Source organism: Bradyrhizobium sp. WYCCWR 13022, from assembly GCF_030435535.1.
Lineage (GTDB): Bacteria > Pseudomonadota > Alphaproteobacteria > Rhizobiales > Xanthobacteraceae > Bradyrhizobium.
The window spans coordinates 1-115343 of record NZ_JAUIZJ010000009.1 but is presented as its reverse complement, the minus strand read 5'-3'; the positions used below and the strand labels follow the sequence as shown (position 1 = coordinate 115343).

The 115343-nt window shown below is 58.3% G+C and carries 104 protein-coding genes and 9 pseudogenes (1 of these 113 running past the window's edge); 37 read left to right on the top strand and 76 right to left on the bottom strand.

What is annotated here, in order from left to right:
- Positions 1-86 carry the 5' end (the start) of an ABC transporter substrate-binding protein gene (locus tag QY049_RS14945; RefSeq protein ID WP_128929650.1) on the bottom strand. It extends 1015 nt beyond the left edge of the window, so only the first 86 of its 1101 coding nucleotides appear in the window; its start codon is at positions 84-86; the stop codon falls past the left edge of the window.
- A 477-nt stretch (positions 87-563) separates the two neighbouring features.
- Between QY049_RS14945 and QY049_RS14940 the strand changes: the two genes are divergently transcribed.
- On the top strand, positions 564-1544 hold the full coding sequence (locus QY049_RS14940) for an ABC transporter substrate-binding protein (RefSeq protein ID WP_128929651.1): 981 nt from the start codon (positions 564-566) through the stop codon (positions 1542-1544).
- 213 nt (positions 1545-1757) lie between these two features.
- On the opposite strand, the gene QY049_RS14935 is transcribed toward QY049_RS14940, so the two are convergent.
- From QY049_RS14935 to QY049_RS14870, 14 genes are all read right to left on the bottom strand, one after another.
- A complete protein-coding gene (locus tag QY049_RS14935) occupies positions 1758-2048 on the bottom strand; it encodes a WGR domain-containing protein (protein ID WP_232995584.1) in 291 nt (96 codons plus the stop codon).
- Between the two features lie 332 nt (positions 2049-2380).
- Positions 2381-2698, bottom strand: coding sequence for a hypothetical protein (locus QY049_RS14930; RefSeq protein WP_128929652.1), 318 nt, complete (start codon positions 2696-2698; stop codon positions 2381-2383).
- 1306 nt (positions 2699-4004) lie between these two features.
- On the bottom strand, positions 4005-5237 hold the full coding sequence (locus QY049_RS14925) for a type II toxin-antitoxin system HipA family toxin (protein ID WP_128929653.1): 1233 nt from the start codon (positions 5235-5237) through the stop codon (positions 4005-4007).
- Positions 5237-5617 carry a helix-turn-helix domain-containing protein gene (locus tag QY049_RS14920; protein WP_128929654.1) on the bottom strand — a complete coding sequence of 127 codons (381 nt, stop codon included), beginning with the start codon at positions 5615-5617 and terminating at the stop codon, positions 5237-5239. Before QY049_RS14920 ends, QY049_RS14925 begins: the two co-directional genes overlap by 1 nt.
- 202 nt (positions 5618-5819) lie before the next feature.
- Complete coding sequence (locus QY049_RS14915; protein WP_232995585.1) at positions 5820-5996, bottom strand: hypothetical protein; 177 nt, start codon at positions 5994-5996, stop codon at positions 5820-5822.
- 310 nt (positions 5997-6306) lie between these two features.
- A complete protein-coding gene (locus QY049_RS14910) occupies positions 6307-7083 on the bottom strand; it encodes an enoyl-CoA hydratase/isomerase family protein (protein WP_128929655.1) in 777 nt (258 codons plus the stop codon).
- The gene (locus QY049_RS14905) at positions 7080-7655 is read right to left on the bottom strand and encodes a cysteine dioxygenase (RefSeq protein ID WP_164933837.1); all 576 of its coding nucleotides are present in this window, start codon (positions 7653-7655) and stop codon (positions 7080-7082) included. The genes QY049_RS14910 and QY049_RS14905 overlap by 4 nt, the downstream gene beginning before the upstream one ends.
- 1 nt (position 7656) lies before the next feature.
- The gene (locus tag QY049_RS14900; RefSeq protein WP_128929657.1) at positions 7657-8847 is read right to left on the bottom strand and encodes a CaiB/BaiF CoA-transferase family protein; all 1191 of its coding nucleotides are present in this window, start codon (positions 8845-8847) and stop codon (positions 7657-7659) included.
- A 73-nt stretch (positions 8848-8920) separates the two neighbouring features.
- Positions 8921-10327 carry an MmgE/PrpD family protein gene (locus tag QY049_RS14895; RefSeq protein ID WP_128929658.1) on the bottom strand — a complete coding sequence of 469 codons (1407 nt, stop codon included), beginning with the start codon at positions 10325-10327 and terminating at the stop codon, positions 8921-8923.
- Between the two features lie 40 nt (positions 10328-10367).
- The gene (locus tag QY049_RS14890) at positions 10368-11474 is read right to left on the bottom strand and encodes an ABC transporter substrate-binding protein (protein ID WP_128929659.1); all 1107 of its coding nucleotides are present in this window, start codon (positions 11472-11474) and stop codon (positions 10368-10370) included.
- 19 nt (positions 11475-11493) lie between these two features.
- Complete coding sequence (locus QY049_RS14885) at positions 11494-12312, bottom strand: ABC transporter permease (RefSeq protein ID WP_164933836.1); 819 nt, start codon at positions 12310-12312, stop codon at positions 11494-11496.
- Positions 12313-12352: 40 nt separating this feature from the next.
- Complete coding sequence (locus QY049_RS14880) at positions 12353-13159, bottom strand: ABC transporter ATP-binding protein (protein WP_164933835.1); 807 nt, start codon at positions 13157-13159, stop codon at positions 12353-12355.
- Between the two features lie 16 nt (positions 13160-13175).
- Positions 13176-13808 carry a thiamine pyrophosphate-dependent enzyme gene (locus QY049_RS14875; RefSeq protein WP_206733166.1) on the bottom strand — a complete coding sequence of 211 codons (633 nt, stop codon included), beginning with the start codon at positions 13806-13808 and terminating at the stop codon, positions 13176-13178.
- Positions 13809-13813: 5 nt separating this feature from the next.
- The gene (locus QY049_RS14870; RefSeq protein WP_232995587.1) at positions 13814-14371 is read right to left on the bottom strand and encodes a phosphonopyruvate decarboxylase; all 558 of its coding nucleotides are present in this window, start codon (positions 14369-14371) and stop codon (positions 13814-13816) included.
- Between the two features lie 292 nt (positions 14372-14663).
- On the opposite strand from QY049_RS14870, the gene QY049_RS14865 reads away from it, so the two are divergent.
- A complete protein-coding gene (locus QY049_RS14865; protein ID WP_128929662.1) occupies positions 14664-16112 on the top strand; it encodes an aldehyde dehydrogenase in 1449 nt (482 codons plus the stop codon).
- Positions 16113-16265: 153 nt separating this feature from the next.
- Complete coding sequence (locus QY049_RS14860; RefSeq protein WP_128929663.1) at positions 16266-17525, top strand: Glu/Leu/Phe/Val dehydrogenase; 1260 nt, start codon at positions 16266-16268, stop codon at positions 17523-17525.
- Between the two features lie 198 nt (positions 17526-17723).
- Here QY049_RS14860 and QY049_RS14855 read toward each other — a convergent pair whose 3' ends face one another.
- A complete protein-coding gene (locus tag QY049_RS14855; protein ID WP_128929664.1) occupies positions 17724-18659 on the bottom strand; it encodes a LysR substrate-binding domain-containing protein in 936 nt (311 codons plus the stop codon).
- 92 nt (positions 18660-18751) lie between these two features.
- On the opposite strand from QY049_RS14855, the gene QY049_RS14850 reads away from it, so the two are divergent.
- Together QY049_RS14850 and QY049_RS14845 are read left to right on the top strand one after the other, a co-directional pair.
- Positions 18752-19600, top strand: a complete 849-nt coding sequence (locus QY049_RS14850; protein ID WP_128929665.1) for a MaoC family dehydratase N-terminal domain-containing protein — start codon at positions 18752-18754, stop codon at positions 19598-19600.
- A gap of 13 nt (positions 19601-19613) precedes the next feature.
- Positions 19614-20765 carry a CaiB/BaiF CoA-transferase family protein gene (locus tag QY049_RS14845; RefSeq protein ID WP_128929666.1) on the top strand — a complete coding sequence of 384 codons (1152 nt, stop codon included), beginning with the start codon at positions 19614-19616 and terminating at the stop codon, positions 20763-20765.
- 137 nt (positions 20766-20902) lie between these two features.
- Here the strand turns inward: QY049_RS14845 and QY049_RS14840 are convergent, their stop codons facing one another.
- The 21 genes from QY049_RS14840 to QY049_RS14740 form a co-directional block, all read right to left on the bottom strand.
- Positions 20903-22267: an acetyl/propionyl/methylcrotonyl-CoA carboxylase subunit alpha gene (locus QY049_RS14840; protein WP_128929667.1), complete on the bottom strand. Its 1365-nt coding sequence runs from the start codon at positions 22265-22267 to the stop codon at positions 20903-20905.
- On the bottom strand, positions 22267-23034 hold the full coding sequence (locus tag QY049_RS14835; RefSeq protein ID WP_128929668.1) for a LamB/YcsF family protein: 768 nt from the start codon (positions 23032-23034) through the stop codon (positions 22267-22269). The genes QY049_RS14840 and QY049_RS14835 overlap by 1 nt, the downstream gene beginning before the upstream one ends.
- A gap of 28 nt (positions 23035-23062) precedes the next feature.
- Entirely contained in the window at positions 23063-23476 is a 414-nt protein-coding gene (locus QY049_RS14830; RefSeq protein WP_128929669.1) for a biotin/lipoyl-containing protein, read from the bottom strand.
- Complete coding sequence (locus tag QY049_RS14825; RefSeq protein ID WP_128929670.1) at positions 23473-24477, bottom strand: biotin-dependent carboxyltransferase family protein; 1005 nt, start codon at positions 24475-24477, stop codon at positions 23473-23475. The genes QY049_RS14830 and QY049_RS14825 overlap by 4 nt, the downstream gene beginning before the upstream one ends.
- Complete coding sequence (locus QY049_RS14820; RefSeq protein WP_128929671.1) at positions 24474-25178, bottom strand: allophanate hydrolase subunit 1; 705 nt, start codon at positions 25176-25178, stop codon at positions 24474-24476. The genes QY049_RS14825 and QY049_RS14820 overlap by 4 nt, the downstream gene beginning before the upstream one ends.
- Positions 25175-25651, bottom strand: a complete 477-nt coding sequence (locus QY049_RS14815; RefSeq protein WP_164933834.1) for a biotin/lipoyl-containing protein — start codon at positions 25649-25651, stop codon at positions 25175-25177. Before QY049_RS14815 ends, QY049_RS14820 begins: the two co-directional genes overlap by 4 nt.
- A gap of 257 nt (positions 25652-25908) precedes the next feature.
- The gene (locus tag QY049_RS14810; protein ID WP_128929673.1) at positions 25909-26709 is read right to left on the bottom strand and encodes an ABC transporter permease; all 801 of its coding nucleotides are present in this window, start codon (positions 26707-26709) and stop codon (positions 25909-25911) included.
- A 9-nt stretch (positions 26710-26718) separates the two neighbouring features.
- Entirely contained in the window at positions 26719-27615 is an 897-nt protein-coding gene (locus QY049_RS14805; RefSeq protein ID WP_206733165.1) for an ABC transporter permease, read from the bottom strand.
- 26 nt (positions 27616-27641) lie between these two features.
- Entirely contained in the window at positions 27642-28688 is a 1047-nt protein-coding gene (locus tag QY049_RS14800) for an extracellular solute-binding protein (RefSeq protein WP_164933833.1), read from the bottom strand.
- Positions 28685-29842, bottom strand: a complete 1158-nt coding sequence (locus QY049_RS14795; protein ID WP_128929675.1) for an ABC transporter ATP-binding protein — start codon at positions 29840-29842, stop codon at positions 28685-28687. The genes QY049_RS14800 and QY049_RS14795 overlap by 4 nt, the downstream gene beginning before the upstream one ends.
- A complete protein-coding gene (locus QY049_RS14790; RefSeq protein ID WP_128929676.1) occupies positions 29835-30596 on the bottom strand; it encodes an aspartate/glutamate racemase family protein in 762 nt (253 codons plus the stop codon). The genes QY049_RS14795 and QY049_RS14790 overlap by 8 nt, the downstream gene beginning before the upstream one ends.
- A gap of 317 nt (positions 30597-30913) precedes the next feature.
- The gene (locus QY049_RS14785; protein WP_128929677.1) at positions 30914-32149 is read right to left on the bottom strand and encodes a pyridoxal phosphate-dependent aminotransferase; all 1236 of its coding nucleotides are present in this window, start codon (positions 32147-32149) and stop codon (positions 30914-30916) included.
- Positions 32150-32423: 274 nt separating this feature from the next.
- Positions 32424-32765 carry a carbonic anhydrase gene (locus QY049_RS14780; protein WP_283810013.1) on the bottom strand — a complete coding sequence of 114 codons (342 nt, stop codon included), beginning with the start codon at positions 32763-32765 and terminating at the stop codon, positions 32424-32426.
- 425 nt (positions 32766-33190) lie between these two features.
- On the bottom strand, positions 33191-34057 hold the full coding sequence (locus tag QY049_RS14775) for a DUF1989 domain-containing protein (RefSeq protein ID WP_128929678.1): 867 nt from the start codon (positions 34055-34057) through the stop codon (positions 33191-33193).
- A 44-nt stretch (positions 34058-34101) separates the two neighbouring features.
- Positions 34102-34881, bottom strand: coding sequence for an ectoine/hydroxyectoine ABC transporter ATP-binding protein EhuA (ehuA, locus tag QY049_RS14770; RefSeq protein WP_188637407.1), 780 nt, complete (start codon positions 34879-34881; stop codon positions 34102-34104).
- A complete protein-coding gene (ehuD, locus tag QY049_RS14765) occupies positions 34881-35540 on the bottom strand; it encodes an ectoine/hydroxyectoine ABC transporter permease subunit EhuD (RefSeq protein WP_128955088.1) in 660 nt (219 codons plus the stop codon). The genes ehuA and ehuD overlap by 1 nt, the downstream gene beginning before the upstream one ends.
- A complete protein-coding gene (locus QY049_RS14760; protein WP_128929681.1) occupies positions 35537-36220 on the bottom strand; it encodes an amino acid ABC transporter permease in 684 nt (227 codons plus the stop codon). The genes ehuD and QY049_RS14760 overlap by 4 nt, the downstream gene beginning before the upstream one ends.
- A gap of 28 nt (positions 36221-36248) precedes the next feature.
- Positions 36249-37094, bottom strand: a complete 846-nt coding sequence (ehuB, locus tag QY049_RS14755) for an ectoine/hydroxyectoine ABC transporter substrate-binding protein EhuB (RefSeq protein WP_164933832.1) — start codon at positions 37092-37094, stop codon at positions 36249-36251.
- 277 nt (positions 37095-37371) lie between these two features.
- Positions 37372-38295 carry a LysR family transcriptional regulator gene (locus QY049_RS14750; protein WP_128929683.1) on the bottom strand — a complete coding sequence of 308 codons (924 nt, stop codon included), beginning with the start codon at positions 38293-38295 and terminating at the stop codon, positions 37372-37374.
- An 83-nt stretch (positions 38296-38378) separates the two neighbouring features.
- On the bottom strand, positions 38379-39284 hold the full coding sequence (locus QY049_RS14745) for a TrmB family transcriptional regulator (protein ID WP_206733164.1): 906 nt from the start codon (positions 39282-39284) through the stop codon (positions 38379-38381).
- A 782-nt stretch (positions 39285-40066) separates the two neighbouring features.
- On the bottom strand, positions 40067-40951 hold the full coding sequence (locus QY049_RS14740; RefSeq protein WP_232995588.1) for a LysR family transcriptional regulator: 885 nt from the start codon (positions 40949-40951) through the stop codon (positions 40067-40069).
- Between the two features lie 92 nt (positions 40952-41043).
- Here QY049_RS14740 and QY049_RS14735 point away from each other — a divergent pair, with 92 nt between their 5' ends.
- The 3 genes from QY049_RS14735 (at position 41044) to QY049_RS14725 (ending at position 44423) form a co-directional block, all read left to right on the top strand.
- Positions 41044-42102 (top strand): YeiH family protein, encoded by a 1059-nt coding sequence (locus QY049_RS14735; RefSeq protein WP_128929685.1) that lies wholly within the window; start codon positions 41044-41046, stop codon positions 42100-42102.
- A 185-nt stretch (positions 42103-42287) separates the two neighbouring features.
- Positions 42288-43529 carry a CaiB/BaiF CoA-transferase family protein gene (locus QY049_RS14730; protein WP_128929686.1) on the top strand — a complete coding sequence of 414 codons (1242 nt, stop codon included), beginning with the start codon at positions 42288-42290 and terminating at the stop codon, positions 43527-43529.
- Between the two features lie 24 nt (positions 43530-43553).
- A complete protein-coding gene (locus QY049_RS14725) occupies positions 43554-44423 on the top strand; it encodes a CoA ester lyase (RefSeq protein ID WP_237866327.1) in 870 nt (289 codons plus the stop codon).
- Positions 44424-44477: 54 nt separating this feature from the next.
- Here the strand turns inward: QY049_RS14725 and QY049_RS14720 are convergent, their stop codons facing one another.
- From QY049_RS14720 to tcuA, 5 genes are all read right to left on the bottom strand, one after another.
- On the bottom strand, positions 44478-45311 hold the full coding sequence (locus QY049_RS14720; protein WP_128929688.1) for an ABC transporter ATP-binding protein: 834 nt from the start codon (positions 45309-45311) through the stop codon (positions 44478-44480).
- A complete protein-coding gene (locus tag QY049_RS14715) occupies positions 45301-46068 on the bottom strand; it encodes an ABC transporter permease (protein ID WP_128929689.1) in 768 nt (255 codons plus the stop codon). The genes QY049_RS14720 and QY049_RS14715 overlap by 11 nt, the downstream gene beginning before the upstream one ends.
- Before the next feature lie 71 nt (positions 46069-46139).
- The gene (locus QY049_RS14710; RefSeq protein ID WP_128955089.1) at positions 46140-47009 is read right to left on the bottom strand and encodes an ABC transporter permease; all 870 of its coding nucleotides are present in this window, start codon (positions 47007-47009) and stop codon (positions 46140-46142) included.
- A gap of 10 nt (positions 47010-47019) precedes the next feature.
- Positions 47020-48015, bottom strand: coding sequence for an ABC transporter substrate-binding protein (locus tag QY049_RS14705; RefSeq protein WP_206733163.1), 996 nt, complete (start codon positions 48013-48015; stop codon positions 47020-47022).
- A 54-nt stretch (positions 48016-48069) separates the two neighbouring features.
- Positions 48070-49578, bottom strand: coding sequence for an FAD-dependent tricarballylate dehydrogenase TcuA (gene tcuA, locus QY049_RS14700; protein WP_128929691.1), 1509 nt, complete (start codon positions 49576-49578; stop codon positions 48070-48072).
- 130 nt (positions 49579-49708) lie between these two features.
- On the opposite strand from tcuA, the gene QY049_RS14695 reads away from it, so the two are divergent.
- The 5 genes and pseudogenes from QY049_RS14695 to QY049_RS14675 all read left to right on the top strand — a co-directional run.
- Positions 49709-50458 carry an electron transfer flavoprotein subunit beta/FixA family protein gene (locus tag QY049_RS14695; RefSeq protein WP_128929692.1) on the top strand — a complete coding sequence of 250 codons (750 nt, stop codon included), beginning with the start codon at positions 49709-49711 and terminating at the stop codon, positions 50456-50458.
- Positions 50458-51396 carry an electron transfer flavoprotein subunit alpha/FixB family protein gene (locus tag QY049_RS14690; RefSeq protein WP_128955090.1) on the top strand — a complete coding sequence of 313 codons (939 nt, stop codon included), beginning with the start codon at positions 50458-50460 and terminating at the stop codon, positions 51394-51396. The genes QY049_RS14695 and QY049_RS14690 overlap by 1 nt, the downstream gene beginning before the upstream one ends.
- Before the next feature lie 296 nt (positions 51397-51692).
- Positions 51693-52553, top strand: a complete 861-nt coding sequence (locus QY049_RS14685; RefSeq protein ID WP_128929693.1) for a site-specific integrase — start codon at positions 51693-51695, stop codon at positions 52551-52553.
- Positions 52554-52562: 9 nt separating this feature from the next.
- Positions 52563-53741: an IS91 family transposase gene (locus tag QY049_RS14680; protein ID WP_128955091.1), complete on the top strand. Its 1179-nt coding sequence runs from the start codon at positions 52563-52565 to the stop codon at positions 53739-53741.
- Between the two features lie 374 nt (positions 53742-54115).
- Positions 54116-55116 (top strand): annotated as a pseudogene (locus QY049_RS14675) (IS701 family transposase); the annotation flags it as partial.
- A 62-nt stretch (positions 55117-55178) separates the two neighbouring features.
- Here QY049_RS14675 and QY049_RS14670 read toward each other — a convergent pair.
- Entirely contained in the window at positions 55179-55415 is a 237-nt protein-coding gene (locus QY049_RS14670) for a response regulator transcription factor (RefSeq protein WP_128929695.1), read from the bottom strand.
- 2008 nt (positions 55416-57423) lie between these two features.
- Here QY049_RS14670 and QY049_RS14660 point away from each other — a divergent pair.
- Positions 57424-58538, top strand: a pseudogene (locus tag QY049_RS14660) (IS630 family transposase).
- 411 nt (positions 58539-58949) lie between these two features.
- On the opposite strand, the gene QY049_RS14655 reads toward QY049_RS14660, so the two are convergent.
- The 4 genes from QY049_RS14655 to QY049_RS14640 form a co-directional block, all read right to left on the bottom strand.
- Positions 58950-59744, bottom strand: a complete 795-nt coding sequence (locus QY049_RS14655) for a phosphosulfolactate synthase (protein WP_206733162.1) — start codon at positions 59742-59744, stop codon at positions 58950-58952.
- A complete protein-coding gene (locus QY049_RS14650; protein ID WP_206733161.1) occupies positions 59744-61021 on the bottom strand; it encodes a 2-methylaconitate cis-trans isomerase PrpF family protein in 1278 nt (425 codons plus the stop codon). Before QY049_RS14650 ends, QY049_RS14655 begins: the two co-directional genes overlap by 1 nt.
- Complete coding sequence (locus QY049_RS14645) at positions 60966-62378, bottom strand: MmgE/PrpD family protein (protein WP_128929697.1); 1413 nt, start codon at positions 62376-62378, stop codon at positions 60966-60968. Before QY049_RS14645 ends, QY049_RS14650 begins: the two co-directional genes overlap by 56 nt.
- 574 nt (positions 62379-62952) lie before the next feature.
- Complete coding sequence (locus QY049_RS14640) at positions 62953-63129, bottom strand: hypothetical protein (RefSeq protein ID WP_164933831.1); 177 nt, start codon at positions 63127-63129, stop codon at positions 62953-62955.
- 355 nt (positions 63130-63484) lie between these two features.
- On the opposite strand from QY049_RS14640, the gene QY049_RS14635 reads away from it, so the two are divergent.
- The 6 genes and pseudogenes from QY049_RS14635 (at position 63485) to QY049_RS14610 (ending at position 72731) form a co-directional block, all read left to right on the top strand.
- Entirely contained in the window at positions 63485-64411 is a 927-nt protein-coding gene (locus QY049_RS14635; protein WP_164933830.1) for a tripartite tricarboxylate transporter substrate binding protein, read from the top strand.
- Positions 64412-64600: 189 nt separating this feature from the next.
- Positions 64601-65401 (top strand): IclR family transcriptional regulator C-terminal domain-containing protein, encoded by an 801-nt coding sequence (locus QY049_RS14630; protein ID WP_164933829.1) that lies wholly within the window; start codon positions 64601-64603, stop codon positions 65399-65401.
- A gap of 25 nt (positions 65402-65426) precedes the next feature.
- Positions 65427-69182, top strand: a complete 3756-nt coding sequence (locus tag QY049_RS14625) for a hydantoinase B/oxoprolinase family protein (protein ID WP_128958244.1) — start codon at positions 65427-65429, stop codon at positions 69180-69182.
- Positions 69183-69198: 16 nt separating this feature from the next.
- Entirely contained in the window at positions 69199-69900 is a 702-nt protein-coding gene (locus QY049_RS14620) for a ribonuclease activity regulator RraA (RefSeq protein ID WP_128929700.1), read from the top strand.
- Positions 69901-69946: 46 nt separating this feature from the next.
- Positions 69947-71148 (top strand): annotated as a pseudogene (locus QY049_RS14615) (pyridoxal phosphate-dependent aminotransferase).
- Between the two features lie 236 nt (positions 71149-71384).
- The gene (locus QY049_RS14610) at positions 71385-72731 is read left to right on the top strand and encodes an IS5 family transposase (RefSeq protein ID WP_128929701.1); all 1347 of its coding nucleotides are present in this window, start codon (positions 71385-71387) and stop codon (positions 72729-72731) included.
- A gap of 174 nt (positions 72732-72905) precedes the next feature.
- Here the strand turns inward: QY049_RS14610 and QY049_RS14605 are convergent, their stop codons facing one another.
- The 11 genes and pseudogenes from QY049_RS14605 to QY049_RS39010 form a co-directional block, all read right to left on the bottom strand.
- Positions 72906-74315: a DUF2130 domain-containing protein gene (locus QY049_RS14605; RefSeq protein ID WP_128929702.1), complete on the bottom strand. Its 1410-nt coding sequence runs from the start codon at positions 74313-74315 to the stop codon at positions 72906-72908.
- Between the two features lie 107 nt (positions 74316-74422).
- A complete protein-coding gene (locus tag QY049_RS14600; RefSeq protein ID WP_128929703.1) occupies positions 74423-74743 on the bottom strand; it encodes a hypothetical protein in 321 nt (106 codons plus the stop codon).
- A gap of 167 nt (positions 74744-74910) precedes the next feature.
- Positions 74911-75090 carry an IS66 family insertion sequence element accessory protein TnpB gene (gene tnpB / locus QY049_RS39015; RefSeq protein ID WP_128929704.1) on the bottom strand — a complete coding sequence of 60 codons (180 nt, stop codon included), beginning with the start codon at positions 75088-75090 and terminating at the stop codon, positions 74911-74913.
- The gene (locus QY049_RS14595) at positions 75068-75256 is read right to left on the bottom strand and encodes a hypothetical protein (RefSeq protein ID WP_232995589.1); all 189 of its coding nucleotides are present in this window, start codon (positions 75254-75256) and stop codon (positions 75068-75070) included. The genes tnpB (QY049_RS39015) and QY049_RS14595 overlap by 23 nt, the downstream gene beginning before the upstream one ends.
- 65 nt (positions 75257-75321) lie before the next feature.
- Positions 75322-75420, bottom strand: a pseudogene (locus QY049_RS14590) (hypothetical protein); the annotation flags it as partial.
- A 1120-nt stretch (positions 75421-76540) separates the two neighbouring features.
- On the bottom strand, positions 76541-76981 hold the full coding sequence (locus QY049_RS14585; protein ID WP_128929705.1) for a VirK family protein: 441 nt from the start codon (positions 76979-76981) through the stop codon (positions 76541-76543).
- Positions 76982-77178: 197 nt separating this feature from the next.
- Positions 77179-78153 (bottom strand): IS4 family transposase, encoded by a 975-nt coding sequence (locus QY049_RS14580; RefSeq protein WP_232995590.1) that lies wholly within the window; start codon positions 78151-78153, stop codon positions 77179-77181.
- Positions 78150-78665 (bottom strand): transposase DNA-binding-containing protein, encoded by a 516-nt coding sequence (locus tag QY049_RS14575; protein WP_232995591.1) that lies wholly within the window; start codon positions 78663-78665, stop codon positions 78150-78152. The genes QY049_RS14580 and QY049_RS14575 overlap by 4 nt, the downstream gene beginning before the upstream one ends.
- Positions 78666-78855: 190 nt before the next feature.
- Positions 78856-79279 (bottom strand): annotated as a pseudogene (locus QY049_RS14570) (transposase); the annotation flags it as partial.
- A gap of 359 nt (positions 79280-79638) precedes the next feature.
- A complete protein-coding gene (gene tnpB, locus QY049_RS14565; RefSeq protein ID WP_128929706.1) occupies positions 79639-79875 on the bottom strand; it encodes an IS66 family insertion sequence element accessory protein TnpB in 237 nt (78 codons plus the stop codon).
- A gap of 110 nt (positions 79876-79985) precedes the next feature.
- Entirely contained in the window at positions 79986-80300 is a 315-nt protein-coding gene (locus QY049_RS39010; protein ID WP_128929707.1) for a transposase, read from the bottom strand.
- A gap of 2043 nt (positions 80301-82343) precedes the next feature.
- Here QY049_RS39010 and QY049_RS14560 point away from each other — a divergent pair.
- From QY049_RS14560 to QY049_RS14545, 4 genes and pseudogenes are all read left to right on the top strand, one after another.
- Positions 82344-84989 (top strand): PAS domain-containing protein, encoded by a 2646-nt coding sequence (locus QY049_RS14560; protein ID WP_128929708.1) that lies wholly within the window; start codon positions 82344-82346, stop codon positions 84987-84989.
- Positions 84990-86260: 1271 nt separating this feature from the next.
- A complete protein-coding gene (locus QY049_RS14555) occupies positions 86261-86959 on the top strand; it encodes a response regulator transcription factor (protein WP_128929709.1) in 699 nt (232 codons plus the stop codon).
- 70 nt (positions 86960-87029) lie between these two features.
- Positions 87030-88420: pseudogene (locus QY049_RS14550) on the top strand (type II and III secretion system protein family protein).
- Between the two features lie 9 nt (positions 88421-88429).
- Positions 88430-89062, top strand: coding sequence for a CpaD family pilus assembly lipoprotein (locus QY049_RS14545; RefSeq protein ID WP_128929710.1), 633 nt, complete (start codon positions 88430-88432; stop codon positions 89060-89062).
- Between the two features lie 166 nt (positions 89063-89228).
- On the opposite strand, the gene QY049_RS14540 is transcribed toward QY049_RS14545, so the two are convergent.
- From QY049_RS14540 to QY049_RS14490, 11 genes are all read right to left on the bottom strand, one after another.
- Positions 89229-90266 carry an EscU/YscU/HrcU family type III secretion system export apparatus switch protein gene (locus tag QY049_RS14540; RefSeq protein WP_128929711.1) on the bottom strand — a complete coding sequence of 346 codons (1038 nt, stop codon included), beginning with the start codon at positions 90264-90266 and terminating at the stop codon, positions 89229-89231.
- Positions 90263-91078 carry a type III secretion system export apparatus subunit SctT gene (gene sctT, locus QY049_RS14535; RefSeq protein ID WP_128929712.1) on the bottom strand — a complete coding sequence of 272 codons (816 nt, stop codon included), beginning with the start codon at positions 91076-91078 and terminating at the stop codon, positions 90263-90265. The genes QY049_RS14540 and sctT overlap by 4 nt, the downstream gene beginning before the upstream one ends.
- A gap of 263 nt (positions 91079-91341) precedes the next feature.
- A complete protein-coding gene (locus QY049_RS14530; protein ID WP_128929713.1) occupies positions 91342-91617 on the bottom strand; it encodes an EscS/YscS/HrcS family type III secretion system export apparatus protein in 276 nt (91 codons plus the stop codon).
- A gap of 1 nt (position 91618) precedes the next feature.
- Positions 91619-92284 (bottom strand): type III secretion system export apparatus subunit SctR, encoded by a 666-nt coding sequence (gene sctR, locus QY049_RS14525; protein ID WP_128929714.1) that lies wholly within the window; start codon positions 92282-92284, stop codon positions 91619-91621.
- On the bottom strand, positions 92277-93350 hold the full coding sequence (gene sctQ, locus QY049_RS14520) for a type III secretion system cytoplasmic ring protein SctQ (protein ID WP_128929715.1): 1074 nt from the start codon (positions 93348-93350) through the stop codon (positions 92277-92279). Before sctQ ends, sctR begins: the two co-directional genes overlap by 8 nt.
- Before the next feature lie 44 nt (positions 93351-93394).
- Positions 93395-93931, bottom strand: coding sequence for a hypothetical protein (locus QY049_RS14515; RefSeq protein ID WP_128955093.1), 537 nt, complete (start codon positions 93929-93931; stop codon positions 93395-93397).
- Positions 93907-95262, bottom strand: coding sequence for a type III secretion system ATPase SctN (gene sctN / locus QY049_RS14510; protein WP_128929717.1), 1356 nt, complete (start codon positions 95260-95262; stop codon positions 93907-93909). Before sctN ends, QY049_RS14515 begins: the two co-directional genes overlap by 25 nt.
- Positions 95259-95882 (bottom strand): type III secretion system stator protein SctL, encoded by a 624-nt coding sequence (gene sctL, locus QY049_RS14505; RefSeq protein WP_128929718.1) that lies wholly within the window; start codon positions 95880-95882, stop codon positions 95259-95261. The genes sctN and sctL overlap by 4 nt, the downstream gene beginning before the upstream one ends.
- Complete coding sequence (locus QY049_RS14500) at positions 95879-96511, bottom strand: nodulation protein NolU (RefSeq protein WP_232995592.1); 633 nt, start codon at positions 96509-96511, stop codon at positions 95879-95881. The genes sctL and QY049_RS14500 overlap by 4 nt, the downstream gene beginning before the upstream one ends.
- 10 nt (positions 96512-96521) lie before the next feature.
- Positions 96522-97388: a type III secretion system inner membrane ring lipoprotein SctJ gene (gene sctJ / locus QY049_RS14495; RefSeq protein WP_128929719.1), complete on the bottom strand. Its 867-nt coding sequence runs from the start codon at positions 97386-97388 to the stop codon at positions 96522-96524.
- A 10-nt stretch (positions 97389-97398) separates the two neighbouring features.
- Positions 97399-97914: a nodulation protein NolB gene (locus QY049_RS14490; RefSeq protein ID WP_232995593.1), complete on the bottom strand. Its 516-nt coding sequence runs from the start codon at positions 97912-97914 to the stop codon at positions 97399-97401.
- A 207-nt stretch (positions 97915-98121) separates the two neighbouring features.
- On the opposite strand from QY049_RS14490, the gene QY049_RS14485 reads away from it, so the two are divergent.
- The 8 genes from QY049_RS14485 (at position 98122) to QY049_RS14450 (ending at position 107305) form a co-directional block, all read left to right on the top strand.
- On the top strand, positions 98122-98793 hold the full coding sequence (locus tag QY049_RS14485; RefSeq protein ID WP_128929720.1) for a nodulation protein NolW: 672 nt from the start codon (positions 98122-98124) through the stop codon (positions 98791-98793).
- 715 nt (positions 98794-99508) lie between these two features.
- Positions 99509-101302, top strand: coding sequence for an HrpF/NolX family T3SS translocon protein (locus QY049_RS14480; protein ID WP_128929721.1), 1794 nt, complete (start codon positions 99509-99511; stop codon positions 101300-101302).
- A 1209-nt stretch (positions 101303-102511) separates the two neighbouring features.
- A complete protein-coding gene (locus tag QY049_RS14475) occupies positions 102512-102745 on the top strand; it encodes a hypothetical protein (protein WP_128929722.1) in 234 nt (77 codons plus the stop codon).
- 106 nt (positions 102746-102851) lie between these two features.
- A complete protein-coding gene (locus QY049_RS14470) occupies positions 102852-103745 on the top strand; it encodes a hypothetical protein (RefSeq protein ID WP_128955094.1) in 894 nt (297 codons plus the stop codon).
- A gap of 32 nt (positions 103746-103777) precedes the next feature.
- Positions 103778-104314 carry a hypothetical protein gene (locus QY049_RS14465; protein ID WP_128929724.1) on the top strand — a complete coding sequence of 179 codons (537 nt, stop codon included), beginning with the start codon at positions 103778-103780 and terminating at the stop codon, positions 104312-104314.
- Between the two features lie 2 nt (positions 104315-104316).
- A complete protein-coding gene (locus QY049_RS14460) occupies positions 104317-104739 on the top strand; it encodes a histidine kinase (RefSeq protein WP_128929725.1) in 423 nt (140 codons plus the stop codon).
- 10 nt (positions 104740-104749) lie between these two features.
- Positions 104750-106867, top strand: a complete 2118-nt coding sequence (gene sctV / locus QY049_RS14455) for a type III secretion system export apparatus subunit SctV (RefSeq protein WP_128929726.1) — start codon at positions 104750-104752, stop codon at positions 106865-106867.
- Between the two features lie 216 nt (positions 106868-107083).
- Positions 107084-107305 (top strand): tetratricopeptide repeat protein, encoded by a 222-nt coding sequence (locus QY049_RS14450; RefSeq protein WP_232995594.1) that lies wholly within the window; start codon positions 107084-107086, stop codon positions 107303-107305.
- Positions 107306-108215: 910 nt separating this feature from the next.
- Here the strand turns inward: QY049_RS14450 and QY049_RS14445 are convergent.
- The 3 genes from QY049_RS14445 to QY049_RS14435 form a co-directional block, all read right to left on the bottom strand.
- Entirely contained in the window at positions 108216-109013 is a 798-nt protein-coding gene (locus QY049_RS14445) for an effector protein NopP (RefSeq protein WP_276575808.1), read from the bottom strand.
- A 446-nt stretch (positions 109014-109459) separates the two neighbouring features.
- Positions 109460-110029, bottom strand: coding sequence for a maturase (locus tag QY049_RS14440; RefSeq protein ID WP_232995595.1), 570 nt, complete (start codon positions 110027-110029; stop codon positions 109460-109462).
- Complete coding sequence (locus QY049_RS14435; protein WP_232995652.1) at positions 109995-110249, bottom strand: hypothetical protein; 255 nt, start codon at positions 110247-110249, stop codon at positions 109995-109997. Before QY049_RS14435 ends, QY049_RS14440 begins: the two co-directional genes overlap by 35 nt.
- A gap of 77 nt (positions 110250-110326) precedes the next feature.
- On the opposite strand from QY049_RS14435, the pseudogene QY049_RS39005 reads away from it, so the two are divergent.
- The 5 genes and pseudogenes from QY049_RS39005 to QY049_RS14415 all read left to right on the top strand — a co-directional run.
- Positions 110327-110560 (top strand): annotated as a pseudogene (locus QY049_RS39005) (hypothetical protein); the annotation flags it as partial.
- Between the two features lie 55 nt (positions 110561-110615).
- Complete coding sequence (locus QY049_RS14430; protein WP_164933827.1) at positions 110616-110783, top strand: DUF2309 domain-containing protein; 168 nt, start codon at positions 110616-110618, stop codon at positions 110781-110783.
- On the top strand, positions 110776-111519 hold the full coding sequence (locus QY049_RS14425) for a recombinase family protein (protein WP_232995596.1): 744 nt from the start codon (positions 110776-110778) through the stop codon (positions 111517-111519). The genes QY049_RS14430 and QY049_RS14425 overlap by 8 nt, the downstream gene beginning before the upstream one ends.
- Positions 111420-111650 (top strand): annotated as a pseudogene (locus QY049_RS14420) (recombinase family protein); the annotation flags it as partial. The gene QY049_RS14425 and the pseudogene QY049_RS14420, both read left to right, overlap by 100 nt.
- A gap of 96 nt (positions 111651-111746) precedes the next feature.
- The gene (locus QY049_RS14415) at positions 111747-112016 is read left to right on the top strand and encodes a zinc ribbon domain-containing protein (RefSeq protein WP_232995653.1); all 270 of its coding nucleotides are present in this window, start codon (positions 111747-111749) and stop codon (positions 112014-112016) included.
- Positions 112017-112102: 86 nt separating this feature from the next.
- Here QY049_RS14415 and QY049_RS14410 read toward each other — a convergent pair whose 3' ends face one another.
- The 4 genes and pseudogenes from QY049_RS14410 to QY049_RS14395 all read right to left on the bottom strand — a co-directional run bounded on the left by QY049_RS14410 (position 112103) and on the right by QY049_RS14395 (position 115044).
- Positions 112103-112735, bottom strand: a complete 633-nt coding sequence (locus tag QY049_RS14410; protein ID WP_128929727.1) for a hypothetical protein — start codon at positions 112733-112735, stop codon at positions 112103-112105.
- Between the two features lie 439 nt (positions 112736-113174).
- The gene (locus tag QY049_RS14405) at positions 113175-113324 is read right to left on the bottom strand and encodes a DUF2274 domain-containing protein (RefSeq protein ID WP_232995654.1); all 150 of its coding nucleotides are present in this window, start codon (positions 113322-113324) and stop codon (positions 113175-113177) included.
- A 122-nt stretch (positions 113325-113446) separates the two neighbouring features.
- Positions 113447-114565 (bottom strand): annotated as a pseudogene (locus tag QY049_RS14400) (IS630 family transposase).
- 194 nt (positions 114566-114759) lie between these two features.
- Positions 114760-115044 carry a hypothetical protein gene (locus QY049_RS14395; RefSeq protein ID WP_128929728.1) on the bottom strand — a complete coding sequence of 95 codons (285 nt, stop codon included), beginning with the start codon at positions 115042-115044 and terminating at the stop codon, positions 114760-114762.
- Positions 115045-115343: the final 299 nt, after the last annotated feature.

The following is a 115343-nucleotide window of genomic DNA, read 5'->3' as shown; positions in this document are numbered from 1 at the left end:
GGGGCCGCAAAGGCCGCCGCCAGTCCCGCCTGAAGCAAATGACGCCGGTCGAGGCTCGATCCGTTGCGCTTAATGTCGTTTCCCATCAGCCCCACTCCTGAGTTGGCACGCTCCGCCATCGGCACAACTGTTCGCGTTGCGGATGTTCCTGAGGGAGCTGCGTAGAGAGAATATTTTTCGCGGGTCGCTTCCTGCGTCCACGTTGATGCGATGTGCAAATCATGCGGCGCGGGTACCGCATCGTCAATGAAATGGAATTTCGAATCTGGCGCGATGCGAAGTCATTCTCTCCATCGGCACACGCAACAACGATGAAACGATTTTCGCTGACGCATCGGCTCCCAGGCAGCTTCACGACTCTGCGAGAGGATCACTGTCACCCAGTCTGAGGCATGCGCACGCCGCTTTTCTGAAAAGCACACATTCATTGAAATGTCCTTGCTCATCGCGCGCGCAATACGGTTGGCCATTTCATTGACTGCGTATCACGCGGTCATAGACTTGATCGTCTCGCCGCATCACGCGCCCACGTGTCGTAACAGGCAAGCAACAAGACAGATCACATGAGCATCAACTCTTCGGACCATTCGATCACGCACCGCCTGGCGGCCTCTCTGTTCGCCGCGGTCGTCACCTTGTCGACGGCAGCCGCGTCGTTCGCGGCCGATACAGTCGTGCTGCGCGTCGGCGACCAGAAAGGCGGTAAACGCTCGCTACTCGAGATCTCGGGTTATGCGAAGGACCTGCCTTACAAGATCGAATGGTCGGAATTCCCGGCGGCAGCTCCCATTCTGGAAGCGCTCAACGCCGGCGCGCTCGACGTCGGCTACACGGGCGATCTGTCTTTCCTCTCCGTCTATGCAGCGGGCGCGCCGATCAAGGCGATCGGCGGCACGCGGTCGGATGCCAAGACGCAGGCGATCCTGGTTCGTCAGGATTCACCGATCAAGTCGGCCGCCGACCTCAAGGGCAAGCGCCTCGCTGGTACGCGCGGCGGCTGGGGCCAGTTCCTGATCGATGCAACCCTGGAGAAGGCGCAGATCAAGCTGGACGAGGCGACCTTCGCGCCTCTCGGCCCTGTCGATGCCAAGGTGGCACTGGTGGCGGGGTCAGTCGACGCCTGGGCGGTGTGGGAGCCCTATGTCTCATTCGCGACGTTGAAGGACAAGGCGCGCGTCATCGCCGACGGCGACGGCCTGACGCCGACCATCACCTTCATCGTCGCCTCCGACAATGCCATCGCCACCAAGCGCGCCGCGGTTCAGGACCTCGTGCAACGGCTGAACAAGGCACGGCTGTGGTCGCTGGACCATATTGCGGAATACGCCAGGAGCACGGCCGAGCTGACCAAGCTGCCGGAGGACGTGCTGATCTCGGCCTACACCGCGCAGCGCACCAGCCCGATTGTGATCGACGAGGGCGTGGTGAAAGAGGTGCAGGAAGCCTCCGACCGCTCGACCCGCTACGGCATCCTGCCGAAGACGCTCGACGTCAGCAAAGCCGTCGACCGCAGCTTCACGGCTGCTGCGGCGGGATCGAATTAGGTTGGCTCAGGTGGCGGCCGTCCGGACGAACATCACCACCGATTCGCTTGAACGCGGGCGCAAAGACGCAGTGTTCGAGCTATCGGGACCTTGAGAAGGGCTCCAACTTCATCTCGATGTTCCGACTTCAAACCAGGATAAGGTAGCTTGACGTAGAGAGCGGAAAGCCTTCCTGATGAGCCTCGATCACGGCGAAGGTACGCTATTGTTGTACTATGGAATACTGCAATTCTCGGAATAGATTCGAAATACCTTCGGATTACTTTGACATACTTTAATTGGAGATTTTCTCCAGATCAGACCGCTTGCCGCACGTCGCAGCCGGCTCCAAGCGAAAGTGCCGCTGTACGTAACCACGACGGGTCTTGCGCTTGAACCAGGACTCAAGCGCCTCTGCACGTGCCCATCGAACAGATCGAGCCGCCGTTGGCCGTGCCCACCGAGGCGGCCCCATTCGCGCACCAATGCTGTATCGCCAAACAGCGTCGGCTCGATCGTCAGCACGTAGAACTTTGCGGGCTTATTGCACGGTGAGTTCGGACATGCGCCAGAATCGCAATTCCCGAATCAACCGTCCAATTAAATAAGTGAATCGACCAGGGCCGACGATTCAGAAATTTCATAACGGCATTTGTGGCAATCGCTGCTGAGCTCGCGATAGGTGACCGAGGCGAAGCCCGCAAGCTCCGGGCCTGTCGGACTTCAACGAAAACGGCGAACGCACCGCGAAACAGCGCCGCGGGTACGACAGGCACGATTTTCTGAACTGCCCCGGGCAAGCGCTGGATCAAGATCATGGCGCCCCTACTCTTCATCTACATCACTGAATATCTCGATCAACGCTCCGGAGATCTTCGGCGAAGATTTGAAAGTTTCGCTTCGCCGCGGGGAGGCCGCTGGTCCTCATCCTCGTAGATCATCTCGTCCATCCGGCGCAAAGCCGTTGACAACGCCGCTTGCAACGCGTCATCGTCCCAAAAATACTTTGCGGCGGCCTCGAGAGAATCGCGAAAGTCACGATACATTCCTGCCTGATCGCTCGAGCTGTAACTTCTTCGCGTGCGACCGACCGACGCACCAAGGTCGGCAAGCCATTCCCATTTCACGTCGGCGCAGAGCCGTTCGAATTCGTCAGAAGGCAACAGTGATCGCACACGTCCATCCTGGAAAATCGACTCGTCGAAGCATTCCAGCGTATTCCCGTATCTCCCTCATCAGGTTTCAATGTCCTCTTCGGACAAAGGACGAACTGTTTGAATCGGGCAAGCAAGCGGATGTTATTGCCGTCAGCCATCGGAATATGCAGGGGAACTACCAAATCTCTGGGCGCGCCTCGACGAAAGTGCGCAGAAATCTTCATCACAGCGCTCGGCTAGGAAGTAATGAAGGACGCTATTGATCGGCACGTCCAATAGTACCTTCTGCGCTCTATGGCGTTCTGACGCATCGACATCGCTGCGACGTCCGCAAAACACGTACGCCAGCAGTCGCTCGGATTTGGCTCCGGGCAGGTATATCTCGACGAGGTCGGGGCCTCCCGCGACGAATAGGCATCCGCGATCGTCGGATGACGAAAGGTCCACCTGTCGCCTTCCTCGTGCTCGGCTATAGCAAGGTCATCCAGCGCGCCAAGAGACGATATCGCCGCGATCATCGATTTGCCGGAAGCCGGATCCCGCGAAGCAAGACGAACCGGTGATCCAGCAGCGCTTCCACGCTCCGTCTATGCGCGTCCGTGGTCGCGAAGCAGCGCAGATTTGTCGCCCATCGCGCCGAGTAGATGTCATGCCTGAAGATAGGCTCCGCCGTCGATGAATTGTCGGAGATGCGTGAGGTTGTAGATTCGCGGAATTAGCATCCTCGGGGACGGGCGGCTCCGAAGCTGGGCCGCGACCCAGTCGCCTCCAAACACGCGACAACGCTGCACACCGGCCTTTTCGAAAGCCTGCAGATGCTTGCCTCGGCAGCTCCCGAAACCCCGGCGTTCGTAATGAAGATGTAATCGCCTGCGCGCCCCCTGGGCAGCGAGCTCCTTGGCATTGCCCGGCTGTCGCGCGCCATGGAAAACTGCCCCCTCAGTTCCGGATGGCGTTTGACACCCGGCTTCTTGGTGAGGTGCGACAGAGATAGACGGGCGGCGGCATTTCCGAAATGCTTGATCTGGATCGTGCACTTTCCGGCGCGGGGCGGCCTCGCCTCCTTCCCAAGCGCCGGGAAATGCTCGTCCGACCGCCATCGTGGGAGGCCAAAAAGTTCTGTATCGGGGACTTCAAATCTTCCGCCACGATGGCGAGGCACAAATCTTGGAATGCCTCCCGTCCGATACGAGGCAAATCGTCGATCGTACCTAAGTGGATAGGGCAGAGGGAACCCGGCCGCGCCTTCGCAAGTCTCTGGCGCATCACTACGTAGTAGTCAAATATGATATATTGAAGCAGATAACATTTCATATATGATGAATTATAGACCAAGCGCTGTGTCGCTCTGATCATGGACGAAGGCGGCTTCGTAGTCGCGCGATTGGGCACGGCCGACCCCTGCCCGTCGGAAAGTTTCCCGCCATCCATCGGACACGCGTTGAGCTGTATCTCGGATGATCTTTCGCGCGTTGGCGTCGGTGATTTCGAAAAACTCGCAGGCCTCGAGGGCGAGCTTGATTGATCGGTCGTGCGTGCCACCTTCCATGATCGCCGTCTCGAGATGCGGGTTGCGATCGGGCGCCGGGTTCACATCGAACATCGGCGACAGACGCCACCGTCCCGAACCGACGTACAGGAAGCCATGGTTCTTCAGATGATCATCCTTGTTCGAAACAAGGATAGTGAAGACCATCCGCCGATAGAGCTCCTCAAAATCGACTTGCGGATCCGGAGCTGACGTCCGCATGAAATCGACAATCTCCGTGTACGAACCGAGCTCTAAGCCTGTCTTCCCGAGCGCCGTTCGGGCGGAGATGTAGGGAATGCGGGCGCGGCCGCGTCGATCGAAACGCTGGACCAGCGCGACCGGAAATTTCGTGTCAGCGAGTTCCAGTCTGACCTCTGGAATGCGGATGCCGCACATCCTGGCAAGGTTCAGCGTCGCGACCTCGACCTGTTCGATCGGGTGCTGATCGTGGACGGAAGTGAACTTGGCAAGCCAGAGAACGTCGCCGTCACGAACGTTGGCTTTGGGCCGAGCCCCGCCCGAGCCGCCGGCTCCGGCAAGAGCTTGCATGTCCGCAGGGGAAATCTCCTTGCCTTGTTCGTAGGCGCGGGCAATCGCCGTGATCGCCTCTAGATCAAGAAGACGCGGTACCGCTTCGTTGGCCTTACCGGTAATGATCTTCCCATGTTCATCGATGAAACGCAGAGCACCTTGCCGGCATGTATCGTCGGACAGTGTGAGATATTCGAATTCAGAGAGGCCATTGCCATAGGCACGTTCAAGCAGTCTGCGCCCCCAGCTGTCGGGCGCAGCATCGGAGAAGACGCCAGCAAGCGCCTCGCGCGAATTGCCAGACTGCGCCGACGCATGAAACGGCCCGCCCTCAAAGGGCATGTTCGGCTGCAATGCGAAAGCACGCGGATCCTTCGCCCAGGCCGGGTCATAGGTGAAGATCGAAAATTGACGAGGCCCGGTCTGCGTGAAGCGTAGTTCACCGACTCGCGTTAAGCCTTCGCCAAGGGCTACTTGGGCGTAGTATTCAGTCATCAGAAGGCCACGCCGTTCGGATCAACATCGTCCGGTTCGTTTTTCCCGTCCTTGTCGCCCTGCCTCTCCTGCTTGCGCAGCCTTGCAGCGTACGATCGACCGCGCTGCGGCAACCGCTCCGACGTCAACGCCAAACCCAGATCGTCTTTCCGTATATCGACGAGATCGGCGAGATTCTCGATAAGCCCGAGAGAGACGAGCACGTCCGCGAGCGTGCCTACGGCGACTCCCGGATCGCCTTTTTCCAGGCGTGCGATGGTGCTAGGCGACGTACCCGCGCGCGCAGCCAAGTCGGCCACAGCCACACGACGGCGCAGGCGAGCCGATCGAAGGTCGTGACCAAGACGTTCAAGCGCGGCATTGGATTTGGGCGAACTCATAATATCACCATATGTGGCGACTAACACTTGTTTATATGCCATATATGACGAATTGGTTTACTTGACAACAGCCTGAGCAGCTCCATTTGGGTCCGGAAGCCGGACATTTCTTCGACGCTCGACGAGACATCGCGCAGCTCTAGCTCGGCCCTGATCACCGGCGTGACCTCGATCCTGACCTGCGCGGCGCCTCTCTGGACGGTCAGCTTGATGACAATCTTTCACCGGCGCTGACGACTTCCGTCACCCGTGCTGCCGGCAATCCTTTCCTGATGGCCGCCGCCATGCGCTCCATCGCCGCATCGATCGGGGCCAGAGATTTGGGGCGCGGAACCACCGGCAGATAGGTGTGGTCGATATCCACCGACAGGCGCGGCATGTCGCGGTGGAAAGGATTGATGGCGGCGCCGTCCTCGAGCGCAAAAGTAGGCTCCGCCGCGACGAATATTTGCTAAATGTAAGCTACTCAAAGACGCCTGGGTCCGTCGACGATCTTGTGTGTGATGAGACCAAACAAGCGGAGTAGGCCGGCAAGCAATATCTCGTCAGATTGTCAGACGTCGCAGCTACCATCTCAAAAGAAGCGATGGTGACCGACCGGACGAAACGTTTCGAAGGTCAAATTGTGGCCGGCCCGAGGTAACATCGTTCACGCTGATTGTTCGGCGAGGTTAGATCACGATCCTATATCAAGGTGACGTGACGGGCCAGATCGATTGGCTTGCCGTTCGGTATGATGCTATTCTTTCCTTTAGGCCGACCTGCGAAGCGGACGCGATGAGCCTCAGCATGTCGAAGCCGTCACCCGTTTCTCCGCGAACGCTGCGAGCACTCGCTGCAGCCATCCAAATCGATTGATGCGTCGAACTATCTAGCCGACAGGCGCGAGCGGTCTCGCTAGACACTGCCCTTTCGATGTCTTCGTAGCCAATTTGTTTCATAGCCAAGCCGGATTCCAGCGCGGATTGCGCATCGACCGTCGCCCCTCCCATGATCCATTCCGCGGCCGTCGCGGCGCCGACGATCTCGGCGAGCCTTGAGGTACCCAAGACAAGGCCGAAATTCGCTCCCGGAAAGACGAACGACGACCCCGGTAGGATCCAACGGATGGCACAGGCGCAGAACAGGTCGGCCCCGGCTCCGATCGCTCGCCCTCGGGCTATTGCCAACGTCGGGAAAGGTGCATTCTTGATCGCCTGGAGACAATATTCGATACGGACGAATCTTGCCAATAGCGTATCGTCTGTTTCCTCCTGGAGTCGCGACAGATCAAAGCCAGTGCAGAAGTTGCGCCCACTCGACTCGACGATCATAAGCCTGGCGCACGATCTTCGTGCCTCCTCTACCTCGCGCGTGAGGGCCGCGATCAAACCTGGGTTCAAGGCGTTGCCTACTTCCGGTCGGTTCAGGCGCAATCGCACGACACCGTCGGCGCGACCGACGAAAAGGTCTTCCGTCCCACTCACTGCGCTGGCGCCCAGAGGTTGGGAGTGAGAGCATTGGAATAACCCGAGACAAACTCTTGGGTCTCACCGAGATCTTTGAAGACATGACGTCGGATTCTCCCGATATTCCCACCGTAGCAGTGGATACTAATGGACACGCGGTCATCGAACGCATTTCGCACTTGATGAATGTCGCCAACCGCTTCCGACACGATTTCCACGTCGCCTGGCTCCAGTCGCTCGGAACCACCGATCGGGTCCATCCCATAGGCCGTCCGGCCGTACCTCTGGTTGATCTCGGATCCTCGCAACATGCCGATGACACCCCACACGGAATGGTCATGGACCGGCGTCTGCTGGCCCGGTCCCCAAACGAAGCTCACGACCGAAAAGCGATCAAGAGGGTCTCCATATAGCAGATGTTGCTGATAGAATTTGGGATCGGACAGCGCCATCGTCTCAGGCAACCAGTCATCCGTTGACACAAGCTCGCTCATCGCCTTCCTGACGCGCGAAACGACTATGACTTCGTCCTGAACGTTTTCGACACAGCGTGTCACCTCGGCCACAAATGCAAGCAGCTTTTGGCTCACCTCAGTCCTCCGACCTTGTTGAAACTCGGTTGAGGTCCGGCTGCCTGCGGCTGTAGGCGTCACGGAACTCCTTTGTATGTTCACCCAGCAGGGGCGGTCGGCTCCGGATTTCAAAGCTTTCGCCGCCGAACTTCAGGGGCGATGCGAAAGTCTGCGTCGTTCGTCCACCCGGCAACTGGAGTTCTTTGATCCATCCCATGTGGCGCGTCTGAGGATCTCCAAGGGCCGCGTCGTAGCTATTAATCCTTGCATGAGGCACACGAGCCTTCGCGAAGGCTCCGATCCAGTAATCGACCGGCTGGGTTTCGAATACGGCCTCCAGCAGCTCCTTGAGGGAGTGCTGGTTCGAAGCCCTGTCAGCGGTGGTAAGGAAACGCCCATCGGTGACGAGATAGTCGCGTCCGACGACACGACAGACCTCGCGCCACAGTCCGTCGTTGCCAGCCGCAATCGCGAAGAAGCCGTCCGCCGCTCGATAAGCCTGGTAGGGCGCATTACGCGGGTGGGCGGATCCCAATCTGCGGGGGAGCAGACCAGTCCCGAAAAATTCACTTGTCTGTAACGCGGCTATACCCAACGTGCAGCCAAACATCGGAACGTCTATGTGAGCGCCGTTGCCCCCCGCCCGAACCCGCACCAGAGCGGAGGTCACGGCAAAAGCGGCGTATAGACCCGACGCAAAATCCGAGATCGGAACTCCGCATTTGACCGGCGCTCCATCGCTTTCGCCCGTTACGCTCATCACGCCAGCAGCGGCCTGAATGGTGAGATCAAACCCACCTTCGTCGGCTCGAGGTCCGGTTTGACCATATGCGGATATCGAGCAGTAGATAAGATCCGGCCTCTCCGCGGCGAATTGCGGATAACCGAGCCCCAAGCGCTCCATCACGCCGGGACGATTGTTCTCGATCAGCACGTCGGCATCGAGCACAAGCCGCCGCGCAATGTCATTGTCCTCATCATTCTTGAGATCCAGGACGATCGATTTCTTGTTGCGATTGAGTGAGGCAAAGTTCTCGCTAAATCCTTCTGTCAACGGCGGCCATTGGCGTAAGCCATCTCCATTTGGCGGTTCGACCTTGATGACGCTCGCTCCCATATCCGAGAGCAGCATGGACGCGAAAGGCCCCGCTGCCGTCGAGCAGAATTCGACTACGCTAACCTGATCCAGGGGAAGTGGCTTCGACGACATATTTTTTTCCGGTCGCAGTCGTTCTGCGCTGAATGGATCACGTGAGGCCGGATGCGTGGTCTTCCGGCCGCACTCACGCGAAGCTCGAAGTGCGGAAAGCGTGGTTTGCCTTTGCTCCGAATCGCAGCAAACCGGTGAACCGGGACAGATGCCCTTCGCTCTCGATATTGTTGATGGCCTCGAAGAGCCTATCGGAGGATACCTTGTCCAATCTAGATTTGCAGCAATCGTCGAATTTTGCTTTGCGGTCGTCGAGGCTAAACGGGTATTTGAGGGTACCGACCGGAAGATCCCGCGACCGTTCCAGCGACCGGCCATTCTTCAACTTGACGGTAATGACATGAGGACGCATTAGGTCGACGTTCTTCTGCTCCTCCGCAGGATCGTAGCAACTGACGGTTGTCAGTCCGAAAAGTCGACGGTATTTTTCCTGCTTGACGGATTGCGGCGTGAAGTGACTGAGCTTCGGAGCACCGTCGACAAGAGCCACGGCCATGCAATATTGCATAGAGAATCTAGCCTCCATTTCGGAGACTGGATTTGTGTACATCAGATTTCGCGAGTTACCGTATCCAATTAGCGTGTTGATGCTTTCGACCTCGTCGGCCTCGAACTTCTCTTGCGCCCTTAGCTCGAAGAACGCGTCTAGAACCCGGTGCGTCGAGGCGCAACACGGATAGCGTTTGAACATGAGACCGCGAGACTCCGCCGTCATCGGCGCGCCCAGTTTCTCGATGTTTTTTCCCCAGCCAGCCGGTCCTTTGCCGCCGAACAATTCGAGAAAGCCCATCCCTCCTTCAAGCGCATTCAGCCGTCCCTCGACGCCGGCCGCGGCCAATTGGGCCGCCTCGATGGCGTGCTGAGCGGCAAGCCCGGCGTGCAGAGGCTTTGCCATGCTGCCAAACTGGACCTTGCACCCAGACGCCATACTCGTCCCGAGGCTGAGCGCATGCGCGAAGCGCCTGGCATCCAGCTTGAGAAGCCGCGCGCAGGCGCCGGCGGCTCCGATGCACCCGATCGTCGAAGTGGAGTGCCAACCAAAATCGTAGTGGCTACGCATCACACCGCTGCCGACCGCGAATTGGAGCTCTAGACCGACCAAATAGGCATCGATTAATTCGGCGCCCGAGGATCCCGCTTGCTCGCCAAGCGCCATGAGGGCCGAGACGAGAACCGAACTGGCGTGATTGACGCCCGGAAGGAACGTATCGTCATAGTCCAATGCATGGCCGGCCGTTCCATTTGCGAGCGCCGCCAGCTGCGGCAACACGGCCTTCTCCTCTCCGACGACCGTGCCAGGACCGGCACTATCGGAGGCGTACACCATCTTGCGGACGTTAGAGGCGCCGAGATCGTTGGATCCCGCTATGATGCAGGCAATTACGTCTTCAACAGCGTGCCGAGCGACGTCTCGCGCTGCCCTTGAATGTTCGAAGGGCGCTTCGGACCCCCACTTTGCAAGATGCTCGATGACCGTCATTGAATATTCTCCTCTCTCGGTGTCCAGTTGTCGATTTCCTCTATTGCGGTTTCCAAGCGCGGGCCTGCGCCCGGAGCTCAGCGGGATCGAAACCGCCACAATCGTTCTTGAACCGTTGGTCCGCGTACTTTGATATTTCCATCCGCTCCGGAAGGATTCCGTTCTCGTACAGCTTGTCGACGGTGTGCTGAACGGTCGGCAGTTCCTGGTAGCCGATGATGCCACCGGCTCCTCTGTGGTTCACGACGTCGAGCTTGGCTCTCAGGATGACCTCGCCTTCCCGGACCGCTTCATCAAGTGGTTTGTTCGATGGGAGCTGGCCAGGATAGACCTTAAAGTGATTGCGCACGGTCCCTTCGATGTTTCCTTCGGCGAAGAAGAACGATTCGTAGAGCGCACGGCACAGGCCTGCGACCACCTTCGGATGCTTTTCGATTTCACTGCGGGTGACAACCATACCGACCATACCAACGAGATCGTTCAGCGGGGACGGCACGTCTCTCATCTTCACGCCGAGGAGATTTCCGATCACCGCGTTCGGGCTATCGAACCCCGCGAAAGCCTGGATCTTGCCGCTTTTCAAAGCGTCCGCCGCTGGTGCTCCGAGACCGACCGGCAGGAAGGTCACGTCCTTGTCGGGATCGAGGCCGGCTTCCTTGAGGATAGCCTTGCCATACGGATAGGCCGCCGTGCCAAAACTACCGACTCCAATAACTTTACCTTTCAGGTCTAAGGGACCCTTCACCGGACTATCGGGGGGCACAATCACCCGGAGAGAATTGCCGGGGTCGAACGAGACGATAACAAGGTTCGGGTCTTGACGGGCGAGCGGCAAGAAGGACGCTAACGCCACCAAAGTATAGAATGCATTGCCGTTGCTTACGGCCTGCACCGCAGCCGTCGCGCCAGCGGTAGGTTGAAACTTGACCGTCACCCCCGCGTACTTCTCCGGCAACTTCAAGGTGGGCTGGAGCGATGAGTAAGGCGCGGACCCGATGCTCAATGCTGTATCCGAGGATGCGAAGGTCACTTCCTTCAGACTCTCGGCTTGCGTCGCACCACAGACGAAGACGGACAGATTGGCTGCAACCGCCAAACAACCTACTAAACGCAAGGACTTCCTCCATTCAATCGTGCCGAAAGGCATTGCGTGCCCATACCTGCAATCAGCCCCACGCCATTGACTGAAGAGCTCGGGTCACCGTCCTGACGATGCTTCTAAGGCTTATGCCGATTGCGGCCGTGAGAGCGAGGACCGCATAAACGGCCGCTATGTCGCCCGTGAACGACTTTTGTTGAATGACCTGCCCCAGACCTGCGGCTCCGCCGACCAGTTCGGCAGCGATTGCTCCGAGCAAAGCCAGCACGATGGCCACATCGAGAGAAGGCACGATGAAAGCCATCGCGAAGGGCAGCCTCAATTTGCGAAGTTCTTGTAGCCGCGTCGCCTTCATCGATCGCAGCAGATCGATCATGTCCGAGTTCACTTCAGTGAATCCGGCAAGTGTAGCGGTGAATACCGGAAAGAAGGCGAGTAGAGCCGAAATGATGACCTTCGGTCCTATGCCGTATCCGAACCAGGCTATCAGCAAGGGAGCGATAGCGATCTTCGGGAACGTCTGAACAGCAATGACGTAGGGATAGCCGGCACGCCGCAGGAGCCCCGAATATGCGAACGTCGCCCCCAGAGTGATGGCGACGACCGTTCCAAACAGGAAGCCAAGTACGGTTTCGTTGAATGTCACGAGGATGTCGTTCAGGAAGCGTCCGCCGACCACGCCTTCGTAGAGCGCGCCCGCTACCAGAGCTGGGCTCGGGAGGATCAGAGCGGACACAAGTCGATATTGGGACGAGAGTTGCCAGATAGCGAGAAGCAGCAGCGCAATGCCGAGCGCTAGCAGTGCTGCTCCGAATTTTCGGCCCCCCTCTAGGATCGAGGGGACTGAGCCGATCTCGGATTCGCTTCTCACGGCCTGGCTGGACACTTGCATTCTCCGTTTACAACATCGAACGATAGGTCCCGAGTCACAAATGAAGCCTATCGAAGGCATCCCGGGCTCTCGCCACCTCCCGGAAAAATTCTTGCTTCTTCCGGAGTGAGGCGTCCCTCACAGCGGGAAAGCCCTGCGCTTCGATGATGCTGTCTAAGCGCCCGGGTCTTGGGGCCATCACTCCGATGCGATCAGACAGAAAGACCGCTTCGGATATGTTGTGCGTGACGAAGATGATGGTCTTTTGCGCGCTCTTTTGCAGACCCATCAGTTCATCGTTCAGGCGCTCACGCGTGAATTCGTCGAGCGCGCTGAAGGGCTCGTCCATGGCCAGGATTTCGGGATCTGTGATCAACGCCCGAGCTATCGCCGCTCGTTGTTGCATGCCGCCGGATAACTCGTCTGGCGAGCGATTTTTGAAAGCGGCAATTCCCATCATCTCAAGCAGGCGATCGGCCCGCGATCTCGCCTCTTGCATCGAGCATGATTTCGTCACCTCGACGGGAAGGAGAAGATTCTGAAGAACCGTTCGCCAGGGTAGAAGCGTGGACTTCTGGAAGACCATACCGATCCGTGAATCCGGTCCGGTCACTTGCGTGCCATTTATGAAAACGCCACCTGTCGTGGGGGTGGTGAGGCCGGCGATGATGCGGAGCAAGGTTGTCTTGCCGCATCCCGACGGTCCGATGAAGCTGAAGAACTCGCCCTTCCGGATCGTGAGGGAAAGCGGCTTGAGCGCCACGGTCTGTTCCGAAGCGCCGAGCGCGAAGATCTTCGATACATCGCGAACGTCGATGCCGGTAGCCGACGGCGCGGCGTCTTCGCTGCGTGCCGTCGGCACTTCGCGCCTCTTCGACTCAGCCGCCCGCACGAGCTGCATCCGCCAAAGCAGCCTTGAAACGGACGCGGCACACGGCCGGATCCAGAGTTCGCTTAAACTTCGGCGGATCGGTGGGCTTGACCCGCATCAAGATGAAGACGGCATCTTCAGATTCCCGCAGCAACTTGCTGCCTTTCGGTAGCTCGGCTGCTGTACCGATAGTCAGGGTGCGCCTGATGCCGGACCCGACGGCGATCTTCTCAAGGTCTACGCCCAAACTCGTATGGCTGCGCTGGTAGCCGGTTTCGCCGTAGTGACCGTTGTCGACACAAACGATTCTCAAGTTGGGAGGATTGCGGACGCCGATGGTGGCCAGGGACCCGACGTTCATCAGCAACTCTCCGTCACCGCAAAAGGCGATGACGGTACGATCGGGACGAGCGAGAGCGAGACCCAACCCCATCATCGTCGCCGCCCCCATGGCCCCTCCGAGACCATAGGCGGACGGACCATCGTTCACCAGCGAAGTCACATCGCGCGCGGTGCCAGCCAAGCCCGCGATGAACAGGAACTCCTTGTGACCTCCCACTAACGCTGGAACGGCCTCACGTCGATCAAGGACGTAGCGCTCGTCGAACTCCGGATTGCCAACATTTGCTTTCATGATCATGCCCCCTAGAACGCCTTCGCGCCGATGAGTTTTTGAGTGAGGAGGACCGCAACTGCCTCGCCGCCTTGGAAGGCCATCGTGATGGCAGCCGAGACGACAGGCACGACGTCCTCAGGCCGGTCTACACGCAGACATCGAACCGACATCGCTTCCAGGACCGGCTCGACGGCCCTCCCCATCGGCATCTGCCAGGGATTACCCTCGCCGAAATCTCCGCGCATACTCAGGAGCGTCAAGAAAGGGAAGCGTCCGCCCGCTATCAGGGAGAGAAGGTTGACGCAATTACCCGCGCCGCTGCTCTGCATAAGCAGCACGCCACGGGCGCCGCCCAACTCGGCACCCGCCATCATCGCGACACCTTCTTCTTCGGTTGTAAGCGCGATCGACTCGACCTCGGCATCTGCGAGCGACTCGTTGATGAGAACGGTGTGGCCGGCATCCGGGACGTAGGCAAACTGCGTGAAGTTGTTTCGTCGGAGCAGGTCGTACAACTCATATTGCCAGCCCGCCCGGGCGGCTTCCTTCGCCTTAACGCGGCTCTCTGCGTGCACAGCTGCTGACAATGAACGATCCTCCTTGTATCTCCGACCAACCCGGCAACCGGGACGACGTCGTAGTGATTGCTACGATCAGTGAGCCGGAGACGTCAAGGCGAGATCGACAGCCGGTCGCTTCCCGCGCTGCACCAAACCACGGCCGTCGCGACAAATTTACTCGAAGTCCCCGAAGCTTACGCGCAGGACAAGCCTCCTCTTTCATTTTGATCATACTTCCATAACAGCTGCTGTCGTTGCCCATGCTGCTACCTCGATCTATTGAGCTGCTTGTTGCGAACGCTCAAACGGAGGAGATGGAATGCAGCACTTCGAGATGGTGATCGGAGGAAAAAAGCGCGCGTCAAAGAGCCAACGGCGATTGGAAACACAGAACCCTTTTACATCAGAGACCTGGGCGACTGTCCCGCAAGCCGATGCTTCCGACGTGAACGACGCAGTCGACTCCGCACACAGGTCATTCGTCGAAGGACCTTGGCCTCGGCTGACCGGAAAGCAGCGAGGGGTTATTCTTCACCGGGTTGGAGATCTCGTGCTGAAGAACATCGAGAGCCTGGCGCGATGGGAGATCCGCGACAACGGAAAGACTATTTCCGAAATGCGGACCCAAATGCAGACGATGGCGCAGTGGTATCACTACTACGCCGGCCTTGCCGACAAGGTCCACAGCTCCGTTATCCCCGTCGATCCGGAGAATTATTTCAACTACACACGATACGAGCCGATCGGCGTCGTCGCCGCGATCACTCCGTGGAATTCGCCGTTGAGACTTCTTTCCTGGAAGATTGCCCCGGCCCTCGCCGCCGGCAACACGGTGGTCGTCAAGCCATCAGAATTCACATCCACATCGACACTGTTGTTCGTGGATCTGCTCGAAGAGGCTGGAGTGCCGCCCGGCGTCGTGAATGTTCTTACCGGCTACGGCTCCGAGATCGGACCCGCGCTGGTCCAGCACCCACTAGTCGCCAAGATCTCCTTCACTGGTGGTGTCGACGCCGGTCGCAAAGTCTACGAGCTCGCCGCTCGCCACCTCAAACCGGTAGCCCTGGAACTGGGCGGGAAATCGCCTAACATCATTTTCGAGGACGCCGATCTGGATGCTGCGGCAGCCGGTGCCGTCGGAGGTATTTTCTCCTCGACCGGGCAAACATGTGTCGCGGGCTCCCGCCTACTCGTTCAAGAGACGGTGCTTGAACAGATCCTTGAAAAGCTGGTCCGGCGTGGAAGCGGCATGCGGCTGGGCGACCCGTTGGATCCAGCGACCGACATCGGCCCTGTCGCGACGGAACAGCAATTCCGCAAGATACTTTCGATGATTGACACAGCCAGCTCGGAGGGCGCGCGGCTAGTGCTTGGCGGCAAGCGATCCCACGCCCCGGAATGCGGCAAGGGATGGTTCGTCGAACCGACGATCTATGCCGATGTGAAGAACACGATGACGATTTCCCAGCAGGAAGTCTTTGGTCCCGTTCTTTCTGTTATCGCGTTCAAGGATGAAGAGGATGCGATCCGCACGGCTAATGCGACCAACTTCGGCTTAGCCGGGGGATTCTGGACCAAGGACGTAAGTCGCGCTCACCGCGTCGCAGCCCGACTCCAGGCCGGAACGGTCTGGATCAACATGTATCGGAAGACTGATCCTGCCGTTCCCTTTGGTGGTTACAAGACATCCGGCTTGGGGCGTGAAAGTGGGATCGACGCGATGAAGGATTTCCTTCAGACGAAGAGCGTGTGGCTCCGATTGCAGTAGACATCCCGCTGCTATTTCGGGCCTGCGTGCTTGCACGCCCGCAAGTTCTCACGTGATCGCCGGCGCTGCGAGACAGCCGCGCGTCCTCCATCCGCTCGCGGGCGCTTAGTCGATTGCTCCCGGGCCGTCGCTTATTGATAAATCGGAGCCAAAATGAGCATCTATAGTGGGCCCGTCTTCGAGATGGCTTCACGACAGTTCACCGTGATTGCCGATCATCTGGCAATTCCCATCGACGAACGCAGCCGCTTGCTTCTTCCCAAGCGCGCCATCTCGGTTTCTTGCCCCATCCATTGTGATGACGGGTCGATCTCCGTATTCGAGGGCTATCGAGTCCAGCATCACCTTACACTCGGGCCGACCAAGGGAGGAACGCGCTTTGCCGCTAGTGTTGATATCGGCGAAGTCGCCGCCCTCGCGATTTGGATGAGCTGGAAATGCGCACTGGTCGGACTACCCTATGGCGGCGCGAAGGGCGGTATTCGTGTCGATCCAGCGAAGATTTCCCACCGAGAGCTTGAGGCGCTCTCGCGCCGCTATATGCAGGAGATGATTCCGTTCGTGGGTCCGCACGTCGACGTCATGGCTCCCGATATGGGCACCAACGAGCAAGTGATGGCGTGGTTCATGGACACGTATTCCATGTACCAGGGGCGTACCGTAACGGAGATCGTAACCGGCAAGCCTGTTGGCGCGGGAGGCACCTTAGGGCGTCGGGAGGCGACAGGACGCGGCGTCGCCCATCTGGCCAAACGAGTTTTGAAGGATCTGTCGATCGACTGGTCGACGGCGACCGCGGTGGTTCAAGGCTTCGGCAACGTCGGCTCGTACGCGGCACTGGAGTTGAGCAGGAGCGGCGTCAAGATAGTAGGTGTCGGCGACCACACGGGCGCATTTTACGACCGTGCAGGCCTCAACGTCACACAGTTGATCCGTCATGCGGCGAGGCACGGAAGTCTGTCTGATTATCACGAAGCGCCCCGTCTCGATCCAGCCGAGCTCCTGCAGCTTCCTTGCGACGTCCTTGTGCCAGCAGCCATGGAGCGGGTGATCGATGATCGCGTGGCGCGGGATCTGCGATGTCGCGTGCTTGCTGAGGGCGCCAACGGCCCGACCACTCCGGAGGCTGATCTGGTCCTAGAGAGGCGCCGCAACGAGATATTCCTCATACCGGATATTCTCTGTAACTCGGGCGGCGTGATCGTGAGTTATTTCGAGTGGCTTCAAGACCTCCAGCAATTGTTCTGGGAAGAAGAAGAGGTTATGCGGAGGGAATATCAGATCCTCGATCGCGCATTCAACGATATGGTTACCCGCGCCGCTCGTGACAACGTCTCTCATCGAACCGCCGCCATGGCCATAGGTGTCGAACGAGTGCGGGCAGCGAAAACGACCCGAGGGCTTTTCCCATAATAAGCTCACCATTCTTCGCTAACGGCGAGCGGCACTCTGCCCATCCTCATCTCACGAAAATGCCGAGACCTTTGAAGGCCTCGGCGAGTCAGGGAGGAAACGCCTCATGCGAGGCCGAGATCTAAAGCGCACGCGGCGAACTCTTTGTAAACTCGTTTCTGCCGAAAGCCGCCCTCGCGGTGGGCGAACACTGGCTGATTATGTCCGCAGGGGGCCGGCATCTCCGCCGATTTCGGCGAATCGAGACCTAGTAGACCTCGCTATGTCCGCTATTAGTCTCTGCACCAGATCTGATACGGGACGATCGACCGGGAGGCAGACCACAAGATTGCGTTGGGCCCAGTTATCCGACAACTCGACAGCCCGCGCTCCTGCGTCCTTCACCGAAGAAGAGATGACGCTTACTGGGACGACGGCAACGCCGGCGCCCGCAGCCACCATGCGGCAAACACTTTCAAACCCTCGCAAACGTATGCGGATGACCAGCTCTCGACCGAGCCTTCGCGCATGATCGGCGAGATATGTCTGAATGGATGCCTGCTCATCTAGGCCGATGAAGTGCTCGTTCAACACCTCGGCGAACCCTATTGAGGTGTAGTCGGCGAGCCAATGCCCCGGAGGAACCAGTACGACAAGGCGGTCCACTCCGAATGGCTCCGTTCGCAGCCCTTCAAACTGCGCATTCTCGGCGGCAATTCCGAGGTCTGCTTCACCCGCTCTTACCGCCACCGCGATGAGATCCGACGTCTGCTCCTGGAGATCGACCGTCACGTCGGGATGCCGGGCGAGATAGCTCGCCAAGACATCCGGAAGGAAGCTTGCGATGGCATTCGAATTGGCCCGCATCCGTATCAGGCCCCGTTCGCGCTTTCTCCACGATCGGACCGCCCCGCTCAGCCGCTCTGCCTGCATAAGTATGCTGCGGGCGTGCCCGGCGAACTCCAGTCCCGCTGAGGTCGGTCGTGTCCCTTTGACCGTACGCTCGAACAACTGCAGGCCAGCCCGCTCCTCTAGCGATTTCATGCGTTCGGACAGCGCAGAAACAGAGAGGTTGGCATGTCTGGCTGCCGCGGCAAGCCCACCTCTGTCCACGACGAGCACAAGCAGCCGCAGATCCACCAGATCGAAATGCATGCCTTTCTCCAACTCCGAATGCTGTTGCTGGATAATACGACTGTTGGTCCACCAGCGATATCCAATAGGTTCGACCAGAACGAGAGGTCTAGATGGTTGACGGACACGACTACCAGGAATGGATCGGGCGCACAGTAACCCAGGAAGACATGGTGACAGCCAGTCCGATTGAGCGTCTGGATGCGACCCTCGAAACCGACCACCAGCTCTATTCAACGGGGGTTGCGCTGCCTCCGCTGGCCCACTGGTTGTATTTTCTACCTAACGAACGGCAATCGACATTAGGGCCTGACGGGCATCCCAAGCGCGGGGGCTTTCTTCCTCCCATCCATGACCTTCCCCGGCGGATGTGGGCGGGCAGCAGGCTCACCTTTAAGAGCCCGCTGCGCGTGGGCATGCATGTCAAGCGGACATCGACGATCGAAAGCGTGACGTCCAAACAAGGTACGACCGGCCCTCTGGTGTTCGTCACGGTAGGGCACGCCGTCCACGACGAGAACGGCCATCTACTTCTGACGGACCATCACGACATTGTCTATCGAGATGTCACAGCGCCCGCCGACAGAGCGAGATCAACTGCACCGAAAGGACCATGGCATCGCAGCATCGTGCCGGATACCGTCATGCTGTTTCGCTATTCGGCTCTCACGTTCAACGGCCATCGTATTCACTATGACCGAACGTACGTCTTTGCGGTGGAAGGTTATCCAGGCCTGATCGTCCATGGTCCGCTCATTGCTACTCTCCTGATCGATCTCGTTAGGCGCAGTCTCCCTTCCTCAGTGGTGGTGAAGGCATATTCCTTCCGCGCGGTGTCGCCGCTTTTCGACGGCAGCGAACTTCATCTGAATGGCAGTCCGCCGGACGAAACCGGAAAAATCCTGCTGTGGGCCACGAACGATCGGGACGAGCTTATCATGAAGGCGGAAGCTACAATCTAAGGTCGGAGGTGTCGTGACGCGGCCACTGGACGGGGTATTGGTCATCGCAATCGAGCAGGCAATCGCGGCTCCCTATTGCACGCGTCAGCTTGCCGACCTCGGCGCCCGAGTCATAAAGATCGAACGGCCCGATGGTGGCGACTTTGCTCGGGCCTATGATACGCGTGCGCGTGGTCTTGCCAGTCATTTCGTCTGGACCAATCGGTCGAAAGAGAGCGTCACCTTCGACCTGAAACGGCCGGGAGCGTTGGAAGCCGTGCAACGGCTCATCGCGCACGCAGACGTGTTTGTGCAAAATCTTGCTCCAGGGGCAGCTGCCCGCCTAGGGCTCGCCGATGGCGTGCTGCGCTCCACATACAAGCAGCTGATTACTTGCAACATATCTGGATACGGTCCGAATGGGCCGTGGGAGAAGCGCAAAGCATACGATCTACTGATTCAGGCGGAGGCCGGCTTTTTGTCAACGACCGGCACGCCGGACGCCGTTGCAAAGGCCGGCATCTCGATTGCTGACATCGCTGCGGGCACAATGGCTTTTCAGGGCATTTTGGCCTGCTTGCTGCGTCGAGCCAAAAGCGGACAGGGCGATCATGTCGAAGTCTCGATGCTGGAGGCCATGGTGGAATGGATGGGATATCCGCTTTACTATGCGATGGACGGAGCACAACCTCCGGCTCGGGCGGGAGCTGGCCATGCCACGATCTTCCCATATGGGCCCTACGAAACTGCTGATGGCATGGTACTTTTCGGACTTCAAAATGATCGCGAGTGGGCCGCGTTCACGACGATCGTCTTACAACGGCCCGAGTGGGCCAGCGAAGCACGCTTTAAGGGCAATGCGGGCCGGATGAAAGAGCGAGCTGAGATCGATGCCGTCATCTGTGACACGTTCCGCAAGCTGCCGTCGAACGAAGCCATCTCGCGCCTCGAGACCGCCGGGATCGGTACGGCTCGCGTGAATGACATGTCCGCCGTGTGGGATCATCCGCAACTGCGCAGCCGCAAGCGCTGGGCTTATATCGAAACCCCGGCGGGCCCGATGCCATCTTTGCGACCAATTAGCGGTGAGTCCTGGCAGCCGCGTATGGACCCGGTGCCGTCCCTCGGACAACATACCGAGGCCGTCTTGAAGGAATTCGGTCTGACCGAGTTCCGCGAGAGCTGATATCTTCCTGGGACCCGAGCCCGAAGTCATCGACTCGATCGGACGCGATCTCGCACTGCACGAATTCGCCCAAGGCTGCCCGCCTTTGATGCGTGCTCGATTGCACATTAGGTTCGACGGGCCGTCGCCTATCACGCTCACCGTCGATCGGACGAGGCGCGCCGTCGAAGGATGTCTTCCAAGGAGTGGATGCTAAGGCGCGCGTCCCGAAAGGACGCGTCCTTCAATACCACCGAGTGAAGCTCGGTGTTCAACCGGATACCCTCTGCGCGCAGGTCTGCCAAGGCCGAAAGCATGCGCTCGATACACTCCGAACGATCCTCGCCCCTAGCGATCACCTTGGCTATCAAGGAGTCGTAGTGTGAAGGGACTTCCGAACCTGCCACGATATGGGTATCGACCCGAATTCCCGGTCCGCCCGGAGCCAGCCAGCTCTCAACACGACCAGGAGAAGGAATGCCGTCGAAAGGATGTTCCGCATTGATCCGGCACTCAATAGCATGGCCTCTGCAGGTGACCTCGGATTGACGAAGTCCGAGCGGCTCGCCCAATGCCACCCGAATCTGCTCGCGCACGATATCGATGCCGCTGGTTTCCTCGGTTATTGGATGTTCGACCTGTATGCGCGTATTCATCTCGATGAAAGCGAATATCCCGTCCTGGTAGAGAAATTCGAAGGTGCCTACGCCGCGATAGCCGATCGCCCGGCAAGCGGCTACACAGCGCTCCCCAAGTTCGGCGATATTGGCCTCAGGCACGCCTGGCGGCGGCGCCTCTTCAATTAATTTCTGGTGGCGGCGCTGCATCGAGCAGTCGCGGGCGCCGAGCCATACTCCCTCGCCTCCCCCATCGCAGATGACCTGGATCTCGACGTGCCTCGGGTGCTCCAAAAATTTCTCCAGGTAGATCGTCGGATTGGCAAATGCCCGCCTCGCCTCCTCCCGCGTGGCTCCGATCGCTTGGTGGAGACTTGCGCTGTCTCGTACGATCCGCATGCCGCGACCGCCGCCGCCGCCCGCCGCCTTAATGATAAGAGGGTACCCAACCTCGGTCGCACACGCTTGGCAGAGCTGCGGATCATCGGGAAGCGCGCCATGACTTCCCGCAACGCAAGGCACGCCGAGCTCGCGCATTTTCGCCTTCGCGGCGATCTTATCCCCCATTAGCCGGACAACATCGGAGGTCGGACCAATGAAGATGAGCCCAGCGCCTTCGACCGCTTCCGCGAAGTCTCCGTTCTCCGACAAGAACCCGTATCCGGGGTGAATTGCGTCGGCACCAACGGCGGCTGCTGCGAGCATCACCGCCCCAATATCCAGATAGCTCGTATCTGCCGCCGCGCCGCCGATGCAGACCGCTCGATCGGCAAGAGCAAGGTAAGCCGCCCCTCGATCTGCCTCGGAGCAGACAGCGATTGTTCGCAGCCCCAGCGTCCGACACGCGCGAATGATCCGGAGCGCTATCTCGCCTCGATTAGCGATCAATATGGACCGCACCGACATTACGCCGCAAGCTCCGTTAGCGGAACGATACGTCCTCCGCCGTCTTCGACCACCGTCCTTACGGCTCTCGCGATTTCCACAGCGCCCGGAGTATCGCTATGGACCAGGACACATTTTGCGTCGACCTTGATCCGCTTTCCCGACACGGACGTGATAGTCCCGTCATCGAGGAACTGGCTCATTCTCCTCGCAACCTCGGTCAGATCGGTGATAAGTGCGCCCGGATGTCGCCGATTAACCAAGCGAGCCTCGTCGTCGTATGCCCGGTCAGCAAAGATCTTGCCTACCACCCGCAATCCGAGCGACTTCGCGAATGTGCCTGCGTGACTCTTGACCGAAGCCGCGATGATCAGATCCCTGTCGAACGCCGCGAACACTTCGAGAATCTTCTCGATATATTCCTTGTTTTCCTGTGCCATCTGGCCCAGGGCGCCATGGGTCCCCGCGTGGGTAACCTTGTAGCCATTGACCTTCGCGATAGCAGAAAGCGCACCCAGTTGATAAAGCGCATGCTTCTGCATGTCACGCGGATCGATCTTCATCGGGATACGCCCGAAACCGAGTATGTCCGGCAGCCCGACATGTGCGCCGAGAGCTACGCCGTTCTCTTTCGCTGCCTCGACCATGCGCGTCATGATGACCGCATCGCCCGCGTGAAAGCCGCAAGCGACGTTCGCTGATGAGACCAGCTTCATCAGCGCCTCGTCGTCTCCCATCCTCCAACGGCCAAGGCCTTCGCCAAGATCAGAATTGAGATCAATCTCCATGGGTGCTCCTTTCGGCAGGACCTTCGTTTCAGCCCGATGCCATTATGCGGTATAGCGTCGTTCCGTATTCGACGTCGCTCTCACTGCGGCAGACCTGCTCGATCACACGACCGGCGACGGGCGCGATCACCGGCCTGAAGATTGGTCCGATAGCGATCACCCCGAGCAAGTCACCTTCTTGAACGTGATCTCCTACGGTCGTCGCCTCTCCCAACGGGTGTCTATTCGAGAACCTACCCACAGCAGGAGCCCGAACGAACGTGGCTGCGTCGGTCCGCTCGACGCCAGCCAGCTCTAGCGCTCTCGTCCCCACCATTTTGCGGTTGTGCCGGCCCAGAGAGAGGCGGATCGAACTCTCTCCGCGTTGCGCCTCCAACTCTTTCACGCCTGCCCGTTTCATTTGGGCGATCAACTCCGCTAATTCCCAAGACTCGATGCTCATGGGAGCTTCGCTCGCGGGGAACACCTACAAAACTTTGCCAACCGTCGGATCTCCTCGATGTAGCTGCGCGTCACCCTCTCGACATCGCGAGCTTCGGCGAAGCTGCACCGAACGAAGTGAAGACACTGGCCTGGCCTTGCTTGCCCAATCCGCCAAAGATCGGGCTCGATGACGACACCAATCTTCGGGTAACCGCCCGCAGAGTTACCGTCCGCCAGTTGTATCACCGGATCACCGGAAGGCGGCACCTGAATGACGCCAGGTACGATCGGGTGCGACCTCATTTCCACGTCATGCGTCCGGCACAGTGTCGCGCCCGTAAGATGATAGCCCATCCGGCTGCTTTTCGTGGAAATCGTCCAAGGTGTGGTCCAAAAGGCGGTTTTGGAGGATTCGTCGAACAGGTCGTACTCCGATGCCGTAATGACGCGGAGGATGACTCCCCCCGGGCTGCTGCCCGCCCACGTCGCCGACGGCAGCTCAGACAAGGCTGGACTGGCGCCATATCCTCCTAAATCCCGCAGAGTGACCGGAGCGGCGTGCCCTACCTCCAATTGGTCTCCGGCCTTAAGCGAGCGCCCTTCAAAGCCGCCGAAGCCATCGCGCAGCTGCGTACTGCGAGATCCGAGTATTACGGGAACTTCGACGCCACCGGCGATCGCCAAATACGTCCGCAAACCGTCCACCGGCTCGGACACCACAAGCTTTTGGCCGCCGCGAGCCGGCGTCACCCACCAAGGAAGTACCGCCACGCCATCGAGCTTTGCACGAGCTGTCGCGCCTGTAAGCACAAAAAGAGTGTCAGAATGAAACTTCACCGCGAACGGATACAATTGCAGTTCGATGGCGGCCGCGTTCTCCTCGTTTCCCAAAAGCGCATTGGCCGCCGCCAAGGCCACGTGATCCATCGCCCCGGATCGTCCAATCCCAAATCCTCGAAAGCCGACACGGCCGTCATCCTGCACGGAGTTGAGCGGCGGAGTCTGAACAACCTCAATCATCTCTCTATGCGCTCCACGCGGAAGCGAATTCGATCACCGACATCGAGAAGATTTGGCGGATTGCGACTTAGATCAAACGGCACCGGCGCCTCCGGTACGTGCCCGATGACGTACCAGCCGGTCGGAAACGTCGGTGGCCCACCGGCGCCGCGAGGATTTCCAAGATTTGATTGCCCGCCCCCGATCGTCACATTTCCCCCAAACGGACGCACCACGGGCACCTTTCTTCGAGGTGTGAAGAGACGTGGGTCTAAACCGAAGAGATAGCCGAATCCCGGCGTCGTGGAGGGCGCGAACACGACATATTCCGGAGTGGAATGCAGCTTTACGACGGTCTCCGGATCGATACCGTGATGAGCAGCCAGTTCACCAAGGTCCATGCCGCGATCGCCTCCATAAACGACACCAACCTCAAGAAGCTTCCCTTGTGGACCGCCCGGTTCAACTTTCCTCCAGCTCTCCAGAAGTCTCGATGCAAGTGCTTCCGGATCGGCCTTCGAAGAGTCGAACAGGACGAGAAGATTATTCATACCGACTTGAGTATCGACAACCACGTCCCATTGACCGACCTGCTTGCTAAGAGTCCAGATACGCTCCTGTGTGGGTAGACACATCGGCCCCTCCGCATCGAACAAGAGCGCCGCACTTCCGCACAAGCTCACCTGCGGGTTTGCAAACTCTATCGGCCTGGAAGGCTTCATGTCGCTTCGCCATCGCTACTGGTATTGCTATTGCACTTCACCTTGAACAATGGCCGTTCGGCCTGCACTTCCACTCCGTTTTCCACCAATATTTGCTCGATTACACCGGCTGTCGGAGCGAGCAGTGGAGTGAAGAGCTTCATCGCTTCGATGATGCCGACCTGCTGACCTGTGGAGATCCGGCTTCCAACTACTACGAAAGGTTCGGCACCCGGCGCGGGCGCGCGATGGAAAATGCCCTGCATTGAAGCGCAGACGAACGACGTCGTTTCGTCGACGGCTTCGTTCGACACGGTCGCATCAACTGGCGGATCGGAAGGCGCCGCCCCATGCATTTCCTGCCTACCCTGTGCGGCCGCAAACATCGTGATCTTTACGCGCAAGTCTCCGTCGGATGCTTCCAGCTCCTCGACCCCTGATCCATGCATCAAGCCAATGAGCTTTGAGATCATCTTGAAGTCTTCGCTTTTCATGGCTCCTTTTCGTCTCCAAGACTCATCTTCTTGCGTCGCAAACGTCGAAGCCATTCAGCCATCGATCCTCGATGGAGCTGCGTGCCAGCCATATGCTGGGCAACACTAAAAACAGTTCGCCAAAACAACGCCAATAACAAAAGTACCTACTTTCATGCATATGATGCATATAGCCCCGGCTGACGGCAGCTTCTTTTTTCCGCCGTCAAGCACCTCCTGTCGGAAGAGACCGGACGCCTTCTACACAGCAGCCGTTGCTATCGCCGGCCTGGCCCTCCCTCGGCCTCAGCAAACGCCTCCAAGCCAACCAACCTCTGCACAGCGATCAGTACAAAGACGGTTGCTCCGATCAACATCGTCGAAATTGCCGATATAATCGGACTTGCGTCCTCCTGTATCGCGGCAAAAATCTTGACTGGCAGAGTTGTGGCGTCGGGTCCGATTAGGAAGAGCGTCACGGTCGACTCGTCGAACGAAATGATAAAACTGAAGATGAGTGCCGTGACAATGCCCGGCCGCATCAGTGGAAGAATAACCTTGAAGAACATCACGACGGGCGTCGCGCCCAGATTCATCGCCGCCTCCTCGACATCCTTCTCAAGGCTCCGCATGTTGTTCAGGATCGGTCGATAAGCGAAGGGTAACGCTAGGATTGTATGGGCCAGCACAATGCCGCTATACGTTCCATTCCAGCCGAGCGATCCGATCACGGTCAGCATCACGACACCCATTGCGGCGTGCGGCAATACCAGCGGCACCAAAATCATGAACTCGAATGATGCGCGGCCCCAAAAATGGCGGCGCGCGGTCACCAATGCGGTTGTCAGCGCTAGGGCAGTGCTCGCCACCGCGACAACAAAAGCAATGACGACGCTGTCGGCCGCCGTTAAAATCCACTCGTCGCTACTGAAGAATTGACTGTACCACTTCAGTGAAGGCTGGCTGAGCGGAACTTCGATGAATCCCGACTCGAAGAATGAGGACAGCACCACGACCACAATCGGTGCGAGCAAAAAGGCGAGCACTAGGACGGCGACTATGCGGCAAGCGACTTTCATCCTACCTCCCTAAGAGGCCGCACTTTTCTTCGCACGAGCCTCGAGTAGCTGCAGAGGCAGCACGACCGCCAGGGCAGCGACGCAAAGAATCATCGCTAGCGCCGCGGCCTTCGGAAAATTGAAGAGTTGAAAGACATCTTGATAAATTTGCGCACCAAGCATCTTGTCACGCATGCTGCCGAGCAACAGAGGAGTGACCACCGATCCCATTGACATCAGAAACACGATGATGCTGCCCGTCACGATCCCAGGAAAGCTCAACGGCAACAGTACCCTGCGGAACGTTTCAAACGGTCCCGCGCCGAGACTGGCTGCCGCCTCCTCCAGTGATTTGTCCAGCCGGATCAGAACTGTCACTATCGCAAGGATCATGAAGGGTGAGAATACATGAACCAGCCCGATCACGATGGCGGTCGGACTGAACAGGATTTCTAATGGACCCGCGATCAGGCCTGATGACATCAACGCCTGGCTAATGACCCCTTTCTTGCCCAGGATCACTATCCAGCCGTACGTTCGCACGACGACGCTTACCAACCAGGGCATCATCAGAATGATGAGAAAGATGTCGCGCCTTCCCGGATATCGCGCGATCCAGTAGGCAGTGGGATAGCTTATCAGGAGCGAAATCGAGGTCGTGAGACCGGCCAACCAAATCGTTCGATAAAGAGTCTCAATGTAATCTTTACGCGCCAAGACTGCCTGGTATTGCGCGAAGCTCAATTCGTTGTTCGACGTGAACGAGCCGACCACGAGTGAGATGACACCGATCGCCAGAAGCATCAACGGTACGCTAGTTGGAACGAGAAGAAGAAATTGGGAGTCGACTTTTACCGGCCGCGCCTTGAACAACATTCCGCTGCCGCTGTGCCGCCGGGTCGTCCTCTCAGTTCCGACATCCGTCATTGACCCGCCGCTTTCCAATTTATTGCTTACTTGACCTGAGAGTAGATTTGTTCGACCAAATTGACCCGCTTCTCCTGGTTCGCGGCAAGCACCGAACAGTCTGGCTGGTAAAGTTTCGAACGCAACGATTGCGGCGAACCAACCTCCTTGAGCTGTTCCTGGCTAAGCGCGGCAGTTTGATTGAGCGGTAGGAAGCCAGACGCATCAAGCATGGCCAATTCTGGTGCTGGCCTTAAAGCATAGTTTATCCAGGCTTTCACGGCGTCCAGATTCTTCGCGCCTTTCGGCACGATCAAGAAATATGACAGCAGCAATCCTCCTTCGGAGGGTATTGTGATATCGACGTTCTTTACACCGGAAGCCCGCATGGTCCAGACGCGGCTCGAATAGTAGGCTCCCGCCGTGACCTCTCCGCGCGACAGCAGGGCATTCATCTGAGCAGTGGAGTTCGTGACAGTCAGAGCATTACGCGCGATCGACGTAAGCAGAGGAATGCCGGGCTGAATGTTGTTTTCGTCGCCCCCTCCGACTTTCGCAAAGAGAACCAAATCATTGGGAGCAGCATAGATCGGCCGGGCGATAGCGACTTTATCCTTGAATTTCGGGTCGGCCAATGCCCGCCAGGACTCGAAGTCTGACGCTTTTGCCTGATCGCTGTTGAATGCGGCCCCGTAATACTGAAAGTAGATGCCGAAAGCGTAAACTTCGCCGTTCTGGTCTATCAGATAGGACGACTTCTCGAAATTAGCCAGTTCGGGGAAGTCTTCCTTCTTAAAGCTTTCCAGCAATCCATCCTTTTGGAGATTTGCGGCGTTGTAGCAGGTGCCCAGTGCGACGTTGAACTGAGGTTTTCTCGCTTGGGCTCTTAACGTCGGCTCCGGATCCGACCAGTCGCGGATCTTGACCACGATACCGGACGACGCGGAGAACGGCTTGCCGACTTTCTCTCGCCACATCTCGCTGTTGCCTCCTCCCCAGGTGCCCATGACAACTTCTCCGTCGGCGGCGCACGCAACCGTCGTCGAAAGGCTGAACAAGCTCAGGGCCATCAATAGACCGGCAGCGTGCTTCACTTCCGCACCTCCTTGTTCGCGAAAACGATGGCGTCCTCCAAATCCCATGCCAACTTGACCTGAGTTCCCGGAAGCAGGCCTTGCTGCTGCACATGCCGGGCCGTCGTATCCACCACCACGACCTTGTCGTCGACCACAACGCTTTGACGGACGGTCGCGCCCATATAGATGTTCGCCACGATCTGGCCGACCATAAGACAACTGTTACCCCACACTTCGCGTCCCACACGTACGTTCTCGGGACGAATCGATATCGCGACTTCTGCGCCGATTTTCATCTCTGGAGTTGCCACTATCAGAGCGTCGGCCGAGACCTCGCTCAGGTGCAGACTCGCACCGTTTTTCTCGAGAGACTGCACGTGGCCGACGAAGATGTTGATATCCCCGAGGAAGCCTCCGACGAATGCATTCTTCGGGTTCTCGTAGACCTCACGCGCGCTGCCCAATTGTTCGAGCTTTCCATGATTGAAAACGGCTATCCGATCCGACAGGATCATCGCCTCTTCCTGATCATGAGTCACGAATACGAATGTTGTGCCGACTTGGTGCTGGATACGCTTCAATTCGATCTGCATCTGGCGGCGCAGCTTGAAGTCCAGTGCACCGAAGGGCTCATCCAGCAGGAGAACGGACGGGCCAGTGACCAGCGCGCGCGCCAGGGCCACGCGTTGACGTTGACCGCCCGATATCTGTTGTATCCGACGTCGTCCGAGCTCGCTCAGATCCACCAACGCGAGCGCCTCGCGTACTCTTGCTACGATTTCGTCGCGTTTGACCTTTTTCACCGCCAGCCCGAAGGCGATGTTCTCCTCGACAGTAAGGTGCGGAAATAGCGCCAAACCTTGGAAGACCAAGCCGACGGGACGCCGATAAGGCGCAACGCCCGTCATCACATGGCCGCCGATCTTGATTGATCCCGCGTCCGGCTGCTCGAACCCCGCGATCATGCGCAAGGTCGTTGATTTACCGCAGCCTGACGGTCCCAAAAATGTCAAAAATTCGCCCTGCTTGACCGTCAATGACAAGTTGTCGACGATCGAGTTATCTCCAAATCGTTTCGACACTTCGATGATTTCGAGCGCGGCCACTCTATCCGCGTCGGAATCGATCGAGCATGCTGGCGGTTCGACGATCCTGACGGCGCGGTTAGGCATTGCTCAACTCGAATACCGGTGCTTCTTGTGGCCGCCGCTCCTTGAACAGGCGGCCTACCCCCGTTGAGGTGACATCGATCTTCATCCTTCGGAGTGCCGCCCAAAGAGAGGCTTGGTTCGAGGTGACAACCGGCAGGTTCAATTCCCTTTCCAATCGGTCGATTTGATCCATCACCAGCAAATTGGTGCAACTGACAAACACGGCGTCACACCTTGAAATGACCTCACGGCTTGAGAGCACCTTGGAGGCAACGTCCGCCGACGAGATGGTCAGGATCTGTCGTCCATCTGCGCAAAAGAAGGAATCGACGGCCTCCACGCCGAAGCCATAGTGCTGCAGAAAGAGGGCCTCTTCCTTGTTGATTAGATCCGGATAGGGAGTGAGCATGAATACTCTGGTCGCCCGAACGGCCTTCAAGGCTTCGATGACGGCTGTTGAAGTGGTGACAGCGGGAATTCCGGTCAACATCGTGATGCGGTCGGCTAGCTTGGCTTCGTTGCCTAGCCCCTCTAGGAAGCTGGCACTCGTACATCCGTAAACTATCACCTCCGGATTCGCCTGTGCGAGATCCGAGGCCGCTCGATCCAACGAGTTGGCCATAGCGAGCTGCGCTTCCTTCGCTATAGCGGTGCCGGGTTTGGTGAGCCTGTTGTGATTGAGCTTGACATTGGGAGGAACGTAGGACGGTAGCTCGGTTTCCATAGCCACATTTATCGGCGGCGCGAGGATACCTATCCGTCGAATGGCGGCCATTACTTCCTCCCTTGTCGATCGCTTTGAGGCTAGCCATTTGGTAGTATTATTTCAAGCTACCAAATACCTCGACTTTCGTGGAGGCGGTTTTGCAAGACCAGCTCAGCGGCCAGCTCGATGAGTTGATCTTGGCGGTTCGCCCGTTTGGCCGCGATACAGAACGCTGGTTAGAGAGCTCATGCGGCCCTGGAGCAATGATGACATCATGTCGCAGATCTCCATTTCGCATCACGGACCCGATGAACCGCAAAACGATATGAGCTGCTCGAATGTGGTCCGACATCGCTCCACACGTATTGTCAGGGCAGCGAGCTGCATCAACTCAGTCGACTGCATGCCCGGGCTATGCGGACACAGGCCTCCTTTAAGGTTTCGTCCGCAGTAGCATATGAGATTCTGAAGTGGGGCGATAAGCCATAGGCCGCTCCGTGCACCACCGCCACCCCTTCGGCATCGAGGAGATACTTGCAAAAGTCCTTGTCATCGGCAAGGACGGTTCCGTCCGGGGTCCGCTTTCCGATCAGGTCGCGGCAGGAGGGGAAGACGTAAAAGGCGCCGGACGGCTTGTCGCAAGCCAACCCGGGCACGGACGCGAGTCCTTCCAGAACCAGATTGCGCCGTCGTTGATATTTCTCTGCTCGCTCTCGAAGCCCCTCTTGCGGCCCGTTCAAAGCCTCGACGGCCGCAGCTTGGCTGATGGACGATGGATTGGCCGTGGCCTGAGATTGCAATTTCGCCATTTGGGATATCAACTTCGCCGGACCCGCGGCATAACCGATGCGCCAACCCGTCATACAATAGGCCTTCGAGACGCCATTGACGACCAGGGTTCGCTCCGCGACGGACTGATCGATCGCCGCCGGCGTACAATATTCGAGCCCGTCATAGACAAGATGCTCGTATATGTCGTCGCTAAGGAGCCAGACGTGCGGATTTCTTCGCAATACATCGATGATTGGCTCCAGCTCCCTGCGCGTGTATACGGCCCCCGTGGGATTAGAAGGCGAGTTCAAGAGGAGCCACCGAGTCCTCGACGTGATCGCACGTTCCAAATCGATCGGATCGAGCTTGAAGTTCCTCGCCGCCGGGCAAGCGACGATTTTGGGTACCCCACCGAAGAACGACACCATTTCCGGGTACGACACCCAGTACGGAGCCGGGATGATGACCTCGTCTCCGTGATCCAACGTCGCCGCCAACGCATTGAATAAGATTTGTTTGGCGCCGTTGGCGACCGAAATTTGACTGACCTTGTAGGAGAGGCCGTTCTCACGCGCGAATTTCTTCGCAATTGTCTCTTTCAGGACTGCCGTACCATCCGTGTTGGTATACTTCGTCTCGCCCCTCTTCATGGCGGCGAGCGCAGCCTGCACGACATTATCGGGTGTGTCGAAGTCGGGTTCACCCTGGGTCAGATTGAGAATTGTTCGCCCCTGAGCCTGCAATTCCCGCACTCGCTGGGCCGCAGCACCACTCTGCGACGGTTGAATTCGATTCACGCGTGCGGCAAACTCGGAGCGGTTGGACGCAGACGCGGCGTCGAAGACTGTCATTGGTAGTTCCTCTCGTCGTTGTCATCTGCCGGATGTGCAGCAGGCCATTCGCGAGCCGATTTCGATTTCAAACCTATCGGCGCAGGAGCGGCCCCCTCATCGATATCGTCCGGATGCACAGGTAATCGCGTCCGTAAAACGGTCCGCACACGCTGGATCAGATTTGCCGGTCTCTCGATCTCGTATGTGCAGAACACCGTTCGCAATCTCGAAATACGATCCATGCAACGTGAGCTGCTTGCGACCTACGCGATCGCACACCACGGAAAACTCATTAGATTGAGCAAGGACTGATCGATCGCAGCCAGCTCCAAGTCGGTGTGATCGTCGTCCAGGCCGCCGCAACACGGCCAGCTCTGTGCGCCACCGGGACCAGACGTTGCATCCATGGAGTCGTGAAGCTTTCTGGTGAGGCCGATACCTTGCCTTTGGCATAAGCGGGGACGCCCCACACCGGGCGTGACCGAGCACAACCAGAGCAGCCCCGGCGGCGTGGAATTCTCCCTCGACACCGAAGGGCGGTACGCGCTGCAACGTTTCTGATGACGAAGATTTCCTCGGGTCTCGCATTGAATATCAATTCGGGTGAAACGCGGCTGTCGCAACATCCGATCACCAGGGCTTCCGGTGACTGCCCCGCGCGCGGCCAATGAATCGAACCTTTGTCGTTCCTGAGGAAAGCGGTCCAACATGAAAGCGGCGTAGCCCTGCATCAATTGTGCGGGAAAGCTCGACACGTCACTGGACATTCCGGATCCTACCACCGATGAGCAATTGCTGTCGGCCTGGCCACAGCGGACAGGATTGACCGATCGCTTATGGGGCCAAATTATCAATCACGCCTCGCCACGACGCCAATTACTAAAGCGCCTGCAACCATGCATGACGAGAATAATCTCGAAATTCGCTGTCGCGGTTGCACTTCAAACCCAAACGCGGCGTCAACTTGGCACGGCTGACGCCATTCCGGTCGGCGCCTAGCTGCCGACGGTATTTCCGAGCGCCTTGATGTTAATCGGCTCTTACAATGCGCTCCGCAAATCAGCTCATCCCGTGCTTGCCTTTGTAGGGCGAGGGTTCAGGCGACTTCCAACCATTCAGCGCGCCCTTCGCGGGACGAAGGATTTCCACCTTCAGGGGATAGCACTTGGGGGTCTGCCCTGGGACCCGCGGCCCACAGTCGCCGCCGGGACAGGCGGATAGCGCACCAAGGAGATTGATCTCCGCGAAGAATTCGATGAAGTCGCCTGGACGAACCGGGCTTGCCTTTTTGATATACTCGTGACTTTCGACATCGAAGCCTGTGCACATAAAGACGTTCATGACGTCGTGCACGTAGCCCTCGGCTTCCTTCGCCGAAATCTTTCTGAAGGCAGATAGGGCTCGAACGAGATTGGAATGGCAACAGTGATCGTAATCTTCACCGGTTATCATTCTTCTCGTGTAAGGGTCGCAGCGTGTTCCGATCACATCGTGAATTCCACAACCATCGGAATCCCACCCATACCATCCCAGACTGTCGTAAGTGATAGTCGCCATCGGCCTCAGGTATGGCATGCTGCTCCACAGGCGATCACCAGTAGAAATGTGCGTCGCATGAATCGCCCGCGTCTTACCGCTGTAGAAGTGTTCAGAAAGATTGTCGCTATTCCAAAGATTAAAATCACCAACCTGCGATCCCTCCACGCTCACGATCCGAAAGAGGTGCCCGGCAGGCACTTCGAACGCGCCGCCATCCCGAGCAGGGATCGTCAACTCCGACACTTTCTCAGCACCGGACCCAACGTTCTGGTAGAATTCCATATCGAGCGCCGGAATTTGTCCGACGGCGTAGACCGTTTCTTTGCGCGCCGACCGGCGAGTCTGAGCATTCTCCGGCTCGGGCATCGAAATGGATCTGGAAGTCATTTGAGTGTCTCCTAAGAGGAATTCGACTGCTGAGACTAAGATCGTCAGGCGTCCAGGACCGACTTTAGAAACGCCTGGGTTCTCGCGCTTTTCGGTTGAGAAAAGAACTGGTACGGCTCTCCTTCCTCGACAATTCGGCCGTGATCGAAGAAGCAAACCCTGTCGGCGATCTCTCGCGCGAAGGACATCTGATGCGTTACCATGATAACCGTCAGTTCCTTTTGGTGAGTCAGCTCCCGAATGACCGCTAGCACCTCGCCAACGAGTTCAGGATCGAGCGCCGAGGTCACCTCGTCGAATAGGAGTATTTTCGGTCTCATCGCCATTGCTCTCGCGATCGCAACCCTTTGTTGCTGACCGCCTGACATCCTCGCAGGGTAGTAGTCGCACCGATCTTCCAGTCCCACCCTTCGAAGCAGCTCCTTTCCGAGGCTCACGGCTTTCTCCTTCGGCATCTTGAGGACGCGAATCGGTCCCTCGGTCACGTTTTCAAGCGCCGTAAGGTGAGGAAAAAGATTAAAGCTCTGAAAGACCATGCCGACATCGCTCCGAATCGTACGTGTTTGCCGGGCCGATGCTTGGCGTGCTGCGCCGGTCGAATCGCACGACCACAACTCACGGCCGCAGATAGAGACACTGCCTCTGTCGATTCCCTCCAATGTCATGAGAACCCTGAGGAGAGTTGATTTTCCCGATCCACTCGGACCGATGACCACAAGCTTTTCACCCTGTCCGACTTCGAGATTTAGGTCATTTAGGACCGTGGACGCCCCAAAACGTTTTGTAACGTTCCTTAGCTGTACTGAGAACGGTCCGGCCGACATTACCGCCATCCCTTCTGGGACAGTCGCTCGAGCCTGTTGATGAGAAACGCGCCGGCAATGCTGAGGACGAGAAACATTATCCCAACCATCGTTATGGGTTCAAAGTACTGAAACCGCCTGGCTCCTTCCGCCTGAGCAACGGCCATGAGTTCCCAAACGGATATGGATGCGAGCAGCGGCGTGTCCTTCAGCATGTAGACGAAGTAACTTCCGGCATTTGGAATGATGAATGGGATCATCTGTGGAACAATGATCCGCCGATATGTGTCGAACGTTGAGAGATTTATGGATGTTGATGCCTCCCATTGCCCGGCCGGAACACCGATCATTGCGGCACGGTAGACCTCGGCCATATACGCACTGTAGTGCAAGCCGAGAGCAATGACGCCGGTCACCAGCGGGCTGATCACGACGCCTGCCGAAGGCCCCACGAAGTACAGAAAATAGATCAGGACCAGGAGCGGCACCCCTCTTGCGAATTCGACGTAGCCGCGAACTAAGATTTTGGTCAGACGGTGCTTAGCGCTGTACAGCGCAAAGAGAAGGAGGCCGCCAAGCAGGGAGGCGATAAAACCGAGGACGGCGGCGAGCAATGTGGTTTGCGCCGCGACCACGAGTTGCGGAAGCAACTCCCAGGCATATTGGAAATCGACCTTCATGCCGACCAGCCCCTGGTTGCGCCGTGCGTTGGCTTACCCTGCCATAACCCGAGACGTCGCTCTGCGTACGCGATTGCCGCTCCTATCAATTGCGCCGCAGCCACATAGAAGATCATGACAACGAGATAGATCGGCACGGTCTGAAAGGTTCTGATATTGAGAGAGTAGGCTTCAAAAGTCAGTTCCGGAACGGTCGCCAAGGCGGCAACCGAGGTGGCTTTCAATACCAGGATGCTGAGGTTACCGAGAGGTGGTATCATCGACAGCATTGCTTGAGGAAGAATGATCCGGCGCATCATCATTGATGGCACCATATTGATCGCCAAGGCGGCGTCATACTGGCCCCGCGGGATAGCGCCGATCGCCGTCCTGACGACCTCAGCTCCATAAGCCCCGAAGCACATGCCTATGGCGAGTGTGGCCGCCCAAAAGGCGGAAATCGCAACCCCGAAGAACGGCAAAACAAAGTAGAGCCAGAACAGGACGACCACCAGAGATATGCCCCTGAAGATCTCGACATAGAGCAAACTGATGGTTCGGATCCACCAGCTCTTGGATGTCCTGGCGATACCGAAAACGAGCGCGCAAGCGAACATCAATACTGTCGAGAGCGCGTAAAGGGCCATCGTCGTTACCGCACCAGAAAGGAGCAGCCATCTACCCTCGTAGAGCGCCGACATCTGTCACCGTCCGCTTCGGGCACGAGTCCTACTGCTTACAAAGAGTATCGAGCTTGACGTCGGCCGCCGGCACTTCGTTCTGCGTCATGCCGTACTTTTTCAGGATCTCAACATATTCCGAAGAATGCACGATCTTGAGCATCTCGGCATTAAATGCGTCCCGAAGCTCCGAATCCTCCTTACGGAAGGCAAATGCGCCGTAGTCTTGCTTCGGCTTGCCATCTATGAGCAGGCCCGTGTATGGTTCGGCGACTTCCAGGGTCGGATCGTTCTTTGCGTTCCAGCGTGCAGTTACCGATATAAGCAATGCCCCGTCGATCCTGCCCGCTTTCAGGCTCGCGACATTGGAGGGGATGTCCGGAAAACGCGTGATTTGGCTATCCTTCACGCCGGCCTTGACTGCATTCTGTGTCGGCTGGCCACTTATGTTGCCACCAACCTTGATGTCCTCGTGTTTGACGATGTCGTCAAGACTATGGATTTGCTTGGGATTGCCTTTGCGAACGAGAAGACCTTCCTGAACGGTGAAGTTGGGCTCGGTGAAGAGAACCTGAAGGCAGCGCGCGGGAAGGATATAGAGTCCGGTCGCGATAAAATCGAAACGTTTGGCTTGAAGTCCCGGGATGAGCGATCCGAACGCAACCACCGTTCCTTCGATCCGCTCTACTCCAAGGCGGTTGAATGCGAGCTTTGCGAGATCGTAGTCTGACCCGGCCAATGATCCATCGGCCTGCTTGAACGCGAAGGGCGGCTCGTTGCTGAAGCCGAGGGTAAGGCCGCTCTTCTTTGCGTCGTCCAGCCTGGCACCGGCAAAACTCGATGACGAGAAAGTCAGGAAAGCGAGTGCTAGAAAAATATGCAAAGTTCGTAGCATGTGTTTCCTCATCTGTCTCGAATGCGTCGCCATTGACACACCGGCATCTCTTTTGGCTTCTGCTCAGTTTGGATTGAGCCAGACTCGCATCCTACATATCTGAAGGGTTATTCGGAACCGCAGCAATTCAATTAGCGTAATGGATGCATTACTTGCTGTAATATCGAGGACGCGCGACTTGCCGGATCCTCCCGATTCCTCAGGAAAACGTGGTCAAGTTGGCTGTGCGTACCGCCGCGACCCGCGCGTCTACAGCACTGCACGGAAGAAGTGCAATTTATCGAATTGTTTGCCCTTGCACGAATTCGAACCGCCCCATCAAATTCTCCAGAGTGCTCCTCACGATTTCGGAAAACCGGACCGCCTGCGCCGTCTTCTTCGAATGGCGCGGATAGACGAAAGCATAGTTGAGCCTTGCCGACGTCTTGCAAGGGCGAACCACGACATCTCGCTCTGCTAGCAGCGCTGCGCTGAATGGATCCGATATCGACACACCCATTCCGGCTCCCACCATTTGGCACGCGATGAACGCCGACGACACTTCAACCCAAATGTTCGCGGCAAGGCCAGCTTGTACGTACATTCCATCAACGATCTGCCGCAACAACGTCGTCCGGTCCAGCGCAATAAAACGGTCCTCGATCAGATCACTGGGGAGAATCGTCTTATTCGCCGCAAGTGGATGATCGGGATGAAGCACCGCAACGGGAACCAATTCGGCGAAGGAATGCGACGTCAACATTTCAAATTGAGTCGGGAGCATTACTATCCCAACGTCGAACCTAAGTCCCGAAGCCCAACGTTCGACTTCGCGTCTTTCCCTGACTTCCAAAGAAATCGAAACACTCGGAAACTCCTTCGAAAATTGGGCCAGTGCCGGCACGAGTAGACTTCGGGCGAGTTGTGGCATTGCCACGATCCGAAGGCGACCGCCTCGATTGGCGCGGATTTCTTTGCCGATGCGGGTAAGATCGTCGATATCCAGCAGGATACGCTCGCATTCCCGCGAGAAGGCTTCTCCTTGAGGAGTCGGAACCAGGCGCCCACCAAGCCGGTTGAAGAGCTTGAATCCCAGCTCCGCTTCAAGGGCAGACAGCGAACGGCTTACCGCTGGTTGGGTCAAATGAAGTCGAGTTGCGGCCCCGGTGACCGAACCGGTCACGATTACACTATGCAGCGCGCGCAACTTTTGAAGGTTCAAAGCCAACTCCCCCTTAAGATTGCTGCTCCTTGCAGGCGCGCGAAACACGCCGGCGAAGCGTGCCAATCGCCGCGACAGACGCGTTAGATCTTTTCTTCTTTCAGCTTGGATTTTTTCTCAACTCGACTCGCGGTAAGCCCTAGAAGGCTTTCCAGCGCCGCAACTTGCGGTGCGGGAAGATACTTCCTTCGAAGCTCGATAATAGCGGGGCCGAACGTCTTCTGGATCGGTTGCCCGAACATTTCGAATATTTCCGCGAAGTAGATCTCGTGCCGCAATAGGGAGTCAGCAAGATTAACTATCGGCTTATTTCGCGTGTAGGAGCCGCCTTGCGCACGAATCTCCGCCACCAGAGCTTCTTCGAAATCCACTGTAAGGGTTACAAGATGCGGTGCGATTCCCACGGGAATGCCGTTTCCCTCGTGGAGATAAGTTCGCGACTTCGCACCGAATTGAAACTTCTCGACTTGAGTCCCGAAAAGGATGATGAGAATCGCAACCCCGCGGTCTGCAGCACGTCGAAGCGCGTCGCGGTGCGGCAGCAGTATTTTCTCTTCTGTTTTTACCCAAATGTGTGATTTCGCTCCGTCGATCATAGCCTCCATCTTGGCGGCGATCGCGTCCTCGCCGTTAATGGTCCATACGTAGCCACCGTCGTTGGACTGTGAAACAGCCGGAATCGTTCGGATCAACTTTGCGCAGCGCTTGCTCGTCGCTGTCGCAATTCGCTCAAACAGAACCTTGGGCGCTACCGCCACATACCGCAGTGGAGTTTCGGAGATCGGTTGAGCCGCCTCCTTCTTTGCCAGACTCTCGAGGACAGAATATGCGTTCGCCTTGGGTAAGCCTGCAAGTTTGGCTACTTCGTAGGCAGTCGCCTGCGAAAGCTCATAGAGCGCGAGGTAGGCACGCGCTTCGTACTCGCTAAAACCCAGAGCGAGCAAGTCTGGCATCAACTCACTTAGATTAGCTTGCTTATCGCCGCTCACCCGATTTTTCCTGATTTGAGCCAAGCAGCGCCCCCACCCGTCGACAAGAAGTGCTTTGCCTCAGTTGATCAATTCGCCTTCGAAGCTTGATTGTCACGCCCTAGCTGACCATTCCGACGTAGCTCCTTGCCGCTCGACGCCGTCGGCGCTCAATTTTGATAGAAGCGCAAGTCTTTGATATCCAGCGGGCAAAGCGAAACTAACATGGGTAGCAGCCTTTATGACTATGGCTTTCGTGTCAAGTGCATGACTTGATCGCGATGGCGCGTTCGACCAGATCGCGACCAGCCGATCGCAAAGCCAGCCAAAGCGAGCGCTCGAGATGAGATGGCCACAATCATCGACCTAATCAGGCCCACCCGACTCGCCAGATTTTCCGGAGAGCGGACTGGGGGCACAGTCTCAGCCTCCAAGCAACAGAGGACCCTGCCCAAAATATCCTGTCGGGGCGCCCCCTCGGAGAACATATTCCCATTACGGCCGCTCAAAACGAGACCTCGCTACCATTGCATCCAACGGCCAACCACCAATAATTTGCGCGTCGGCACAAGAACCGCGATGGGATGTCCTGACTACGGACCCCTCGGACGTTGATCGGATTGCAGTGCAGCAGACATCTGGCGAACTGTCTCGCTATCTATGGTGGATCGGATAAGTTGCTCTCTGGATGTTGCTGACGCAAACTGGGTTTATCTCGCGCCGCTCGCCTTTTTTGATCCGCCGTCACGTCCAGCAAAGCCTTCCGAATGACGAGACGATCCCGCGACTCCATCATATTGATGTCATGGGGCGACACCTATGATTCGCTCAAAGGCAATCGCGGCAGGAATTTTGGTTCGTCCCCGTACTTCCACGTGCCAAAGCGTGCGCGATATCTGCAGATCCTTCATTTTTATCGCCTTGAGCCGGCCAAGCTTGATCTGATCGCCAATGGTTGATGTTGAGACGATCGAGACACCAAGACCGCATGCGACAACTTGCTTGATCGCTTCCGTGCTGCCGATTTCGAGGGTTTTGCGCGGCCGCACGCCATGGTTCAACAGCGCCTGCGCGACGATCTCCCGTGAGCCGGAGCCTGGTTCCCGAACGATCAGGATTTCATCTTCGAGGGCCGCCGCATACACGTGATTTTCCGATAATGCGAAGGCGTGAGTCGGACCTGCTATCAGGCTCATCATGTCCGTCCGCCAGGCCGTACTGACGAGATCATCGTCTTCGACCGGTCCTTCCACGAGGGCGATCTCTATTTCATGCGCGCGCATCATTCCGGCAATATCCCGCGTGTTGGCGCTTACCAGATGCACATCGATGCTCGGATACCTGCGCCGGAAGCTGCCTATGTACTCAGCGATCATGTAGGTCGCGATCGTGGTGCTTGCCCCGATGTGAAGCGATCCGCTCGCGAGGTTGCGCAGCGACGACAGTTCCTCTTCGGCGGCCCGCTCGGCAGCGAACAGATTTTCTGCGTGCCTGAGAAGTGCCCGCCCCTCGCGGGTCGTACGTACTCCTTTCGATGTACGATCCAGCAAGCGACAGCCCACTTGCAGTTCGAAATCGCGTACTCCTTTCGAGACCGCGGGCTGGCTAACGCGCAAGATGTCCGCTGCTCGCGAAAAGCTTCCAGCCTCAGCGACGGTGGTAAAGAAGCGGAGGAAATGCAAATTCATTGGCATAACGCCTGCTTATCGGCCTAGATCAAAATTCTACTGTTATGAGCCCTTGGTTCTCGGGCATAGCCTTGTCGGCTGGCGAGGGACTCATGGCTCCATGCAAAGATCTTCCCAAATCGAGCAAGGTAGACGCGCCTGCCGGTCGTTTGGTTGCATTGCTTCCCGGCATCCTCTTATGCGTGCTCCTGACGCTGCTGTCGATTGGAATCCAGGAGGCCGAGGAGCACATCTTCCAACATCCCTATGTTGAAGCCTTGGTCATCGCCATCCTGCTCGGGATGATGATCCGCAGCGTCTCAACTACTTCCGAGCGCTGGAAGGTCGGAATCGCCTTCAGCGCGAAACAACTTCTCGAAGTGGCCGTGATGCTGCTCGGGGCCTCGATCAGCTTTGGGGCAATCCTGCCTTCCGGATTATTTCTGATTGCCGCGATCGTCGGAACGGTTGCGGTCACGCTTGCCGTGAGTTTCGGCCTCAGCCGCATGCTCGGCCTACCCACTAAGCTTTCGCTCCTGATCGCCTCCGGAAATTCCATTTGCGGCAATTCCGCGATCGCCGCGGTCGCCCCCGTTATAGGGGCAGATGGCGATGATATCGCGTCATCGATTTCCTTCACCGCGGTCCTTGGCGTGCTGATGGTGCTCGGGCTTCCACTGCTCATTCCACTCTTGGAGCTCTCGGCTACTCAGTACGGGATTCTCGCCGGCCTCACCGTGTACGCCGTTCCCCAGGTGCTTGCCGCGACCGTTCCGGCAGGAATCGTCAGCACTCAAATTGGCACCGTGGTGAAGCTCGTTCGGGTCCTCATGCTAGGGCCGTTGGTGGTCGGCTTGTCGCTTGTCGCACCACGCCTGCGTGGCGAAGTCGCGCCCGGCAAGCGCATTAACCTCATCAAATTGGTACCTTGGTTCATCATCGGCTTCTTGGTACTGGCCGGCCTTCGTTCGTTGCAGATCATACCCAGCAGCGTTGCCGCCCCCGTTGCGAAGCTCGCCAGCGTGCTAACCGTAGTCTCCATGTCCGCACTCGGGCTGGGTGTCGATATCCGGGTGCTTTCGAAGGCCGGCGGGAAAGTCACGATTGCGGTGACCTTGTCTCTGATACTTCTGCTCGCGATGAGCCTCGGCCTGGTTCAACTCTTCAAGTGAGGGCACTCTCTGCTTAACTTCGGGTTGCCAGCTGCGGTGAACATCGGGTTCACCGAAAGGATGTTGCAGGATGTGGTCGTATCACTTAATACTACCCCATACAAGTCAGCTTGTTGAGGATCGATGGGGACCTCCGCGGGTACTGTACAGGCACTACTTCCGCCTTGCATCGTTAAGTCGGCGCAATGAAGGCCGTACCTAAGCAGTTCGAGCCAGAGGCTGCTGGCGCGCTTAACGGCGTCCGTGTCGTGGACCTTTCGCGTCTGGTCGCCGGGAATATGCTCACCCTGCAGCTCGCCGACTTCGGAGCCGAAGTCATCAAGATTGAGGACATCGTCTCGGGCGACCCTCTGCGCGCTTGGCGGGTCAACGATGTCAGCATCCATTGGAAGACCTACGCCCGGAACAAGAAGAGTGTCGCGCTAGACCTTCGCGACGAGAGAGGTCGGACGATCCTATCGGATCTGCTCGCGACGGCGGACGTGCTGGTCGAGAACTTCAGACCCGGAGGTCTGGAAAAGCTGGGTTTGTTGCCCGAGGTCCTTCGAGCACAGAATGCAGGACTGATCATCGTGAGAATCTCGGGATGGGGGCAGACCGGTCCCTATCGGGACAGGCCCGGCTTCGGCACTCTGGTCGAAGGCATGTCAGGCTTCGCTTCCCGCAACGGATTCCCTGATCGACCTCCGCTGCTGCCACCCGCCACGCTCGCCGATATGGTCGCGGGCATTTACGGATTTGGGGCAACCATGGTTGCGCTCAGGCATCGAGAAGTGAGCGGGGGTAACGGCCAGGTTATCGACTTGCCCTTGTTAGATCCGCTTTTTTCCCTCCTCGGTCCCGAAGCCGGAATCTATCAACTAACACAGCAGGTACGCCCGCGGACCGGCAGTCGATCGCTTACCGGAGCGCCGCGCAACACATTCCGTACCAGCGACTCTCGCTGGATCGCAATCTCCGCCTCGATGCAAGTTGTGGCCGAGAGGTTGTTCCGGACTATCGGTCGCCCTGACATGATCGTGGATCCCCGATTTTTGACGAACTCTGATCGCATCAAAAACGCCGATGCTTGCGAGGAGCCTATCGCGGAATTCATTGCCGCGCGGACGCTTGAAGATAACATGAGTATATTCGAGCGGGCAGACGTAACTGCTGCACCAATCTACGACATCGATCAATTCTTGGATGACCCCCATGTTCAAGCTCGCGAAATCGTCGTTGGGTTACCGGACTCCGAACTCGGAACGGTTTTAATGCACAACGTGGTCCCGAGGCTCGAAACTACGCCCGGAAGGATTCGGATGCCCGCTCCGGATCTCGGTCAACACACGTTTGCGATTCTGCGCTCCCTCGGCATCACGCAGGCCCGGTTGGAAGAACTGCGCGAGGCTGGCGTCATCGTGCAGGCTAAGCCATCATCCCAATGACCCGTAGGCGACCGGAAGACACCAGTGTACCGATCTCTGCTTTATGTCCCCGCCTCATCTGAGCGCTTCATTGCAAAGTCGGCGCTTTGTGGCGCCGATGCCATAATCCTGGATCTTGAAGACAGCGTCGCGCCCGCACAGAAGGAGGGGGCACGCAATAGGCTTGCGTCGTCGATAAAACGATGCGCTGCCGCAGGAGCTGACATTTGGGTGCGTATTAATCGACCTCTGTCGGCTGCCGTCCGAGATATCGAGGCTTCGGTGCTCGGTGGTGCCAAGGGCATTCTGATGACAAAAGTCGAGGGCGCCGAGCACGTGCGGTTGCTTCTAGAGGTTGCTGAGCGAACCGAACGGGATCATGACCGTCGCGAGCCACTCCAAGCGATCGCAGTCATCGAGTCCGTCAAGATTTTGGCCAAAGCGGACGACATCGCACGCGCCCACGAGCGGGTGATAGGCCTGATGGGCGGTAGTGAGGACTTAGCGCTATCGATGGGAGCTAATCCCACTCATGAGGCACTTAAGATACCCAAGATGCTGGTTCACATGGCCGCTGCCGGAGCCGGAAAATACTCGTTCGGATTGTTCGGCTCCGTTGCGGACTACAAGGATGTCCGACTAATGCGCGAGCTAGCGGAGGAGGCATTCGGTCACGGAGTTACGGGTGCGACCTGTGTCCATCCTTCAGTGGTACCGATCCTAAACAATGCCTTTGCACCGTCCGACGCTGATGTCGCAAGGGCGCAATTGATCATCGAGACCGCCCGTCAGCAAACCGAACGTGGCGTCGGCGCCTATTCGCTGGAAGGCAGGATGGTCGACGAGCCCGTCGTCGAACGTGCCCGGCAACTCTTGGAGCGGGCGCGGCGCCACCGGCGTGCCGACGCAAGCTGATCAGAGCGTTAGAGTGTCGGCCTGCGGTAATCTGGGCTATTGATTCACAGCGCTCTATGAGCGGCCAGCAAACGTCTGGCGTTCGCGCTTCATCGCCTTGTCGACTTCCGCCGACAGAAGAGCCGTAACCTCGTCTTCGTATCGCCGGACCTGCGGGTCCCTTAAGTCCCGAGGGTGGGGTAGCTTGATCGCCACGTCCGCAATTATTCGCGAGGGCCGTGAGCTCAGAATAAGCACTCGATCGGCAAGCTGAACGGCCTCTGATACACTATGAGTTATCATCACGATAGTTCGATTGGCCTCGACCCAGAGGTTTTGTAGATCCTGGATCATGTAGTTCTTTGTTTGCACGTCGAGTGCGCCGAACGGCTCATCGAGTAGCAGCACCTCCGGATCGTAACTAAGTGCCCGAGCGATGGCGACGCGCTGTTTCATGCCGCCCGACAGAGACGATGGATAGGCATTCTCGAACCCCGAAAGGCCTGTCAGACGAAGCCACTTCCTCGCCCGCTCCTCAGCTTCCTGCCGTGGCACACCTTTGATGTCCAGGCCCAGCGTCGCATTACGCAACACCGTAAGCCAGGGGAACAGCACGAACTCCTGAAAGACCACGCCACGGTCGGGTCCTGGCCCCACCACGAGTTCGTTGTTGATTAGCAGTTCCCCCTGGCTTGCCTTCTCGAATCCAGCGATCAGGTACAGAAACGTCGACTTGCCGCAACCGCTTGGACCGATGATAGCCACGAATTCCCGTTCGTTGATCGTGCAAGAAATGTCCTCCATCGCCAGCACGTTTCCGAAATACTTCTGGACATTCTTGGCGACAATCTTGGGCTTGGTACCGGCACCGTCGCGCAGCGGGAGTATTTTTGCCGTTTCAACGCTCATTGAGTACTCCCCATTTCTCGATGGTAGCAGCTTCGATCTTGCCAACCAGAACGTTCTCAAGAAGATAGCCGAGCGCCGCAATCATCATCACGCCACCATAGATGACGCCAATGTTCATGTATTCGGAGGCGTCATAGATCATGAAACCCAGGCCATAGCTGCTGGCGGCCAGCATCTCGGCGGCGATCAGAGCGCGCCAGGCGTAACCTGTACCGAGCCGTGTGCCGGTGATCAGGCAAGGAAAAATGCCGGGAATAATGACGCGCCAAAATACCTGCCGTCGGCTCGCGCCCATCGACCAAGCCACCCAAAGCATTTTGACGTTCAGCATTTCGATGCCGCTCGCGACGATGTATATCATTTCGAAAACCGCTGCGAGAAATACGACTAGGATGGTCGTGCGGTTATCGATACCCATGACCAACAGCAGGACGGGGGTCCATGCTAGCGTCGGCACAGGCATCAAGATGCTAATGATTGGCTGAAACACCAGCCGCGCCCGCTGACTCATGCCAAGTCCAACCCCGAGCAGGGTACCTATGATTACCGCAAGTGATAATCCCGAGAGCAAGCGCAGCATGCTGTCTGCCACGTGCCACAGAATTGCATATGGCGGGTTTCCGTTTGGGCCGGATTGCACCCAAAGCTTGTTGAGGATCGCGGACGGCGCCGGAAACAAGAAGCCGTTTATCAACCCTAACCGCGAGCACACCTCCCAAGCCACCAGCGGCACCAGGATCAGCGCGATACGAGCCATCGGTATCGCGAGACCGGACGAGGCTGGGGACCGAGTATATCGCTGCAGACGGATGCCGGATGTGTCCACGCTCATCGATGGCTACCCACTTTTCCGTTACCGTGCCAGCGGTGAATGGTAAGTGCTTCGAGCGAGCCAAACACGCCACGTTCGATAAGGAGACCGATCAGGGCCAGGCATACGATGCCGACGAACATCGTGGATACGTCCATATAGGAACGCGCCGCGAATATCATGAATCCGAGGCCATGGGTCAACGCAGCTAGCATTTCGGCCGCGACCAGCGTGCGCCACGAATGCGCCATTCCAAGCTTCAGCCCCGAGATCAGCGCCGGCAGCGCACCGGGTAACAGCACACGCCGAAAGATATCAAACCGGCTTGCGCCCATGCTGCGCACGACCCACAAGGAGTGTCGGCCGATTGCGCGCACGCCCTGGATAGTACTGTACAGAATCGGAAAGAAGGCACCGAGGAAACAGACAGCAATGATCGTGATATCGCCTTGACCGAAAATGACCAGGAAGATCGGAGCCCAGGCAACTGCCGGTAGCGGCAGTAACAGGCTCAGGAGTGGGGAAGCAATCAGATAGGCCGTCCTGTTGAGGCCCAGGAAGAGGCCCATTGGGATGGCCAGCACGCATGCCAGAGCGAACGAACTCAGCGCACGCCACAAACTAACGACAATATGCGTCAGCAATATGCTCTTGGCGGGATCGGCTGGATCAAGCAGCACCCACGCGCGCCGCGCGATATTTGATGGCGAAGGCAGGATCGTCGCATTGATCCAGCCGAGACGTACCGTTGTCTCCCATATTAACAGGAAGACGATGATTGGCAGCGCGAACAAGAATGCCGATGCCGCCCCGCGGTACAAGATGCTACGCAGCCTCTGCTCGTCGGCAACACCCGCGAACGGCGCCGACGGCGTCGCGTTAGACATGATGGAGCCCTTAGTTGGTAGATGACGCGAGTTTCGCCGCTTCCTCATAGAATTGATTGCGCACGAGGCTCTTGAAGTCCGGAATGTTGGGAATCTTTCCGGCCGCCTTCATAGACTCGGCAACCGGCATGAGCTCGTCGGTCATCGCGTCGGTCAGCTTTGGATCGACGTTGATCCGCGTCAAGGCAAGCTCCAGCGCCTTTGGATCGATGTCCACGCCCTGCTTGCTGATATCGGCTGCAACCTTGCTGGCGGCATCGTCCGGTTGCGTCTTCATGTACGTGCCGGCATCGATCAACGTGGCAAGATATCGCGCCACGGCCTCGGGATGCTCATCAGCAAACTTGCGGCGCACCAGCACAAGGTTCGGCGATTCACTTACGCCCTTCATCGACTGAATACGCTTTACCACGCCCATCGTCTCGCCAATCGCAACATGCGGCTCCCATGCCACTGCAGCGTCGACAACACCTTGCTGCACGGCGGCTCGCAGGTCCTCAACCTTCATATTGACGATCTGGAAGTCGCCTTCCTTCATCCCGTTCTTGTCTAAAAAGACACGGAAAGTGCTGAAAGAGCCGGATCCGGCAACCGCGCCGATCTTCCTTCCTTTGAGTTCAGCCACCGCTTTGACAGATGAATGGTTCGCGACAATTACGCCGTAGCGATCGCCCCCATACTGATCGGCGGCAATAATGTAGAACAGATTGGGCTGCATCGCAGCCATAGTGATTAGTCGACCTGAGCCTCCGTTGCCGATATCGATTTGCCCGGCGACAAACGCCTTGAGTATTTCGCTTCCAGAGCTATAGCTCCCGATGTCAACCTTAAGGTTGTACTTTGCGCCCCAATCCTTGGTGCGATAAACGTCGTCGGTTGGAACGGCTTGCAGACCTATCTTTATTGTCAGCGCATCTTTGGACGTGGCGTGCGCTGGAATCAGCATCACGCAGGATGCCACAACAAATGCTACACGACGCAACTTGTTTTGGATTGAGCGAGCCATTTTTGTGCCTCCCTGTCGGCAGTTTATGATGCAGTTTGTTCTGCAACTTATTGATCAGGCCGCTGAACGGCTCTTGCTTGCAGCGACTGCCGCAGCAGCGCTCTCACCTGCGATCTTCCCGAATACAGCGCCTGAAGTGAGCCCCGTGCCACCTGGATAGTTATGATAGAACAGCCCCCCGACCAGCTCTCCAGCTGCGAACAAGCCGGGAATCGGAAGGCCGGCTGTATCCTGCACCTGACCGCTCTGGTCAATCTTGAGTCCACCGAATGTGAAGGTGACACCGCACGTGACGGCATAAGCCTCGAATGGTCCTGTATCAATCGTGTTGGCCCAATGGGACTTGCGCGGCGAACTCTCCGCGGAGCGGCCATCTTTCGCATTCGGGTTGAAGGGAACGTCCTGCCGCACCGATGCGTTAAATTCAGCGACGGTCTTGAGAAAGGCGTTGCGATCAACGCCTTCGAGTTGGTCGGCGAGACCCTCCAGGGTATCCGACGTAATCTTGGTGATTTGCCGGATCCTGTATTCGTCGCGCAAAAGGTGATGCACCTTAGCATCGAATACCTGCCAAGCGAACTGGCCGGGTTGCGCTAGGATTTCGCGACCATACTTGGCATAGGTATAATTGCGAAAATCGGCTCCCTCATCAAGGAAGCGTTGGCCTCGGGAATTGACCATGATGCCGAATGGGTAGCTGTGCTTCTGGTAGGCATCCCCTACTGCGAGATCGCCGAACGCCGGAGCATTTTGGTCCCAGCCGACGGCATGTGCTCCGGACCAATGTCCACATGGCATTGCACCAATCGCAAGCGCCATTTGGATTCCAGCGCCGGTATTGAAGCGTGTGCCACGAACTTTCGCCAGGTCCCAGTTTGGTCCGAGATACCGCGCGCGCATTTCCGTATTAGACTCGAAGCCTCCGCACGCCAGGATGACAGCATTTGAATGCAGATCGCGCTCCTTGCCTTGATGCCGGACGCGAACTCCAACGACCCCGCTATTGTCATTGATCAAACTGACCGCGGCAGTTTCGTAAAGAAACTGGATACCCTTCCCTTCCGCGGACTCTAGCAGCATGTCCACGAGACCGGGACCACCACCCCACACTTCCACACTGAGCCCACCCCAGAATTGGAACCGTCCGTTCACTTTGTAGGCTTGCCGCCCATGACTAGTTTGAAACCTAACGCCTTGCTCTCGCATCCACCGAAGCGTCGGCAAGCTGCGCTTGACTAAAATCTCGCATAAGTCAGGATCGGTCCTGAATTGCGTCACGCGAAACATGTCATCGAAAAATTGGTCCTCGGTGTAAGTGCCGAAATCAGTATTGGCTAACGTATCGGGATTGATGTCCGGCACTACGCTTAGCACGTCCTCCACACCATTGAAGACGTATCGCATGGCGCCCGCCGTATAGGTCGAGTTCCCTCCCCGCTCGTCCCGAGGCGCCGCCTCAAGCATGAGGACAGTCGCGCCATTATTGCTGGCGGATATGGCCGCACAAGCGGCAGCATTTCCTGCCCCTACCACGATGACGTCAGCGTCGAATTCACGAGGCATAATACGAGTTCTTTCCTGGCGGGGTCTTGGGCTCGCAGATTCCGCCTTCCCTGCTTCCTGGAATATGGTAGTAGCATGAGATACTATCCTTCAACAGATGTCAACTGCTGCAATTGTTGAGGAAACCCTGATGAAGGTCTTAGTGCCGGTAAAGCGGGTGGTCGATTACAATGTCAAGGTCCGCGTCAAGGGCGATGGATCGGGCGTTGAACTCGCCAACGTCAAGATGTCGATGAACCCCTTCGACGAAATCGCGGTTGAGGAAGCGCTGCGCCTGAAGGAAGCCGGCAAGGCGGCCGAAGTCGTGGTGGTCTCCATTGGACCGGCGCAGGCGTCGGAGACGATCCGCACCGGTCTTGCCATGGGCGCCGATCGCGGCATCCTGGTGAAGGCCGAAGGCACCGTCGAGCCGCTCGCCGTCGCCAAGATCCTCAAGAAGGTTGCAGAAGAAGAGCAGCCCGGCCTGATCATTCTCGGCAAGCAGGCGATCGACGACGACAGCAATCAGACCGGCCAGATGCTGGCTGCGCTGCTGGGCTGGTCGCAGGCGACGTTTGCCTCGAAGCTCGAGGTCGAAGGCTCCGACTTCAAGGTCACCCGTGAAGTCGACGGCGGCCTGCAGACCGTCAAGCTCAAGGGACCGGCGATCGTCACCACCGATCTGCGTCTCAACGAGCCGCGCTATGCCTCGCTGCCCAACATCATGAAGGCCAAGAAGAAGCCGATCGCGGAGAAGACCGTTGCCGATTACGGTGTCGACGTCACTGCGCGCCTCGAAGTTTTGAAGACGGCTGAGCCCGCGGGCCGCAAGGCCGGCGTCAAGGTGAAGGACGTCGCCGAGCTGGTGTCGAAGCTCAAGAACGAAGCCGGGGTGCTCTGATGACTGCGTTGTTGATTGCTGAACACGAACAGGAGGTCCTCAAGGACTCCACCAACAAGGCGCTGACCGCGGCGTCCCAGCTCGGCGGCGACGTCCACGTGCTGGTCGCTGGCGGCGGGCAGGGCACCAAGGCTGCGGCCGAGGTCGCCGCGAAGCTCGCTGGTGTTGCCAAGGTGCTGGTCGCCGAAGGCGAGGCCTACGCGCACGATCTGGCCGAGCCGCTGGCCGCGCTGATCGTTTCGCTGGCCCCGTCCTACGATGCGATCGTCGCGCCCGCGACCTCGCGCTTCAAGAACGTGATGCCGCGCGTCGCGGCGCTGCTCGACGTCATGCAGGTCTCGGAGATCACCAAGGTGGTCGCGCCCGACACCTATGAGCGTCCGATCTATGCCGGCAACGCCATCCAGACGGTGAAGTCGAAGGACGCCAAGAAGGTCATCACGGTCCGCACCTCGACCTTTGCGGCGGCAGCTGCCGGTGGCAACGCGCCGGTCGAAAGCGTCGCTGCCGCGGCCGATCCCGGCCTGTCGACCTTTGTCGGTGAGGAAGTTGCCAAGAGCGACCGTCCCGAGCTGACCTCGGCCAAGATCATCGTCTCTGGTGGCCGGGCCATGCAGAGCCGCGAGAACTTCGCCAAATACATCGAGCCGCTCGCCGACAAGCTGGGCGCCGGCGTCGGTGCCTCGCGTGCGGCGGTGGACGCCGGCTATGCGCCGAACGACTGGCAGGTCGGCCAGACCGGCAAGGTCGTGGCCCCCGAGCTCTATGTCGCCGTCGGCATTTCCGGTGCGATCCAGCATCTGGCCGGCATGAAGGACTCCAAGGTGATCGTCGCGATCAACAAGGACGAGGACGCGCCGATCTTCCAGGTGGCCGATTACGGCCTGGTCGCCGACCTCTACCAGGCGGTTCCGGAGCTGACCGACGCGCTCTCATAACCCCGCTCCACAAGCTTGGTGAGGCGACCGAGAAACGCCTGCAAGTTAAAGTCTGCTGGTGTCTCAGAACAGCCAAACGCCATCCGCGACCACCTCAAAGGCCTCTCGCTCCTGCGCAGGCCACTGTTATATCGACGGCGCCTAGCACTACTTTGGCAGATTGTTGATTTTGCCGCGTTTTATAGGATTGAACGAAGCCGCTGGCGCGGCATGTAGGGAGGCATAGCAAGGATTGCCTCCTGTCTGAGAGGATTGCGGGTTTTCGAAGCCCAACCCTTCAGACAGGAGGTTTTCCGATGGCTGAGATCAGCCCACTTCGCCGCCGCATGATCGAGGACATGACGGTCCGCAATCTGTCACCGGCGACGCAGCAATCCTACCTCAACGCCGTAGCGAAGTTGAGCCGGTATTTCGGTCGCTCTCCCGACCGCCTTGACCTGGAGGATATCCGTGCCTTCCAGGTTCATCTGGTGGCGACGGGGATGTCCTGGCCGGCGCTGAACCAGATCGTGTGCGCGCTGCGGTTCTTCTACGGTGTGACGCTTGGTCATGACACCGTTCCGGAGCGCATCGCCTATGCGCGCCAACCGCGCAAACTTCCGGTCGTGCTGAGCGCCGACGAGGTCGTGCGCTTCCTGGAAGCAGTCCCGAGCCTGAAGAGCCGTACCGCGCTGACCACGGTCTATGCCGCCGGACTACGCGTATCGGAACTGGTCCTCTTGAAGGTTGTCGACATCGACAGCCAACGGATGCTGATCCGGGTCGAGCACGGGAAGGGCGGCAAGGACCGTTACGTTATGCTCTCGCCGCAGCTTTTGAGGATTCTGCGGACGTATTGGCGGCTCACTCGGCCAAAGCGATGGTTGTTTCCCGGCCGCGACGACGAGCGTCCGCTCGTCCCGAACGTGCTGCACGCCGCCTGCCGTTCAGCTTGTGCGGCGGCCGGCTTGAGCAAGTCGGTGACGGTGCACACGTTGCGGCACACATTCGCGACCCATCTCCTGGAGAGCGGGGCCGACGTGCGCATCATCCAGGTGCTGCTCGGCCATGCCAGCCTGGCCAGCACGGCGCGCTATACCCAGGTCGCCACCAAGACCATCAGCAATACGCCAAGTCCGCTGGACCGGCTCCACCTGGAGGTCGTGCCGCCCGGCTGAGCGGGCGCCATGGCTCCGGTTCTGGAAGTGGCGGATATCTTCCGCCGCCACGGCGAAGTGTTTCGACAAGCCCGTGCCGAGCATCTGGGCCGCGTCGAGCGGCGCGTCATGGGCGCGATCACGGCATGCCGGACGGCTGTGCTCGGCGGCCACGTCGAGCAGTGCGATGACTGCGGCGCCACACGCATTGCCTACAACTCCTGCCGCAATCGGCATTGCCCGAAGTGCCAGGGCGCGGCGCGCGCGCAATGGCTCGCCGAACGGCAAGCTGAACTCCTTCCCGTACCGTATTTCCACGTCGTCTTCACCATGCCGGCCCTCGCCGGAGGGATCGCCTTCCAGAACAAGGCCGTCGTCTATGCCATCCTGTTCCGCTGCGCAGCCGAAACGCTCACCACCATCGCAGCCGACCCCAAGCATCTCGGCGCTCAGCTCGGCGTGACTGCCGTCCTCCATACCTGGGGCCAGACCCTGCAACACCATCCGCATATCCACTGCGTCGTGCCGGGCGGTGGACCCTCGCTCGACGGCACACGCTGGGTCGCTTGCCGGCCCGGCTTCTTCCTGCCAGTGCGCGTCCTCTCCCGGCTGTTCCGCCGCCTGTTTCTGCAAGAGCTGCAAGCTGCCTACGCGGCTGGCCAGCTGAGCTTCTTTGGCGCTCTCGCCCATCTCACCGATCCCGCTGCATTCGCCGCGCGCCTTAATCAACTTCGACGGACCGACTGGGTCGTCTATGCCAAGCCACCATTTGGCGGGCCCGAACAGGTGCTGGCTTATCTCGGCCGCTATACGCACCGCGTCGCCATCGCCAACAGTCGGCTGATCTCGCTTGCCGACGGCAAGGTGAGCTTTCCCTGGAAGGACTATCGGCAGAATCGTAAAGCCAAAGTGATGACGCTTGATGCCGATGAGTTCATTCGGCGCTTTCTGCTACACACCCTGCCGGACGGCTTCCATCGCATCCGCCACTATGGCTTCCTCGCCAATGGCGGACGCAACGATAAAATCGCTCTCTGCCGTCAACTCCTTGCTGTCCGCAACGCGCCGACTGATCAAGAAGCCGGCGACGATCCCCTCACCACATGTCAGATCCCCGTCTGCCCGCATTGCGGCGGCACCATGCGCCGCGTCGATGTCGTCCCGCGAGCCCGTGCCCACGACCATCCGTTTCGTTGTGATACGTCATGACCAGCGCCTGCACCATCCACCTCTTCTGTGATCACCTTCGCGGTGGCAACGTCCGAAGTCGCCGTGGCCGCACTCGTCTCCGAACACCCGGCCAATCGTTCGGCCACGCATCCCAGCGCAGCAAATCGCTCGCTGGATCGCGCCCTTGGCCCGATCAATCCGGCCGCTCACATCCGATGAACGTCTCGCCGACGCCCGGCGACCACAGGCGCGCCTTCCCCGCAGCCGCACCCGCTGCACTATTCCCATAGCGCCCACAACTCCGCAGCTTCGTTCAATCCGGCTTCTATGAGGTCGCACCCACGACCGAGCGCGCGGCTCGCGCCTGCCACGCGACCTCACAGAACCCTCAAGATTCCCGAATCAATTTTTCAATGATTCATGGGTGGTCGGCTCTTGGAGGGCTGACCATGCCAGGATGGGAAGACGAACTCGAACGCTGGTTGATGCCGTTCTTGGACCGGCTGGGTCATAAGACCCGGCAGCGGATGTGTCCTCTGTATGTTGCGGGATTGATCGGTCCCGGCGATCGTAAGAGCGTTCAGCCGATGGCGGAACGCCTTGCCACCAGCACCTACGACCAGTTGCACCATTTCATTGCGGACGGTGTCTGGGACGCGACGCCGCTGGGGACAGAGTTGCTCAACCAGGCGGATCGACTTGTCGGCGGCAGGGCTGCGGTGCTGGTTATTGATGACACCTCACTTCCCAAGAAGGGTGAGCGCTCGGTCGGTGTTGGGGCTCAATACGCCTCGGCACTCGGTAAAACGGCAAATTGCCAGACACTGGTGTCTTTGACGCTTGCGAGCGGCGAAGTGCCCGTGATGGTCGCGTTACGTCTCTTTCTGCCTGACAGTTGGACAAGCGACGTATCTCGTTTGAAGCGCGCTCGCGTGCCAGTCGAACATCGAACGCCACGGTCCAAGCCGGAGATTGCTTTGGCCGAGATTGACCGCGCGATAGCAGCCAACGTGCGCTTTGGATATGTGCTGGCGGTGCAGGATACGGTCTCAGCGTACCGTTTCGACTAGGGCTAACAGAGCGCGGGCTGGTCTGGGCTGTCGGAATCCCTCGGCACCTGAAAGTGTACCCGGTCGATGTGAAGCTCATTTGGCCGATTACCAAAGCCCGCGGGAAACCACGAAAGCACCACGTGCCTGATATCTTGTCGATTGGCGCAGAACAAATGCTGGCCAGCGCCAAATGGAAAGCCGTGAGCTGGCGCAGCGGGACCAAAGGTCGGCTGACAGCCCGCTTTGCTGCTCTCCGTGTCCGCACCGCCGACGGCCCTCCTCAGCGGATTTGGGATAAGGGTCAGCAGCATCTCCCGGGCGACGAAGCTTGGCTCATTGGCGAGCAACGTGCCTCAGGGGATCGGAGGAGGTTCACATTCCCGGGACTTGAGGACGTCGCAAAAGCTCGACGTCGCGCTAGTCCTTATCCTCGTCGCGTTTCCTGCGACGGATCTGGGATCAGCTTGAGGCGTATCGCCTTGATGATACCCTGGACGCGGGTCCTCGTAGCAAGCTTTCGCAGGGCGTTCTTATGATAATTGACCGTATTCTCGCTGATCTTCAGTTCCCTCCCAATTGCCCAAGACGATCTCCCTTCTGCCGCGAACTGCAGGCATTGTTTTTCGCGCTCGGATAGCTTTATTGACGTATCGTGGCTCATGTTTGAGGCGCTCCGTATCAAGATCAGATCGCAATGCCGAGACAGCAAGCCCCATGCCAATGGGGGGTTGAGAAAATCAGGCGGGAGGAAATGATTGAGAAAGGGCGGACGATCGATTTGCGTCCCCTTAGCGGTCGAAGCATTACGACATAGGTCGGAAGCTCAACGTCCCCTTTGCAGCATCGGCTACAATGATCGATATCGATCAAGAAGAGCGCGGCCTAGAACGGGACCGTTTTGCTCTCTTCTTCTGCGGCGACAGCGCGGTGTGTAACTGAACAGTGTCCGCTGCGTTCACGAGGATATGAAAGCTCCCTACCACGATACGTGCTGGAAGATGCGTCGCACCATCATGAGCAAGTCGCGAACTCGGATCGTCTCGAGGCTGACCAGAGCTAAGACTGCTGAGTCGATTAGGATTACCGGTTGCCGAATGGATGCGCCTTTTTGACTTTCTGCCACCCAGATCCACCATCCTGTCATCCGCCGCGATCGGCTCGCGGCGGAAATACGCCATGCTTGGGTCATAGGGCATATGGTGCAGCTGCATAAGGCCGGATGCTTATAGTAGGGGTAGACGTTCGCGCCCGTGGTCCACAGCACGATCCTGGCGTCGACCCGGTCCGCAAGCTCACAAACCTGCCAAAGCGCGATTGCGCCGCCTCCTGGTCCGGCTTAAGTTGCGGAAGCCGTGGAAATACCAGGAAGATTTGCTCTATTGGCTTGGCCCTGGACTTGCAATTCAGAGAAGTAGCAGGATTCTCCACCGTCTTGAGCTCGAGGTTGATGAAGGTGTCGGTTCGACGTTCGGCGAGCTCCCGTCGTGAAGTTCGACCTCGACAGCAGCGCCGCTTAGTTGGTGTAGGAAGGTCAGTGGGTTTCCTTCATCGCGTTGGCATAGACGCCGCTGAATGTCCTCCGGCGTTATGGCATGAAAGGCGCGACGTTCTCCTCACGAACTCCGAATCCGAGTAGTCGTGGATTGCCTAAAATCGCTGGTGCAGCTTTGAGTCCGGCTCGGACAGGTTGGTGCGGTCCTCGGCAAGCGCAGGTCCTTCCTTTCCGTGTAACCGGACAGGCAGACGTCGGCGATCAGTGCGGTCAGGATCTGTAAGGGTGCTTGCGCAGCCAGCGAAGCGACAGGAGCGTTGAGCAAGCGGGCGATCCTGCTTCTGGCTCTGCTCGCATCATTATCAATGCGGAAGGGGGTTGCCGAAACCTCGAAGGTGTCTAGTGCATGCGCCCTATTGCATTGTCGTATATCCTGGCAAAGAAACCGAACCGCTTCGGCCATGGGAGGGCCGCGGGCTATCGGCCAAAGTGCGGTACCGCTGACCTCGCCCTGTCCCTTGACGGCAGCGTGAGTAAGCGCCAGCACAATGCATATGCTCCCATCGGCATTCCCATTGTTAAAACGGAAAGCAACTTCGGTTGGTCATGTGAAGCGTACGATACAATTTTTGCTGAGCTAACTCAGAGCGCAGCTGGCTTCTAAGAGCGTCTTGCGCCATTCGTCGCAGATCAAAGCATGATCGAGATCTCACATGATATCAAACGCTGGTTGCTGGTCCTGGTTTCCAAATTGCTTTACATCTCCCGCCATGTCGACGAGTTCAGAATGTTGCGCTTCAAATCTCGCAGATCAAGCGCGTCTCATTGCGACGAGAAGCCAAAAAGCCGGAAGGTCTAGTGGCTCTGCACAGTGATTTTGACGTGTTGCGCGTCCGGCGGTCAGATTAGCTCCGGCAGGCTCTTGGGATCAACGAGGACCTCGATGCCGCGGGGTATCCTTGGCTGCCGTCTGATTAGGCCAGCTCGTTCCAGAGTCAGCACCATCTGGTGAACCGAAGGCGGGCTGACGCGAAAATACTCTTGCATGTCGGTTTCCGCCGGGGCCCTGCGGTGCAGCCGCGTATAGAGGTGGATGAAGGCAAGGTATTGCCCCTGTTTGGGCGTGAAGGTTTTTGCCGAAGGACTCACGCCGGCCATCCGATTCAGTTGTACGTGCGTGCCTCGATCAAGGAAACTCAGCCAAGTCGAGCGCACCGAACTCAAGACCCTGCTCAGCGGCGGCAAGCATGCGTCCCGCAAGCTCAAGCGAGCGCAGATTTTGCTGGCTGCCGATGCCGGGGTCGGCGACGAGGAGATCGCCAGAAGTGTCGGCGTGGGCGGCTCGACCGTGTACCGGACTAAGCGACGCTTCGTGGAACGCAATCTGGAGCGGGCGCTGAGCGAAGAGCCGCGTCCCGGGGCGGAGCGCAAACTCACGGGCAAGGAAGAAGCCTTGCTGGTGGCCACCGCCTGTGCCGGTCCGCCGGAGGGCCGTGCCCGCTGGACGCTCAAGCTGCTGGCAGGTGCGCTGGTCAAGCTCACCGAGCACAAGAGCCTGTCGCACGAGACGGTTCGGCGGCGCCTGGTCGAAAATGACCTCAAACCCTGGCGCAAGGACATGTGGTGCATTCCGCAGATCGATGGCGAATACGTCGCCCGCATGGAGGACGTGCTGGATCTTTACGCCAAGCCGTCCAATCCCGAGCGGCCGGTGGTGTGCTTCGATGAAAGCCCGGTGCAGCTCATCGGCGAGGCGCGCTAGCCAATCCCGGCCGAGCCCGGGCGGCTCAAACGTTACGATTACGAGTATCGTCGCAACGGTACGGTCAGTCTCTTCGTCCTGCTTGACGTGCATCGTCCCTGGCGCAAGGTCAAAGTCACCGAGCGGCGCGCGGCAGAAGACTACGCCCAATGCATGCGCGAGCTCGTCGACATCCATTATCCGACGCCGAGACCATCCGGGTCGTCCAGGACAATCTATCGACTCATTCTGCCGGCGCCCTCTATCAGGCGTTCCCGCCTGCCGAAGCCCGACGGATCTTGCGGCGGCTCGAGTTCCACTACACCCCCAAACGCGCAAGCTGGCTCAACATGGTCGAGATCGAGATCGGCGTCTTGCGGGGACAGTGCCTCGATCGCAGGATCGATGACCCCAAGCGGCTGCGCCGCGAAATCGCCATTTGGGAACGCCAGAGGAATGCCGCACGCTCCCGCATCAAATGGATGTTCACGACAGACAGGGCCCGCGCCAAAATGGGCCGCGCCTATCCCGACACTTCCAAAGAGTCATAATAATTGTGCAGAGACACTAGTACGGCCAGCACACTATCTGGCAAACGGGGACGAACTCGCAAAAGTTCCGCAGCTGACCGCCACCCATTGCGCGCGCAGTCAAACCGGCTGGCCGCCGCAGATTCCGAGTGCGTACGTCAGATCGTGGACGGCATGCTGCGAGAGGCCAAACCCGACAATAACACGATCTACAGCCTGGCTGGCAAGGAGATAACCACAGCGCGATCTGCCGAGCTGGCGACTAAGCCTAACGCATTCAAGCGTGGAGCACGGAATGGCGGCGACGATAGAGCACGTCGCCACCTTCATGCGCCGAGGACTCGGCCCTACGTTGCAAACAACGTCAATTTCCTGCGCGCCGCATTTGCCGTCGCTGAACTTTGTTCGCAGTGATGCTGTGACTTAAGCGTATCACTCGGCGAGAATGGAATAATTGACAGCGCGACCTATCCCGCGACGCAAACCCTCCAGTCTCAGGGCCTGCCCGGGCGCGATATTGGCAAGATTGACATCCGGGCCGAAATCCTGCAGCAGGCCGACATGTTGTTTTGGGTAGCGGTACGGATCAGCCTCAATCAAAATTCGTTCGAACCAAGGCGCGGCCGCCAGCGCCTTGAGCAGATCGGGCGCGCTTTTTGCAGCCATGTCTATCTCGGACTGCTCCACGATAATATGGTCGACGCCTCGATTGGTTAACGAAGTGACGAGACCTTCAAGTTCTTCCATCCGCATCGGCTGCTCGGGGTTCTTACGCCCAAATTCGTAGATAACCGAAAGCCCAAGGCGCTGAAAGCGCTCGATGAACGAAAGACGCTCGTTGTCGTTCAGCGTGATGTAATTTTCCGAAATCTCCAGAGAAGTGAAGCCGATCGAACACAGATGACTACTGAAGCGATCGATTTCGTTGCGCTGATAAGCATATTCGAACAGAATGCCGCCTGAATAGCAGTTCACTCCCGAGTCGCGGTACAGTTTGACGATCCGCTGCACGACCGGTTTTGGCAAAAGCAGTGCGTTCATCGCATAGATCTTGGCGAAGTCGATATACTCGGCCGCGCAATCAAGCAGATCGGCCACGCCTCGCTCTCCCGTCCAACCGAAGCCGTCCGGACCGTAGTCGATAACCGCTGTCATCCCTCGCTTGCGGGGTTTCCCCTGGCGCGCGGGGGGAACAAAGCCATCGTCGTGCGATTGCATCTCACTCATCAAGCTATCTTTCTGGCCAGAGCAGCGGCCAGCTCCTCAAACTTCCGTCGGCGAATATACACGGCCCCATCCATAATGATCCGTGCCGTACGCTCGATTTGCGCGCTCTCGATGATCGGGCCACTTGCTCCCTGAGCGATACTCGAGGCTACTCGCAGCACGCCGCTCGGATGGCCAAGTCGGACGTTCTGCAACGGCTTGCCGATGGCTGCCGCAACTACCGAGTTCGGGACCGAGCAGGCCACTGCGGTACACACCGCACCGGTGACGGCGAGCGCCTTGTGGGGGCGCTGCATGGCGAGCTGCCGAACGCAGATATCGATGTCCGATGCCGCGACCTCATGGCCACCAATAGCCGAATAGGACCTCGGCGGCGAGACCATTATTACACGCGGAATGTTTGGGCTTTTGGTGCGGGCCTCGGCTTGATCTGTCACCAGACCGAGTTTAACAGCCGCCCATCCCCTAACCTGCTCCAAGCGGGACATTAGCATTTCGTTGATGCGTAGCGCGTCCGGCGACTCGGTGCCGACTGCCCCGACATCGACCGCGTTGACAAAAACGAATGGTGTGGCCGCGTCGATCAGTGACACTTCAATGGTCTTGCCATCGATCGATATAGCTTCGCGAGCGCGCCCCGTGGGCAATAGCTTGCCTGATACGGCGCCGGCACAATTGCCGAAATCTAAACGGATCGGCGCCCCCGTATCGGGCACACCGGCGATTGCGCAGTCGCCGTCTGACAGCGGCTCACCATCGCGAACCGGAATGCGGGATACCACGACCTGCCGAGTATTGGTGTTATATATCCGCACAATCGTTTCTGGCTCGACCGCATCGATCAAACCGCGACGGATAGCGAACGGCCCGACCGCGGCAAGCATGTTACCGCAGTTGCCACCTGTCGAAACCGAAGGATTATCAATGCCGACTTGGTAGAATGTATACTCGATCTCGGCATCCGGGCGCGACGACAACTTCACGACGGCGGCCTTGCTGGTCAGTGGATCTGCGCCACCGATACCATCGATCTGGCGGTCGTCCGGCGATCCATACGCCGCGAGCAGGACGGCAGCCCGTTGGACTTCATCCTGCGGCAGATCGTCGTCCAGGAACACGCCCCCCCGACTGGATCCCCCGCGCATAAATGTGCAGCGGATCGGGATTTGATCTCCGCCGCCCGCATTCATTGCGGACGGCATGACCGGATCGACGTTTGCGTTATGCTGCTCGAAGCGACGGCCCATTATCCACCACGGCAGCTTGAGGAACGACATCGGCCTTGGGTTGCTTTTCGAGCGACATCATGAGGTCGCTGATTCGACGTGCTTGCTTCTCTTCGATCACCATAGTCGTCATCGCCAAGAACTTCGCTTCCAGCTCGTCGGAGGTGAGAGGATTGGACGGTTCACCCTTCGGCTCGAGGGAGCTGCGAGTCACGACTTTGCCGTTCTTCAGCGCGATGTCGATCTGAGCCTGACGTCCGCCCAGTCCATAGGCCGCCTCCTTCTGCAACTCGATCTTCCCCATGCCCTCGTGGACAGCCGCCTGCTTGTAGCCGTCCCAATATTCCTTCAGGCCATTCTTTCCGGAGGCCAACGCCAGCGCGATGCTAAATTGCGTGCTGCCCATCGCCGCATTGAGGTTGGTAACTTTTGGCTTTGACGCCTGACGAATCGCAAGCTCGCTCATATGAACGGTAACACGATCGACATTGTCGAGACGCACGCCGTCGAGCGCGAACGCATCCTGCGCGAGGTCGATCGGGCCGTGGGCATATCGGCACGCCGCATGTGGCTTGAATCCGACTTCCATGATCGCGAAATGCTTGCCGAGGTTGTCTTGCAAGTCGTCGAGGCGGACACTGTCCGTGAAGGCATTCAAGAAGCCCTCGCGCGACTCTAGCACTTTCTTAGGACCGCTGAAGCCGCGGCTCGCCATGATCGCCGCGAGAACGCCGTTAAAGGCGGACTTACCGGGGCTAAAGGGTTTTGCCATGCAAGGATCGTCGAGATATGACTGAATGCCCGCCGACTGCATGCAAGCCAATCCGATGGCCCAGGCGATCTGTTCAGCATTGCAGCCCAGAAGCTTCGCGCACATAGCAGCAGCACCGATGGCTGAAACGGTTCCAGTCGTGTGATAACCGCGCTGGCGGTGACCGGGATTGATCGCTTTCGCGATTCGGATTGCCACGTCATAGCCTGCAACAACCGCCGTGAGGACGTCTTTACCTGAAGCGCCCGACAGTTCCGAAATTGCAAAGGCTGCCGGAACGAGAACGGAACCGGCCTTTATCAATCCAGAGCCATGCGCGTCGTCCAGCTCGATTCCGTGCCCCATCATCGCATTAACGAGCGCAGCATTGGGCGTCGGCACTTTCATGCCATGGCCAATGATGGTGCTCTGCGGCGTGCCGGCCCACTCTTTGACAAGCTCGATGACTTTATTTGCTGGCTCGCTGATAGCGGATGCAGCAATTTCATTACCAACGCCATCGCGCAGGATCAGCTTCGCCTTGTTGCTGACGTCAGCGGGAATTTCCTCGAACTTGAGCAAAGCAACGTGCTCAGCGAAACGCATCGTTAGGCCGATGAGGGCCTCAGATTGCTGGGGGGTCGACACAGAGGTCATCGAAAGGCTCCACAAAGATGATGGTAGTAGTGCATAATACTATCATTTGGCGATGTGTCAACGCTATCGGGTCTGAGCTCATGATGCGATCTCGCCCGCGGATTTCAGACGTGGCTCTGCTACAACTACTCATCTTGGCCTTTTAAGCTATCGGAACTGAACTTCCCGATGACGAAGCCATTGAAGGAGACGTCGCAAATCTAAGAAAAAGAGCGTGCGAGCGCCTTCAGGCAAGCATCGGCGGATATCGAAAGCTCCGCTGGGGCCGCTCTTTGATGCGTCGTTGCTGTGATTTTTCTGTGCGCATCCAGAAGACCCCAGATAGCGCAGGTAACGCTCGTCAGGGAGCGACGATGGCTTGCTGAGAGGCCTTCAATTCCACAGCAGCTGGTCGGCGACTCTGTTGGCTGGACGCACAAGTAGCCGCGCAGGACGTCCGAGAGCCACGCTTTGGGATCATCATCGGTCATCTTGCAGGTTCGATGATCGTGTAGACGCCCTCTAGCACGGTGATTACCGGCGTCTGAGCCGGCGAAGGTCGAGTTTCATCTGCCGGCCGACACCCTCGCGCTGTTCAGCAGCGTTGTTGGTGAGGGAAGCGGGTGAACGCGGCCCACCGGTTCAGCAGCAAGTTGATCGCTTTCGCGATGTCGGCGCGGTGCGCCGTTCGCCGGCGAATCCCTCGATCACCCCCGCGGTCGCCAGCGCAGTCGACGAACAGCTTGTCGCCGGCCGCACGCGACTGGCGCATCGCAAACCTCTCCGTCAGCATCCCGGAATTGTAGCGAGATCGTGTCGGCATCTGAGCGACCGGCGAAGAAGCTGCGCTATCGCCGCTCCTACCAACAGCGCGGAGGTCGGCATGCGCGCGAGGACTGTGCGTAATCTCGATACTTCGCTCAGCCTCTTCATCCTGGAAATGGATTCCGAGATTCTATTCTCGGGCGACGTCGGCATACCAGGGCGGGCACGGGACGACGTTTTTAGAGTTTGACGATCTCGTGCAATCTGTGCTCCACTACGTACAAATGTACGCTGAACGTACGAGCGGAGACAGCATGATTACGCGACGGTTATTCCACGTCGGCGTTATTGGGACGGCCGTCATGGCCAATGCGCCTTTTGCCCGGTCTGCCAGTTATCCGACCAGAACGATAAGGTTGGTCTGCCCATTCCCTGCCGGCGGCGTTGTCGACGTGCTGTCTCGGTCGCTAGGACAAACCCTTTCGACCGAGCTTGGCCAGACGGTGATCGTGGATAACCGCGCGGGAGCTGGGGGCATGATTGGCTCTTTAGAGGTCGCGCGCGCTAACCCTGATGGCCACACCTTGCTCTTCAATTCGTCGAGCCTTGTACAGGCGCCGGCCGTTGCCGCCCAGAAACTCTATGATGCGGTGGACGATTTCACGACGATCGGCTCGCTCGGCCGGACCGTGATGCCACTCGTGGTCCCCGCCCTGTCTCCCGCCAACACGATGGAAGAATTTGTCGCCTACGCTCGCGGCAAAAGACTTGCATACGGCACTTTTGGCGCCGGCACCACGAGCCATGCTTTTCAGCAGCTATTTTCCGACTATAACAAGCTCGAGATGGTTCATGTGCCCTACAAGGGCGAAGCGCCGATGCTCAACGATCTGTTGAGTAACCAAGTGGCCTGCGCAATGGGCACGATGAGCACGATAGCGCCTCAAATCGAGGCCCGTACGGTCAAAGCTTTGGCGATGCTATCGCCCGATGAAGTCGACGGCTTTGCAAACATTCCGACATTTAAGAACCTGGGCTATCCTGCCGAATTCGATTGGCGAGGCGGCTTCATTGGCCTGTTTGGTCCGGCAAAGCTTCCCGCGGAGATAACGGATATCCTCGAGAAGACTTTTACCAAGATCGTTTCAACCAGCGCGATGCAAAATATCATGAAGCAGAATTTCGTCGTCGGCAAGCCAAGCGTTGGTCGTGATGCCGCCTCCGAGGTCGCCGCGACGCAAGAAGCATGGACAAGTCTTGTCTCGCGGCTTGGCCTGGTTATTAACTGAAACTCAACAACCCGCCAGGAGTGAACTCCGTAATCTCGTAGAACGCCACGAGCGCAAAATGGACTTTGGCTGGTTGTCAGACGTCAGCTTCGACCCATGCAGGCACCTGCCGAATCACTGCACGCCGCAGATCGTCGTAGCCGACGCGGCAGAGACCCGGGGCTTCCGTCCAGCCGCGGAGAATGCAATATGACGAAGTTGCGAGCCGAAGACACCGAAAGACGTCAGGCAGCGGGCCGCGGGCCCGATTTCCTCGAAGTGCTATCGCGCAGCCTGAGCGTCATCGAGACACTTGGCAATCATCGCGAGCCTCCGACTATCAGCGATCTGGCAAGGGCGACGGATCTTCCCAAGCCGAGCGTCCGCAGGATCCTGCACACCCTGACCACGCTTGGCTATGCAGAGACTTCGGGTCGTACTTTCAGGCTGACGCCAAAGGTCGTCCGTTTTGCGACGTCCTACCTTGCGAGCGGCGGTCACGCCCAGGTGCTGCAGCCTGCCTGTGAAGAGCTCTCGCGGATCACAGGACAATCCTGTCTGGTCGGCGTCCTCGACGGCGCAGAGGTGCTCGTCGTCGCCTACACGATGCCCGAACAACTGATGTCGCGATCGCTAGGGGTGGGCACGCGGTTTCCCGCCTACTGCACCGCGGCCGGTCGCGTGCTGCTGGGCCAGAAGACCGAAAACGAGCTCACCTCCTACTTGGCGAAACTGAAGCCGGTCGCACAGACAGAGGCGACGCAGACCGATAAAGCAGTCATCAAGTCCGAGATCATGGCCGCGCGCAAACGCGGCTACAGCGTGATGGAAGACGAGTTCGTCATGGGATGGCGCACAGTTGCGTTCCCTTTGTATCGGCACGACGGCTCGATCTTCGGAACGCTTAATCTCAACTGCAAAAAATCGCCTACGCTGACCAATGACGAATTCGACCGCTTCGTCGGATTGTGCGGACGGAAAGCGGAATCATTGAAGTCGCTTCTCATATGAGCACCGGATCTGTCGGAGACATTCCTTGACCAAGAAGATCGAAACCCGCCTTGCCATTGACATCGGCGGCACGTTCACCGACGTGGTGCTCGATGGCCCCTTCGGCAGGGTCACCCGCAAGGTCCTCACTACGGTTGCGCAGCCCGAGGTCGGGTTGATGAACGGCGCGAAGCAGCTTCTCGCGACGGTCAACCTCGACTTCTCGAAAGTCGACGTCTTCATCCATGGCACGACGCTTGCGACGAACGCGGTGCTCGAACGTAAAGGCGCGAAGACGGCACTAATCGCGACCGCTGGCTTCCGCGACGTGTTGGAAGTCGGCAGTGAGGGGCGTTACGACCAGTACGATCTGCAACTAACCAAGCCTCTGCCGCTGATACCCAGAGAGCGCCGCTACACCGTGGCCGAGCGCATCGACGCAAAGGGCGACGTCAAGCTCGAACTGGATCTCGCGGAGCTCGCCGAAATCGTCAACAAACTCAGGAAAAGCCTTGTCGAGAGCGTGGCGATCGCTTTCCTGCATTCATATGCGAATTCGGAGCATGAACGGAAGGCCGCGCGCTTCCTCGCCGGGCAGATGCCCGACCTGTCGATCACAATGTCGTCCGACGTCTGCCCGGAAATCCGGGAGTACGAACGCACGTCAACAGCGGCCGCCAACGCCTACGTGAAGCCGCTCATCAACGGCTATCTTGAAAGGATGGAGGCGGCGCTCACGGCAGCGGGCTTCACCGGTCGGCTTTTCCTAGTGACGTCCGGAGGCGGTCTGACTTCCATCGAGACCGCCAAACGCTATCCGATCCGGCTGGTCGAGTCCGGCCCCGCGGGCGGAGCGATCTACGCCGCACAGCGCGCCCGCAGGCTTGGGGACAAGCGGGTCGTCTCTTTCGATATGGGCGGTACGACCGCAAAGGTCTGCCTAATTCAGGACGGCGAGCCGGTCACCGCCAACTCGTTCGAGGTCGACCGGACGCACCGCTTTATGAAGGGCAGCGGGCTGCCGCTGCGGATCCCAGCCGTCGAGCTCGTCGAGATCGGAGCGGGCGGCGGATCCATCGCAGGCGTCGACCGGCTCCGCAGGGTCACCGTCGGTCCGCAGAGCGCGGGCTCGCAGCCGGGGCCGGCCTGTTACCCGGGTGGTGGGTCCGGGGCGACAGTGACCGACGCCGACCTCGCGCTAGGGCTCTTGGATCCCGGCGCGTTCGCGGGCGGACGAGTTCAACTCGATCCGCAGGCAGCCTCCCGTGCGCTCGACGCCGCCGTTGGCAAGAAGCTCGGCCTTTCGAGCAAAACGGCGGCCTTCGCCATCACCGAGACCGTGTGCGAAAGCATGGCGAGCGCGGTCCGCGTGCACGCAGCCGAACGCGGCGAGCCCATCGCCGACTATACGATGATCGCATTCGGCGGTGCGGCCCCACTGCACGCCGCTTGGGTTGCCGAGAAGGTCGGCATCCGCAAGGTGGTCGTGCCGCGCAACGCGGGCGTCGGCTCGGCGGTCGGATTCCTAGAGGCGCCGATCTCCTTTGAACTGATCCGGAGCAAGCACGTCAATCTCGCTTCCGTCGATCCAGCCGAGATCGGCGCTTTTCTCGACGCCTTGGCGGCCGACACCATCGCCCTGGTGAAGACCGAGGGCGCAGAGCTCGTCGAGCGTTGCGTGGCGCACATGCGCTACGTGGGCCAGGGTCATGAAATCTCGGTTGTCCTGCCGGACCGGTCCAAGCCTCTGACGGGCACCGTGCTGCGCGAATGGTTTGAGGATCTCTACGGACGCCTCTTCACCCGGTTCATTCCGGGCGCTGCCATCGAGGTCCTGAGCTGGTCGGTGACTGTCTCGACGACGCGCAAATCCGTCGAACCGACAGCTCTCATTTGGAACATCGGCGAGCCATCGGATGCAGGCGTGCGCGAGGTCTTTGATGGCACGGCCTCGAAGTCCATCGTTGTCCCCGCCTACAATCGTTCGCAGATGGCAAATGGATTGACCATCCGCGGCCCGGCACTCATCGTGGAGGACGAGACCACGACCTTCATCACATCACGCTTCTCCGCCTCCATCGACGGGGACGGCAGCATCGTCATGCAGCGGATCGCCGCCTCGGAACAGGCGGTCGAAACCCGAAATCTAAATTCCGCGATCCACCATCAAGTCCTCTGGAATCGTCTGCTGGCCCTCGTTGAGGAGCAGGCGCAGATTCTGATCCGCACCGCCTTCAGTCCACTAGTCCGCGCCTGCGGCGACGTCTCGGTCGGCGTATTCGACCTTTACGGCCGGATGTTGGCGCAGGCCGTGACCGGCACGCCGGGCCACGTGAACACGATGGCAGAGTCCGTGAAACACTTTCTGGGTCGCTTTCCGACCACAACGATGAAGCCGGGCGACGCCTATATCACCAACGACCCGTGGCTCGGAACCGGCCACCTCAACGACTTCGTCGTTGTCACGCCTTGCTTCCACAAAGACAAGTGTGTCGCTCTGTTCGCCTGCACCAGCCATCTCATGGACATTGGCGGGCTGGGCGCGGGGACTGAAGCTCCGGACGTATTTGCGGAAGGTCTCTACATTCCGTTGATCAAGCTAATCGACGCCGGCACGGTCAACGAGACGCTCATGGCGGTGATCGAAGCTAACACGCGGCTTCCGGTCGACACCATCGGGGATACCTACTCGCTCGCGGCGTGCAACGATGTCGGCGTCAGGCGGCTTCAAGAGACAATGACAGAGTTTCGCCTCGATGATCTTTCGGAGCTCGCCGACTTCATTCTCGAGCGCTCCCGCCAAGCGGTGCTTAAGGAGATCGTGTCGCTTCCGAAGGGAACTTGGAGAAACGAGATGATCGTCGACGGCTACAACGAGCCGCTGACGCTCCGGGCCGCACTGACGATTAACGAGGACGGCATCGTTGTCGACTTTGCCGGCAGCGCCCCCGCGGTGATTAAGGGCATCAACGTTCCCTTGACTTACGCGACCGCCTACACGTCCTTCGCCATCAGTTGCGCCATCGCTGACGACATTCCCAACAATGCCGGATCTCTGTCCCTGTTGAAGGTCCTCGCGCCGGAGGGTTGCATCGTCAACGCCAGGAAGCCCTCGCCCGTCGGAGCGCGGCACGTGATCGGCCAGATGCTGCCGGATCTGGTGTTTGGCTGCCTCTTGCAAATCCTGCCGGAGCGCATCCCCGCCGAGGGCAGTTCGTGCATGTGGAATATCGCACTGCGCGGGACCTTCACAGTCGGAGAGCGCAAGGGGCGCAACTACTCGTTGACGGTTACCACCAGCGGCGGTATGGGAGCCCGCTTCACAAAGGACGGCTTGTCGGCGACAGCGTTCCCAACGGGCATCCAGTGCATGCCAATCGAGATCGCGGAAACGCAGATCCCCTTCGTGTTCTGGCGCAAGGAGCTCCGCATAGACAGCGGCGGTCCGGGGCGCACGCGCGGTGGTCTCGGCCAAATCATCGAGGTCGAGAACGCCGACGGCACCGCGTTCCGGCTCAGCGCCGCCTTCGAGCGCGTCAAGAATCCGGCGCGAGGACGCCTGGGCGGCGAGAACGGCGGGGCGGGCTATGTCGGCCTCGCGTCCGGACGGCCGATCGCCGGCAAGGGGCTTCAGACGATCGAGGCGGGCGACCGGCTGGTGATCCATACGCCCGGCGGTGGTGGTCTCGGCAACCCGAAGGAACGACCGGCGGCGTTGATCGAGAGGGACGTCTTCGAAGGACGTCTGTCGCAGGAAGCGGCCGCTCGTCTTTACGGCCACCGCGACCGCGAAGCTTCATGATCGAAAGAGAGCGGCGATGACGAATATTTCGACTGAGGCCCTGCTAACCCTCGAAAAGACGGCCGTCGCGACCGTCTCGACTGTCCTTCGGCAGAAGGGCTTCGCCCGTGTCTCGCTGCGCGGACCGCGGGCGCTGGTGGAAGGGCAGAAGCGCATCGCGGGGCCGGCCTACACGATGCGTTTTGTGCCGGCGCGCGAAGATATCACGACGACCATGGCCGTAGCCGGCCCCACGTCGCCGCGCACGGTCATGGAGAAGATTCCCGCCGGCGCCGTGGTGGTCGTGGATGCGATGGGGCTGCGGTCGGCCGGCGTGTTCGGCGACATCATCTGCGCTCGGATGCAGACGCGAGGCATCGCAGGTCTTGTCACCGACGGAGCGATACGCGACCTCGTCGGCATGAAGAAACTCAATTGGCCGATCTGGGCGGACGGCACCACCGCGCCGCCCTCGCCGTCCGAGTTCTTCTGTGCCGACACGCAGGTCGCGGTGGCGTGCGGCGGCGTTACGATATTTCCCGGCGACATCGTGGTTGCGGACGACGACGGTGCCGTCGTCGTGCCGGCCGCGATCGCAGAAGCCGTTGCGGTCGAAGCCTTCGAGAAAGATCGCTTCGAGGAGTGGGTCTACGATCAGGTGAAGGCGGGAGCATTGCTCGACGGTCTATATCCACCGAACGATGCGACCAAGGAACGCTACGCGAAAGAGAGGCGCTGATTCTATCGTCAGCGCCCTAATCAAAGGATTTTTCCAGGAAAGCAAGATGTCATTCGTGTCCGACGCGCTCGAGCGCATTCAACCCTCCGCCACTATCTTCGTCACGCGCAAGGCGCGCGAACTGAAGAAATCCGGCTGTGATGTCGTCTTCCTCTCCGTCGGGGAGCCCGACTTCGATACGCCGGACAACATCAAGGAGGCCGCCAAGGCGGCGATCGATAGGGGCGAGACCAAGTACCCAGGTACGCCCGGCGTGCCGGCGCTGCGGGAGGCAGTTGCCGCGAAGTTCAAACGGGAGAACGGGATCGACTACAAGCCGAGCGAAACCATCGTCGGGACGGGTGGCAAAAACGTGATCTTCAACGCGCTCCTTGCGACGCTCAACAAGGGCGACGAGGTCATCATTCCCGCGCCGTATTGGGTCAGCTATCCGGATCTCGTCCTGTTTGCTGGCGGCAGGCCAGTTTTGTGCCAACTTGTCTGTCTGACGGTTTCAAGGTGACCGCGGCGGCGCTCGAGGCGGCCATTACACCGCGCACGAAATGGCTGATTCTGAACTCGCCGTCGAACCCGACCGGTGCCGCCTACAGCGGCGATGAATTGAAGGCTCTTTCCGAGGTGCTGGTCCGGCATCCGCACGTATGGACGCTGTCGGACGACATCTATGAACATCTCACCTACGGCAATTTTGTCTTTACCACCATGGCGCAGGTCGAGCCGGCTCTCCGCGACCGAGTCCTCACGGTCAATGGCGTCTCGAAATCCTACGCGATGACCGGTTGGCGCATCGGTTACGCGGGTGGGCCCGAGAGGCTGATCAAGGAGCTCGAAAAGCTGCAGAGCCAGCAGACGTCGGGTGCCTGCTCGATCGCGCAATGGGCGGCTGTCGAAGCGCTAAACGGCCCGCAGGATTACATTGCCAAGAGTCGTTCTGTCTTCAAGGAGAGGCGCGATCTCGTCGTGTCGTTGTTGAACGAGGCGGATCATCTCAAATGCCCGGTTCCCGACGGGGCCTTCTACGTCTACCCGTCCTGTGCAGACGCGATCGGAAGGAGCACCCGCTCCGGTAAGTTCCTCCGGAACGACGAGGATTTTGCCGCGGCACTCCTCGAGGAGGAAGGCGCCGCGGTCGTGCATGGCGCCGCGTTCGGCCAGGGGCCGAATTTCCGATTGTCTTATGCGACCTCGACCGAGGTTCTCCTTGATGCCTGTGCACGCATTCAGCGGTTCTGCTCAGGGCTCAAGTAGGTCGGTTGTTGCGGGCGCCCAGGGTACGCACCTCAAGCCGCTACTCGCGCAGTTCGTCGCAAAAGTTAGTCGTCCGTGAAGAGCGGCTAAACGACTGAGCTGGGATCGCATTATTCGTTGTTGCCTGTTTTGGGATTGCAGGGTTTTGATGCTTCGGGCATCGGAACCCTGCAATTTCGTTTTGAGGATTCCATCGAATCGCCAGTCATGATTCCGTCCTCGCATCGGAGGTGGCGATGCGACCGAAGAAGCCCAAAGCGACGGGATCGGGCGATCTGTTCCGGGCCAGGCTGGACCAGATCATCAACATGAAGCACGAGCTGGTTCAGCTCGCCGGCAAGGTCGACTGGGACTGGATCGACGGCGAGATCGCGCCGCTCTACAGCGAGAACGGTCGGCCGGGCATCGCGACCCGCTTCATGATCGGGCTCTTGCTGCTCAAGCACATTTACGGCCTGTCCGATGAGGGGGTGTGCGAGCGCTGGGTCCACGACCCGTATTTCCAGTACTTCACCGGCGAAGAGTTCTTCCAGCACGCCTTCCCGCACGAGCGCTCGGACCTGAGCCACTGGCGCAAGCGGCTCGGCGACAAGCTGGAGCTGCTGTTGGCCGAGAGCCTGCGGGTGGCGCACGAGGCCGGCGCGTTACGCAGCCAGGACCTCAAGCGGGTCACAGTCGACACCACGGTGCAGCCAAAGGCCATCACCTTCCCGACCGATGCCAAGCTGCTGCACGCGGCAATCAAGGGGCTCAACCGCCTGGCGAGGAAGCACGGGGTCAAGCTGCGGCAGTCCTATCTTCGCATTGCCAAGACCGCGGCGATGATGGCGGGACGCTACGCCCACGCCAAGCAATTCAAGCGGCATCAGCGGCAGTTGCGCATCCTGCGCAGCCGGTTGGGCCGGATCATCCGCGATATCCGCCGCAAGATCGAAGGTCAGGCCGTGCTCGAGAACGCCTTCGCCCTGCCGCTCGGCAGGGCCTCGCAGATCCGCTCGCAGCAGCAGCGCCAGCGCGGCTGGAAGCTGTATTCCTTCCATGCTCCAGAGGTCGAGTGCATCGGCAAGGGCAAGGCCGCCGCACCCTACGAGTTCGGTGTCAAAGCCTCCATCGTCACCAACAACCGCCGTGCTCCAGGCGGCCTGTTCGTGCTGCACGCCAGGGCGCTACCCGATAACCCGTACGACGGTCACACCTTGCGGGACGTCATCGACCGCACCGAGACACTCACCGGCTGTGCGATCGAGCGGGCCTATGTCGACAAGGGATACCGCGGCCATGACGCGCAAAATCCTCGTCGCGTCTTCATTTCCGGCCAGAAGCGCGGCGTCTTCGGTGTCATCAAGCGCGAGTTGCGCCGCCGCTCCGCCATCGAGCCCATCATCGGACACCTGAAGACCGATGGTCACCTCGGCCGATGCTACCTCAAAGGCCGCCCCGGCGATGCGGCTAACGTCATCCTCTCCGCCGTCGGTCACAACTTCCGCCGGGTCCTCGCCTGGCTGAGGGCTCTTTGGTGCCTGATCCTGACCACCTTCATCGCGGCCGCCAGCGACCGCTCATCGCTACAATCGGCTTCTTAACGGACGACAAGTTAAGGACAATGTGATTGCGACCGCGCCGCCGGCCGCCATTGCGGCAATCGTCGCCTTGTTTTTGGTCATATCTTCGGCTAACGGCCCGCCTTCTTCAGTCAGGCCGTGACATCGTGAATTCGAAAACACGATTTTACGCGCAGACTCAATACTTCGACCGCCTCACTCCGCGGCTTCGGCAGGCGCGCTCTTAAGCTCCGCAAATTTCGCAGCCATTGTCGGATTGCCCCGAGTTAGCTTCTTAATCGTCACGTCCTGTGCCTTGTCATTGGCAAGACGCAGGTTGCGATCCGCACCGATCAAGGCATCCTTCGTCTTCTGCAGATGATCGATCGACTTGTCGATCTCCGTAAGAGCCGTCTGAAAGTGCCGGGAAGCAAGATCATAGTTCTTTGAGAATGCGGTTTTGAACGATTCGAGCTGGTTCTCAAACTGGGTTATATCGACATTCTGCGCTTTCACGAGCGCAAGCTCGGTTTTGTACTTCAGCGAATTGACTGCCGCGTTCCTTAGGAGCGTAATCATAGGCAGGAAGAACTGCGGCCGGATGACATACATTTTTGGGTAGCGGTGGAAGACGTCGACGATGCCGGCATTGTAAAGCTCGTTGTCCGGTTCAAGCAATGAGACCAAGATAGCGTACTCGCAGCCCTTCTCGATGCGATCCCGGTCAAGTTCTTTGAGAAAGTCTTCGTTTTTGCTTTTCGTCGCGGTCTTATCGCTCTCGTTCTTCATCTCGAACATGATCGAAATGATTTCAGTGCCTGCCTCGTCCGAGTCGCGGAAAATGTAATCGCCCTTGCTGCCGGTCCGCGCGTCGTTGTCCTTCTCGAAATAAGCGCGCGGAAAAGCCATCGACCGGACCCGGTTAAACTCAGTCTCGCAGTGTTGCTCGAGGGTCTCGCCCACCATCTTGGTCGAGAGGCGGGCCTTCATATCCTTGAGACGCTCGATGGCGTCGTCGCGATCTTTGATCTGGGTTTCGTACTTATCCTTCAACGATTGCTCGGAGAGCTGCTTTTCGAGCTGTACTCGACTGATGCCGCTTTTCAGCTCATCACGCTCTTTTTCGAGGGCACCTACCGCTTCAGTCACGGCGAGCTTCTTCTCAAGCTCAACTGCCTGAACCTTCGCCTTCAGATCCTGGATCTCCCTTTCCTTGGCAGTAGCAATCTTGTGCTGCTCGCTCGCCAGGAGCGCGTCAGCAAGCTCCGAGGCCGCCTTCTTTTCGCGCTCGGACTCAGCTAGCGCGTTCGCGAGTCTATCCCGCTCCTTTTCGACGGCGCTGAGCGCTTCAGCAACCGCGAGCTTCTGGGCAACGCCGCTCCCCTCAAGCTTGGACTTTAATTCCTGGATTTCAGCGTCCTTAGCAGCCGTGGTCTTCTGCAGATCGCTGCTTACCTGGGCCTTGGCCAATTCAACGGCGCTCTGCTTGTCACGCTCGGCCAGCTCCAACCGTTCGTGGAGCTGCTGAGCGAAATCCGCGTCACGGACTTGCTTCAGGATGTCCGCGTAACCGGCTTCATCAACCTTGAAGGCCTTGTCACAGTGGGGACAGATGATCTCGTGCATGGTTCCTGGCCGGATCGTGGCGCTGCTGTTGTCATTGAAAAGGGACGGACCGGCAGAATCGGACCCCAGGAGAACAAAATTAGAACGAGCGAACTTGGAACGTCAAGTCAAGCCCAGCAAGTTCTGGGCGCTTTGCTTGGACTATCCCCCGCTTTCATGAACGCCATAGGTCGGCCCAGATCACGACATTCGCTTTGATGACCACCAGTGCTCATGTCAATCAGAGTGTCCATTCCGAATCGTCCTTGCGGCAGGGCGGTATTGATCCCGACTGTGTTCGCGTCGCTGCTTTGCGCCGCGCTAAAACACGACACGGCCACGCTCCCCTCCGGCCAGCGCATCCAGATCGACCTTCGCCTGGCGGCACGAGCATCGACAATAAGTACGCCTCGATCGCGCGGATCGTCGCGCAGCGCCGCGATGCTCATGCGCTATTTCGAGCATATCGCGGCCGCGCCTGCTACGTTCAAAGTAGCTTTCGAGTCATTCTGCCGCAGTTGTCCCGCCGCCTGCGGGCGCCGTGCTTCTTCCGGACGGACTAACCTCCAATCCAGCCCCTCGAAAAAGGCCGCGAACATCGCCCGCGACATCCGCATCACGCCGTCCGCAATCGTTGGCCTCGGTTCGATCGGAACACGAAGGCCGCGCCGAGGAACGGGTCGAGACGAAGCATCTCCTGCACCTCCGTCGCAAGCCCATCATGGCCGCCGCGGAAGTCGATCGGCCGCGTTGCAAATCCGCACCAGCCGCGATCATCGTGACGCTCGCACCGCACGGATTACCCGGGACAGCTGCTCGGCATCAATGGCCATATCCGTCCGCAGCACGACATCGCCGATCGCGATCTCAAGCTTGATCGCCGGAACCTGACGCTCCTCCAACGCACCTTCCACGACCAGCGGCGCGAATGTCGGCTGCGACGCTTCGCACGGCGGCAACATGTCTCGCTGTCGCAACCCCCTCGCCAATCGTAGATCTGCCAGCGCGTCGCTCCGTGCTTGCGCGCCACCTCGGACACCTGAGCACCGGGCAACAGACTCTCGGCGACGATCCGAGCTCTCTCTGTCGCGCGGCGATCAGGGTGGATGGCGCCACCACCGTGCATTCGTGGCCGAGCGATTGGATCAGACGATAAAGGCCATGGCCCGTCGGGCCGGCCTCGTAACAGAAGTGGATGCGATTAAACCGGCTGGCGAATCCACACTATAATACAATACGGCGCACGTTAACGTCCGAAGCATCGACTTCACCGAAGAAGCGAACCCCTCCCTCCCAGCCTGCCTCCGCAATCGCGACGGCATTTCTCAGTTTGGCGACACGATTCCAACAAATGCTTCCCTATAATCCGCCACGGCGCCTCGGCTCGGACCTAAGCAACCTCGGACACGCAGTGTAGGGCGAACGACCCCACCGGCAGAGACGGACATGCGGTCTTACAATCAATTCCTGCCATGACGATGAGATCAATCTATTCCTTTACCGCTTGGAGCGATGAGGCCGGCTTCGACCAGCAGTTTTCCCCGAGAGAGTTCCATCACCCATGTCGTGAGCCTGACTACCATCTCGGGATATATACTCCTGCGAACGTTTAGCATGGCGCCTTGCGCCGCCTAGTGCAAGGCGCACTGGCCCGGCACTCGCGACGTTCTGACCACAACGTTCTGCGTAAGCGGCCCCCCTAGTGTCGGCACGCCCCCGGGTAACTGTTGCAAACATACTGGCCAAATGGATATGGAGCAAGATCTTCACATCCATTAGGGTCGCCGACGCAAGGACTTGATGGTCCGGCTCCGAGTGCATCGGCGTTGAGATGCTGTCTTGCGACGTAGACGAAAGACGTCGCCGCCAGCGCGAGGGCGAGGACGATCGCCGATATAATCCAAACGTTCTTCATTCCAGCCGTAACTTCCTTAGGTTGACTCGGTGACGCTTAGCCAAATGGTAACAACGCGGAGCTCAACTCGAGCGCAATTGAGCTTTCATTTCTTGGCTGCTCCACACCTCGGCCTTTGTGATGGCGAGGCTCTTCGCGTCTCCGGCTTGCGACCAGTCAGCGGCAGTCGACTCCGAACGGGTAAGTCGAGCTGCAAACCACGTTCTCATCTGCTCCGGTCAGCAAATCTCTTGAGATCGCGCCGATCACGATCTCTGTTGCGCTTCTTTGCTGACGCCCCGGGTGGCCGATGCCGAACGGCAGCTCGGCCCCTCGACGGCGGCTATTGCCCTTACCAAAGGAACTTCGCGCCGTCTGGCAGCTCGCAGACAAATTCACCCTGGATCACGGCTTCGGCCGCGCCAGCAACCAACTTTGAGGCCTTTACCTTGAGCTTGCCTTCGCGGTTAAGGCTGTGGCGGATGTATTCGGTAACAGGGTGTCCTGAGTCGTCCAAGGTTTGATGCACATTGGCGAAGCTGATTCCGTTCTGCGCGCTAACCCTGAAGGCGCTGATAATCAGACCACCTTGCATGGCTGGTCCGGGCTGACCGCCATCAACGGTTGTGCAACGATCGAGATCTAGTATTAGCGTTACTACCTTGCCGGCCCGCAGGGCACTTAGCACGTCTACATATTTTGCAGAAGGCTCGCCGGCCTTCGCTGTCGTGCTTACGCTTGCCACTAAAAGCAAGGAAGACAGTCTCGTTAGACATGTGATATTGAGCCGCATATGCTCTTCTCCAATACAAGACTCACATACGTAGCAGTACCCGTCTCGTCTCGTGCTCGGAGACTTTGGCGGGCACCGAACGTCAGGCGAACGTCGCCGTTGCGATAAACAGCATGCGCTACTACCGTACGCAAGTGGTTGCGAACGCAAACCTAACGTCACAATCTCGTATGTAAGGTACGCATACGACGAAGCTTTCAATTACCCACATTTCCAGCCGCTGCAATTTCGGCACCGAGTTTGATATCTGTGAGTCTCGAGAGACAGCGCCAGATGACAACATTTCCCGGTGGCGGATCGGCTGCCCGGGCCAAGTAGCCCCCTAATCGTGCAAGTTTGGTAAGATAAAATGCAAGGGTTCCAGGCCGACATCGTCGATGGCTGGCGCCGCTGATGAGTTGATCGAGCAATGCGATCTCGGTGTCTGTCAGTGCGAGCTTCGGTGACGCGTTTGGGGCGAGGCGATTGAGCATGGTGAGCCAGAGGACGCGCCAGCTGAGAATGCAGAAGACTGCCATTAGATTGGCAAGTCGCTCCGCGGTCCGGAGTTTTGAGTCTTCCGCCTTACAACCCGATTTCAGGATCTTGTGGAACGCCTCGATTTTCCACCGCATGGCGTACCAGTTGATCTTCTCGATTGCCTCCGAGCGCCTGCGGACGGCTAGGTCCGTGATGAGCTTCCACTCAATCGGTTTACGGCCCTTTGGCGTACCGCGCTCAGTGGCATGGATTATAGTAAGGTCGAGGGCTGGATAATGTTTCTGCTTCCCGATGGGAGGCAAGACCGCGATCCGCTTGAACTTGATTTCCAGCGCGGCCTTCGTCGTCTCGCCCTTGTCGTTGCGCACGTCGATGTAATGCAAGCCTTTGACGCTGGTCTCTTCCATCTCGGTTGCAATCGTATGACCGCCATCGCCTGCCAGCCGATCGACGCAGGCGCGGACAAGGAAGTGAGCGCCAAGCTCTTGCGTCAGGCAATACAATTCGTCGATGTCGCTTTCACGGTCACCGATATGAATGCAACGCTCCGGCTGTCGGAGCCGCTCGATCGATTGCCTGAGATTGTCGAGCCAGCGAACGCTCTCCTTCTTCTCGATCGGAACGCGGGTCGGGTTGATCTTCTTCTTGAGCTGCGCCCTGCCTTTGAACTTTTTTCGTGTCCAGAACTTCACCGCCGCCAATCCCAGCGGCAAGCCTCGACAGTCACAGCGAGACTGGAATGCATCAGCATTCCGCAGACCGTGTGATGGCGCCAACGACCGTCCTTGTTCCGACCGCTGTTGACGCTCTTGGTTAGGCCAATGGCGCTCGTGTTCGCGCGTTGATAGGAGAATTCCGTCGTGTCCTGAATGAGGAGAATTGGGCCTGTACAATCATCGTAACGTGCGCGTGTGGCGGCGAAGTGGCCGCTGAGGATGTCGGCTTCCTCCACGCGCTCGTTGGCGAAGAAGCGGTAGGCCGCCTTCGTGTTCGCCCAGTCCTGACGCGCGAACGGTATGCTCCCGCCCATACCGTCACCAATTTGCTTCAACAGCTCGCCAAATCGTTGACCAAGACGAGCATCCTTGAAAGCTGTCTTGTCGATCTCGCGCTCCGTCCAGTGTTCGACGGCGCTTTCATCACCATCATCCTGGCGACCATCCGGGCCGGCCGACCAACGAGATGTCGTTCCACTTGAACACATCAAGGCACCTCGCCGTCGCGATTCAGGTGCTCGACAATGAATCACAAGCGATTCATCCGATTCAAGATTTTTCGATCAGGGCTACCGCAATCGAATAAAGCATTCGTGGGTAATTGAAAGACGACGAAGGTCGCCTGATTGACGCATGCGCGCGGGGGCCGGGTAGCGCTATGATAGCGCTGCGTGAAGGTTAGGCAGCTTGCTGATCGGTAGGTTCGTCGGCTTGGCGCGGGAGCTTCCATTCCCAGGGCAGCAGTTCGTGCAGACGCGAAGCGGGAAGATCGACGATCCGGGCGAGGACGTCGGCAAGCCCGGCTTTGGGATCGACATCGTTAAGACGACAGGTAGTGATCATCGTCAGCATGATGGCGGCGCGTTCGGCGCCGCGCAGGCTGCCGGCGAAGGTTCAATTGCGCCTTCCCAAGGCGATGCCGCAGCGCTCTTTCGGCGGCATTGTTGCTGAGGCAGATCCTGCCATCGTCGAGGAAGCGCGCAAAGTCGGCCCAGCGCCTGAGCATGTAATTCATAGGCTTCAGGACCTCGGAAGAGCGCGAGAGGGTTTCTCGCTCGCGCAGCAGCCAGGCGTGCATGTCGTCGAGCAGCAGCTTGCTTCGCGGTGTGCGCCGCTTGAACTTCTCCCTTGGCATCACAACGACTGGTTCCTGCAGTTCTCTACAAGAGCCTGTATCCAGATCGCGTCCCCTAAACGCCGGTCGCCATCCGCGCAGTAATCCAGGCGTCTCACGGATTGATCTCAGGGATGGCACGCGCCCCTGATTTTGGCGACGCCTTAGTAATTTTCGACGCGTCATCGGAAGATTTGCTTTCGCTCGCCTTCTGGATACGTACCTGCCCCGTAAACCCGGGACTTTTGCAACACTTGCTGATGACCGCGCCTTTTAAACGAAGCCACAGTGTCGTGGTTTTGCACCTGCGCCTGGAACACCGATGCAGGAGGGCCGTCCTCCATCTCTCATAAAGCTGTACGCATCAAATTCGGATATTCACCTCCTTCATGCTCTGCAGCACACCGTGCCAGATCACCTTTCACAAGATCGCTTCGGCGACCACGGAAGACGAACAGGTGACCGCTGAGCGGGTCCTTGCGCAGCACCTCCTGCACTTGGCGCGCCAAGGACGGAAAGCCTCGGCGCATATCCGTGTGGCCGGTCGCCAGCCACACTCGCGCACCCGCCGGAACCGGAATCATCGGCGCACCAAAGCATCGAGAACACGACGCAGCGCGTCTCCATCACCATCCCTGGAATGCGCACTCCATCAACCTCGCCATCGATCCGGATGCGGGGTCCGGTACCAAGATCAATCTCGATGATGCCTTGGCTCTTCCGTCGACGCCCCGATGTCGTCGCCAAAGGGGCTTCGGCAACCTCCCGCGGCGGCACAGACGGCCGACTCTCGACCGGCACGAACGGCCGCTATACTCGCTTCACCGTGCTTACAAAGCTCTTTGCGCCACCGGAACAGCTGGCTCACATGAAGGCCGGCCGTGCGAGCCACCTCGGAAACATTGGCTCCGGGCTCGAGCGATGCTGCAACTAGCCGTTCCTTCTCATCCCGCGACCACCGGCGCCGCCGCTCGACCGATGTGATCACCTCCGCCCTCGAAATCGTCATAGCGCTTCTCCTAGGATTACCCCTAGGACCTGCAGCGTTCGCCTCCGTCAAACAAGGCGGCCCTCAACGGAGGAATACTATGTAAGTGTTACGAGCGGCACACACTTTGCAATATCGTTCGGCACTATCAATCCGGCGAAAGGCGAAGGGCAGCACGCGCACTAAACGACGAGGTCGATGATCTTCTATGTCAGCGCCAGGGGACTTACCTAATTCCGCATTGAAGATTAGCCTCTGCATCCGCGCTCGTGCTTGACGCGAGACGATTCATGATCCCGTAAGTCGAGTAACGATACGGAGGTCAGCCGTCGTGCTCTCTTGATCCCTAAATTGCATCCTCTCGACACGACGCCCCACTAGACGCGGCAAGCTCAGAAGCGTGACATTGAGGACACTTGGCGCCACATCGCTCACCTCGTCCACGACATCCAGCCTCGCGAATGCACCTGAATGCATTTCGACAACGCTTGCGAACACCCAAGTGGTCCGGACATAAAGCGCTATGTGACAAACAGAAAGCCGGCCTTAGCGGCTGGTTTCTTGAAGGCGACTAACCAATTTGCATCCAGATTGCTTGTTCTTAGGGTCGCCAGCCCCGATGCTATCCGTTTCCGTTCGGAAGTCTAAAGCCTGGCGCATCTTGACATGGGCACAGCGGACCTTGACGGCTTGATTAGACGAACGGCCACGGCGCTGGCCCCAAGCGCACTTGCGCGGGCCCACAAAAATGTTGGCCAAACCGTCTTCTCCCGCCTATTGCAAGGAGAATACAGCATATCAGTCCACTCGCCTGCTGCGCGCATTCAGCGTCATTAAAATCGGCCTTTGTGAACTTCAGCGCTTGGGCTCCGCCCCTTGCACGACGAACCCGCCCGGCTGCGACATGGCGACGAGGCGCGCCGCCGGCGGAGGAGCTGGCTAGTGACCTATTGTGGGTACCTTGGCTGATAGGCCTCGATCCGATCGAGGCAAGTTGAGAAAGCAGTGCCGCATCTGCGACTTCGCGACATCGCCAAGCCGCCAGCTTTCGCGGATAATGTCGAGGAGGTCTCCATCTTGACAGCGTCGGTCCATTTGCTGGCGCCCCCTTGCGCGAGGCCGTCGGCCGACCATTCTATGGCTCCCTTGGCGCCGACCGTTGGACGGACAATAGCGGCACGTGCCAAGTCAAGCGGCTGGCGTCCAACGCTCGGCTACCCCTCCTGTGCAACTCGAGCTGTCTGCACGCGTACACATCTTAGAAACGTTGCCAGCTACCTTCCCAAAGGCAGCTACCAATCCCGAGAAGCTCCGGGGTATCGCCGATATAGGAAACGTGAATCAAATTCTGGCCCGAATGAGCGAGCCAATTCAACAAAGGAATTGGACTTCAGTTGGTCGGAGGCATCTAGGCGGTTTGCCTTGAGCAGATCGACAAGACCGAATTAATCTCCATGGCGCTGCCTAAAATTACGGCGAGCGTCAAGGCTTGCAGGTAGACAGCGAGCTATACGGAGAGCAGAAGGGGCGCTGTGGACGAGAACGTTAGGACAGCCACCAGCCTTACAATCGGATGGCTCGAGCACATGACAAACCTGAGGAGAGCGATCCGGATCGAACCGCCGGCACGCTCTCGCGATTGGCTCACACTAGCCCGTCCACCCTCTTCCTCTCCATCAGAAGGAGCCGCTCAAAAGGCTTTCGCCCGGCCCTTTCCGGAACGACACACGGCCTCCTCAAAATCCCTGAGACTCAGCAATGCCCCGCGGCCATCCGTCCACCGTTTGGTTTTGCACTCCTCTGCCACTCGCCGCGGCAATCCAGATTGTAGCATTGCCGCCAACGAGGAGGACCGCTAAAAGCACGATACGCCATTGATTTACTATGTGAGCGTACGATTTCTACCATGTAAGAGAACTATACGAAGGTTTGTAATGCGCCTTTTTTTTTGGCTATGCTGATTTCGGCGGCCGACGTAGAAAGCGCTCAGGAGCGCTTGTCCGGCGGCTCGAACAAATTCCTGCATTTTAATCATCCCGCCAGAAGGGCCGGACGGATACAAGCATGTTTAATTGGCTCATCGCGTTTGGACGTTCATCGGCGCAATTTATTTTGGCTAGCATTACGCTCGCGGCATTGACGCTAGCTTCCTTGTATCTTCATAGCCCTTTCGCAGCCACAGCGCTTGTCTATTTGGTCGTGATTTTGGTGTTTTCGCTGATTGGCACTTTCGTCGCATCGTTGGCGCTTTCCATAGTCGCCGTCAGCGCTTTAATTTACGTCCTCACGTTCAATCCCCAGATCGACGCCCCTCACGAGCTTTTGGTGATTATCGCTTTCCTTACTGCGTCCATCATCGGAACGCGCCTGATCGCAAAACTCCGCTACGAAAAGGAAGCAGCGCGTGAGGTCGCCGCCGAGCTAAGGCACAGCGCGGACGATCTGCGCAACCGAGAGAAACTCTGGCGCGAGATCTTTGAGCATAACCCGGCCATGTACTTCATGGTCAATGAAACCGGAACCGTCCTGAACGTCAATAGTTTCGGCGCGATCCACCTCGGCTATACGCCCGCGGAACTGATCGGCCAATCGGTGTTCAGAGTCTTTCTGAAAGACGATCGCGAGGTCGTTCGCAAATCCATCGAGCGATGCCTTACATATATCGGCCAATCGCGTACATGGGAAATCCAGAAAGTCCGTAGGAACGGCTCGGTGCTGTGGGTGCGCGAGACTGCCAAGGCGATCTTGTGGGCCGACGATAAGCCCATCGTCCTCATTGCCTGCGAAGATATCACCGAACAGAAGCGGACGGTTCTTGCTCTTCAGCGGAGCGAAGCGCATTTGGCTCAGGCGCAAGAATTGAGCCACACAGGCAGCTTTGGCTGGAACGTGGCCACCGGCGAGGTCTTTTGGTCGAAGGAAAGCTTTCGGATATTCCAGTATGATCCAGAGACCAAAGTAACGGCGCAACACGTCATTGACCGCACTCACCCAGAAGACAAGACTTCTGTCCAAGACACTTTGAATCGGGCCCTTCGAGGCGAGCATTTCGAGCACGAATACCGATTGCTGATGCCCGACGGCTCGATAAAGTACATTCACGCGGTGGCACGTGCTACGAGAACCGCGTCCGGGAATATCGAGTTTGTCGGGGCGGCCACGGACGTCACGACAGCAAAGCAGACGGAACAACAACTGCGCCGTAGCGAGGCCTATCTGGTCGACGCGCAGCAGCTCAGTCGCACGAGCACCTGGTCGTGGGACTGCAACCGTCGCTGTTTTGCTTATCGCTCCGCCGAAGTCAGTCGTCTATTTGGCTTTGACCCGGATGAGCCGGTGACCATTGAGGCCATCCGATCGCGGATTCATCCAGACGACTTGCCGCGGCAACAGGAAATCCAACGTCAGGCCATTGAACAAAAAACAGGGAATTTTGAATACGATTTCCGAATCTGTCTTCCCGACGGCGCGATACGACACATACATGCTGTTGCGCACGCCGTGCTGGCAAGCGATGGCTCAACTGTCGAACTCGTCGGAACGCACATGGATGTCACTGAGCAGCACGCAGCCAAACAACAATTGGAAGACACTCTTGCTGCGCTACGCGAGAGCGAGCAGCGCTTTCGTGACTACGCCGCAACTGCTTCTGACTGGTTATGGGAGACCGGGCCGGATCACCGGTACACCTTGTCGGAGCACACCAACGCTACGGACCTCTTGGCAAGAGCGGTCATCGGCCTGCGTTGCTGGGAGATTGCGAGCGACGTTGAAGAAGAGCCCGAGAAGTGGCGGCAGCATGAAATAACGCTAAATGCCCATCTTCCATTTCGCGATCTGGTCTATCGTACCGTGGGGAGGACCAGGTCACCAATCTACTTCCAGAGCAGCGGCAGGCCCTTATTTGATGTAAGCGGCCATTTTCTCGGCTACCGAGGCGTGGCCACTGATATCACGGCGAAAGTTCGCGCCGATCAGGCTGAACAAGGACTGCGAAAGGCACAGGCGGATCTTGCGCATGTGACGCGCCTGACGGCGCTGGGGGAACTAACAGCCTCTATCGCCCACGAAGTGAACCAACCGCTCACGGCCATAATCAGCAACGCCGATGCGTGCCTTGGCTGGCTACGTCGCGAAGCTCCCGACATTTCCGCCGTGCACAGATCCGTAGAGTGGATCATTGATGACGCTATGCGCGCAAGCGAAGTGATTCGCAGGGTCCGCACACTCGCGAGGAACGGTGATATCGAGATGGTAGCGCTAGACATTAATGAGGTTGTGAACGACTCTATCGCGCTGGTAACGCGTGAGCTGATTAACCACCAAGTGACCTTGCGAACTGAGCTAGCACCATCACTTCCCAAAATTCTCGGTGACCGGGTTCAGCTGCAACAAGTAATCATCAATCTGGTGATGAACGGAGTAGAGGCCATGCAAGCTGTTGACGACAGAGCGCGCGAACTGATGATTCAGTCATCCAGAGACAATGAGAGCCGCGTGCAGCTCTCCGTGACTGATAGCGGCGTCGGCATCGCTGAGGGTGATAGGATCCGAGTCTTAGATCCGTTCTTCACCACCAAATCTACCGGCCTTGGAATGGGTCTGTCGATCTGCCGCTCGATCGTAGAAGCTCACGGAGGCCGCCTGTCGATCGTCCAGAAGCAAGAGCCGGGCGCATCCTTTCAATTTGTCCTGCCAGTCGTGTCATGATTGGAATTTGACTAGCCGTGTGAAATCGGGTCGACAAGTACGATCGTGCTTATTGTCGAAAGCTAAACGGCTCGATGCCTCGACGAAACTTTCGCTCGGCATATCTGGATATCGCCGCATTCGGATCGGCTCACGGAATGCTGCAGGGCACACCTTCGGGTCGCATGGCCATCGGGTTCTTGACACCGACTGCTGGGACCGTGAGTTTGTATCTAACCTGGCGAAGTTGAATGTTCACCCCGCATGAACCTCAAACTGAGGAAGGCGAAGCGTTCGATCGGATCGCAACAGAATCGAAGCTGAGCAGACGATCACGACGCCTCGCTGGCAAGCAGCTTTGGCACTGGGCACCACCGGCTCCGATTCAGGGCGCTTTCGCGTGCTTCCCGCTCGACGGCCCGAATGCCGCTTCCGTCCGCAGAAGGATGCACGAGCTGAGCAGCAGACCACTCGTTAGATAGCGAAGCGCTGGCGATTAGCCGCAGTCTCAAGAGCTAACGCTGCGGGTTCCCTAGTCACACCGCCGGCGCCTTCAGGGCCTTGAGTGACGGCCTTAACCGCTTTCCGGCCAGATTCGCCACAAATTCCATCGGTACTTTTTGAAGGGGTCGATCCCTTTCGGGGTGTCAGCCCTAAGAAGCTGAGTTCCTTCAGCAAGCGCGTCGTGCCGCTTCGGCTTGACCGTACAAGCTGATCAGCTTGGACTTGCACGCGTTGCTGTACGAAATCCCCGGCGCCGCGATACGATTATTACGGCTCCTCGATCTGGCCGAAGCGGAAAGAGGACGAGACGTTCGAGGCCCCCTCCTTCAAAGCGTTGAGCCGATGGGACGTCCTGGGCCATAGCGGAACACATTGACGCACAATCGAGCGCCGGCACCCAACCTGCGCGTCAACAGCGACGCCCGATGCTCGCGGTTCTGTTTTTCGACGCGGCAAGCCAACGCATAAGAGCGTTGCTGCTTCCGCTTATTCATCGGCTCGCGGCGAGCTAGGCGCTGACTCTCCGCGCCGCTACGTGCATTCCCTTTGCAACCTATTCGCGGCTTGGATGAACACTATCAAGAAAATTGATTTTTCGATCCTACCTGAAGCCTCGTAAGTCGTATCCGTTCTTTACAAGGAGGACGCAGCTACTCGTGCGGTTCGATTTTCTCTTCAGTCAAATGCTCGACAATTGCAGCTGCTCGACCAGGCGGGGGGATCATCGTAGCTCCGTGCCGACAGTGATGCGCTCAGGCCTCGACACAATCGCACTATAGGCGACCACAATGCGAATCCTACTGGTCGATCAGGACGCCGCCTTCGTGCGAGCCGCCAAGAAAACCCTGTTCGTTCGCGGTTTTGCCGTGGACCTCATCTCTACTCTTGACGAAGCGGAGACCGCGCTGAGTTGTGCCAGCTATCACATTCTCTTGCTCGAGTTGGCTCTGCCGGACGGAAATGGATTGGACTGGTTGAAACAGTTGAGACGTGAAGGATATTCAATGCCTGCCATGATGATGAGCAGCCTGAGCGATCTTGAGACCAGGATCGCGATATTCAATGGTGGCGCCGACGATTTTCTTCCTAAGCCGGTGTCTATCGATGAGCTTATTGCTCGAATGCGCGCCATTTTGCGACGATCGACGCAATTGACGGCACCCGTGATCACCTTCGGGAACTTACATTTCGATCCTATTGGCCGGCAAGTCTCAGTTGACGGTCGGCCACTCAGAATTGCGCGCCGCGAAGTCTGCATTCTCGAACATCTGCTCAGCCGAGCAGGCCGCACCGTGCCGCGAGCGTTGCTAGAGGAAAGCCTCTATGCGTTTGACGATGAAGTCTCGACCAATGCCTTAGAAGTCGGGATCTATCGATTGCGCACACATTTGAGCAAGTCCGGCACAACGCTACGAATCAAAACCGCGCGCGGCGTCGGCTACGCGCTTGAACTGAAGAACGATCCGCTGCCTTGCCGCCACACTTGAAAACGACGCTCAGTTGAAGTTCCCCCTTGATGTTCGCAGCTGCCGATGGCCGACGGCGGTCACCTCAGCTATTCGCTCGCGCCTTCTGTATGTCGTTTGCTCGCTTCCTCTCGTGCTGCCGCCCACTACCGCAGCTCAGATAAAGCGCGACCCTAATCAGGCGTCGCCACGGTCAACAACTGACAGCCTTAGCGGGGTCTTGAATCTTTCCTCCTCTCAGGGCCAGACGATTCATCTTCCGGCGCCGGCGGCCAGCATATTCGTTGCCGACCCAACGATAGCCGACTACCAGGCCCCATCGAATACAACCATCTTCGTCTTTGGAAAACAGTCGGGACGGACCAGCCTATTTGCTTTGAACGACAATGGAGAAGCGTTAGCCGAGTTACGTGTTGTCGTTACCCAGCCTATCGAGGATTTGCGTGCTGCACTAAAGGCTGAGCTCGGGGACCATCCGATCCAAGTCACCTATACGCCACGCGGCGCAATTCTGAGAGGGACAGCACCAAGTGTCGACGTCGTTGAGCGCGCCAAGAAGATTACCGAGCAATTTCTGGGCGCGGGCGCGCTGGTCGTCAACAACATCCAAGTGGCCGGCTCATTGCAAGTGACGCTTAGCGTGCGCGTGGCGGAAGTCTCGCGCAGCGCCGTGAAGGAGCTTGGCATCAACCTCTCTGCATCGGGCCAAAACGGAGCGGTCATTTTCGGGTTTAGCAGTGGCAAGCCTGGCGGTTCCGGTGCGAGCCGGGGTGGCGGCACGGCAAGTGTCGGAGTCGGCGTTGGCAGCACGAACATCAGTGCTGTACTTGACGCCCTCGCCAACGAGCATCTCGCGTCGGTATTGGCGGAGCCAACTCTTACCGCGATGTCCGGCGAATCAGCAAGCTTCCTGGCAGGCGGCGAATTTCCAATTCCGGTCATGCAGGACAATCGTCAACTCTCAGTTCAATTCCGTCAATTCGGAATCAGTCTGGAGTTCGTTCCGACCGTTCTCAGCAACAATCAGATCAATATCCACGTCAAGCCTGAAGTCAGTGAGTTATCCAAAGAAGGTGAAGTCAATATCAACGGAATGTCTCTGCCTGGCCTCTCCACGCGACGTGCCAGTACTGTTGTCGAGCTTGCCAGCGGTCAGAGCTTTGCAATCGGCGGGCTCATAAGACGCAATTTCAACACCGACATCAGCACGTTTCCCGGGTTAGGCGATGTCCCGATCCTTGGTGCACTGTTTCGGTCCTCCTCATTTCAGAAGCAGGAGACGGAGCTTGTCATCGTCGTTACCCCTTACATCGTGCGGCCAGCATCATCTGCCGCCAAGATAAGCGCGCCGACTGACCGCCTCCGGCCGCCATCAGACGGGGGGCGCATTTTAACGAATACGTTGGCGCGTCCCCCGCGAAGCCGCGAGGCTCCCGCACCGAACCAGACGCGACCGGCGGAGCCGGCTTTGTTATCGAATGAGGACCGCTAATGACCTTGCGAAACCTGGGCCACTTGATTGCCGTAGCGGCAACCGTAGGCGGATGCACACATAATGCTGCGATCTATTCTGAGCCGACTGATCAAGCGATTCAAGTGGAGCAGAAGACCAGTATCTTGCGACTACAGAGCCTTCGTCGCGCCGAGAGGTATGGTCTGCGTAATTTCATTGCGAACGCCAGCCGCGGTCGGCGGGATGCACTCCATCTGGACGTCAGTGGTTCGCCCCGGCTCATTACGCAGGTGGCTCATGAGGCCCGCGAGATGGGCGTTCCCGCCTATAATATTCGCCGGTCCGCTTCCCCCGTAGATCTGCCCAGCCATTTCGGTGTCCAAATCGAGGCGATCATTTACGAAGCACGTCCTCCGCTCTGTCCATCCCTTTCAATCATCGGCCCTTCAGTAGACGACAATTCTTTCAATCCAACGCTCGGCTGTTCGATCCGCAATAACCTCGCGGTCACGGTCAACGATCCCGGCGACTTGCTCGAGAACAGAGCTATCTTGCCAACCAGTGGTGACCGTGCGGTGCTTCCGCTTACCGCACGGGGAGGTCTCGCCGCAGGCAACAAGAGCCACTTGGAAAGTGACACTCATAATCGCATTGCGTCAGAAGCCCAATGAGCACTCTCAATGGCTGAGCGGCAAGAGCATTGGCGATACTCTGGCGGCCAACTTCCGCAGACGCCACGATCTGCTTCCGCCTTTCCAGACGACGTGACTTACAGATCAAGTAGCGACTGGACGTCTTTGACTAACACGCCCGAATGCATCGCATTGCCGCGCCAAGCTAGACCAGGCCAGCGGCAAAGACTGCCTTTGCAACCCCCTCGAAACAGTCCTTCGGAACGGCCTTGCCCATTATTCCCTTTCGGATCAGCTGACGCGCCAAAGCAGGTTCCTGAATAATGCTCAGATGCAGCGCCCTCGCCTGATCAAACAACTGTGAAGCAAGTTCGTCCTCACCGCGGCATACCAAAACCGGCACTCCGGTCTGTCCACGAACGTAGCGCAGTCCAACTAACATCGCGGGGCCCGTCAGTATCAATGTGGCCCGATTGACTCCGAGCGGCGGCTCACTCGCCGATTCCCGACGAAGCCGGCGGTGTTCGCCCTTTACATGTGGGTTGCCTTCCTGCTCCTTAGACTCGCGCTTCGCTTCACTCTCCGTCATGCGCATGTCACGCAAGAATAGCCAGCGCTGAATTAGCAGGTCGGTCAAGCCGCCGATCAGAAACGCCCCAGCAGCAATTTCAATTAAGAATTTGACCTCTTTGAATACAAAGCTGAAACAACCCAAACCGCAGACAGGCAGGTACACCAGCGCCTTCCAACTTGCGAGTGAGGTGAAAAACAGCGTTACGCCGAGAAGGAACACTTTGATCAACGACTTACCAAGCTCGACAAGCGACTTCTGAGAGACAATCCGTTTGAGCCCTTTGATTGGATCCAATTTCTTAAGGCTTGGTTTCAGCGGCTCCACGGAGAACGTCAGCCCACCAGCAGCCAAGACACTGGCTAGAATGCCTGCAGCCACGGCCGCTCCAATGATTGGGGCAACGCTCGTCAACGAAAGTTCGATCAATCCGACCAGTGCCTGCTGGACCGCACTGTTGAAGGGCTGCCCCTGCAGCTTGTCGACGAGCCGCACCCCCTCACGCCATACGCCCTCGATCGCGCCCGCTCGGAAACATAGACAGCCGAATGCGGCGCAAATGCTAAGCGCGCTCACAAAATCGGCGCTGCGCGGGATCTGTCCCTTCTTACGCGCCTGCCGTAGCTTCTTGGGAGTTGGCGGACGCTTCTTCTCTTCGCTCGAGTCGCTCATTTTAGGAACTTCCCGAGCCACTCCAGCACTCCGTAGGACTGGATAATCTCCGTTCCCATGTATTCCATGAGGAAGACGGTGTAACTCACCATGATGATGCCAAAGGCGGCGTTCTTGATGGTGGGGGAGAGGTCGTTCAGCTTAATTTGCGGCGCAAACCGCCCTAGCAACATGAGGGATATCTCAATCAGGAGCAGCAGAGCCAGCACGGGTCCGGAAAATAGCAGGGCCGTGTGCATGATATGATCGAGAAGCGCTACAACTTCCATTGCCCCTTGCATTGTCAGAGGAGGTAGTAGCCGGTACACGGGCCAGATCAGATAGCTGCCATACAGGCACCGAACCATCGTCTGTAGACCTCCAGACGCAACGAAAATAGTAACCCCAGCAGTTCCGAGAAAGAGACCCGTGGCGGAGGCCTGGCTGCGCGTCGCAGGATCGTCCAACTGGCTTGAAACGCTCCGTTGCGTGTCAATGATGTCGCCAACTGCCTGGATGCTCCATAGCGGTATACTTAGGAACATCCCGAACAGCAGGCCGACGAATATCTCTTTGAGACCGAGGAACGCGACCGCGGCCAGACGGGTGGCCGGATCTAGAGTCTGCAGACCGGCCTTGACATGCGCAAGGCATGGCAGTCCAATCACGATCGTCAAGCTTGTGCGGATCATCCCGCTAATCTGCGGCCGCGTGAATACGGGAAGCACCAACATAATGCCTAAGGCCCGCGCAGCGCTAAGGCCCGCTGCAACGACGAACTCGACAGCACTCTGAATTAGAGCTTGCGCCTCGGTGGGTGACAAAGCATGCATTCGCGGCGCTCGTTGTTCGCCTCAGCTAATCTAACCGGTTCCGCTCGCCGTGCCTTAATGTTTGACGCCAAGGCCGCAAATAGTCGGCGGTGTTCGTTCTAATAGCGCTCAACGAGAGCACCAGCCGCACTGCGAGCCCGCAGGGTAGGCCGTCGATCCCCATACTCTCATGCTCGCTCGACAAACTGGCCAGCCACTTTGGTAATTCACCGGTGATGTCGATGGGCGGTTTTGTCCTCACAAACTCGGCCTTCGGTTCCTCACTAATACCTCGATGTGAGAGAGGGGAACTCCGTGAAGATATGTTTGGCCTGTTCGATAAGCGGCGCACTCAGCACCCGAGAAAACAGAACGAGCACGGCGACGACGACGAGGAGCCTCACGGTTAGGGGCAAGGTTTGATCCTGGAGCTGCGTTGCCGCCTGTATTATGCCAACACCCAAGCCGGCCACGAGAGCTGCTAGGAGCGGTGGCAGAACCCACATCATGAAGAGGACGAGCGATCGGGTCAAATGCGTGAGGATGCTGGTCTCGTCCATATTAACCTCCGGCCGTGGCGTAACTTAACACCAACCCGTGCATGAGCCGCGACCATCCGTCGATCGTGACGAACAGAAAGAGCTTAAAAGGAACAGATATCATTGTGGGCGATACCATTGACATGCCCATGGCCATCAGAATCGTCGTTACAATCAGATCAATCGTGATGAATGGAAGATAGAGAAGGAAGCCGATTTCAAAGGCACGCTTTAATTCCGAGATCAGAAAGGACGGTACAAGAATCGCAAAATCATCCGCTGTAGCGTTTGCCCGCATCTCCTCTGACCAAACATGTTCTGTGGATGACAGGAAGAACGTGCGCTGCTCCTCACTGCTGAACTTTTTCAGGTGAGCGCGCAGCGGCTCGCTTCCCTCCTTAGCGGCTGTCGCCCAGTCATCGAGCGTTTGGTAGTGAAGTTGCGGGGCGGTAACGTGGTTGTAGATCTGCTCCAGCACTGGAGCACCAATGAAGACCGTAAGGATCAATGCAGCGCCATACAGAACGATGTTCGGGGGTATGGATTGGGTTCCGAGCGCGTTGCGCACGAGGAAGAGAACGACGGAAACTTTTATGAATGCCGTCGTCGTGACAACTGCGAACGCCAGCAGACCGAGACCGACCGTCGCTGCAAGAAGTGCAGGAATGCCTGGCTGAATGTCAGTCATTGACCGCCAACCCACCACGTAGCCTGATGGCCAGTTCCTCCCCGACACGCACGATGTCGCCGTGGCCGATCAATCGACCATTGGCAACAATGTCAACCGGACGGTCAACGGGACGGCCAAGTTCAAAGACATGCCCTTCGTTGACGCTCCTCAACGTACCCAGCGGGATAGGCCAACGGCCGCATTCGAACACGAGCGTAATCTCAATGCTGTCGATGTCGGTTTCCGAGGGCAGGGTCGATGGCTGGGTTTGGGGTCGTGTTGTCATATATGCACTCTTGAGAGGGTGGGGTTGCAGGCGGAAGGGTCCCCGCAAGATTAGTCTGTCGCCAGCAATCTCCGCCGGCGCCCACAATTTGTCCGCAGTCAGGATGACCTGACCGCTCGCAAAGGGAATGACGTCCGGCAACAGCGCATCGCCAGTTTGTGCTTGGCGAAGAAGCCCGACGGACACGCGCAGCGAGCTAATCTCGCTGGCAACCATGATGGGCAACTCCGGGGAAAGCTTGCGCATTTCTCGGGGCAATTGGCCAAGCATCTCGCCTAACTTACAGAAGGCAGCCGGAACCGGACCCTCAAGAGACGAGAATAGGAACAGCCGCGCCTTGCCCACGAGCGCCCCGTAGACGATGTCGAGTTCCAGATAAGGACCTTCCATCGTTGCTTCGTCGATGCGGATAATTTGCAAATCCTGCGCTAGCAGATGCTCTACTCGAGTGAACCATGGTTCAAGCGCAAGTTCGAGGACGAAAGAGCGGGCTGGGTCCGAAGGTAACGTAAGGCCATGCTGCACTGTCGAAATCAATGCCTCCGCCAACTGGCGCGGCACCGACAAGACGGCCATTTCGGCTCCGACGCGAAATACACAATCAAGCATCGGCGCGGTCGATTGCTGCGCCTGCCACACAAGCCGGTTAATACATATCGAGACCGGCGTATCGCCAAGGCGGCTCTTCAGAACCGTTCGCCGGGGGGCCATCAAATTGAGGCACGAGACCGCGCTATGCGACAATCTTAGCCGCGGCACGAATCGTGCCGGTTCACCGACCGCATTTTCCGCGCTCATGTTCACGGGGTCGGCAGTTCGCGCCGACATAAGAGAAGCAGCCATTAAATCAAAACGCCAATTGCCTGGCTTCGCGAGCCACTCTGATACCGGAGCAAGACCTCATCGTCCGTTTCGATTTGAGCTGCACACTCCGAGCAAGCGTTGGTCGAGCGCTGCACATCGCACTCAATCTGCTGCCATTTCTGGCTCGCCGCCGAACGCTTGGCCCACACGACCCGCGCCTCAACAACCGCCGCCTGGGCCTGCTGTTGAGCGATGCGCGCTTGCTCAAGCACCTGGCGTGCAGTTGCGATCTCAGCTGTGAGGCGTCCAATGACGAGATGAAGCCTACGGTCGAGTTCGGTGACGCACATCCTGTTAGACGATGCGAGTTCTAAATAAAGTTCAGCTTCGAGGCTTGCGCGGCGTTTCTCGGCGCTGGCGGCATTCTTGGAAGCTTTCTCCATCGCTTTAACCGCAATTTGGCGTTCGGCTTGCGTATTGGATAATTGACGAAGCGCACTTCGCTCCCTCATGTCCTTCACCAGCCGCAATTTCGACGCTTGGCTGGGATTCAGTCGGTAAGACGCGACATCCACGTGATGGCCTCCTCAAAGCTGGACGGTTCATCCTGCCCCTGGCGCAAGAAATTCCGCAAGTCCTCGATCGACGCGATTGCTCGGTCGGTCAGCGGATCGCCCCCTGGCTTGTACTCACCGACCTTGATCAAAAATTCGGCCTCATCATAGCGCGAAAGAAGATCTCGAAAGAAAGAGGCGGCCTTTCGATGTGACACAGAGACGACCGCATCCATCACGCGACTTCGGCTCGACAACACGTCGATGGCCGGAAAATGCTCTCGCGATGCGAGCGCGCGTGAGAGAATGATATGACCATCGAGAATACCGCGCGACTCTTCGGCGATTGGATCGCCTGTCCCGTCACCTTCGACAAGTACGGTATAGAAGGCCGTGATCGAGCCCTGCTCGCCCATACCGGCACGTTCCAACAGAGCCGGCAGCAGCGCAAAGACGGAGGGAGGAAAGCCTCGCCGCGTCGGAGGTTCTCCCGCGGCTAGGCCGATTTCACGCATCGCGCGGCTGAAGCGCGTCAACGAATCCATCATGAGAACGACCCGCTGTCCCTGATCACGAAAGTACTCGGCGAGTGCCGTCGCCGTATGAGCACATTGCGCGCGCTCCATTGCCGACCGGTCGGAGGTCTCAACGACAGCGATCGTCCGATCGATGGCATTGCCAATATGGCGCTCGATGAATTCACGCACCTCACGTCCGCGCTCTCCTATAAGCGCAACGACGGTGACCTCAGCGTCCGCGCCTTTAACAATCTGCGACATCAGCGTCGACTTGCCGCAACCAGCGTCTCCATAGATTCCGATCCGTTGGCCTTCGCCACACGTCAGAAGTCCGTCGAGCACGCGGACGCCGAGCGGAAAAGGCTGCTCGATCCCCCGCCGCCTCATTGGGTTGGGTGCCCTGCCGCGTAGGGGACGAGTGTGGGTCGTCTTTATTGGCCCCTTCCCGTCGAGCGGACGGCCGAAGCTATCGATGACGCGGCCCAGCAAATCGGCACCGACCGCAACTTCCTGCATTCGCCCGGTCGGAACCACTTCCGCACGGCTAGACATGCCTACCATGTCGCCGATTGGCGTGAGCAATACTCCATCCGGCAGCAGACCGACCACCTCCGCATCAAGTGACCATCCCGTACTGTGATCCTGCAATAGGCACAGCTCCCCAACGTGGGCCCCGGGCAGCACGGCATGGACCAAGGTGCCGACGGCTCGGGTGACTCGTCCGCGCACAGCACGCGTATCGACATGCTTTGCCGTAGATTTCAGAGATGATAATGCTGCGTGCACCGCGCCTTCAGCAGCCGCATTGCCATAGCTTGGCCTTTGGGAAGTCATTGTTCGTCCTCCTGAACAGGCGGAGCAAGGGCGAGGCGCAGTGTGCGGAGCTGCGCGGCAAGTCCTAGATCGACATTACCAAACTCACTCCACAAAACGCATTGGTCCGGCGTTAGAGCCGGGTCCGGATCAATTCTGACCTTCGGACGCCCATGCGTTCCATGGAATGACGCGAACTCGCATGTCATGGCATCGACGTTCACAGGAGACACATGAAGGCGCAATTCCGCACCGCCATATCTTTGCTCGATAGCGTGACGAACCGACCTCACTAACATCTCGCCCGGATCGAACGAGCCCACCAAGTCGTTCAGGACCTCAATGACAAGTTGTGGCAGCTCCTGTTCCAGCACGGCTTTTCGCCGCGCCAGCTCAGAAGCAGCTCGAGCAACCAGCCGCGCCATTTCGTCCGAGCCTGTCTTCAGGCCTTCGGAGTGCCCGCGCGCCTGCTCGCGATGATAAGCGTTCCTTGCCCAGTTGCGAACCTGCTGTAGATACCGCTGAGCTAGCGCGCGCGTCTGTACCACATCGCACCAGATCCCAAGTTCCGAGGCTGGTATGACTGGACCCACCGGACGTATCTGCGGGCGTTCTGGCAATGCTGGCTCACCCGCGGTCATGCCGGCCGTGTCTCTGCGGCCAAATGGGTCATCACCAAAGACATCAATTGGCCCGCGGCTTTGTGATGTTCGGCGGCTGGACTCTCCGCGGCAGTCCCGACAGGCAAGCAGAGAAGCACGCGCGTACGGTCGAGTTCTGAGGCTCGCTTGAGGAAAGCGCCAAGGCAGGCATATCCGTCATGTGCAATCCGCTGCGAAAGTTGCTCCGGATCGACAATCAATTGGGTTTCGACGGCGCTGGATACATGTCGGATAGCGAAAGCATGTGCTTCCGCACCAATATTTCCGATCAGTGGAGCAAGATCATGCTTTGACACCAGCTTCAGTACCGAACGGGCATGCCAAATGCCGCCAGCGAGCAATGCCGCACGATGCGGATCATGCCCAAGCAAAGCGCCCCTTCCCCAGCTACTTCCCTTCAAGACCAGTTCACTGCCTAGGAGCAGTTCGACTAGTCTTTCCTGTAGTCTGGGAGTTTTCTGCAGTTGCAGCACTGTAGACGCCGCCAGCGACGCATCAAGACGTTCAGCAAAACGGCTTGGATGGATTATCGCAGCAAGCTCCCGCGGCCGACCGGAATGTTGGTTGAGCAAATGATTTGGTTCGTTGGATGTCATCGTTGCGGACATTGCATTCGGCCTATCTCGCATCGGAGTTCCGCTTTTTGCCAGCGGCTAGGACGGCGGGCATACTCGCCGCTGTGTCAATATTCGGCACTTTCCGCCAGAATTGACCTAGCTGGCGCACACGTGTGCTCAGCAGCACGTAAGATAGAATGCCGACCGCGGCGCCGACACCCCCGACCACGATCGCAAGAAAGGTGGCTGACGTGAACTTGGTCGGGTGGATCGAAGCAGCTGCTGGTGCAGAGAACATCTCATGCTGCGCTCGCTCAACCGGCACGAAAACGACGGCCACCTTGTCGTATGATAGTCCTTCAATGCCATTGGCGACGAGCATCTTGATTTGGGGCAACAAGGCTGAGAGGTTCGCATTGGAACCATGTCGAATGAAGACCGACGCCGAGGACGGGGTCGCATCCTGTCGCAAAAGGTCGTTCTTCGGCAAGACAACATGAACCCGGGCGGAGAGAACCCCATCGATATCATTGATTGTGCGCGACAATTCTTCGCTTAGGGCATAAACGTAACGAGCGCGCTCCTCAACTGGGGACGCAACCAGGCCGGATCCCTTGAACACCTCCCCAAGATTCTTAAACACCTGGCGCGGCAAGCCCTGGCCATTCAGCAGTTCTATCGAAACGGCCAATTGCTTTTCTTCGACCTGAATCGTGCTGCTACCGTCCTTAGCGACAACACGGACTGCATCGACACCCTTACTAAGGAGAAGGGCAAGCATCTCGTTGGCTTCACGCTCCTGAACTTTCGTATAGAGATCGGCCTTGCAGCCGGCTAGCAACAGCACAAGCGGCAATAGGAGAACGGCATGCACCTGCCTTCCAGAAGTCGCGCCGCGACCGATCTTTCTTTGCGCGAAAAGAACCATCAACCGCCGCTCAGCCCGCTGATAGCAGCTTATTCAGAGATGAACCGACGGCGCCAGCACTCTTGGAGATGAGCGAAACCTGAATGACGCCGTTGTAAACATCCCGCAGATTCTGCAACGTCGACTCGAAATTGTCGGCACCTTCTGGTTTTCCGATAACATGGACATCGACTCCGTCCAAGCGCGAGATAGGCCGCGCGGCGGGCCCAAGCTGGACGCTCTTCGAAGGGCCCGGCTCGCCGATCGAAGGGAGTCCGGTCGAAGGATATGGTTTGCCTAAGTGCGCTCCAAAAAGATTCTGCAGAATGCGATCGCCCAGTGGACCTGTCTGCGCGACTGCACGCTGAACCTCCGGTACAGGTGGCGCCAACGCGCTGTCGGCCACCAAAGAGGCGGCGCCTTGTTTCGATGCCGCCTTTGCAAGATGCTCATGAAAGTTGCCCGGCGCCGATGAACACCCCTCGGTGAGACACTCGCCGAGGTTGGCAGAGATCGGCATCGCGCCAAACATCACGGAAGGAATCATTGCTCTCGCGTCTATTAGCTGTCGTTGCCGGGAACGGCTCGGCACCCTAGCGAGCCGAGCTGACCAAAACCTGACGTGGATCAAGAGCTACGTCATCCAAAAATCACGATTGGCTTCCAATTTGCGACGAAGTTCGTCTTCCAACTTTGGAAGAGTACCAGCGCATGACCGCCTGGAATACTCAACCACACCACGAGGCTGCACACGTTGAAGAACATTCTAATTGTTGGTGTTTTCATCTCCTTGAGCGCGGTTAGGGCGCTCGGCGCCACTCTAGAGCTGCCATCCACGCCTTATACTTACACAGTTCTGGATCAGGATCTCGCGGCCGCACTGCAGGAGTTCGGCAACAATTTGAATATTCGAATCAATGTCAGCACCCATGTAAAGGGGCGGATTCGCGGGCGCATGCCGGATCTCGCGCCGCGAGATTTCCTCGAACGCGTGACCACTCTTTATAATCTTCAGTGGTACTATGACGGGCTGGTGCTGTACGTATCCGACGCGCACGAGGCGGAAAGTCGCCTGCTTGTCTTAAACCCGGTCACTTTCGATGCATTCAAGGCGGCACTCGATGCACTCAAAATTTCCGATGAACGCTACGTCGTGAGAGCCGCACCGGAAGATGGACTGGTCTTCGCTTCTGGTCCGCCTCGCTTCATCGCGCTCGTCGACCAAATGCTCAACGGCCTAGTGGCGGAGGCCCAGGCGCGACGAACTCTTACGACAACCGCAAAGCCGGCGCCCGCGTCGGTCTTGATGTTGTTTCGGGGCTCCTCAAGTACGGTTATTCGTGATGGACGACCGGAGGGACCTGTTTTGCCCGAGGCGACGCATCAAGATAACGTGGCTCACGCGCCCGGCCCAAGCCAGAGATGAATTGGACAGCAAAAGTCGCTTACAACGGCGCTCAATGCGGTCGCGGCTTTCTTTGTGAGCATGTTGAAAGCTGATGCTGTCGGCATGAGAGCCCGAGACCTAGACGGTGATGCCTTCAACTGGAAAGGTGGGCAGCATCATTCTTGCGCTGGCTACGGCTTTAGCTCCACTCAACGATCGACGATCTCAACCGTTTGAGTACATTTGCCGGCAAACGGTGACTGATCCCATAATGCTTCATGGCGCTGACGGAGCAGACGCTAACCCTCTCGTAACGGGCCGTAAGCGCGCCCACTCGCCATCGCCAGACGACGCGGCAGTATCATTTAATTTTGTTGCACGAACCCGCGCCGATCTTCCGCGGATTGCAGGCCCGAGTTCCCATTTTTGCCATCTGCCGCGTGAGGACGCGACGGAGTGGCAGACACTTTTGGGGGGATGCGGGTATTGCGCAACACCGCATTCATGTCCGTTCGCGCATTCCGCTGAGCGCCGTCAGCTTCTCGAAAGCTAACTCCCGCTACTATAAAAGGGGGTGAATATCTAGCAGGCAATGAGCCTGTTGATCGGGACCTGAGCACTGGACGCTCACTCAGCCGCCGGGAGCAGCCGCCAGGAGTTGTTGGATCTGCCCATCAACACTTGGTGTTCGTCGCGAACTCGGGCTGCACGGTGTGACAGGACGGTGGCGCAATCTCACAGCACAGGATGTATAATGTCAGTCAACAACCTATCCCTCGCCGCCAACTCGAACGTGGCTTTGTCCGGGCTTGCCCCCGGGCTCACTCCGGCGCAAGAGCTGTCAAGTTTCGAGGCGGTGCTTGCGAGCTACGCCTTAAATGACACGACCGGCGATCATTCCGCACCACAGGATTCGGCCTCGGAGTCGACTAAGAACCTGACGGAGGAGCTCATACAGCTGACGGGGAATATCGTGCCACCCGACGTTAGGGCTGCATTGGACGCAGAAGCGTATAGCCAGCCCCCGCAGTCAACCTCTGCTGCGGCCTCCACTGCGATTGCAGCGGCGCCAGTACCCAGCTCACGGATTACATGGAACAGTGGCACTCTGACTGACACCGAGTTGCAGATTGTGTCGGTGCTGAACCGTCATAAAGATAAATGCCCCCTAGATTGGAAGTCGCTCGTAGATTTGGCGACGGACCCCTCCACACCGCCGGATCTGAAGACGGCGATCGAAGCATTGCAGCAGGATCCGGAGCTCTTCTATGCGATAGGCTCACAAGGCGATGGCCGCTGCGGGGGGACAATCAAGGCAGGAGATCTCTCCGGCTTCTCCGATCATCACTCACAAGTGGCTGCATTCCAGGAGCAGCAGGCGCGGCGCTACGAGCATAACTACGTTCCGTCGGACGGCACCGGAAACGGCCAGCCCTGCGTTATGACCCAGACCGACGCACTGCGTGAGCTCTATCGCTATTCTGATAATTTGCCCAAGAACCTGAGCCTCGCGGATTTCAGGCAGATCGTTGATGGCGAGGCTAAAACGGGTAAATGCCCACCTCAGGTTCTCGCAGCCGCGAGATACTTCCTCAATCATCCAGAGGAATGGAAACAGTTGTATGGCGGCTCGGTAGATAAGGTCCACAAAGAGGACTTCTTGCAGATGGCTTCGTCATCGATGAACCTCACGCATGCCGAGTTGGATACGCTAGGTACGATCAATAAGAACCAAGCGGCTTTTTTCGGGAAGGGTGACCTGACCCGGGAGACGCTCACTAGTATGGTCGATGACAAGAGTCTCGCCCCGGACGTGCGAAAGGCGGCCTCCCAGCTGTTGTCGGATCCTCTCTTGTTCGGATTGCTGAACAACTCGATCACAGGCTACAAGACCCACCACAAGTTCTTCGACTTCGGCGGCGGCCATACGGTCGATTCCGGCAACATCAGCAGTAACGATTTCACCCATTTCTTCAGCAACATGTCCGGCGCGAACCGCACCGCTCACCAATTGAAGCAGCACGCTGTTCAGCCGGCTGCCGACCAGGCGGCCGTCAAGGACATGATGACGGGCGTGGCGGACCAGCCGGACGTCAAGTCACCCAAGAAAAACGGAGGTGCCTTCATGCACGCCTTTGATGAAGTGCTCAAGGTGGGCTCCAACGTGCTTGACTGGGCTGCGACGGCAGTTGGTGTACTCGGCTTCATTCCAGGTTTGGGGGAATTGACCGATCTCGCGTCAATGATACTCGAGAGCGAGGCGCAAGCAGCAAATCTTCTGCACACAGCCATCACAGGCGGCAACATAAAGCAGGCGCTGGAAGAAGCGGGACTCAATCTTGCGGCACAGGCGGTGGGTTGTATCGGCGGCCCGGAGGTCAAACTAGCCATGCGCGAAGGCTTGACGAAGCAGGCAATTCAAGAAGCCGCGACGGCCGGCGTCAACCTTCCGGTCTCGATGGCACAATCTTACGCGGAGGACTATTTGAACTCCCTAAAGGAGCGGATTGAGTCCGCGGACATGCAAGCTGCAGGCGTTTACAGCTAGTCAGAGTGACTTGGGGCTCTCGGCTCACAACTGCGTGGCTAGACGAGCTTGCGCAGCCCTCGTGCGGTTGGGTCTCCACTCCAAACCGGTAGGGGCTCGCAAGCTTTGCCAGCATGTTCGAGCTCCTTACCCACATCCGACGACTTTGCTTCGCCGGTTTTCACCATGGCCCGCTTTATGTTTGGCTGGACTCGACCGGTGCTTCGAGAGCAGCCCCAAATGCGGCACGTCGTCGCAACAGTTCGATAGGCGGCCGTCCGGTTCCAACAGCCGACGCTGAACTTGTCGACTTTCTTAACACCGGGACAGAACGAGATGATGTCGACGAGAAGGCACACGCCGCACTGAGATGCGCAATAGGGCAGAACGAATGAGACCAAGGGCGACCGCTCGAGGCTTGCCCTTTGCCCGCTCAGCGGGAAAGTGCTCGATGACGCTGAGGGCTTAGCAGACTTGGCGGATTTGCCTTGACGCTCTAATCGCTTCAGCACGCTTAACATTCCAGGTCGTGTTTGATCCGATCTAGGCACATCGCCGCCTGCGCTTGGCAGGGAGAAATGTCTTAATGCCTTACCTGATGGAGATGCCGCCGGCGACGGCGAGCGGGACGTTATAGCATCTCGGCCTCAAAGCCTGATGATCAACGAGACCGCCCGATCAACCGGCTTCATAACATGATCGTCTTTCTTGGTGCCAACTGTCTGATCTCCACACGTGGCCGATGCACCAATCACGTCGAATTCGTTAATCCGCCAAAACCGGTTGAATTTCTGAGATCCGTCAGCTTGTCGAAAGCTAATGCTCGCACAGTGAGGAAAGCCACGACGGCATGACCACCTTGACATAGGAGACGCCTTTAATGCGCATTCCGAGTTCAAGCGCCACTGCGCGCGTTGCTCCTGACTTCCATGCTGCTCGTGGTGACAAGAACGGCTCCCGCACACCCGACGACAATGACAATCATGGTCAATCGCCTGGTACAAGCAGCGCTGGAAATGGCACGTCAACTCCGGACAGTAGCTCGCAAGAGGCCGCGTTGCGCCAAGCATTCAACGCCGCTCTCGGAGCCGCGGCTGTCCAAATGGCAAGTAATGCAATGGCTCGTTTCCATGAGGCCATTAGCGAGGAGGATTCCTGACGCCGGATGTTGCGGCGTCGGGAAATAGGAGCCGCCAGGAGCGGCGACACCCGAACACACAGGAGAACAATATGCCTTCTAAAATTGGTGCGACTACTGCCTCGGTCGCAGGGGGGGCCGCTGGCACCGCTACGGCCGCAGTTGGTGCTGCAGCTGCTGAAGTCACCGGAGACGCCGCTTGGCACGCCCAAATCGCCGCTCTGACTGCTGAAACCACCAAAGCGACTGAGAGGGATGTGCAACTTCGCATCGTTTCAACAGAGCTCACGACGATCAAGAAGGTCGCCGACGAGCGGGTGCAGTAACGGAGGAGGTGGGACGACGTCGTCGTTCCACCTTTCTTCGCCTGCGTAAGCTGCAAAGCTCGCAACGAGCCGTACGGCTCTCTCGCTGTTCAGGAGACCGTCGACCGTGAATGAACCACACTCCCTGCATTTCGAGGTGCTGTCGGGGCTTTACTCCGGGCTGACCGGCAAATTGGGCTTTGGATCGAGCCTGATTGGTAGCGACCTGGATGCTGACTTGGTTTTCATCGAACAAGGGCTCGAACGTCATCACTTTCGTATCACCCCCCATCACAATTCGATTGAAATCGAGCCTCTTGCGCCGCAAGTAAGGATAGAGGGACAACGGGCACTTCTCCCGAACGAGCGCGTTGCTGTTTCTCTTCCCGCCGTCATCCATGCGGGCGAGATGTCCATCCGTTGTTCCATAGAGGATTCCAAACAAGCTGGCTCCATCAGCCGCTGGCTCGGATCGACCGCGGTACTCGCCTCTGTCCTGATCAGTTCCGTCGCGGTCGGCGCCGTCTCAACGAGTTTCGTCGAGACGGACAGCGCTGTTGACGTGAACGCCGACTTGCACCGTAACGTCGACGTTGCACCTAAGCTGGCGCCCAACGCTCCTGATGCTCCGACCGCCGAAGCAGCTGCCACACGGCTGCAAGAGGAAGTTGATCGAGCGGGCCTTTTTGATATCAAAGTCCGATCTGAGCCGGGTGTTGTCGCTGCTGACGGTACCGTAACGCGCGCTTCTCTCCCAAAGTGGCGGGAAGTTCAAGAATGGTTCGATCGCGATCGAAAGGACGCATATGTTCTCGTCAATGCAGTCGCCATCAGGGAGGAGAAGACGCCGTCCTCGATTTCCGTCGAAGCCGTTTGGCGAGGAAGTGAGCCATATCTGGTCATCGCTGGTCAAAAGTATTTCGTGGGCGCGCTGTTGAATAACGGATGGACCGTCAATGGGATTGAGGAACGACGTCTGCTGCTGAGCAGGAACGGCCGGCTTGTTGCCCTCCCCTATTAGAGTTTCAGCCCGCGAATAAGGAGGAAAGACTCATGACTAGGCTGTCTGAGCATTCGCTTGAGCCCGGCGCCTCTTTTGAGGAGCTCAAGGTCGACGACAACCCACCTGCTATTACGCCGGCGACTGCTAGAGCCACGGAATCCGCAATCGAGAGAACTCATGCAAATGGTGGCAAGAGCTTCGCGATTTTCCAGGATGATCCCCCGCAAGATCTGCCTGTTGTCTCCGCGATCGTAACCGCACTGGACCTTACCTCTATTGATCCCGTTTCGCGCGTCAATGTCAACGAGGCGCGCGGCGAGATTGGTGAGATCAAGCCAGGCTCAGAACTTGCTTGGCTTAATGGTCCCAGTCTCGCGGACAACCTGCTCTCCTTTGTCACGCCGCGCCTATTTCATTCGCATGTTTTGCGCCCAGAGAAGCAGGGCATTCTTCTCGAGCGTTTGGCCGATACGCTCTCGGCCGCGCCAGAGAGTTCGGTGTCTCGTGAAGACCTCGCGATTGTGCAGTTGGAGCTGCGACGGTTAATTCTGCTCCGGCAGAATGACAACGGTTTAATCAAAGGCTAGCAATGGCCGCGCCTGACGGAGAGCAACACCTCACACCTGCTCCGCCGCCACACTTATCACGTGCCGGTGAGGTTTTGCACATCACAAGAAGGGAGCGTGATTTGCTCTGCGCGCTTTCGTATGTCCATCTTGCCTGCGGTCAGAGCGCACAGAGCCTGGCTCTGTTGCAAATCGTAGCTCACGAACATTCTTACGACGTCGAGCTGCTCCGCATTCTGGTCTACGCTCTGATCTCGGAGGGCCACGGTGACGACGCATTGGCGGCACTGGACAGGTTAGACAAGCTTGACGACGACCCGTCTTCGCGCCTGCCTTTGATGGTCTTGCGCAGTCATGCGCTTCGTCAGGCCGGCCGCATGGCCGAGGCACGCGCACTCTTCAAGAGCTATGTTTCATTGCGGAGCGCTGCTCCAATCAAACAATAACAGGCTTCTCATGGCCAATACCCTGCATAGTCTCATCGTGCGCGCACCAGCTAACCCAGATTTGATGGTCGCGTTGATGCTTCTTCTGGCGATCGGAATGATGATCATGCCGATCCCGATCGTATTGATCGACATGCTGATCGGCTTCAACCTCGGCTTTGCCATACTGCTGCTGATGGTGGCCCTGTATCTCAAGACGCCGCTTGACTTTTCGTCCTTGCCAGGCGTCATCCTGATCTCGACCGTCTTTCGCCTAGCGCTTACCGTCGCGACGACGCGGTTGATTCTTGCGGAGGGGGATGCCGGCAGCATCATACATACATTCGGCGATTTCGTTATATCCGGCAATATCGCTGTTGGCATCGTCATATTCCTCATTGTGACCATGGTGCAATTCATGGTTCTCGCCAAAGGCGCAGAACGGGTCGCAGAAGTGTCGGCGCGTTTCACGCTCGACGCGCTTCCGGGCAAGCAGATGGCAATCGACGCGGAACTGCGCAACGGGCACATCGATCAGAACGAATCTCGCCGTCGGCGAGCGGCGCTGGAGCAAGAGAGCCAACTTCACGGCGCTATGGATGGCGCTATGAAATTTGTGAAGGGCGACGCCATCGCCGGGCTCATAGTTATCTGCATTAACATGCTGGGCGGCATCACAATCGGCTTGCTCTCCAAGGGCATGCCCCTGGAGGAGACGCTGCATCAATATACGATCCTCACCATAGGTGATGCGCTAATTTCGCAGATCCCGGCTCTGCTGCTGTCAATTACGGCTGCAACCATTGTCACTCGTGTCAATGGTCCTTTGCAGCTCAATCTGGGTGGCGATATTGTCAGCCAACTGACGGCCAGCACGCAAGCGCTGCGGTTGGCCGCCGGCGTCCTGATTGTGATGGGGCTCGTACCGGGTTTCCCTTTGCCTCCGTTCATCATGCTGGCCGTACTCTTCGGCGCGGCGAGCTTTGTCAATGTTGGCGTGCAGCGCGCCAAGAACGCCGCCAAGACGGAGGTCAGTAGCGCCGGTACGCCTCAAGCTCCATCGCAGGGTCAGAAACAGACCTTGCCTGCAGAGGCCCTTCCAATCGCGCTGTTCCTCGCACCAAACCTTGCAGGTGCAATCGACAAAGAGGAACTCGAGCAGGCAATCGTGCGAATATCGACACTGGTCTCATCTGATCTTGGTATCACAATTCCGCGCATACCAACCAAGATAGACCAGCTTTTACCTGAATCGCAATTCAGGGTAGACGTTGAGGGAGTGCCCGTTGGGCGAGATTTTGTGGATCCGACGCAACTCATGCTCAACGACGACGTAGCGAATATTGAATTGAGCGGTATCCCCTTTCGGCAAGACGTAGAGACAAATCGGATTTGGATCGAACAACTTCATGCGCCGGCTCTCAAAGCAGCCGGGATAGGGTATCACCGTCCGAGCGAAGTCGTCGCCTTGCGCGTCCAGTCGACATTGATGCGCTATGCACAGCGCCTGGTGGGCATTCAGGAGACCCGACAATTGCTGGGCCGAATGGAGCAGGAATATGCCGATCTGGTGAAGGAGGTGCTGCGCACGATGCCGGTTCCCCGGATCGCCGATGTCCTGCGCCGCTTACTGGACGAGGGCATCCCAATTCGCAACACTCGCTTGGTCCTGGAGGTGTTGGCAGAATGGAGTGAGCGCGAACAAAATGTTGTGTTGCTTACCGAATATGTTCGCTCCGGTCTGAAACGGCAGATCTGTCATCGCTATGCCAACGCCCACCGTGTCGTGGCAGCCTTTATCGTAGAGCGCCACACCGAGGATATCGTGCGCGGTGCGGTGCGCGACACCGCCGTGGGTCCTTATCTCGTTTTGGACGATTGCGATAGCGAGATGCTGCTTTCGCAGTTTCGCAAGATCCATTCGAGCATCGCACGCGGTCAGAGCCAACCCGTCATTCTGGGTTCGATGGATATCCGGCGTTTCGTCCGGGGTTTTCTCACCCGCAACGGGATCGACCTTCCTGTTCTTTCGTATCAGGATCTCGCTGCGGATTTTACGGTTCAGCCGATTGGATCCGTCAAGCTAGAGGCTTCACAACATAAGACTTCCCCAGGAGAGCGTCGTGACCCGATCGCCGCAACCAGCTAACAAAGGCACAGCAGTGGTCGTGAGATAGCAGTTGAATTTATGTAAAATGAATGTCTGGCGGCGGTTGTTCTCACTTGATCCGAAGTTATACTCAGCCATCCTCGCTCCGCTTGCCATTCTGCTACTCGGAGGCTGCGCGAGCTCGCCTAAGCCCAGTCCTTCATCGCAGCAAGAGACCGCTCCAGAACGCTAGGCGACAAGGATATCGATCCTGCTATGCGCGACCGCATTGCCTACGCTCTCCAAGCGGACGCTGACGAGGAGACTTTTCGCGAAACGTTGAAACAACAACCGGGCAAGGTCAATGCGGCGATTCCTCTGGCGCGTGCCCTGCTGGTGCGCAAGCGCCCGGATGAGGCGCTTGATGTCCTCGACAAGGTCTTGCTCGCGGTCCCTGCAGACCTGCGCGCCCTGAATTGCGAAGGGAGTTGTGCTTGACAGTGAAGGACGTCACCGTGAAGCACAAGCGCTATATCGGCAAGCTCTCGCAACGACCCTCGATAATCCGATGCTGCGCAACAACTTAAAGCTGTCGCTCGTACTTAATGAGAAGGCCAAAACAGGAAGCGCGAGCCTACAGCAGTTTTAGCCGCCCATCAGGGGGCGCAATCTCGCTAGCGCCGTTGCTCGCTAACGATACATTTCCTGCAGGGTTTGGTAGGTTGAGCACGGCTCAGCCTGCATCCGCTGGGGTCCTTTTTCGGCTAACGGGTTAGTCGCGAGTCAATGTGCAGATGCTCTCTTATCCCCGAGGCTTGGGATTGCGTGTGCTGGTTCTGACACTCATGTCTGTCTTCCAGCGACCTAGTGTATGCGATGGAGAGAGCATTTGCTGGTTTTTCTCTACAGCAACGCCGAAGAAACATTACGCACGACGCAAGCAATTCGCATTGCTTGTCGCACCGGCCGCCGACGAACAACTTGATGGTATGCTCAGCACGAGGTGGCTCGACATCTCTCCAGATTTGGCGTCTTCGATCGAAACGGCCGAAGACACACCATCAGATTCGCTCCTCAAACGGAAATCACTTTGGACCGTTCTGATGGTGGACATTGGCGCACACCGCGACTGGGCTGGAAACCGGCACGATGACGCGTGGCCCCCATGGCGTCAATCCGCGAATGATTCCTCCTCTCCGGATGCAAATGGAAAGCCCCGGCTCGAAGCCGGGGCTTTTGTTGAGCTATCATCGCCGCGCAACTCTCATAGACCACGGTGCGGTTGTTACCAGGGATCTCATCCGGTCAAAGCGGTCGGCTTCGACCCGCCGAGGACTCAACGTAAGCCGACAATGTCGACTTACGTTGCTCCACCGCCCGCCGCGACACGAACGCTTGCAGATCCGCGCTACATAAAGTCACCGTCCTCGTCGGAATCTGCTGCAGCTTCAGTATCACTGTCCGCTTTGGAGAGATAGCGCCGAGAACTAGTTGCACGTTGCCATTCACCATCGCTGTTTAGCTCCCACTTTCCGGACTGGGTGGGATCGAGCACCATGTCGTCCTCATCCACTTCAACGAACCCCATTGCTTGCGCGCGGGCTTTCGCTTCTGGATTAGCAGGACGCCAATTCACCAACGGTCGTTCGCCGTCTTGCCGAAGTTGGTGCTCGAGCAGAATATCGCCAGCATTCGTGACAAGCGGATGAGCCACCTGAAAGTCGACAACTGAGGTGACTTCACTTCTTCCGGGGAACTGGTCTCGCCACCTACCGCTTTCGAACTCAGTCATGCTGAATCCGCGTTCAGTCCTTTGCAGGCCGACGCTCATATTTCCTAACTGGTAGCTGTAGTATCGGGCGTCCTCGGAATCTCTTCTGACGGCGTACTTCTCGGCAACCTCTACCGTGCGCCTTGCTCTTTCAGATACAAGCTCAGAGTATTCGTGAGGATTGTTGGCGATTCGATTGATAGCTTCCCCATGATAGTTCCGCGCCTCTCTCCTGAATGTCGCTTGATCGATTTCAACCACGGGTGGCCTTGCAAGGAGGGCATATTGCGGATGCGAAGATGAGCTGCCGGCCGAATCTTGCAACTGCATTCTAGCGAACGCGTCCGCGAAGTCTTGGCTTTCGCAATTCGAATGCTCCGCATCTTGCCGATAATAAGTTTCGTTCTCGGAAAAATTGTTGATTCGACCGTACATGATGAGCACTCTCCTATGGTTCACATGTCTTGCATTGTGTCGGGCCGCTGACCAACCCACTCGTAGACCCCTAAGCTGTCCATACTCTGACACCAGCCTATAAATGGAAGGGACCTGCTGCTGCGCGGTGCTGGTCAGCGAGTACAGTTTCGGCGCCATGCCTCGGAACCGGTTGATGAGCGCCGTAACGAACAGGCCTCGCCTCCGCTAGGGCGAGGACCTTCCGAATAGAGTTGCATCATCCAAGCTCGCTCCTCCTCAGCATAGGATTAAATCAGACAATTCCCCTCTGACGATGTCGATTCGGGAGAAACAACAGGCTCTAGATCGAGATCTTACTTGGCCTGTTTGGATCGTGGTCGAGTAGCTCAGCCATTTGGCTTTCGCCCTCACAGATCCGGGCAGGCGGCTTTCCCGCACCCGGCTCTTCCCGAGAGTAACCCGCGTCATATCCGCGCCTGCGCCCAAGTGCGAGTGATGCCCGGACCGGGCAGACGGAAGTGTGTCGTCAGGGTCTCGAACTCCGACCAGCCCATGCGCCGACTTTTCTGGCTACGCCGTCTCAGACAGCGCATCCACGTCCGACGCACTTCGCGGTAGAAGCCGTTGAGCGCTGGATAATTGTGCGGCCTGCCGTAGTAGCCGTAGTGTCCACGCAGAACAGCGGCGAACCACTGGTGCTGCGTGGCCAGTGACTCGTGCATGAGCCGCCAGGCGTCCTGGCGCAACGCCGTCAGCTTGCGCGTCAGGCGTTTCCCGTCCGTCTTGTGCTTCACCATGAACCGGCCGTCCCGGGTCCGCCCGCAGTAGTGGGTGAAGCCGAGGAAGGCGAAGGTCTCGGGCCGCCGCTCGCCGCGCCGCTGACGCGAGAGGGCCTCAAACCGGCCAAACTCGATCAGCCGCGTCTTGCCCTCATGAAGCATCAGGCCAAAGCTGGCCAGCCGCACCTTGAGGGCCAAGAGCATCTCCTGCGCATCCGCCTTACTCTCGAAGCCCATGACGAAGTCGTCGGGCATAGCGCACGGTGCGACCGCGTGCATGGCGACGGCGCCATTGGTGGGCCCAGAGATCGAGGACGTAGTGCAGGAAGACGTTGGCGAGGAGCGGGCTGATGCCCGCCCCTTGCGGAGTACCCCTGTCCGTTTCTTGCTTCTCGCTGCTCTCCAGAACACCGGCCCGCAGCCACAGCCCAATGAGCCGTAGAATGCGAGGATCGGCGATCCTGTGCGCCAGCATCCGCAACAGCCACTCGTGGTCGACCGAGTCGAAGGAAGCGGCCACACACTACCCATCGCCATGATATCCCAGCTTCGGTGACGATCACGCGCAAGCGTCACGCATTCGAAGGTCAGGCGTTGGCCGTGATCGGCACCATTAGGCGGCGCGGCGTCCGCTATCTCCTCACAGTTCTGCCAGATGGCAGTCGGTCGTTGATTCCGGCGAGTTGGACCGATTGGAAGGTTGAGCCGCTTGGAGGCACGCCGCCGACCGATGACGCTGTCCACGATCTCGGCAGGCTCGGTGATTTGCTCCACTTGCGCAAGCTCGTCGACGCTCTTTGCATCGGGGGTGCCGAGTCGGCGCCGTGCAAGGAGAGTCGCCATGCAATTGAACCTGGAGTTTTTCGATCAGCCCGATGTTCCACCAAGCGCGCCAGCAGCGTGGGACCAAATCGACGAAGCCGCCCGCATGGCGGCAATCGAGATTCTGGCGCGCCTCATTGCACGCCTGCTCCCGGACGACCTGGCGATGGAGGCAAGCGATGAGTGAGCGCGTCAAGATTACGTCAAGTCATCTCTCTCGACAGGCTTTCGTCTATCTGCGCCAATCCAGCGCCGCACAGGTCGAGCACAACCGCGAATCAACCGACCGGCAATATGCGCTTGCCGGCAAAGCGCGTGACCTCGGCTGGCCCGATGAACGCATCATCGTTATCGACGAGGATCTTGGCCTCTCCGGTTTGGGCTCGGTGGCGCGTTCGGGCTTTGCCCGCCTCACCGCCGAAGTGGCGCTCGCGCGCGTGGGCCTGGTGCTCGGTCTCGAAGTCTCGCGGCTCGCGCGCAATAACGCCGAATGGTACCGCCTGATTGATCTGGCCGGATTTACCGACACGCTGATCGGCGATGCCGACGGCATCTATCATTCGGCCGTCTTCAACGATCGCCTCTTGTTGAGGCTCAAAGGCACGATGAGCGAAGCCGAACTGCACGTGCTGCGGGCTCGCCTCAACGGCGAATCCGCAACAAGGCGGCGCGGGGTGAACTGCGCCGCGGGCTGCCGGTCGGCTTCGTCTGGGGCGAGGCTGATGGCGAGGTCCGCTTCCATCCTGACGAAGCTGTCGTCATCGCCATTCGCAGTGTTTTTGCACGCTTTGCCGAGATGGGATCGGCGCGTCGCGTTTGGCTCTGGTTTCGTTCCGAGGGGCTCACGTTCCCGCTGCAGCTGCACGCCCGTGCCCAGATCCGTTGGGTCGAGGCAAGCTACACCGCCATCCACCAGGTCTTGACCAATCCCGTCTATGTCGGCGCCTATATCTATGGCAAAACGCGTCAAGAGACGATTCTCTTTAGCACTGGTGCCCGCAAGAGGCGGATTCGATTCTTGCCGCGTTCCCAATGGCAGGTTCTCATCCCCGAGCATCATCCAGGGTTCATCGACTGGCAGACCTATGAAGCAAATCAGCAACGTCTCGCCGCGAACACGCGACCCCAGCCGCACAAGGGCGGCGGCGCCGTGAGAGAGGGCAACGCCCTCCTGCAAGGTCTTGTCAGTTGCGGCCATTGCGGCCGCCGCCTGCACACCCACTATCGCGGACGCAATTCTTCGCCAGGTTATCACTGTGCTGGCAAAGTGCTGGTCGAGAACCGAGGCGTTTACTGCCTCAATATCGGCGGCGTTCAGGTCGATGACGCCATCACCCGGGCGTTCATTGCCGCGTTGGAGCCCGCCAAACTGACCGCGACACTCACCGCCGAGAGGGAGGCGACGGGAAGTCTAGTGTAGTGAACACCTAACTTTCGTGCGCTAGTGTCGGGGGCCGCGTGAGCTGTCGTTGTGTGAGTGAGCAAACTGCTCGTAGATCGAGCTAATCAGCTCAACGGGGATGATATCGAAGCGGTATGGAAATAGCGAATGCTGCCCAGTCTCCGGGTCAATGGCTTCGAGAAAGTCCGCAACCGAACAAAGTGCTTATGGCGCAAGCGGCTCATTGGCATGGAGGCTGGAAACATGTCTCCGTTGAACGTGGCGCGAAGCCATGCAAATAACGCGTGCGAAGACGTCGTATTGCGTAAGGCGTCAGGCAACGTGTCTTCGCCGCAATGTTTTTTGAGCTTGCGCTTATCTACGATACCGCGGTCGACGAGATACTGGGTAAATATTACTCGGCCGATTAGACCTTGAGCGATGCCTCGCTCTAGGTCATCAGCGACGAGGTCCCGCTCGAGAGCGCTTAGATCGGACAGAAGCCTTTGATCGACGGTATTCTTCCGATTGATGGAATCGTTTCGAAGCCAGAATTGGCCGCTCTCCATTGCGAGGCGCCCGGCGAGTTCGTCCAGCGCGGTTAGCTCGCTAGCGATGATCTTGAACGTGTGGAGTCGGTTAGCTTCCGCATCGCCTTGTGCAAGCGGCCGGCCAAAGCCGTTGTAAAGCTCGATTGTGCTCGGGCTGACGATCCACAGGAGGGGCGTGTCGTGCCCATGGCGTCGCCAGCCTCTCAAGCTCGCTCGTCGATCACGCGAAGTCAAAGGAACTTGCCGTTCGCACCAGGGACGTCGCGTTACCAACGGCCCCGAGTAGAGCAGTTGTTCAATCGGTTTCCTCTTAAGCACGCAAGATGCGCTGAAAGCGCCCTGGCGTTCACCACAAGTCGGCAGCCGACATTTATCGGAAATTGAACGGTGATGGGTTGCGCCGGCTCGCCGCGAACAGAAGCCCTGCGTCCATTCCGAAGCCGAGCTTTTGAGTGTCTGCCTTTCGCAAGAACCGTTAGTTGCGGGGATACGCAACACCCGATTGTTGCGTTTGGTAGAACAGGAAATTCCGAGAGCCTCTGCATAACTGATCAGAAATGGCGACTCTGCGCCCCAACGCCTTCTAAGCTGTTGATTTAAAAGGTAGTTCATCGCTGCGCAGGTTGCTCGACCTGCTTCGCGAGCGCTAACCGGATCTCTCGGCCGCTCGAGGGACGGAATGAGTGTCACTTCGCTGGGGACATCGCAAGGCGCGGTCGGTCGCCACAAAGCGCTCGATCATGGGAGGAATCAATTTAGGGGGCTCTGTTGGCGTCGCGCTGCGGTTCCGTGTCAGAATTTCCGCGTTGTCCGGCCTCTAACGGGGCTATTTCATGCCTGTGATGTCTGGTTGCTAAGACGGTCGCCGGACATCCACACGATGACGAGGTTGGCCGAAGCGTTGAAGGAGGTCTTATCCTAGTGTCTTGAACCAGAAGTTCGCAACATCGGGTCTTGTTTTTCCGGGGCGCTGTAACGACAGAAGCGCTCGATGGAAGCAAGGATGTCGTCGGCGGATTTGGTCCATCGGAACGGTTTCGGATCGGCGTTGTGTCGTTCGATGAATGAGGCGATGTCTGCCCTGAGGGCGGCTACGCTGCGATAGACGCCGCGCCTGATCTTCTTATCGGTAAGAAGCGCGAAGAAGCGCTCGACCTGATTGAGCCATGACGAACTGGTCGGGGTCAGGTGCACATGCCAGCGCGGCCGTTTAGCCAGCCATTTCCGGATCAGCGGAGTCTTGTGGGTGGCATAGTTATCCATGACGAGATGGACGTCGAGTTGGCGGGGCACAGCGGCCTCGATCTCGTCCAAGAACTTGCGGAACTCGGCGGCACGGTGCCGTCCGTAGCACTTGCCGATAACCCGTCCGGTCGCAATGTCGAGGGCGGCGAACAGCGATGTGGTGCCGTGTCTTTTGTAATCGTGGCTCCTTCGGGCCGGCTGGCCGGGACGCATTGGCAACATCGGCTGACTGCGGTCCAACGCCTGGATTTGCGACTTTTCGTCTACACACAGAACGATGGCGTGTGCCGGCGGCGAGACGTAAAGGCCTACGACATCGCGCACCTTGGCCACGAAGTTCGGATCGGTCGAGAGCTTGAACGTCTCCATCCGGTGCGGCTGGAGGCCGAAGGCCCGTCAGATGCGTTGTACCGTCGATACGGATAGGCCGCTCGCCTTCGCCATGTCCCGGGAGCTCCAATGAGTGGCGTTCTCAGGGCAACTCTCCAACGTTCTCACGATCACGGCTTCGATGCGGGCGTCGTCAATCGTGCGAGGCGCGCCGGAGCGCGGCTCATCATGCAGCCCGGCCACGCGCTGCTCCACAAAACGTCGTCGCCACTTGCCTACTGTGCCCCGCTCCAGGCCTAGCTTGGCCGCCACGTCCTTGTTCTGACCACCTTCCGCGCAGGTCAGCACGATCCGGGCTCTCAAAGCCAGCGCCTGCGCCGTCTTCCGCCGCTTCGTCAGCGACGTCAGTTCGGCGCGCTCGTCATCGCTCAATATCAGGGGGGCAAGTTGCTGGACCGCCATCGGAGACTCCGTCGCTGTTTGCCGCCATCTTTGGCACAGCGACGCGAATCTAATGCGAATCTACGATTGCGAACTTGTGACTCAGGACACTAGAGTTTTACTTCACCGATCTGGCGAACAGTCGTTGCAACGCGACTGCAAAAAAAGGGAGGCTGCCAACTGCGCGGGTGTGAATTGGCCGGATAGCTCTCGACTTAAGCAATGGTTTCCACGATTTCATAGCGCCGGATCAGCGGTCCGATCCCCTCGTTGAGCAGGGTCAGGACGTTCTGCGTTGTCGGAGCGAGGAGTTCAATCCGCTCGATGCGAACTGGACTCCATGAAGGCTGCTTGTCCTCATCCGAGGCGATTTCCTCGCGGAGTTCGAGAACGATCTGTCGCACCTCTTCCAGCTCTGCAAAAAAGAAACTCTGGATTCCTGTGTCTTTCCAGCGATCTTCGTTCGGCTCAATCTCGCGTGAGTAGGTATATAAGATCATGGTTCCTCGCCTGCATGGGCGGCGGCGATCAAGGTGAGACCTTAGCGACAATCAGGATGAGACTGCGCGGATGGGGACGGACCGAAGGGAGGGCGTAGCCCGACCGGAGGACCGTTCCCATCGGCGTCGCGTTTTTCGGACCGGTCTGGCGGCTGGGTGCGGCTGGTGCAAGCTGTTGATTCGTCTCGACAAGAGGGAATCGATGCCTTGCCTGGCCTTCACATCACCGACCACCAGATGAGATGGGATGGTTGCCGCCCTCCCCAGACGGCATCGTAATGTGCCAAGAACGCAGTGTT

What these genes read in the sequence shown, in the direction of transcription:
- QY049_RS14940 (WP_128929651.1), top strand. Translation starts at nt 564, where the DNA reads ATGAGCATCAACTCTTCGGACCATTCGATCACGCACCGCCTGGCGGCC.
- QY049_RS14925 (WP_128929653.1), bottom strand. Translation starts at nt 5,237, where the DNA reads ATGACTGAATACTACGCCCAAGTAGCCCTTGGCGAAGGCTTAACGCGA.
- QY049_RS14920 (WP_128929654.1), bottom strand. Translation starts at nt 5,617, where the DNA reads ATGAGTTCGCCCAAATCCAATGCCGCGCTTGAACGTCTTGGTCACGAC.
- QY049_RS14915 (WP_232995585.1), bottom strand. Translation starts at nt 5,996, where the DNA reads ATGCCGCGCCTGTCGGTGGATATCGACCACACCTATCTGCCGGTGGTT.
- QY049_RS14900 (WP_128929657.1), bottom strand. Translation starts at nt 8,847, where the DNA reads ATGTCGTCGAAGCCACTTCCCCTGGATCAGGTTAGCGTAGTCGAATTC.
- QY049_RS14895 (WP_128929658.1), bottom strand. Translation starts at nt 10,327, where the DNA reads ATGACGGTCATCGAGCATCTTGCAAAGTGGGGGTCCGAAGCGCCCTTC.
- QY049_RS14890 (WP_128929659.1), bottom strand. Translation starts at nt 11,474, where the DNA reads ATGCCTTTCGGCACGATTGAATGGAGGAAGTCCTTGCGTTTAGTAGGT.
- QY049_RS14875 (WP_206733166.1), bottom strand. Translation starts at nt 13,808, where the DNA reads ATGATCATGAAAGCAAATGTTGGCAATCCGGAGTTCGACGAGCGCTAC.
- QY049_RS14865 (WP_128929662.1), top strand. Translation starts at nt 14,664, where the DNA reads ATGCAGCACTTCGAGATGGTGATCGGAGGAAAAAAGCGCGCGTCAAAG.
- QY049_RS14860 (WP_128929663.1), top strand. Translation starts at nt 16,266, where the DNA reads ATGAGCATCTATAGTGGGCCCGTCTTCGAGATGGCTTCACGACAGTTC.
- QY049_RS14855 (WP_128929664.1), bottom strand. Translation starts at nt 18,659, where the DNA reads ATGCATTTCGATCTGGTGGATCTGCGGCTGCTTGTGCTCGTCGTGGAC.
- QY049_RS14850 (WP_128929665.1), top strand. Translation starts at nt 18,752, where the DNA reads ATGGTTGACGGACACGACTACCAGGAATGGATCGGGCGCACAGTAACC.
- QY049_RS14840 (WP_128929667.1), bottom strand. Translation starts at nt 22,267, where the DNA reads ATGTCGGTGCGGTCCATATTGATCGCTAATCGAGGCGAGATAGCGCTC.
- QY049_RS14835 (WP_128929668.1), bottom strand. Translation starts at nt 23,034, where the DNA reads ATGGAGATTGATCTCAATTCTGATCTTGGCGAAGGCCTTGGCCGTTGG.
- QY049_RS14830 (WP_128929669.1), bottom strand. Translation starts at nt 23,476, where the DNA reads ATGAGCATCGAGTCTTGGGAATTAGCGGAGTTGATCGCCCAAATGAAA.
- QY049_RS14825 (WP_128929670.1), bottom strand. Translation starts at nt 24,477, where the DNA reads ATGATTGAGGTTGTTCAGACTCCGCCGCTCAACTCCGTGCAGGATGAC.
- QY049_RS14820 (WP_128929671.1), bottom strand. Translation starts at nt 25,178, where the DNA reads ATGAAGCCTTCCAGGCCGATAGAGTTTGCAAACCCGCAGGTGAGCTTG.
- QY049_RS14815 (WP_164933834.1), bottom strand. Translation starts at nt 25,651, where the DNA reads ATGAAAAGCGAAGACTTCAAGATGATCTCAAAGCTCATTGGCTTGATG.
- QY049_RS14810 (WP_128929673.1), bottom strand. Translation starts at nt 26,709, where the DNA reads ATGAAAGTCGCTTGCCGCATAGTCGCCGTCCTAGTGCTCGCCTTTTTG.
- QY049_RS14805 (WP_206733165.1), bottom strand. Translation starts at nt 27,615, where the DNA reads ATGACGGATGTCGGAACTGAGAGGACGACCCGGCGGCACAGCGGCAGC.
- QY049_RS14795 (WP_128929675.1), bottom strand. Translation starts at nt 29,842, where the DNA reads ATGCCTAACCGCGCCGTCAGGATCGTCGAACCGCCAGCATGCTCGATC.
- QY049_RS14790 (WP_128929676.1), bottom strand. Translation starts at nt 30,596, where the DNA reads ATGGCCGCCATTCGACGGATAGGTATCCTCGCGCCGCCGATAAATGTG.
- QY049_RS14785 (WP_128929677.1), bottom strand. Translation starts at nt 32,149, where the DNA reads ATGACAGTCTTCGACGCCGCGTCTGCGTCCAACCGCTCCGAGTTTGCC.
- QY049_RS14775 (WP_128929678.1), bottom strand. Translation starts at nt 34,057, where the DNA reads ATGACTTCCAGATCCATTTCGATGCCCGAGCCGGAGAATGCTCAGACT.
- ehuA (WP_188637407.1), bottom strand. Translation starts at nt 34,881, where the DNA reads ATGTCGGCCGGACCGTTCTCAGTACAGCTAAGGAACGTTACAAAACGT.
- ehuD (WP_128955088.1), bottom strand. Translation starts at nt 35,540, where the DNA reads ATGAAGGTCGATTTCCAATATGCCTGGGAGTTGCTTCCGCAACTCGTG.
- QY049_RS14760 (WP_128929681.1), bottom strand. Translation starts at nt 36,220, where the DNA reads ATGTCGGCGCTCTACGAGGGTAGATGGCTGCTCCTTTCTGGTGCGGTA.
- ehuB (WP_164933832.1), bottom strand. Translation starts at nt 37,094, where the DNA reads ATGCTACGAACTTTGCATATTTTTCTAGCACTCGCTTTCCTGACTTTC.
- QY049_RS14740 (WP_232995588.1), bottom strand. Translation starts at nt 40,951, where the DNA reads ATGAATTTGCATTTCCTCCGCTTCTTTACCACCGTCGCTGAGGCTGGA.
- QY049_RS14735 (WP_128929685.1), top strand. Translation starts at nt 41,044, where the DNA reads ATGGCTCCATGCAAAGATCTTCCCAAATCGAGCAAGGTAGACGCGCCT.
- QY049_RS14730 (WP_128929686.1), top strand. Translation starts at nt 42,288, where the DNA reads ATGAAGGCCGTACCTAAGCAGTTCGAGCCAGAGGCTGCTGGCGCGCTT.
- QY049_RS14720 (WP_128929688.1), bottom strand. Translation starts at nt 45,311, where the DNA reads ATGAGCGTTGAAACGGCAAAAATACTCCCGCTGCGCGACGGTGCCGGT.
- QY049_RS14715 (WP_128929689.1), bottom strand. Translation starts at nt 46,068, where the DNA reads ATGGCTCGTATCGCGCTGATCCTGGTGCCGCTGGTGGCTTGGGAGGTG.
- QY049_RS14710 (WP_128955089.1), bottom strand. Translation starts at nt 47,009, where the DNA reads ATGTCTAACGCGACGCCGTCGGCGCCGTTCGCGGGTGTTGCCGACGAG.
- QY049_RS14705 (WP_206733163.1), bottom strand. Translation starts at nt 48,015, where the DNA reads ATGGCTCGCTCAATCCAAAACAAGTTGCGTCGTGTAGCATTTGTTGTG.
- tcuA (WP_128929691.1), bottom strand. Translation starts at nt 49,578, where the DNA reads ATGCCTCGTGAATTCGACGCTGACGTCATCGTGGTAGGGGCAGGAAAT.
- QY049_RS14695 (WP_128929692.1), top strand. Translation starts at nt 49,709, where the DNA reads ATGAAGGTCTTAGTGCCGGTAAAGCGGGTGGTCGATTACAATGTCAAG.
- QY049_RS14690 (WP_128955090.1), top strand. Translation starts at nt 50,458, where the DNA reads ATGACTGCGTTGTTGATTGCTGAACACGAACAGGAGGTCCTCAAGGAC.
- QY049_RS14685 (WP_128929693.1), top strand. Translation starts at nt 51,693, where the DNA reads ATGGCTGAGATCAGCCCACTTCGCCGCCGCATGATCGAGGACATGACG.
- QY049_RS14680 (WP_128955091.1), top strand. Translation starts at nt 52,563, where the DNA reads ATGGCTCCGGTTCTGGAAGTGGCGGATATCTTCCGCCGCCACGGCGAA.
- QY049_RS14670 (WP_128929695.1), bottom strand. Translation starts at nt 55,415, where the DNA reads ATGAGCCACGATACGTCAATAAAGCTATCCGAGCGCGAAAAACAATGC.
- QY049_RS14655 (WP_206733162.1), bottom strand. Translation starts at nt 59,744, where the DNA reads ATGAGTGAGATGCAATCGCACGACGATGGCTTTGTTCCCCCCGCGCGC.
- QY049_RS14650 (WP_206733161.1), bottom strand. Translation starts at nt 61,021, where the DNA reads ATGTCGTTCCTCAAGCTGCCGTGGTGGATAATGGGCCGTCGCTTCGAG.
- QY049_RS14645 (WP_128929697.1), bottom strand. Translation starts at nt 62,378, where the DNA reads ATGACCTCTGTGTCGACCCCCCAGCAATCTGAGGCCCTCATCGGCCTA.
- QY049_RS14640 (WP_164933831.1), bottom strand. Translation starts at nt 63,129, where the DNA reads ATGCGCCAGTCGCGTGCGGCCGGCGACAAGCTGTTCGTCGACTGCGCT.
- QY049_RS14635 (WP_164933830.1), top strand. Translation starts at nt 63,485, where the DNA reads ATGGCCAATGCGCCTTTTGCCCGGTCTGCCAGTTATCCGACCAGAACG.
- QY049_RS14630 (WP_164933829.1), top strand. Translation starts at nt 64,601, where the DNA reads ATGACGAAGTTGCGAGCCGAAGACACCGAAAGACGTCAGGCAGCGGGC.
- QY049_RS14620 (WP_128929700.1), top strand. Translation starts at nt 69,199, where the DNA reads ATGACGAATATTTCGACTGAGGCCCTGCTAACCCTCGAAAAGACGGCC.
- QY049_RS14610 (WP_128929701.1), top strand. Translation starts at nt 71,385, where the DNA reads ATGCGACCGAAGAAGCCCAAAGCGACGGGATCGGGCGATCTGTTCCGG.
- QY049_RS14605 (WP_128929702.1), bottom strand. Translation starts at nt 74,315, where the DNA reads ATGCACGAGATCATCTGTCCCCACTGTGACAAGGCCTTCAAGGTTGAT.
- QY049_RS14600 (WP_128929703.1), bottom strand. Translation starts at nt 74,743, where the DNA reads ATGAGCATCGCGGCGCTGCGCGACGATCCGCGCGATCGAGGCGTACTT.
- QY049_RS14595 (WP_232995589.1), bottom strand. Translation starts at nt 75,256, where the DNA reads ATGTTGCCGCCGTGCGAAGCGTCGCAGCCGACATTCGCGCCGCTGGTC.
- QY049_RS14585 (WP_128929705.1), bottom strand. Translation starts at nt 76,981, where the DNA reads ATGCGGCTCAATATCACATGTCTAACGAGACTGTCTTCCTTGCTTTTA.
- QY049_RS14575 (WP_232995591.1), bottom strand. Translation starts at nt 78,665, where the DNA reads ATGTGTTCAAGTGGAACGACATCTCGTTGGTCGGCCGGCCCGGATGGT.
- tnpB (WP_128929706.1), bottom strand. Translation starts at nt 79,875, where the DNA reads ATGATTCCGGTTCCGGCGGGTGCGCGAGTGTGGCTGGCGACCGGCCAC.
- QY049_RS39010 (WP_128929707.1), bottom strand. Translation starts at nt 80,300, where the DNA reads ATGACGATTTCGAGGGCGGAGGTGATCACATCGGTCGAGCGGCGGCGC.
- QY049_RS14560 (WP_128929708.1), top strand. Translation starts at nt 82,344, where the DNA reads ATGTTTAATTGGCTCATCGCGTTTGGACGTTCATCGGCGCAATTTATT.
- QY049_RS14555 (WP_128929709.1), top strand. Translation starts at nt 86,261, where the DNA reads ATGCGAATCCTACTGGTCGATCAGGACGCCGCCTTCGTGCGAGCCGCC.
- QY049_RS14545 (WP_128929710.1), top strand. Translation starts at nt 88,430, where the DNA reads ATGACCTTGCGAAACCTGGGCCACTTGATTGCCGTAGCGGCAACCGTA.
- QY049_RS14540 (WP_128929711.1), bottom strand. Translation starts at nt 90,266, where the DNA reads ATGAGCGACTCGAGCGAAGAGAAGAAGCGTCCGCCAACTCCCAAGAAG.
- sctT (WP_128929712.1), bottom strand. Translation starts at nt 91,078, where the DNA reads ATGCATGCTTTGTCACCCACCGAGGCGCAAGCTCTAATTCAGAGTGCT.
- QY049_RS14530 (WP_128929713.1), bottom strand. Translation starts at nt 91,617, where the DNA reads ATGGACGAGACCAGCATCCTCACGCATTTGACCCGATCGCTCGTCCTC.
- sctR (WP_128929714.1), bottom strand. Translation starts at nt 92,284, where the DNA reads ATGACTGACATTCAGCCAGGCATTCCTGCACTTCTTGCAGCGACGGTC.
- sctQ (WP_128929715.1), bottom strand. Translation starts at nt 93,350, where the DNA reads ATGAGCGCGGAAAATGCGGTCGGTGAACCGGCACGATTCGTGCCGCGG.
- sctN (WP_128929717.1), bottom strand. Translation starts at nt 95,262, where the DNA reads ATGACTTCCCAAAGGCCAAGCTATGGCAATGCGGCTGCTGAAGGCGCG.
- sctL (WP_128929718.1), bottom strand. Translation starts at nt 95,882, where the DNA reads ATGACCGCGGGTGAGCCAGCATTGCCAGAACGCCCGCAGATACGTCCG.
- QY049_RS14500 (WP_232995592.1), bottom strand. Translation starts at nt 96,511, where the DNA reads ATGTCCGCAACGATGACATCCAACGAACCAAATCATTTGCTCAACCAA.
- sctJ (WP_128929719.1), bottom strand. Translation starts at nt 97,388, where the DNA reads ATGGTTCTTTTCGCGCAAAGAAAGATCGGTCGCGGCGCGACTTCTGGA.
- QY049_RS14490 (WP_232995593.1), bottom strand. Translation starts at nt 97,914, where the DNA reads ATGATTCCTTCCGTGATGTTTGGCGCGATGCCGATCTCTGCCAACCTC.
- QY049_RS14480 (WP_128929721.1), top strand. Translation starts at nt 99,509, where the DNA reads ATGTCAGTCAACAACCTATCCCTCGCCGCCAACTCGAACGTGGCTTTG.
- QY049_RS14475 (WP_128929722.1), top strand. Translation starts at nt 102,512, where the DNA reads ATGCCTTCTAAAATTGGTGCGACTACTGCCTCGGTCGCAGGGGGGGCC.
- QY049_RS14465 (WP_128929724.1), top strand. Translation starts at nt 103,778, where the DNA reads ATGACTAGGCTGTCTGAGCATTCGCTTGAGCCCGGCGCCTCTTTTGAG.
- QY049_RS14460 (WP_128929725.1), top strand. Translation starts at nt 104,317, where the DNA reads ATGGCCGCGCCTGACGGAGAGCAACACCTCACACCTGCTCCGCCGCCA.
- sctV (WP_128929726.1), top strand. Translation starts at nt 104,750, where the DNA reads ATGGCCAATACCCTGCATAGTCTCATCGTGCGCGCACCAGCTAACCCA.
- QY049_RS14450 (WP_232995594.1), top strand. Translation starts at nt 107,084, where the DNA reads ATGCGCGACCGCATTGCCTACGCTCTCCAAGCGGACGCTGACGAGGAG.
- QY049_RS14445 (WP_276575808.1), bottom strand. Translation starts at nt 109,013, where the DNA reads ATGTACGGTCGAATCAACAATTTTTCCGAGAACGAAACTTATTATCGG.
- QY049_RS14440 (WP_232995595.1), bottom strand. Translation starts at nt 110,029, where the DNA reads ATGCCCGACGACTTCGTCATGGGCTTCGAGAGTAAGGCGGATGCGCAG.
- QY049_RS14435 (WP_232995652.1), bottom strand. Translation starts at nt 110,249, where the DNA reads ATGCTGGCGCACAGGATCGCCGATCCTCGCATTCTACGGCTCATTGGG.
- QY049_RS14430 (WP_164933827.1), top strand. Translation starts at nt 110,616, where the DNA reads ATGCAATTGAACCTGGAGTTTTTCGATCAGCCCGATGTTCCACCAAGC.
- QY049_RS14425 (WP_232995596.1), top strand. Translation starts at nt 110,776, where the DNA reads ATGAGTGAGCGCGTCAAGATTACGTCAAGTCATCTCTCTCGACAGGCT.
- QY049_RS14395 (WP_128929728.1), bottom strand. Translation starts at nt 115,044, where the DNA reads ATGATCTTATATACCTACTCACGCGAGATTGAGCCGAACGAAGATCGC.